The sequence below is a fragment of the Paraburkholderia fungorum genome (assembly GCF_003610895.1).
GTDB classification, from domain to species: domain Bacteria; phylum Pseudomonadota; class Gammaproteobacteria; order Burkholderiales; family Burkholderiaceae; genus Paraburkholderia; species Paraburkholderia fungorum_B.
The window spans coordinates 56,146-146,331 of sequence record NZ_MCAS01000014.1 but is presented as its reverse complement, the minus strand read 5'-3'; the positions used below and the strand labels follow the sequence as shown (position 1 = coordinate 146,331).

74 protein-coding genes (1 of these 74 only partly in view) are annotated in these 90,186 nt (G+C 62.1%); 22 read left to right on the top strand and 52 right to left on the bottom strand.

Going from position 1 to position 90,186, the window contains the following annotated elements:
• The 5 genes from BCY88_RS16270 to BCY88_RS16250 all read right to left on the bottom strand — a co-directional run.
• Window positions 1-1,127 (bottom strand): UxaA family hydrolase (locus BCY88_RS16270; protein WP_120345284.1); only part of this gene is annotated, 1,127 nt, incomplete at its 3' end.
• Window positions 1,128-1,169: 42 nt separating this feature from the next.
• Window positions 1,170-1,514 carry a UxaA family hydrolase gene (locus BCY88_RS16265; RefSeq protein WP_183081381.1) on the bottom strand — a complete coding sequence of 115 codons (345 nt, stop codon included), beginning with the start codon at window positions 1,512-1,514 and terminating at the stop codon, window positions 1,170-1,172.
• Between the two features lie 25 nt (window positions 1,515-1,539).
• Window positions 1,540-2,592, bottom strand: a complete 1,053-nt coding sequence (locus tag BCY88_RS16260) for an ABC transporter permease (protein ID WP_120345276.1) — start codon at window positions 2,590-2,592, stop codon at window positions 1,540-1,542.
• A complete protein-coding gene (locus tag BCY88_RS16255) occupies window positions 2,582-4,102 on the bottom strand; it encodes a sugar ABC transporter ATP-binding protein (protein WP_120345275.1) in 1,521 nt (506 codons plus the stop codon). Before BCY88_RS16255 ends, BCY88_RS16260 begins: the two co-directional genes overlap by 11 nt.
• Entirely contained in the window at window positions 4,099-5,148 is a 1,050-nt protein-coding gene (locus BCY88_RS16250) for a sugar ABC transporter substrate-binding protein (protein ID WP_120345274.1), read from the bottom strand. Before BCY88_RS16250 ends, BCY88_RS16255 begins: the two co-directional genes overlap by 4 nt.
• Before the next feature lie 320 nt (window positions 5,149-5,468).
• Here BCY88_RS16250 and BCY88_RS16245 point away from each other — a divergent pair, with 320 nt between their 5' ends.
• Together BCY88_RS16245 and BCY88_RS16240 are read left to right on the top strand one after the other, a co-directional pair.
• Window positions 5,469-6,257 carry an IclR family transcriptional regulator gene (locus BCY88_RS16245; protein ID WP_120345273.1) on the top strand — a complete coding sequence of 263 codons (789 nt, stop codon included), beginning with the start codon at window positions 5,469-5,471 and terminating at the stop codon, window positions 6,255-6,257.
• Between the two features lie 77 nt (window positions 6,258-6,334).
• A complete protein-coding gene (locus tag BCY88_RS16240; RefSeq protein WP_120345272.1) occupies window positions 6,335-6,880 on the top strand; it encodes a hypothetical protein in 546 nt (181 codons plus the stop codon).
• Between the two features lie 2 nt (window positions 6,881-6,882).
• Here the strand turns inward: BCY88_RS16240 and BCY88_RS16235 are convergent, their stop codons facing one another.
• Window positions 6,883-9,270: a bifunctional acetate--CoA ligase family protein/GNAT family N-acetyltransferase gene (locus BCY88_RS16235; RefSeq protein WP_120345271.1), complete on the bottom strand. Its 2,388-nt coding sequence runs from the start codon at window positions 9,268-9,270 to the stop codon at window positions 6,883-6,885.
• Between the two features lie 356 nt (window positions 9,271-9,626).
• Here BCY88_RS16235 and BCY88_RS16230 point away from each other — a divergent pair, with 356 nt between their 5' ends.
• The gene (locus BCY88_RS16230) at window positions 9,627-10,496 is read left to right on the top strand and encodes a LysR family transcriptional regulator (RefSeq protein ID WP_120345270.1); all 870 of its coding nucleotides are present in this window, start codon (window positions 9,627-9,629) and stop codon (window positions 10,494-10,496) included.
• Between the two features lie 424 nt (window positions 10,497-10,920).
• A complete protein-coding gene (locus BCY88_RS16225) occupies window positions 10,921-11,988 on the top strand; it encodes a fimbrial protein (RefSeq protein ID WP_120345269.1) in 1,068 nt (355 codons plus the stop codon).
• 190 nt (window positions 11,989-12,178) lie between these two features.
• Here the strand turns inward: BCY88_RS16225 and BCY88_RS16220 are convergent, their stop codons facing one another.
• The 13 genes from BCY88_RS16220 to BCY88_RS16160 all read right to left on the bottom strand — a co-directional run bounded on the left by BCY88_RS16220 (window position 12,179) and on the right by BCY88_RS16160 (window position 28,362).
• Window positions 12,179-13,780 carry a peptide chain release factor 3 gene (locus tag BCY88_RS16220; protein WP_120345268.1) on the bottom strand — a complete coding sequence of 534 codons (1,602 nt, stop codon included), beginning with the start codon at window positions 13,778-13,780 and terminating at the stop codon, window positions 12,179-12,181.
• A gap of 399 nt (window positions 13,781-14,179) precedes the next feature.
• The gene (locus BCY88_RS16215) at window positions 14,180-16,912 is read right to left on the bottom strand and encodes a fimbria/pilus outer membrane usher protein (protein ID WP_120345267.1); all 2,733 of its coding nucleotides are present in this window, start codon (window positions 16,910-16,912) and stop codon (window positions 14,180-14,182) included.
• Between the two features lie 132 nt (window positions 16,913-17,044).
• Window positions 17,045-17,770: a fimbria/pilus periplasmic chaperone gene (locus tag BCY88_RS16210; RefSeq protein ID WP_473087148.1), complete on the bottom strand. Its 726-nt coding sequence runs from the start codon at window positions 17,768-17,770 to the stop codon at window positions 17,045-17,047.
• A 94-nt stretch (window positions 17,771-17,864) separates the two neighbouring features.
• Complete coding sequence (locus BCY88_RS16205; protein ID WP_120345266.1) at window positions 17,865-18,431, bottom strand: fimbrial protein; 567 nt, start codon at window positions 18,429-18,431, stop codon at window positions 17,865-17,867.
• A 386-nt stretch (window positions 18,432-18,817) separates the two neighbouring features.
• A complete protein-coding gene (locus tag BCY88_RS16200; RefSeq protein WP_120345265.1) occupies window positions 18,818-20,203 on the bottom strand; it encodes an MFS transporter in 1,386 nt (461 codons plus the stop codon).
• A 136-nt stretch (window positions 20,204-20,339) separates the two neighbouring features.
• A complete protein-coding gene (locus BCY88_RS16195) occupies window positions 20,340-21,779 on the bottom strand; it encodes an NAD-dependent succinate-semialdehyde dehydrogenase (protein WP_120345264.1) in 1,440 nt (479 codons plus the stop codon).
• Entirely contained in the window at window positions 21,776-22,813 is a 1,038-nt protein-coding gene (locus BCY88_RS16190) for an aldo/keto reductase (protein WP_120345263.1), read from the bottom strand. The genes BCY88_RS16195 and BCY88_RS16190 overlap by 4 nt, the downstream gene beginning before the upstream one ends.
• A gap of 82 nt (window positions 22,814-22,895) precedes the next feature.
• A complete protein-coding gene (gene fae, locus BCY88_RS16185) occupies window positions 22,896-23,420 on the bottom strand; it encodes a formaldehyde-activating enzyme (protein WP_120345262.1) in 525 nt (174 codons plus the stop codon).
• A gap of 627 nt (window positions 23,421-24,047) precedes the next feature.
• Entirely contained in the window at window positions 24,048-24,338 is a 291-nt protein-coding gene (locus BCY88_RS16180) for an H-NS histone family protein (protein ID WP_120345261.1), read from the bottom strand.
• A gap of 203 nt (window positions 24,339-24,541) precedes the next feature.
• Window positions 24,542-25,741, bottom strand: a complete 1,200-nt coding sequence (locus BCY88_RS16175; protein ID WP_120345260.1) for a serine hydrolase domain-containing protein — start codon at window positions 25,739-25,741, stop codon at window positions 24,542-24,544.
• Between the two features lie 92 nt (window positions 25,742-25,833).
• A complete protein-coding gene (locus tag BCY88_RS16170) occupies window positions 25,834-26,037 on the bottom strand; it encodes a hypothetical protein (protein WP_120345259.1) in 204 nt (67 codons plus the stop codon).
• A gap of 509 nt (window positions 26,038-26,546) precedes the next feature.
• Entirely contained in the window at window positions 26,547-26,807 is a 261-nt protein-coding gene (locus BCY88_RS40375; protein WP_120345258.1) for a hypothetical protein, read from the bottom strand.
• A gap of 88 nt (window positions 26,808-26,895) precedes the next feature.
• Entirely contained in the window at window positions 26,896-28,362 is a 1,467-nt protein-coding gene (locus BCY88_RS16160; protein ID WP_120345257.1) for a sigma-54 interaction domain-containing protein, read from the bottom strand.
• A 311-nt stretch (window positions 28,363-28,673) separates the two neighbouring features.
• On the opposite strand from BCY88_RS16160, the gene BCY88_RS16155 reads away from it, so the two are divergent.
• Window positions 28,674-30,074, top strand: a complete 1,401-nt coding sequence (locus tag BCY88_RS16155) for a GntP family permease (RefSeq protein WP_120345256.1) — start codon at window positions 28,674-28,676, stop codon at window positions 30,072-30,074.
• 229 nt (window positions 30,075-30,303) lie between these two features.
• Window positions 30,304-31,272 (top strand): alpha/beta hydrolase family protein, encoded by a 969-nt coding sequence (locus BCY88_RS16150; protein ID WP_120345255.1) that lies wholly within the window; start codon window positions 30,304-30,306, stop codon window positions 31,270-31,272.
• Between the two features lie 42 nt (window positions 31,273-31,314).
• Here BCY88_RS16150 and BCY88_RS16145 read toward each other — a convergent pair whose 3' ends face one another.
• Window positions 31,315-34,956 (bottom strand): ATP-binding protein, encoded by a 3,642-nt coding sequence (locus BCY88_RS16145; RefSeq protein WP_120345254.1) that lies wholly within the window; start codon window positions 34,954-34,956, stop codon window positions 31,315-31,317.
• A gap of 299 nt (window positions 34,957-35,255) precedes the next feature.
• Between BCY88_RS16145 and BCY88_RS16140 the strand changes: the two genes are divergently transcribed.
• The 6 genes from BCY88_RS16140 to BCY88_RS16115 all read left to right on the top strand — a co-directional run bounded on the left by BCY88_RS16140 (window position 35,256) and on the right by BCY88_RS16115 (window position 42,703).
• Window positions 35,256-36,941 carry a methyl-accepting chemotaxis protein gene (locus BCY88_RS16140; protein ID WP_120345253.1) on the top strand — a complete coding sequence of 562 codons (1,686 nt, stop codon included), beginning with the start codon at window positions 35,256-35,258 and terminating at the stop codon, window positions 36,939-36,941.
• Between the two features lie 467 nt (window positions 36,942-37,408).
• On the top strand, window positions 37,409-37,660 hold the full coding sequence (locus BCY88_RS16135; RefSeq protein ID WP_007178686.1) for a hypothetical protein: 252 nt from the start codon (window positions 37,409-37,411) through the stop codon (window positions 37,658-37,660).
• A 342-nt stretch (window positions 37,661-38,002) separates the two neighbouring features.
• The gene (locus tag BCY88_RS16130) at window positions 38,003-38,998 is read left to right on the top strand and encodes a DedA family protein/thiosulfate sulfurtransferase GlpE (RefSeq protein WP_120345252.1); all 996 of its coding nucleotides are present in this window, start codon (window positions 38,003-38,005) and stop codon (window positions 38,996-38,998) included.
• A gap of 83 nt (window positions 38,999-39,081) precedes the next feature.
• Window positions 39,082-40,794: an FAD-dependent oxidoreductase gene (locus BCY88_RS16125; RefSeq protein ID WP_120345251.1), complete on the top strand. Its 1,713-nt coding sequence runs from the start codon at window positions 39,082-39,084 to the stop codon at window positions 40,792-40,794.
• Window positions 40,795-40,978: 184 nt separating this feature from the next.
• Window positions 40,979-41,266 (top strand): hypothetical protein, encoded by a 288-nt coding sequence (locus tag BCY88_RS16120; protein ID WP_120345250.1) that lies wholly within the window; start codon window positions 40,979-40,981, stop codon window positions 41,264-41,266.
• Window positions 41,267-41,479: 213 nt separating this feature from the next.
• Entirely contained in the window at window positions 41,480-42,703 is a 1,224-nt protein-coding gene (locus BCY88_RS16115) for a winged helix-turn-helix domain-containing protein (RefSeq protein WP_120345281.1), read from the top strand.
• A gap of 33 nt (window positions 42,704-42,736) precedes the next feature.
• On the opposite strand, the gene BCY88_RS16110 is transcribed toward BCY88_RS16115, so the two are convergent.
• From BCY88_RS16110 to BCY88_RS16100, 3 genes are all read right to left on the bottom strand, one after another.
• Window positions 42,737-43,336 carry a LysE family translocator gene (locus tag BCY88_RS16110; protein ID WP_120345249.1) on the bottom strand — a complete coding sequence of 200 codons (600 nt, stop codon included), beginning with the start codon at window positions 43,334-43,336 and terminating at the stop codon, window positions 42,737-42,739.
• A gap of 95 nt (window positions 43,337-43,431) precedes the next feature.
• The gene (locus BCY88_RS16105) at window positions 43,432-43,689 is read right to left on the bottom strand and encodes a hypothetical protein (RefSeq protein ID WP_120345248.1); all 258 of its coding nucleotides are present in this window, start codon (window positions 43,687-43,689) and stop codon (window positions 43,432-43,434) included.
• 111 nt (window positions 43,690-43,800) lie between these two features.
• Window positions 43,801-44,511 (bottom strand): helix-turn-helix transcriptional regulator, encoded by a 711-nt coding sequence (locus BCY88_RS16100; protein ID WP_120345247.1) that lies wholly within the window; start codon window positions 44,509-44,511, stop codon window positions 43,801-43,803.
• A 65-nt stretch (window positions 44,512-44,576) separates the two neighbouring features.
• Here BCY88_RS16100 and BCY88_RS16095 point away from each other — a divergent pair, with 65 nt between their 5' ends.
• Window positions 44,577-46,010 (top strand): MFS transporter, encoded by a 1,434-nt coding sequence (locus BCY88_RS16095; protein ID WP_120345246.1) that lies wholly within the window; start codon window positions 44,577-44,579, stop codon window positions 46,008-46,010.
• Window positions 46,007-47,020, top strand: a complete 1,014-nt coding sequence (locus BCY88_RS16090; protein ID WP_120345245.1) for a LysR family transcriptional regulator — start codon at window positions 46,007-46,009, stop codon at window positions 47,018-47,020. Before BCY88_RS16095 ends, BCY88_RS16090 begins: the two co-directional genes overlap by 4 nt.
• 27 nt (window positions 47,021-47,047) lie before the next feature.
• Here the strand turns inward: BCY88_RS16090 and BCY88_RS16085 are convergent, their stop codons facing one another.
• Window positions 47,048-47,917 carry a LysR family transcriptional regulator gene (locus BCY88_RS16085; protein WP_183081382.1) on the bottom strand — a complete coding sequence of 290 codons (870 nt, stop codon included), beginning with the start codon at window positions 47,915-47,917 and terminating at the stop codon, window positions 47,048-47,050.
• 129 nt (window positions 47,918-48,046) lie between these two features.
• On the opposite strand from BCY88_RS16085, the gene BCY88_RS16080 reads away from it, so the two are divergent.
• On the top strand, window positions 48,047-49,477 hold the full coding sequence (locus BCY88_RS16080) for an MFS transporter (RefSeq protein WP_120345243.1): 1,431 nt from the start codon (window positions 48,047-48,049) through the stop codon (window positions 49,475-49,477).
• 76 nt (window positions 49,478-49,553) lie between these two features.
• Here the strand turns inward: BCY88_RS16080 and scpB are convergent, their stop codons facing one another.
• From scpB to BCY88_RS16065, 3 genes are all read right to left on the bottom strand, one after another.
• Window positions 49,554-50,354, bottom strand: coding sequence for a methylmalonyl-CoA decarboxylase (gene scpB, locus BCY88_RS16075; protein WP_120345242.1), 801 nt, complete (start codon window positions 50,352-50,354; stop codon window positions 49,554-49,556).
• 40 nt (window positions 50,355-50,394) lie between these two features.
• Window positions 50,395-51,654: a CaiB/BaiF CoA transferase family protein gene (locus BCY88_RS16070; protein ID WP_120345241.1), complete on the bottom strand. Its 1,260-nt coding sequence runs from the start codon at window positions 51,652-51,654 to the stop codon at window positions 50,395-50,397.
• A gap of 115 nt (window positions 51,655-51,769) precedes the next feature.
• Window positions 51,770-53,098, bottom strand: coding sequence for an MFS transporter (locus BCY88_RS16065; RefSeq protein ID WP_120345240.1), 1,329 nt, complete (start codon window positions 53,096-53,098; stop codon window positions 51,770-51,772).
• A 311-nt stretch (window positions 53,099-53,409) separates the two neighbouring features.
• On the opposite strand from BCY88_RS16065, the gene BCY88_RS16060 reads away from it, so the two are divergent.
• Window positions 53,410-54,327, top strand: coding sequence for a LysR substrate-binding domain-containing protein (locus BCY88_RS16060; RefSeq protein ID WP_120345239.1), 918 nt, complete (start codon window positions 53,410-53,412; stop codon window positions 54,325-54,327).
• A gap of 36 nt (window positions 54,328-54,363) precedes the next feature.
• Here BCY88_RS16060 and BCY88_RS16055 read toward each other — a convergent pair whose 3' ends face one another.
• Complete coding sequence (locus BCY88_RS16055; protein ID WP_120345238.1) at window positions 54,364-55,263, bottom strand: DMT family transporter; 900 nt, start codon at window positions 55,261-55,263, stop codon at window positions 54,364-54,366.
• Window positions 55,264-55,424: 161 nt separating this feature from the next.
• Between BCY88_RS16055 and BCY88_RS16050 the strand changes: the two genes are divergently transcribed.
• Window positions 55,425-56,345 (top strand): helix-turn-helix domain-containing protein, encoded by a 921-nt coding sequence (locus tag BCY88_RS16050; protein ID WP_120345237.1) that lies wholly within the window; start codon window positions 55,425-55,427, stop codon window positions 56,343-56,345.
• A 13-nt stretch (window positions 56,346-56,358) separates the two neighbouring features.
• Here the strand turns inward: BCY88_RS16050 and BCY88_RS16045 are convergent, their stop codons facing one another.
• From BCY88_RS16045 to BCY88_RS16030, 4 genes are all read right to left on the bottom strand, one after another.
• A complete protein-coding gene (locus tag BCY88_RS16045) occupies window positions 56,359-59,379 on the bottom strand; it encodes an FAD-binding and (Fe-S)-binding domain-containing protein (RefSeq protein ID WP_120345236.1) in 3,021 nt (1,006 codons plus the stop codon).
• 24 nt (window positions 59,380-59,403) lie between these two features.
• On the bottom strand, window positions 59,404-60,153 hold the full coding sequence (locus tag BCY88_RS16040) for a 2-keto-4-pentenoate hydratase (RefSeq protein ID WP_120345235.1): 750 nt from the start codon (window positions 60,151-60,153) through the stop codon (window positions 59,404-59,406).
• Window positions 60,154-60,190: 37 nt separating this feature from the next.
• Window positions 60,191-61,477 carry an MFS transporter gene (locus BCY88_RS16035; protein ID WP_120345234.1) on the bottom strand — a complete coding sequence of 429 codons (1,287 nt, stop codon included), beginning with the start codon at window positions 61,475-61,477 and terminating at the stop codon, window positions 60,191-60,193.
• A gap of 198 nt (window positions 61,478-61,675) precedes the next feature.
• Window positions 61,676-62,896, bottom strand: coding sequence for a pyridoxal-phosphate-dependent aminotransferase family protein (locus BCY88_RS16030; protein ID WP_120345233.1), 1,221 nt, complete (start codon window positions 62,894-62,896; stop codon window positions 61,676-61,678).
• A gap of 161 nt (window positions 62,897-63,057) precedes the next feature.
• On the opposite strand from BCY88_RS16030, the gene BCY88_RS16025 reads away from it, so the two are divergent.
• Complete coding sequence (locus tag BCY88_RS16025) at window positions 63,058-63,783, top strand: GntR family transcriptional regulator (protein ID WP_030102283.1); 726 nt, start codon at window positions 63,058-63,060, stop codon at window positions 63,781-63,783.
• Window positions 63,784-64,243: 460 nt separating this feature from the next.
• Here BCY88_RS16025 and BCY88_RS16020 read toward each other — a convergent pair whose 3' ends face one another.
• The 3 genes from BCY88_RS16020 to BCY88_RS40370 form a co-directional block, all read right to left on the bottom strand.
• Window positions 64,244-64,654 (bottom strand): hypothetical protein, encoded by a 411-nt coding sequence (locus BCY88_RS16020; RefSeq protein ID WP_259461422.1) that lies wholly within the window; start codon window positions 64,652-64,654, stop codon window positions 64,244-64,246.
• The gene (locus BCY88_RS16015) at window positions 64,638-65,216 is read right to left on the bottom strand and encodes a lysozyme (RefSeq protein ID WP_120345232.1); all 579 of its coding nucleotides are present in this window, start codon (window positions 65,214-65,216) and stop codon (window positions 64,638-64,640) included. The genes BCY88_RS16020 and BCY88_RS16015 overlap by 17 nt, the downstream gene beginning before the upstream one ends.
• Window positions 65,217-65,826: 610 nt before the next feature.
• Complete coding sequence (locus BCY88_RS40370) at window positions 65,827-66,357, bottom strand: PAAR domain-containing protein (RefSeq protein ID WP_259461421.1); 531 nt, start codon at window positions 66,355-66,357, stop codon at window positions 65,827-65,829.
• A 545-nt stretch (window positions 66,358-66,902) separates the two neighbouring features.
• Here BCY88_RS40370 and BCY88_RS16005 point away from each other — a divergent pair.
• Window positions 66,903-68,489, top strand: a complete 1,587-nt coding sequence (locus BCY88_RS16005; protein ID WP_120345231.1) for a Na+/H+ antiporter — start codon at window positions 66,903-66,905, stop codon at window positions 68,487-68,489.
• Between the two features lie 54 nt (window positions 68,490-68,543).
• On the opposite strand, the gene BCY88_RS16000 is transcribed toward BCY88_RS16005, so the two are convergent.
• Both BCY88_RS16000 and BCY88_RS15995 read right to left on the bottom strand, forming a co-directional pair.
• Complete coding sequence (locus tag BCY88_RS16000) at window positions 68,544-68,837, bottom strand: hypothetical protein (RefSeq protein ID WP_120345230.1); 294 nt, start codon at window positions 68,835-68,837, stop codon at window positions 68,544-68,546.
• Between the two features lie 262 nt (window positions 68,838-69,099).
• Window positions 69,100-69,738 (bottom strand): HD domain-containing protein, encoded by a 639-nt coding sequence (locus tag BCY88_RS15995; RefSeq protein ID WP_120345229.1) that lies wholly within the window; start codon window positions 69,736-69,738, stop codon window positions 69,100-69,102.
• 239 nt (window positions 69,739-69,977) lie between these two features.
• On the opposite strand from BCY88_RS15995, the gene BCY88_RS15990 reads away from it, so the two are divergent.
• Window positions 69,978-70,940, top strand: a complete 963-nt coding sequence (locus BCY88_RS15990; RefSeq protein WP_120345228.1) for a GlxA family transcriptional regulator — start codon at window positions 69,978-69,980, stop codon at window positions 70,938-70,940.
• A 190-nt stretch (window positions 70,941-71,130) separates the two neighbouring features.
• The gene (locus BCY88_RS15985; RefSeq protein WP_120345227.1) at window positions 71,131-71,889 is read left to right on the top strand and encodes an SDR family oxidoreductase; all 759 of its coding nucleotides are present in this window, start codon (window positions 71,131-71,133) and stop codon (window positions 71,887-71,889) included.
• 69 nt (window positions 71,890-71,958) lie between these two features.
• Here BCY88_RS15985 and BCY88_RS15980 read toward each other — a convergent pair whose 3' ends face one another.
• The 6 genes from BCY88_RS15980 to BCY88_RS15955 all read right to left on the bottom strand — a co-directional run bounded on the left by BCY88_RS15980 (window position 71,959) and on the right by BCY88_RS15955 (window position 79,389).
• Window positions 71,959-72,705 (bottom strand): winged helix-turn-helix domain-containing protein, encoded by a 747-nt coding sequence (locus BCY88_RS15980; protein WP_120345226.1) that lies wholly within the window; start codon window positions 72,703-72,705, stop codon window positions 71,959-71,961.
• Between the two features lie 524 nt (window positions 72,706-73,229).
• A complete protein-coding gene (locus BCY88_RS15975; protein ID WP_120345225.1) occupies window positions 73,230-74,543 on the bottom strand; it encodes an MFS transporter in 1,314 nt (437 codons plus the stop codon).
• A 13-nt stretch (window positions 74,544-74,556) separates the two neighbouring features.
• Window positions 74,557-75,495 (bottom strand): NAD(P)-dependent oxidoreductase, encoded by a 939-nt coding sequence (locus BCY88_RS15970; protein ID WP_120345224.1) that lies wholly within the window; start codon window positions 75,493-75,495, stop codon window positions 74,557-74,559.
• The gene (gene ilvD / locus BCY88_RS15965; RefSeq protein ID WP_120345223.1) at window positions 75,492-77,219 is read right to left on the bottom strand and encodes a dihydroxy-acid dehydratase; all 1,728 of its coding nucleotides are present in this window, start codon (window positions 77,217-77,219) and stop codon (window positions 75,492-75,494) included. Before ilvD ends, BCY88_RS15970 begins: the two co-directional genes overlap by 4 nt.
• 51 nt (window positions 77,220-77,270) lie before the next feature.
• Entirely contained in the window at window positions 77,271-78,050 is a 780-nt protein-coding gene (locus BCY88_RS15960) for an SDR family NAD(P)-dependent oxidoreductase (protein ID WP_120345222.1), read from the bottom strand.
• Between the two features lie 10 nt (window positions 78,051-78,060).
• On the bottom strand, window positions 78,061-79,389 hold the full coding sequence (locus BCY88_RS15955) for an MFS transporter (protein WP_120345221.1): 1,329 nt from the start codon (window positions 79,387-79,389) through the stop codon (window positions 78,061-78,063).
• A gap of 237 nt (window positions 79,390-79,626) precedes the next feature.
• On the opposite strand from BCY88_RS15955, the gene BCY88_RS15950 reads away from it, so the two are divergent.
• Entirely contained in the window at window positions 79,627-80,592 is a 966-nt protein-coding gene (locus tag BCY88_RS15950; RefSeq protein ID WP_183081380.1) for a LysR family transcriptional regulator, read from the top strand.
• Window positions 80,593-80,714: 122 nt separating this feature from the next.
• Here the strand turns inward: BCY88_RS15950 and BCY88_RS15945 are convergent, their stop codons facing one another.
• The 9 genes from BCY88_RS15945 to BCY88_RS15905 form a co-directional block, all read right to left on the bottom strand.
• Window positions 80,715-81,881, bottom strand: coding sequence for a porin (locus BCY88_RS15945; RefSeq protein ID WP_120345219.1), 1,167 nt, complete (start codon window positions 81,879-81,881; stop codon window positions 80,715-80,717).
• A 159-nt stretch (window positions 81,882-82,040) separates the two neighbouring features.
• Complete coding sequence (locus tag BCY88_RS15940) at window positions 82,041-82,907, bottom strand: class II glutamine amidotransferase (RefSeq protein WP_120345218.1); 867 nt, start codon at window positions 82,905-82,907, stop codon at window positions 82,041-82,043.
• 117 nt (window positions 82,908-83,024) lie between these two features.
• The gene (locus BCY88_RS15935; RefSeq protein WP_028196001.1) at window positions 83,025-83,390 is read right to left on the bottom strand and encodes a response regulator; all 366 of its coding nucleotides are present in this window, start codon (window positions 83,388-83,390) and stop codon (window positions 83,025-83,027) included.
• 20 nt (window positions 83,391-83,410) lie between these two features.
• On the bottom strand, window positions 83,411-84,382 hold the full coding sequence (locus tag BCY88_RS15930) for a chemotaxis protein CheX (RefSeq protein ID WP_120345217.1): 972 nt from the start codon (window positions 84,380-84,382) through the stop codon (window positions 83,411-83,413).
• A gap of 44 nt (window positions 84,383-84,426) precedes the next feature.
• Complete coding sequence (locus BCY88_RS15925) at window positions 84,427-84,966, bottom strand: hypothetical protein (RefSeq protein ID WP_120345216.1); 540 nt, start codon at window positions 84,964-84,966, stop codon at window positions 84,427-84,429.
• Entirely contained in the window at window positions 84,963-85,697 is a 735-nt protein-coding gene (locus tag BCY88_RS15920) for a methyl-accepting chemotaxis protein (protein ID WP_120345215.1), read from the bottom strand. The genes BCY88_RS15925 and BCY88_RS15920 overlap by 4 nt, the downstream gene beginning before the upstream one ends.
• A gap of 65 nt (window positions 85,698-85,762) precedes the next feature.
• Entirely contained in the window at window positions 85,763-88,153 is a 2,391-nt protein-coding gene (locus BCY88_RS15915) for an ATP-binding protein (RefSeq protein WP_120345214.1), read from the bottom strand.
• A gap of 225 nt (window positions 88,154-88,378) precedes the next feature.
• Window positions 88,379-89,080, bottom strand: coding sequence for a DNA alkylation repair protein (locus BCY88_RS15910; RefSeq protein WP_120345213.1), 702 nt, complete (start codon window positions 89,078-89,080; stop codon window positions 88,379-88,381).
• 691 nt (window positions 89,081-89,771) lie between these two features.
• Window positions 89,772-90,186 carry the 3' portion of a hypothetical protein gene (locus BCY88_RS15905; RefSeq protein WP_120345212.1) on the bottom strand. 104 nt of this gene lie beyond the right edge of the window, so only the last 415 of its 519 coding nucleotides appear in the window; its start codon lies beyond the right edge, outside the window — the gene reads right to left on this strand; its stop codon occupies window positions 89,772-89,774.

The following is a 90,186-nucleotide window of genomic DNA, read 5'->3' as shown; positions in this document are numbered from 1 at the left end:
AGTGTGCCGCGGCCTTCGAGAATGCGGCCTGCATCGACGTCCATATCGCCGGCGAGATTGCGGTACGTCGCGGGATTCGCGCAGACCTTGATGACCGGCGAGATCGCCGAGCCAACCACCGACCCACGTCCGGTTGTGAACAGAATCACATGCGCGCCGCAGGCGATCAGTTCGCCGATTTCCGCGTTGTCGCTAATGTTCGGAAAGCCGAAACGCGGCTCGCCGTCGGGTACGACGTCGAGAAGATAAAGGCCGCCGGTCGGCGGAACGTCCCCGGGTTTGATGATGCCGACAATCGGCGACGCGCCGCTTTTCGCATACGCGCCCAAAGATTTTTCCTCCTGCGTGGTGAGGCCACCGTCCGCATTGCCGACCGCAAAACTGCCATGCCCGAGGATCGAGTAGTAGCGCGCCGCCTTCGCCACGCACGCAACGATCTCATCGCCGAGATCCGGCCGTGCCGCGCGCGTTTTCATATGTAACTCACAGCCCACCAGTTCGCCGGTTTCTTCGAAGATACAAGTTGCGCCTGCGTCGATCAGATGATCGAACGCGCGGCCCACGGCCGGATTCGCGGTAATGCCGCTGGTGCCGTCCGAGCCGCCGCAGATCGTGCCGATCACCAGTTCGCTCAGCGCCATCGGCACCTTCTGCTGCGCGGCAAGTTGCTTGCGTGCGCCGCGAATCCAGTCGACGCCGTATTGAATCGTGCTGCGCGTGCCGCCTTTTTCCTGAATCGTCAGCACTTCCACGGGACGGCCGCTCGCGCGCACGACGTCGACGAGGTAGTGCTTGTTCATGCTCTCGCAGCCGAGCGACACAAACAGCACCGCACCTACGTTTGGATGGGTGGTAAGCCGTTCCAGCATCTTCTCGGCGTACCCATTCGGATAGCAGCCGGGAAAGCCGATCAGATGCACCGGCGGTTCGCGCTCGGCGGAGGGGTCGTCGAATGCATCGAACGGCTCGCGAAACTGCGTGACGATCTCGCGCGCGACGTGGTGCGCGCATTCGACAAGATATGCGACCGCTACGACGTTGCGGATGCCTTTGCGGCCGTCGCTGCGCAGATAGCCATGGAGCGCGGGCCGTTGCAAGGCGGCGGATGCTGCGGATGTGTCAGTCATGATCATTCCAGCGCGGCGCGAGGCCACTTCATTATGCTCAAATCAGTGATGGACGAACTCGTGGCCCGCATCGTGCGTATAAGTGGGCAGGTAATCGCTTTCGAGGTTGTGCGTATGCAGATGCGCACCACGCGCCACCGTCCCGGTCACGTGTCCGATCACGGCGCCGTAACGCAACACCTTGTCGTCTTTGGCGAGGTCGTGGCGCGCGACTTTGTGGCCAAGCTCGATCGTTTTGGCAAGCGTCACGCGTTCGCCTTCGATTTCGACTTGTGTGCCCGCATCGAGCCGCGCTCCTGCAATCAGGCAGTTATCCGTGGGACTGAGCAGGATCAGACGCGGGTCGGTTTGCGAAATTTTCGATGTTTCCAACGGACGGCTGGTCAAATGAGTTCTCCGTAGTACACACGCATTAGTTCTGGCCTTCGCCGCTGGCGAGCCGCGCCACCATCAGCGAGCCAAGGATGATCGCGCCGTAGATCGCCTGAATCCAGAACGACGGTACCTGGGCAAGCGTGAGCAGGTTTTGCACGACACCGAGCAGCAGTACGCCGGAGAGCGCGCCGAGCATCGTGCCCTTGCCCCCGTCGAGCGAAATGCCGCCGATCACCGCTGCCGCGAAGACCGTGAAAATCATGCCGTTGCCCTGGTTCGCATTGATCGCGCCGACATAACCGGTGACGATCAAGCCGCCCACCGAGGCCAGCATGCTGCCGAGCACGAATACGCCCCACGTAATGCGCTCGACGCGAATCCCCGCCGCGCGCGCCGCTTCCGGATTGCCGCCGATCGCGTAGAGCGCGCGGCCCAGACGGTGGTAGCGCAGCATGAACGCGGCGATTGCGAAGGCGGCCGCCGCGAGCCATACGGACAACGGCAAGCCGAACACAATGGTGGTGGCGAGCGAGAAGAACGACGGCGGCATGTCGAACAGCGTGCCGCCTTTGGTCGCGCCGACCAGCATGCCGCGCAACACGATCAGCATGGCCAGCGTGACGATGAATGCATTCAGCCGCAGACGCACCACCAGGAAACCATTGACGAAACCGATCACGGCCCCGACCACGAGAATGCTCAGCAAGCCTGCGGCCGCCGGCCACTCCGTTCCGAAGCCCGCCGACGCCACCGGCATCACCAGCATTGCGCCGATGGCGGGCGCGATGCCCACCGTCGATTCGAGCGACAGATCGAACTTGCCGGTCAACACAATCAGCGATTCGGCGAGCACGACGAGAGCCAATGCCGCGGACGCACCCAACACGCTGATCAGATTGGCCTTCGTCAGAAAGCTTGGGCTGACAAACGCGCCGATCACGAGCAACAACGCAAGCGCGGGCAGCAACGCCAGTTCGCGCAGCCGCGCGAATTCGCTGCCAGACCGTTTGCCGCGCGTCGCGGCTACGGCAGTCTGCTGCGCCGGACCTTGTGCGGTGCCGAATGCAGGGCTGGGCACACTATTCTTCATGGAGACTGACTCCTTCAACGGATGCGATCAGGTCGTGGTCCTGCCAACCCGCGGGAAATTCGGCCGCGACACGGCCACGGAACATGACCAGCACGCGGTCACAGGTACGCAGATCGTCGAGTTCGCCTGACACGACCAACACGGCTTTGCCGTCTTCGCGCACGCGATCCACGACCGACAGCAACGCTTCTTTCGATTTCACGTCGACGCCTGCGGTAGGGTCGATGAGTACGAGGACATTGGGATCGGTGGCGAGTGCGCGCGCCATCACCACCTTCTGCTGATTACCGCCCGACAGCCCCGACACGACATGCTCGGGGCCTTGCGCGACGATGCCGAGCGCATCGATCATCTTCTGACCGAAGGCATTTTTCTTCGCCGGTGGCGCAATGCCGAATTTGCCGAGCAGACGTGTGATCGTCATCGAGGCGTTCTCGGCGACCGATTGCGTCAACACCAGCCCTTCGTGATGACGATCCTTCGGCACGCAGCCAACGCCGTGTGCCAGCGCTGCCGGCACGTCGCCCGGCGGCAGCGTTGCGCCGTCGACGCAGATCGAGCCGCGTCTCGCGGCGCGCAGCCCCGCAATCGCTTCGGCCACACTGGTGCGGCCGCTGCTCGTGGCGCCGGTCAACCCAACCACTTCGCCGCGCTTCACCGTGAAGGACACGCCCTCGTAGTCGGCGCCGGTCAGATCCTTGACGTCCAGCGCAATAGCCGTGTTCGCGGGCAACGCAGCGCGCGCCGCCGCATCGGCGACGGCAAGGCCGCCGCGCTCGCCCGTCATCGCCTCGATCAACTGCTCGCGCGGCAACGCGGAAACCGGCGCGCTGACGATATGCCGTGCGTCGCGCAGCACGGTCACCGCCTGGCAGATTTCATAAACCTCCTGCAGGTGATGAGAAATAAACAGGAACGTCACGCCTTCGCGCTGCAACTCGCTGATGCGTTGAAACAGACGCTTGATCTCGTCGCCATCGAGTTGCGCGGTGGGTTCATCGAGGATGATGAAACGCGCCCCGTAAGACAGCGCCCGTGCGATCTCCACGAGTTGCCGCGCTTCCACGCTCAGATCGCCGGCGCGCGCATCTTCGCGCACGTCGATCTTCCAGTGATCGAGTAACGCACGCGCGTCGCGATGCATGGCGCGCCAATCGATCACGCCGCCACGGGATGGCTGCCGGTTGATGAACAGATTCTCCGCGACGCTCAAATCGCGGATGATCGTCGAATGCTGATAAACGCAGGCAACGCGCTCGCGCCACGCATCGCGATCCGCGATCGACGGCGCGGCCGCGCCGCTGAAGCGCACCTCGCCGGTGTCGGGCTTGCGCAGGCCGGTGAGAATCGACACCAGCGTCGATTTTCCGGCACCGTTGCGCCCGACGAGCGCATGCGACTCGCCGGGCATCACGCGGATGCTCACGTCTTTCAGCGCGGCTGTGGAGCCGAAGCGTTTGGTGATCTCAAGCGCTTCGACCACCGGCACCGAGGGCGTCAGCTCGCTCATTTAACGGTATTACCCCACAAGGCTTTGTCGTCGACATTCGACTTCGTGACGAGCGGCGCGGGCAATTGATCTTCGAGAATGCCCGGCGCCAACTGGATGATGTTGCTGCCATGATCCGTCGGGCCCGGCTTGAAGGTCTGCCCGGCCAGCGCGGCCTTGATATAGAAGAGACCGTATTTCGCGTAGGAGTCGGCCGGCTGCGAAATGGTCGCGTCGATATCGCCGCGGCGGATTGCGTCGAACTCCTGAGGAATACCGTCGTTACTGACGATCACAACGTGCTTGGGGTCGCCAGCGGGAAACAGCATCTGCTTGCGGCGCAGCGTTTGCAGCGTCGGCGACAGATAGACGCCACCTGCTTGCATGTAAATCGCCTTCACGTCGGGATTCGCGGTGAGCAGACTGTCGAGCGCGGTAGCCGCCACATCGCCCTTCCAGGCCGCCGGAATTTCCAGCAGCGACAAACCCGGAAAACCCTTCAAACAGGAGCGGAATGCTTCGGACCGGTCGCGCCCGTTCACGGAGGCCAGGTCGCCCATGATCTGCACAACCTTGCCCGACTTCACATGCTCGCCGATGTACTTGCACGCCTTCTCGCCATAAGCGTGGTTGTCGGCGCGCACCACCATCGCCACCTTGCCTTGCGTCGGCGCAACGTCGACGGCGACCACCGGCACGTTCTTCGCCGCCGCTGCGTCGAGCGCGCGACTGATCGCCGCCGAATCCAGCGGGCCGACCACGATGCCCTTGGCGCCGAGGTTCAGCAGATTGTTCATGTCGGTGATCTGCTGCGCGGGATCGCCGTTCGAATTGACCGGCGCGAGGATCTCGATGCCCATGTCCTTCGCGTATTTGGGCAGATAGGTGTTGTACGACTGCCAGAACGGCGACGTGAGAAGCGGCAGACCGAGGCCGACCTTGCCGGTTTCGGCGGCTTGTGCGGCGCTACTGACGGCAAGTCCGGCGACGCAAGCTGCCGCCGCTGCGGCAAAGAGCGAGCTACGGAACCAACGGCGGGCCGCGAACGGCCCCTTTGCGAATGACATGGTTGTCTCCTGTGTCGGTCCGGAGTCAGCGCTTTAGCGCTGATTCCAGACCCATGCAAGGTAATGGCGTTGTTGAACTGGGTGATCCGGCCATGCTGGATGGCGGACACTGCGTCCTGCGCTTTCTTATCGTCTTGTTGGTATTGGCGAGAATTCACCAATGAACGTATTATTTATATACAGACTTTTTTAAGTCAAGCAATGTGCAGTGCACCAACCATCCGTGTTTTCCCTGGATCACCACGATCTCGCACCAGATTCACTACGCACTTATACTCACGCGCCAGATAATGAGAGCACCCTACCGAACCTCGCCCACAATGGACGCAGAAGACAAAGACGACGCCGAACGCTACCGCGCACCCGCGCTGGACAAGGGCCTCGACATCCTCGAACTGCTCGCAGAGCAGAAAGAGGGACTGACTCGCGCCGAAATCACCAAGCTGCTGGGACGCAACGCGAGCGAGATGTACCGGATGCTCGAACGCCTGGTCGCGCGGCAGTACGTAGTGCGCTCGGCGGGAGGCGATCGTTATTCGTTGAGCCTGAAGCTGTATGCGCTCGCGCATCGTCATCCGCCGATGAACCGGCTGATCTCCGAAGCGCTGCCGCTGATGCAGCGCTTTGCCGATGCCGCCGAACAATCGTGTCATCTGGCGGTGTACGACCGCGGCAATCTGCTGGTGATCGCGCAGGTGGATGGGCCGGGCACATGGGGGATGTCGGTGCGGCTTGGATCGCGGGTCGGCCTGATCGATACTGGTTCGGGCCGCGTGATGCTCGCGTTTCAAAGCAGCGAACAGCGCGGCCAGATGCTCGCCGAACACACCAAGGTAAAGGGCGAAGTCACGATCGATCGCGATGCCCTGGAACAGTCCTGCGAGCGGATCCGCGCGGCGGGTTTTTCACAGAAAGACAGTCAGCAGACGTTCGGCGTGACCGACGTCACCTTTCCGATCCAGGGGCCGTCCGGTCAGGCGATCGCGGCACTTACGTGCCCGTATTTACGGCGCATCGACGAATACGTTGCACCGACATTGGAGACGGCGACGGGCTTGCTTCGCGAGACGGTGCAGGCGTTGTCGATGTTTCGGGAAGAGGCGGTCTAGCGCGCATGGTTTAGAATGGCGACCCTTCCAAAAATCACGCCGCATGGGTCCCCTCATGCGCGCTCAACGATCAAGCAATGGCGAAACTTCTGACCGATTCCGAATTCCAGCGTTTTTCCGAACTCCAGCAGAAGCAGTCGAGCTTCACGATCACACCTGAAGAAGCCGACGAGTTACGCGACATCGTCGCTCATGCGCAAAAGCGCCGCGACGACCGCGCCGCGGCGATGCACAGCATCGAAACCTTCATCCAGCAATTCGACATCAGCCCGGACGAGCTGTTTTCAGCCGACCAGATCGGCGACGCCGCACGCACCTTTGGCCTGATTCCGGCCGCGAAAAAAGAGCGCGTGCTGCCGCCGCAGTTCACGTTCAACGGCAAGCCGTATCAATGGACGGCGCGTCCGCTGCCGGACGACATCCGCGTGCCCCTGTTCGACGCCTTCAAGGCGGGTGAATCGGTGAAGCCGTTCATCGCGACGCTGAAGGACGCGAACCGTTGCGCGGCGACGATTGCACGCCTGGAACGCGAGACGGGCGCTATCTACGCCGAAGTGTTGCTGGAAGAGTTGGCCGTGACGCGCACGCAAGTCGACGAAGCGGCGGCGAAGCTGCCGGCCTGAGCTTAAGTTTCATCCAGCGCCATCCTGAAACCGATCACGCCCGGATCTTCCGTCGGCGTGATCGTAAAGCCGCAAGATCTGGCCAGCGCGATCATGGGCGCATTTTCCCGCAACGCCTCGCCGACCAGCCAATGGATCCCGCGCGCTCGCGCGTATTTGATGATCCGGTCCATCAGCAATTGTCCAAGGCGCCGGCCTTTCTGGTCCGAGCGCACCGCTGCGGCAAACTCAGCTGTCTCGTTGTCAGGATCGGCCACCGCGCGCACCACGCCGAGCGTCCGTGTGAAACCGTCTTCGCTTGTCACTGTCGCGATCAGCGCCATCTCGCGGTCGTAGTCGATCTGCGTCATCCGCGCGAGCTGCGAGTGATCGAAACTTCCCACCGCACCAAAGAATCGCAGCCGTAGATCTTCCGGCGTCATCGCTTCGACGAAGTCGTGATGCGCGGCTTCGTCTTCCGGACGGATCGGCCGGACCGTTACACGCAGGCCCTGCCAGTCGAGCGTCTCTTCGAAGCGGCGCGGATAGGGCACGATCGCGAGCCGGCTGCGCGTGGATGCAATGCTCAGAGTCGGCTCGACGACCACGACATGGTCGCTGAACACCCGCAGTGTCAGATTGAGACCGACGATCTCCTTGACGTCGCAGACCGCCTGCGAAAGCGCCGTCAACGCAGCCAGTGCCGGCTCCGGATCGATCAGCCGCGCGTAACGCGAGCGCGTGACGATATCGCGCGCCAGCATCGGATTGAGCGGCGGCAGACCGTAGACACGGAGCGGATCGGATACACCATCTGCCGACGGCGCAGTGAAGCGGAACACGGGGCCGAAGTTGTCGTCGTCGTGAAGCTCGACGGCGATGTCGACGACGGGTTTTTGAGGCGCCGCTGCTTGCGCCGCGCTCACGTTCCGGTCATCCGCCTGCGGTTCGACGCGCAACCCGAAGCGCTCAAGAAACCGCGCCGCCGCTGCTTCGCTCAGTTGGTGCTCACCTGCGGCGATGGCGGCACGTGCTTGCGCCTGAGCAGCGTCGATCGCTTCGGGAATCTGCGCCGGCAGGCCCTCCGGCGTTTGCATCAGCAGTTCGCGGCCCATCCGGTAGTCGACCAGCCGTGCAAAAGCGCGCGCAAGGCGCTGCGGCGTCGTATGAACCGGAATACCTTGCGCGTGCAGCGCGTCGCGGGTGGCCCCATCCACACCGCCGAAGAAACACGCGAGCAGCCCGCGATAGGCGAAGCGCTGATTCGCGATCAACGCCTGCGCGACCTCGCCGACCGGCGCGCCATGTGTCGACGCATGCACCACGAAAGCCGTGCCCGTGCTGCGATGCTCGGCGAGCAGCTTGAGCGCGGTGCCGAAATGCTCCGGACGGGCGTCGTCGCCGAGTCTTAGCGGGTTGCCGGCCACCGCGTGCGGCAGCGCCGTGCCTAGCGCGGCATCCGCCTCGGCGGGCCATGGCGCGAGCGTGTCGCCGGCCGCGGCGAAGGCGTCGCAGGCGAGCGTGGCGAGGCCGCTGTCACTCGTGATCAGTGTCGCCGTCGCTCCTGCCGCCACCCGGCCCACGCCGAGCGTTTCGATTTCGTCGAGCAGATCGTCGAGCGCATCCACGCGCACCATGCCCGCGCGGCGGAACGCGGCGGTGTAGAGCCCATCAGCGGGGTCGGCGCGGCCTGAGCGCAACGCCAGCACCGGCTTGTTGCGCGCCGCCGCACGCGCCGCCGACATGAACTTGCGAGCCGCGCGCACCGTGTCCAGTTCGAGCAGGATCGCGCGCGTGCCGGGATCGCTTGCGAGGTAGTCGAGCACGTCGCCGGCATCCACGTCGGCTTCGCCGCCCAGCGCCACCGCGTGTGAAAAACCCAGTCCACGCGCGTGCGCCCAACCGAGCACGGCATTGGTCAGCGCATTCGACTGCGAGACCCACGCGACGCCACCCGCCTTCACCGTGCACGACGGCGCGCCGAAATGCGCGTGCAGCGCCGGCGTCACCACGCCGAGACTGCCCGGCCCGACAATGCGCAGCAGATGCGGCCGCGCCGCCGAGAGAGCGTGCCGCAGATGCAGACGATCCTCGTCGCTGCGCACCTCACCGACGATGATCGCCGCGCGCGTGCCCAAGCCGCCGAGTTTATGAATGATGCCAGGCCAGGTATCGGGCGGCGTGCAGATCAGCGCGACGGTAGGCGCTTCGGGAAGGTCGCCGGCATCGCCGATCACCGCGTGAGTGCCGAGCACGCTGTATTTCGGATTGACCGGCCACACAGGGCCGTCGAAACCGCCCTCCAGCACGCGCGACCACACCATCGCCCCCGTGCTGCCCGGTCGCTCGGAAGCGCCGATCACGGCGACGGATTTGGGTCGGAACAAGGCGTCGAGATTTCGAACGGTCACGGGCGCTCCGCAGATTAGAAAAGCGCGCCGGCAGCAAGGCGCGCGTCTTCGTCAGGATAGGCGAAGTCAAGGGCTTGCGCGGCGCTTCTGCGTGAGCCACCTCGCACGCGCGAGGTTCCGGTTGATCCGGGCCAGCGCGCGTCAGAATTTTTTTAGCGCGCTCAAGCAAAATATCCAGCCGGAATGCGACAATCGTAGAGCTGCCAAACGGCACATCGGCCTCCAGATCCGCAGGCCGATTGATGGCCTGCAAGGCGCGTCGGAGACAACGCGCGCGGGACAAACATATATTCCGCGGCGCGCGGCGTGACACTAGCCGACCTGCACCGGATGAACGAAGACACAGAAGGTGATTTATGCGGCGCCTGCCATCGCTGATTGCGTTGCGCTTCTTCGAAGAAACCGCCCGTCATATGAGCTTCAATCGCGCCGCCACCGCGCTGTGCGTGACGCAAGGCGCCGTGAGCCGGCAGATCAAGCTGCTCGAGGACTCCCTTGGCGAGAAACTGTTCGAGCGCGATCACAAGGGTATTCGTTTGACACCCGTCGGGTTGCAACTCCTGCCCTGTCTCTCCGACGCCTTCGACACGATCGAGCGCGGCTTCCGCCAGATCACCGCAGCCAAAGGCCGGCGCCGTCTCGTGCTCGCCGTGCCGCCCACATTCGCCACGCAATGGTTCTCGCCGCGGCTCGGTTCGCTGGCGGACGAGATGCCCGACGTCGAACTGTCTGTCCGCACTTCGCCCACGGAAGACTGTCATTGCAACATCCGCTTCGGCCGCGACGCGCTGGCAGGTGCGCATTCCGAATTGCTGATGATCGAGCGCCATGTGCTTGTCGGCGCGCCGCGTCTGCTCGGTGAACCACTCGACAGCTTGCTTGAACATATGCCCGCGCTGCACGTGCTGCATAACGATGCACGATTGGACCTATGGCCGAACTGGCTCGCTAAGGCAGGCATGCCGGCACGCTACGCGGAAAACGGTACCGAGTTCTCAACGCTGGAACAGGCGATCCGCGCGGCGCGCAAGGGCGCGGGACTGGCGGTGGTCGATCGGAACATGATCGTCGAGGAACTGGCGGACGGCAGTCTCGCGCAGTTTTCCGATGTCGAAGTGGCGGGCCCGTTCGGTTATTGGCTCGACGTGGCGCAACGCCACGCGGCGCTTGAGCATGTGCAGGCGTTTGCCAGTTGGATGCGGGAAGAAGTTTTGAAGATGGAGTGAGGTAAGCAATCCGTATCAACGATACGCGCTACACGTGCAACTCCTCGCCCGGATACCGAGGAACGAACCCCTATCAGCGTTTGCGAAAAGTTGTTCCGTCTGCACATCGCTCCTTCTGAAACATAACCCCCAATAGCACTCCCCCGGCCTACATCCAGTTCTCACGCCACGCGCGTAGGAATATTCCGACGCATTTAGGAATGTTCCGATTTTTTATGAGATGCCGTTCGGCGAACATTTGAACTGTGCCAATGCGGTCGATCGTCTTCGGCACTGTTTGATTAGCTATTGCTGAAATCGACGAGTAACGCTCGGGCTACATGCTCTTTTTAGAAGGGCGTTGCGTGAGCGGAACAACTGATCTGGCAATGGACAATTCGCCAAAAGTGCACGACGCATCCACGCTGAAAAAGAAGGGGTAGTGATGAAACACCTAGAAAACTTCGCTCCGAACCGTATGGCTACTGCGTCGTCAGTCCAGGCCCGCGGTCCGATGATGAAGGGTTCCCGGTTCACGAAGTTATGTTGCGCCGCCTTGCTCATGATCGGGTCCGCTTACGCATATGCTGATGAAATCCATATGCCGTACCAAAAGGGCTTTACCGACGATTTCGACAACATATCGTTTTCGGCCGCATTTTCGCCATCGCGAGACATTGCAGTAGGAACGGTCTTGCAAAGCGTCAAAAACGCCCAGAATATGACCTACACCGTCACATGTTCCGTGACAAAGAAGATCACCGTCAACGGCATTCCAGTTCCTGGCATGAAAGACATCTATCAGACAAATGTGCCGGGCATTGGCGTGCATTTCTACGCCACGTCGGGTTGGGGCAACATGGCCAACCCGATTGTGTCAGTACCGTCCACCGAAATACTGAGCCCTGGGACAAGCGGAGATAGCAAACCAACTTTTTATACAAGGGCAGACCTTGTCGTCACCGGCCCGGTAGGCAATGGTACGTTAACCGAACTGCCGACTATGTCTCTCGCGTACACCGGAGATTGCGTCAACGACCCGAAGTATGAAACGCCGCATAATCTGGCGATCACGCCGGGCACGACCATTACCGGCCGCACCTGCAGCGTGACCACGGCCTCTGTCGACGTTCCTTTGCCTACAGCTTTCCCGAGCAACCTTAATACCGGCTCGACTGGAGCAACGCCGTTTAGCCTCGGCGTCACCTGTGCTCAAGGTGTTACCGTCAAAGTGACATTGACAGACGCATCGGACGTTTCCAACCGATCGACGACCTTGAGCCTTGCGCCAGGTTCGACTGCGCAAGGCATCGGGTTACAGATCCTGAATGGATCGACACCGGTCGCCTATGGCCCCGACTCCGCAGTAATAGGCAATATGAATCAGTGGACCGTAGGCACGTCGGCAGGCGGCCAGATGACTATTCCGTTGCGCGCTCAGTACGTGCGAATCGGCACTTTGACGCCGGGAACGGTAAAGGGAGCCGCTACTTTCACGATGTCATATCAGTAGTCCCTTCCGGCGGCGGTGAATTTCTGCCGCCCAACACAAGCACGCCGCACACCCCATCCCGATCAGAACGATAACCACGTGAACCACGTGAACCGCCCAAGCAAAAGGCCCTGTGTTTCCACAGGGCCTTTTGCCTGATTGGGTTACATCGAAATGTCGGCCGGATCGCATCACGACCGAATATGGCGGCTTACATCGCCTTCTTGAACGGCGCGCCCGAATGCTCGCGCAACTCATTAAAGACGATCTTCGGCCACGCCTTCTGCGCGACTTCGATTTCCGACACATGCGAGGCCAGATACGTCGGCGCATCCGACGCATCGAGCGCAATCCGCGCTGCGTATGAATCGGTGAAACGGCGCAATTCGGCTGCATCGTCGCAGGTTACCCAGCGCGACATCCGATAGCGCGCCGGCGCCATCCGCACGTCGACCTTGTATTCCGTCGACAAGCGATGCGACACCACTTCGAACTGCAGCTGGCCGACTGCGCCCAGAATCATCAAACCACCCACTTCCGGACGGAACACCTGAATCGCGCCTTCCTCGCCGAGTTGCTTGAGCGCTTCGCCGAGTTGCTTCGCGCGCATCGGATCGACCACTTCGACCGTCTGGAAAATTTCCGGCGCGAAGAACGGCAAGCCGACGAACTGCAATTGCTCGCCTTCGGTCAGCGTATCGCCAAGGCTCAATGTGCCGTGATTCGGAATACCGATGATGTCGCCCGGATACGCCTCGCTCACCGTCTCACGACGCTGCGACAGGAACGTCACCACGTTATTCGCACGGAAGGTCTTGTTCGTGCGCGTCACCTTTACCGCCATGCCGCGCTCGAAATGCCCCGAACACACGCGAATGAACGCCACACGGTCGCGGTGCGCCAAGTCCATGTTCGCCTGCACCTTGAACACAACGCCGGTGAACTTCGGCTCGTCCGGCATGACCGGACGTTGCACGGTCATCCGCATCGACGGCGGCGGCGCCAGATCGACCAGCGCGTCGAGAATTTCCTTCACGCCGAAGTTGTTGATCGCCGAACCGAACAGCACCGGCGACTGCTGACCCGCCAGGAATTGCTCGCGATCGAAATCGGGCGACGCCCCGGTGATGAGGTCGATCTCTTCTTTCGCCTTCACCCAAGCATGGCCGAAGCGGCGTTCGCCTTCTTCGTCGCCGAGCGCCTGCAGCGTTTCGACTGCGCCGCCCGCCTTATCCTGTCCGGCGCGGAACAGGCGCACCTGATCCCGCTGAATGTCGTAGACGCCCTGGAAGTCCTTGCCCATACCGATCGGCCACGTGAACGGCACGGCGGCAACGCCCAGATGCTGTTCGATCTCGTCGAGCAGTTCGAGCGGCTCGCGCACTTCGCGGTCGAGCTTGTTGATGAAGGTGACGATCGGCGTCTTGCGGCTGCGGCAGACTTCGAGCAGCTTCAGCGTCTGTGCTTCAACGCCGTTCGCGCCGTCGATCACCATCACGGCGGCATCGACCGCGGTCAGCACACGGTAGGTATCTTCGGAGAAGTCTTCGTGGCCCGGGGTGTCGAGCAGATTGATGACAGCATCGCCGTACTCGAACTGCATGACCGAGCTGGCGACGGAAATGCCGCGCTGCTTTTCGATCTCCATCCAGTCGGACGTCGCATAGCGATTGCTCTTGCGCCCCTTCACGGTGCCGGCGATCTGGATCGCGCCCGAGAACAGCAACAGCTTTTCAGTAAGCGTGGTCTTGCCCGCGTCCGGGTGGGAAATGACCGCGAACGTGCGGCGGCGTTTGAGTTCGGAGACTGACATCGGGTCTGGCGGTCACTGATAGGGGTTCGGGCGGTGTTCGGCTGCTTGTGGCTGCCGGTCTGCCACGCGTTGCGCGGCGGCGTCGAGCTGCGGGAGTCGGGCTTGGGGCCTTGTCACAATGGCAACTCGACCGCGTCGGAACCAGGTCACGAACGAACGTTCGACAATACGGGAATCGCCAGCGCAGAACAGCGCAGGGAACGAATGATACACGTCATGGGGACGCGGGGCGGGAAATGGGGTTTTGGGGGGCGGATGCGGCATTGGTGCAGGACGCGCCCAAGTGCCGAAGATGACGCGCCGACGCCTCCCGTGAGCTACTGATATGACATAGTGAAAGTGACCAAACCTTTCACGGTCCCACTGGACAAGATGCCGGAAGTCCGCACGTTTGAGCTGTCAGCGGACCTGAACCGGCTCAGCCCCACCCACGCAGTGCCCCTCAACCGACAAATAAGCCGCCCCCGCCTTACCCGTCGATTTCGGCAACACGTAATCAATCCGGCACTCTTCGGAAGCCGCCGAACCCCACTTCACAAACAACGAGCCTTTGTCTTCCAGACCACGCGCAAAAATCCGGCTGTCCTGCGCAACAACGCCCACGTTGTGTCCATTGCCGTCAACCACGTCCGCACCAAACGGCAGCGCCTTATCACCAAGCTGCGGAGCACGAATCAGCGCCGCACGCCCGCTCACCGTCTTGTACTTGATCATCACCACCGAGCCGAGACGCGGCACGGCCTGCTCTGAAGTCGATTCGAATTCGACGTCGGTCGACGTTCCCTTCGGGTCGATGTCCACGACATTCATGCCGTAAGGCGTCAGGTAAGGCACCACCGCAAAGCCGCGGCTATTGAGCTTGACGCCCGGCGCGCTGCTCACGCTTGCGCCCGCTGCACCCGGTGCTTCGACAATGCCGAACGTATCGCCAACCGTCTGCGAGAAGGTCACGCCGCCCGGATGCGCGACGACCGTGCCGCTGATACCGGCCGACACCTGGCTCGAACCCGAGCCCGCGCTTGCCGACGCGGTCATCTGCGCATACGGCGCGCGCCATGCGCCGCTCACGCCCGTGTTGGCGGAGCTGCCGCCACTCGCGCTGCCATACGTGCCGTACGCGTTGTACGAGTACTGGTTGGCATCGCCGAGCGAGCCGCTCACGTTGGCTTGAAGGTTGGTGCTGCCACCCGAGCTGGACAGGTTCGTCGACATCAACGGCGCATGCTGGCTGTGGCCAAGCGGCAGCGTCGTGCTGAGCATGACCTGGTTGGACATCGATCCGTTAGCGTTTCGAGTACGTCCTGCGGTGATGCTGTACGTGCCGTATTTGAAACTGTTGGTATAGCCGGCCTGATAGAACATATCGCTGCCGTCGTGATTCCAGTACTGCTGCGCCGATGCGCTCAGGAACACGGTCCCGTGATCCTTGAAATTCTGGTTGACCGACAGCTGGAAGCGGTTGCGCTGGCGATAAACCGTGTTCGTATCGCCGCCGTGCATCGCGAGATCGCGCACCGAAGCTGCATCAGTCAGATTCATGAAACCGGCGGTCGAATAGCGGTAGGCCGCAACCGAAATGTTGGTGCCCGTCGGGTCGATGAACTTGCTGTAGCCAATGCGCAAGCTGCTGCCGCGCATCGTGCTCTGGTTCGGGACTTGCGTCTGTGCGGCGGTCACGTCAGCCGAGAACGCGCCGAACTTCGTGTTGAGTGCCGCGCCCACATCCGCCGCCACGTAGCCGTTCGCAGCCACGCCGCCGCCATAGGCCGTCACCATGTTCGTGAGCCCGCGTTGCAAGGTGAACTGCGCGAAGGTCGGCTTCGTTTCGAGCGTATCGTTACGCAATTGCCCGGCCGTTACCGAGAACCGCGTGGTGCCCGGCCGAAGTGATTGCGCAACCGAGGCGAAAGGAACCGTAAAGGTCTTCGTACGGCCGTCTGCTTCGGTCACCGTTACATCGAGGTTGCCGCCGTAGCCGGTTGCGTAAAGGTCGTTGATTTCGAACGGACCAGGCGACACGCTGGTTTCGTAAATCACCTGGTTGTTCTGACGGATCGTCACACGTGCATTCGATTCCGCCGTACCACGCACCACGGGAGCGTAGCCACGCAGCGATTCCGGCAGCATGCGGTCGTCAGTGGCGATCTGCGCGCCGCGGAATTGCACGCTGTCAAATACGTCACCTGTCGTGTAGCCATCGCCCACCGTCACTTGCGACTTCAACGCTGCAACGTCGTGCTGCACATAGGTCGCGATGTTGTCGAAATGCGTGCCCTGGCCGGTCTGTTGCGACACCGACGACTGATGACGGAAATGCCACGCGCCGATGTTCACGCCGGCGTTCAGGCCCAAATAACTTTGCGTCGACTGCGTGCCTGAACCCGCGGTGTGATAGGTATTCGCGTTGTAGCTCACGAAGCCTGCGTTCACACCGTTTTGCCACATGTCCGGCGGCACATAGCCTCGTGCGGCGTTGCGCATATATTTCTGCGGCACGCTCAGCGTAAGCTTCTGTTCTGAGAAATCGAAGTCGACGGCTGCGTCCGGCACCGTTGCGGCAAGGTCGAGACATTCGTCGGCGTTGGCGGCCTCGGCAGACTGCTTGCTGGCGGTCGCATCAGCGTTTGCGCCAGCGGCGGCATGCGTGTCTCTGGCTGCGGCTTCGGCAGCTTCAGCAGCTTCAGTTGCCTCAGTAGACGCAAGCGCCGGCAGCTTTGCACCGGTGGTCGCTGCAACCTTGGCGAAATCGACACCAAGCGTTTCGAGCATCTGATGACTAAAGCACGCGCGCGCGCTTTGTCCGTCGCGAGTCGCCACGAAGCGCACATCCTGGCGCGCCACACGAACATCGTTGACCCAGAGGTCGACGGAGTACACACCCGGCTGCACCATATTGCCGCGCGCAAAACGCGAAACGTCCACGGTTTGCTTCGGGTCCGTACGCAGAAACGTCGTGTCGAACTGGACAGTTGCACCGGCGTCACTCGCTTCTGCTGCATTCACGCTCGCCGACTGAACGCCGCCCAGCACCGCGAATGCCGACATGACCACTGCGGCAACGGGGCTCAGGCCGAACGGACCAGAGAATTCACTGGTGCGAACATGCGACTGATGACGAGGTGAGAGCTTCATGATCTAACTCAATTCCAATGTTCGCGACAGGCGTGAGTCGTCCCCATGCGTTGCCTGTGCAACGCACGCCGTGGTCGAGAAGGATTTGACGATGGGTGGAAGGCGGCCGCCCGCCCGGCAAGCTACCGCGGTCTATTGACCGAGCGTCGCGTCGCCATTGATGGCGCCACCGTAATCGCTGATTGCGGTGTAGTGAACCTTCGCACCTGCCGGTACTGCATTCATCTTTGCGACGGGCAAGACCACCGACGCGCGCGGCGCCACCATGCCGCCCTGTTCATTCTTGAAGGTATGCCCACCGCTTTCGACATCGACTTCGCTAAACGACACGTAGTACGGCGTCGGATTCGACACGCTCACCGCCTGACCCTTGCCATCCGGCGACGCGGCAATCTTCCAACTCAACTGCGCAGGCGCTTCCTCAGGCTTGCCAGGCAGTTTCGCCGGACGCACGAACACCTTGATGCGCGTGCGGTAGGCCATTTGCAGCGAGTTGACGCCGGTCGCACCGCTCGCCTTCGGCGGAATATCCAGCACGTTGAGCCAGTAGACCGATTCGCGATCCTGCGGCAGCGCTTCGCCGCTATACATCACACGCAGGGTTTGCGCTTTCGCCGGATCCATGCGGAAGATGGGCGGCGTAATCACAAACGGCACCTTGACTTCGCCGGGTTTTGCATCCGGGTTGCCATCGTCCATCCATACCTGCACGAGCGACGGGTTGTGGCTGTCGTTATCGAGCTTGACCGTGACTTCGCGCTGCTCGAGCGGATACACCACTCGCGTACCACCGATCGTCACGCTTGCTTGTGCGCTGCCCGCAAGCAGCGCACAAGCAAAACCGATTCCTATCGTCATTTTTCCGAGCAACTTCATCACATCACCTCTAAAAATAATCTTGAAATAAGGCCATAAAAAAGCGTTCGCCTGAGCGAACGCCTCAGCCAAACGCTTACTGATACTGCATCGTGTATTGAACGTTCGTGCTCACGTTGCCGGGCGTAGCCTTGCCCGTTGCGTAGTACTGCGCGAAATACTTCAGGTTCGCGCTGCCCGTGGTGATCGTCGCGCCGTTGCTAGCGATATCGTTGTTCAAACCGGTCACGATGTTGATCGGTTGCATCGATGCATTCAGCAGACGGACTTCAACGTTCGTGGCGGGGGTCGTGCTAGCCTGGTTCGTCAAATAGCCGTTGCTCTGGTCGACGGTCGAGCCGTTTTCGAAGGTGGCGATGGCCTTGGTCGCACCACCTGTGCAGCCGGTCAGTGCCATCGTGATATCGGTCGGGCCCGACGTACCACCCACCGTACCTGCTGCCGAGAGCGCGCCAGCCGAAACCGTTGGCAGCGTGACTGCCACGTCGGCAGCGGTACCCGATGTCTTGCCGTTGATCGAGCAAGTGGTGTTCGACAACGTGCCAGTGATGGTGATCGTGCCGTCCGCCGCCTGGGCGCCGAGCGATGCGAGACCCAACAGACCGCCGGTTGCGATCACAATTGCGGGGAGGATTGATTTCATGTTTGCTGCTCCAGTAAGTTAAGAAAATTATTGAATCAACAGCGAATCGATATTGGGTGAAATTCGCCATTTGCCCCTGGGCGCTCCAATGTTCTTTGCCGGGAAAATGGCGGTCTTGCTTCGAACTATTGGCCTCTCGTTCAGGCGCAAATTCATATTAAGTTTTCGAGATTCGCAAGTACTTAGGAGAATTCCGATTTAGATAGGAATCGCCCTACACGAAACGCGATTTCGTCCGACGGCTGCACGCTCGCGCGAAGCAAGTCGTTAGGACGTTTCCTAAAGATTCAGAAGAAAAGACGGCTCAACCAGGATTCGGCGCCACAAATAGAAAACCCGCCGCATCGTTGCCGATGCGGCGGGTTTTCTTAAAGCGTTCAGGCGGGCTACGCGCCGCTGGCTTCGTTCAGCGTCAGGTGCTTCGTCTCAGGCGCCCAGGCGATCGACACCACCATGCCGATCAGCAGAACAGCTGCGAGCACCATCATGGTCGCGTGGAAACCCAGATGGACGATGCCAAGCGGCAGCAGGAAAGTGCCGACCGCCGAACCGAGGCGGCTGCACGCAATTGCAAGTCCAACGCCGCAGGCGCGCACTTCGGTTGGAAAGCACTCCGGCGGGAACACACCGACCAGATTCGAAAAAGCGGACATCGTCAGCGTGAAAATGGCGAACGCGACGATCATCGCGAGCGTTGCGGATTCCGGCAGCACACTCAATGCGATCAGCGACAGGCACGTCACCGCAAACGAGCCGATCAGAAACACGCGGCGCGATAGCTTGATCGTCAGCCAGATGCCGATCAGCGCGCCCAGCACCAGGAAACCGTTCAGCAGGAAATCCGCGCCCGAACCGTCGTTCAGGTGAATGGCTTTAAGAATGGTCGGCAGAAACGTATAGATCGCGAAGTACGGAATCACCAGGCACACAAAAAAAGCGCAATTAAAGATCGTTCTGCGGATCAGGTCCGGCTTGAACAGGCGCATGAAGCCACCATGCGCGTGCGAGTGACCGTCATCGCCTGCATCGAGTGTTACGTTTGGACCGAAGTGCTTGAGCACGATTGCTTTGGCTTCGGCAATGCGTCCCTTGCCATACAGCCAACGCGGTGACTCCGGCGTGCCCATGCGCAAGATCAGCACGATCAACGCTGGAACGCCCGCCGACGCAAGCAGCCAACGCCACGCATCTGGCGAGGCGTCGGCATAGTACATGCCGAGCACATTCGCCACCACGTAGCCGACGGTCCACACCACGCTGAACGAGCCAAGCAAGGTGCCGCGATGCTTGCGCGGCGAGAATTCAGCAAGGATCGCGTGTCCAACGGCAAAGTCGCCGCCCATGCCGAAGCCGATCAGCACACGCAGCAAACACAACTCGAGCGGCGATCGCACGTAGAACTGCGCAAACGCCGCCGCGGTGATGATGAGGAAGCTCAGTAGAAAGATCCTCTGCCGTCCCAGCCGGTCCGACAGCCAGCCAAACACGAGGCTGCCGACAAAGATGCCCATCAACGCAGAGCTGCCGATCATGCCCATCCAGAACGCGTCGAGCGGCATCTGGCGATTCAGCGACGCAAGCGCATAGCCGATCGTGCCAAGTGCGAACCCTTCGGTAAAGTGGGCACCGAAAGTGAGTCCGGCGATCTTGACGTGGAACGAGTTCAGCGGAACGTCGTCAAGAGAAACGGGGCCGCGCGCGGTTGCTGCCGCCGTGTGCGGCGTAGTGGGGGCGAGGCCGAGAGTGGCCGCCTGGATATCCTGATTGCTCACGCTGTCTCCTTCGTTATGTTAGCCACCTGGCGCGGGAGGTTTTTTTGCCGATGTGCCGGCGCCGCACCGGGCTGCGTCGTTCGCCTCACGCGTGCAAGTGCGTGGTGCTGCGTGAGGCGAAGGCGTAGGTTGACGATCAGCGTCCGAGGCCGCCCATCAACATGTACTTCAGTTCGGTGTATTCATCGAGCCCGTACTTCGAACCTTCGCGACCAAGGCCCGACTGTTTGACACCGCCGAAGGGTGCGACTTCGGTCGACAGAATGCCCTCGTTGATGCCGACCATGCCGCTCTCCAGCGCTTCAGCAACCCGCCATGCGCGCGCGAGGTCGCGCGTGTAGAAGTATGCGGAGAGACCGAACGGCGTGTCGTTGGCGGCGGTGATCGCTTCGTCTTCAGACTTGAAGCGGAAACACGCCGCGACCGGTCCAAAGGTTTCCTCCTTTGCGATCAACATCGAATCAGATGCGTCGACCAACACGGTCGGCTCGTAAAACGTGCCACCGAGCGCGTGCGGTTTTGCGCCGGTCAAAACCTTCGCGCCTTTTTGCAGCGCATCGGCGACGTGCGCTTCCACCTTCTTCAGCGCCGCCTGATTGATCAGTGGACCTTGCTCGACCTCGCCTTGCAACGCATTGCCAACGCGCATCTGGCGCACGGCTTTGGTCAAGGCCAGTGTGAACGCGTCGTAGATACCGTCCTGCACGTAGAAGCGGTTCACGCACACACAGGTCTGTCCGGTGTTGCGAAACTTCGAGGCCATCGCACCTTGCACGGCGGCGTCGATATCCGCGTCGTCGAAGACGATGAACGGCGCGTTGCCGCCAAGCTCCAGCGACAGCTTCTTCAGCGTATCGGCCGACTGCTTTGCAAGCAGTTTTCCCACCCGTGTCGAGCCGGTGAACGAGAGCTTGCGCACCACTTCCGATTCAGTCAGCACGCCGCCGATCGCCACGGCATCGCCGGAGACGATATTGAACACGCCAGCCGGAATGCCCGCTCTGTCAGCGAGCACGGCCAGTGCGAACGCCGACAACGGCGTCTCTTCCGACGGCTTGAGCACCATCGTGCAGCCCGCTGCGAGCGCAGGGCCGGCCTTACGCGTAATCATCGCGAGCGGGAAATTCCACGGCGTGATCGCCGCGACCACGCCCACCGGTTCGCGCGTGACGATGATCTTCGCGTTCGGATTCGGGCTGGGGATCACGTCGCCGTAACTGCGCTTGGCTTCCTCGGCGAACCATTCGAAGAAGCTCGCCGCATAGCCGACTTCGCCGCGCGCCTCGGCAAGCGGCTTGCCTTGTTCGAGCGTCAGCAGTTCGGCGAGCGCGTCGCGGTTCTCGAGCATCAATTCGCCCCAGCGTTTGACGCGTGCGCCGCGCTCCTTTGCGGTCAACCGACGCCACGCCGGAAACGCACGCTCGGCTGCGGCAACGGCCTGCTCCGTTTCCGCAGCGCCGCCTTTGGCGACTTGAGCGACGATCTCGCCGGTCGCGGGATTCAGAACGGGATACGTGCTCGCGCTTTCGTACCACTCGCCACCAATGTAATGCCCTGTGCGGAGAAATTCGTTCATGCCGCCTTCTCCAGATCCTCGACGAACGCGCCTTGCGCAAGCCGTGGCTCGCGTGCGATGCGTTTGCCCGCGGTGTAGTCATTGATCAGATCGCACGGCGTGTAATTGCGTTCGAGCTCGAAGAGCTCGTCCGCACTGAATTTCGTGCCGAGTGCCGCCAACGCGCTGTCGAACTGCGCCGGCGTATCCGCACCGACCAGCATGCTCGCTACGCCGCCGTGATTGAGCACCCAGGCCTGCGCAATCTGCGCCGCCGACACACCACGCCGCGCCGCTACGCGCGCCACCGACGCGGCAATCTCACGCGACGCCGTATCGCCGTACATCTGCGCGGTGAAGAAGTCGGTCTGGTTACGCGTCGAGTTAGGATCGCAAGTCAGCAACCCGCGAGCCAGCGGACTGAACACCGACACGCCGACGCCCTGATCCTGGCAGTACGGAATCATCTCGCGCTCTTCCTCGCGATAGGCAAGGTTGAGTTGCAACTGCATGTTGATCGGCTTGTGCCAGCCGTTGCGCTCGCACACTTGCATGATCTTGGCGAACTGCCACGTGTACATCGTCGATACGCCGATGTAGCGAGCCTTACCCGCGCACACGATGTCGTTGAGCGCACCCATGGTCTCTTCAACAGGCGTATTCACGTCGAAGAAATGCAGCATGTAGATGTCGACGTAGTCCATACCGAGACGTGTGAGCGACGCGTCGATGCCATCCATGATGTGCTTGCGCGAGTGGCCGCCGGCGTTCTGATACGTGCCCATGTCATAACCGACCTTGGTCGTCACGACGATTTCCTCGCGGCGGGCGATGCGCTTCAGAATGCGCCCCACCACTTCTTCACCCACACCTGTCGAGTAGAAATCAGCGAGGTCGATGAAATTGACGCCGGCTTCGAGCGCGTGACGCACGATCGGCTCGCTCTGCGCTTCATCGAAAATCCACGGCTTCCATTGCGGCGTGCCCATGTTCATCGTGCCAAGACACAGACGCGAAACCTTCAGGCCCGAGTGGCCAAGGCGAATGTATTCCATAGTGCTTGTCTCCTTCCTGATCGCATCCAGTTGCGCAAGCGGTCGCGCGGCACTCACGGCGCGCGAACCGCGTCGCGTGTGATTAACGTTGCTTCGGGGTGTAGAACGGATTCGAAACTTCGCGCGCGGCGGCGAACACTTCGTCGCGATGCGGCAAACCCTTCATCGCAGCGAGGATCGCGTTCTTGCACGCGCGGTAGTTGTTCTCGAACACGGCGTCGAGGTTGTCGGTGCCCGGGTTGACCCAGTTCGCCGACACCACCACCCAATCGTTTTCCGCTTCGGGCGGCAACGTGCCGTTCTCCAGCGACTCGGCCACCGCCTTTGCGATGCCGGCCTGCGAAGCGCCCCACGTTGCGTTGCCGTGGAAGTCGCTGCCGATCTGCGCCTTGTTCACATACAGCGTCAACGGCTTGGTCGGCACGCCCGGCCGCGCGATCACGACGAACGGCGCATGCCCGGCGGAAGGCGTCGCCAATGCGGTGGCGAAGGCTTGCCCTGCCGGCCCATTACGCGGACCGACCAGTACGTTGATGTGCGCGAGGTTGACGCCGGGGCCTTCGAATCCTTCGCCGATAAAGAGTTGTTTGTCCGTCGATACGCTCATGGTCTTTCCGTCGAGGTTGAGTGGATGACCGATTGTGCGGTTCGGTCTGCGCGACCATGTATCGATGAGTTTTGATCCGGGGTATGAGGCGAACTCATCTCCGGGTTTGCCCCGGGGCGGCCTGGAAGGCGATCAGATGGTGGATCACATCGCGCACGCGAACGAACTCAAAGGTGAGAGTTTTCGGGACTCGCGATTGCGAACCTCGAATCGCGGCGAAAGGTGAACAGACCCGCGGCCGCTCACGCACCAACGGCGTGAAGTTCAGCAGTCCGGCAAGGTCGGCGGAAAAGGCAGCGAGAGAACCGCGAGGCAGCATCCACGATTCTTCGGATCGCCTGGAAACGCCCGTCAGCAAGGGCTGGCGCGGATTTCAAGGATGACCCTGCAGTCACGAGTTACTGCGCGGTGATCGTGCAGCAAGGTGCGTCATCCGACAAAACCAGGCTCACCGAAATAACCAATCCTTGCCCGGGGTGTCTGGAGAAATTCACGGCGCGCGTTGCACGCTCACGTGAAAGGTGAGGGTTTTCGGGACCCGCGCAGCGGTGCGAGAAAAACCCGGCACAACTTCACTTCGAAAGAAACCGGCGCGTTGCGAACGCAAGCGCCACACAGGAAAGGGCTTCAGCCTTCGATCAGAAAGCGCTCGCGATTCTTGCCTGCGAGCCAGCCCGGCGAGCGGCCACGGCCGCTCCAGGTCTCACCGGTTTTCGGGTTTCGGTACTTGGCTACCGATACCGTTTTGCGCCCCGTTGCACGTTTGCTCGTGAAACCCAGCTCTTCCGCCGTGAGGTCGTATTCGGCGACCTTTTGCTTGATCTCCGCGATCGCCTGTGCAATTTCTTTCTCGCGCGCCACCGCGACTTCCTTGTGGAGCTTCTCGAGCTGGGCAGTCAACTGTTTGTACGAAGGCATGACAGGTACTCCGATCGATTTGACGAATGCAGCGCGGACGCCTCCTGGGAAGTCGTCCTGGGGGACACTATCAGACGAAAAAAGTGCCGGATAGAGCGGCCCGCGCAGGGCGGCCCGCCAACGTAGCCAACTCATGCGACCACCGAGCGCCGCGCGATTAACCACCGTTAAAGCTGCCTGCTCACCTGCCGTGGCCGACGCACTCAATCGTCAATTGCATCGTACACGCGGCGTTCGAAATCGACCGACATCGGGAAGGGTTCGACAGCACGCCGCTGAATCAGCATGATACCGATCAGGTCTTCCACCGGATCAGCGAACCAGCTTGTGCCATACGCACCCGGCCAGCCGAACGACCCGATGGAGCGATAACCGAGCGGCAGTTGCTGCGCCGGATCGTCGACGATGGACAAACCAAGTCCGAAACCCTGGCCCGCCCACATCACTTGACCGAACGCCGGCACGCGGCGCTGGTCGCGGGTCAGAAAATTCGAGCGCATCAAATCGACCGAGCGATGCGACAGCAAACGTGTCGACCCGACGCGCCCACGTCCTAACAACAATTGCGCGAACTGCAGATAATCCTGCGCCGTGGAGACAAGACCTCCGCCGCCGCTCTGGAACCGGCCAGGGTTCGCCCAACGGCTCGCCGACGCATGGTCTTCGACCACACGCCGCTGCGTGTCCGGCGCGACGCCATAAGCCGTCGCCAAACGCGCGAGTTGCGCGTCGGGCACCCAGAACGCCGTGTCGCGCATGCCGAGCGGTTCGAAGATCCGCGTCCGGAAAAAGTCGCCGAGCCGCATGCCGCTGACGCGCTCGATCAGTACACCCAGAATGTCGGTCGCGATGCCGTAGTGCCAGCGCGAACCGGGCTGAAACATCAACGGTAAGCCGGCTATACGTTTTAGCCACGCGTCGGCGTCGCCCCGCGCTTCAATGCCGTTGAAAGCCGCCGCGTAAGCCTCGGCCAATGGACCGGTAGCGGTGAAATGATATGCATAGCCGGCGCGATGCGTGAGCAGATCGAGCACGGTAATCGGCGCTCTGGCCGGGTCGGCTTCGTCGAGCGGGCCGGTGGGGTCGCGCAGCACGGAGGGCGCAGCGAGTTCAGGCAGCCACAACGAGATCGGCGTATCGAGAGCGAGCCGATCCTCTTCGATCAGCATCTGGATCGCCGCGCTCGTAACCGGCTTGGTCATCGAGGCAATGCGAAACAGCGTGTCGCGCGCCATGGGCAACTGCGCCGCTTCGTCACGCAAGCCAAGGGGCTCGAAATAGCCGATTTCCCCACGCCGCCAGACCAGCGAAACGACGCCCGCAACCTCGTCGCGCGCCACATAGCCTTGCATGGCGTTCGTAAGCGCCGTCAGCCGGACGGCCGAGAGTCCTGCAGTGTGCATGCTCCTCCTGATGTCAGGGCGTTACGTTCCCTTATTTCTCAGGAAACGTTACCTGATCAGACGGTACACGTCACCCTCCCTCCTGTGGGAGGTCACGTCTTTTTCCGCTCCTCCAGAGCCGACAGGGCTGCATCGAGCCGCTTGACGCGACTGGCCTGCGCCGGCACCAAAGCGGCCCCGGACACCAAAGCGATGCGGTTGCGCCAATAGGACAGTGGGATACGGTCTTCAGCAGAGATATGCGAGATTACATGCTCAAGATGTTCGATGTCTTTTTCGAGTTGATGGTGATTCATTGTTTTCCCCGGAATTACTCATTGGACTCGTTTAAAAAAGCATAAAGCGTGCCGCAATTACATCATCTCGTCACTCAGCAGGAAAATCTTTCTTAAGCCGTTAATCCCACCGGCGTGAATCCGGCAAAATCTGCATGTATTTTTTAACTTTGAACCGGTGGAATGAGGATACGGCGAAGAATCTTCGCGTTCCGTTAGGTGCCGCACCGACCGGGGCTAATGGAGAACCCGGAGGGTTTTGTTATCGACGCGCGCGATATAACTAATAGTTTGCGCATGGCCCAATAAATATTCAACGCGCATCATAACCGTTTTCAGAAATGCGCATTGGAGCCAGATATTTATAACGGCCATATGCATATTGCGCGACATCAGCTCGCCGCATGGCAGGGTCCGTTCAAACTGGACTTGCGCTGGGAGGGAGACGACCGCCCACGGTCACGGGTGGGCGACAGGATAAAGAAAGGAAATTGTCATGCGCGTTATGCCAGTTGTCGGCTGGCATAACGTCATTTTGCGCGGCAGGCGTATATCAGACTGAGGGTGCCATTCTCGGTGGACTGGCGCACGACATCGAAGGCGCCGCCGCAAGCCGCGTTTGCCTGCTGCGAGCAGGAGTCGGAGCCGGCTGGACATTGAACCAGCGTAGTCGGGCGGCCGTCCGACAGAAACAGCGGGGCGCTGCTGCTGCAACCACTCAGCAAGGCGATTGCGGGAAGCGCCAGCGCAGCACAGGCACGGCGCGCGAAAGAGGGAAGGCTGTGTTTCATCTGGAAACCCCGATCACGTCTTGTTTTTCGATCACGCGATTGTGCCACGCGGCCATTGCAGTGCGTCATTCGATGTCGCCGTACTTTGTCACACCTCGATGCCATATGCCGCGATCTTCTTATAGAGTGTCGCGCGACCCATGCCGATCTGCATGGCCGTCTCGATCACACGACCGCCGTTGGCGCGCAAGGCGTCGCCCAGGTAGCGCTTTTCGAACGCGGCCATGGCGTCGCTCCATGACATCGTCTGGAGCGACGCCGATGCAGTGTCCGAAGCGCGCGCCTCAGAGACCATGGATACCTGCGGACGATGGCCGCCATGTGACGGACCGATAAACGGCGCCAGCGCACGCGCATCGATTCGCTCGCTGTCCGAGAGCATCACCGCCCGCTCCAGCGTATTGCGCAACTCGCGTACATTGCCGGGCCACCCGTACGAACACAGCAGTTGCAATGCGTCGTCCTGCAATTCGAAGTGGCTGGCGCCGCGCGCTTGCGTCGACAGGTCCTCGAGCATCGCGTAGGCAAGCGCCTCGATATCGGATAGACGCTCGCGAAGCGCCGGCGCCTGGATCGTCAGCACGTTCAGCCGATAGAACAGGTCCGCGCGGAAACGCCCCGCCGCGACCAGCGCCGGCAAATCTGCCGAGGTCGCGGCGATGATCCGTACATCCGCGCGCACGATCCGGTTCGAACCAAGCGGCTCGAACTCCTTGTCCTGCAGCACGCGCAACAGCTTGCCCTGCAAAGGCAGCGGCATGTCGCCGATCTCGTCGAGAAACAGTGTGCCGCCGTTCGCAAGCTCGAACTTGCCGACGCGGCCCTTGCGGTCGGCGCCGGTATAGGCGCCCGCCGCGGCGCCGAAGAATTCGACTTCGAGCAAGGTGTCCGGAATCGCCGCGACGTTAACGGTCACGAGCGGCTGATTCGCCCGCGCCGATCCACCGTGAATGGCATGCGCCAGCAGTTCCTTGCCCGTGCCGGTTTCGCCAAGCAACAGCACCGGTGACTCGAGTTGCGCGGCGCGGCGCGCCTGGCGTTTCACCTCGAGACTAGCCGCGCTCGTACCGACAAAGCTGCCGAACGTGTACTTCGCCCGCCGGGCTTGCGCGAGCGATTGGCGCGTCGCGATCAGCTCTTCCTGCACGCGGGAATAGTGAGAGAAAAGCGGCGTGAGCGCCTTCAGTTCGTCGAACAACGCGAAACCCACCGCACCGACCGTTTCGCCCGCGTCGTCTTTCAACGGCAGCCGCGTCACCACAAGCGGCTCGCGATCCGTTTCGAGGATATCGAGCAGAATCGGTTTGCCGGTGTTCACAACCTCGCGCATCAGGCTGTTGGGAATCACCTCCTCGCAATCCCGGCCAATGGCCTGCTCCGGGTCCGAAAAGCCGAAGCGCGCCGCGTAGCGCTTATTGATCCAGACGACGCGCGCCTCGGCGTCGACGATGAACGTGCCTTCGCTGAAATTTTCGAACGTACGGAACAGCGATTCCATCGCCCGGCGGAGTACGTCGCCGTAGGTGGCAGGAAGGCCCGCCCAGTCGTTCATCATGGTGTCGCTGTCTCCGGCTAATGTTCTATTTATGCATGTCTCATTTTGTAGACAGATTATCTCATCAGCGAGATCGCCAACAGGCTTATTGCATAAGGGTTTAACCGCAGTTCAGCCTATATTCAGATGATTTGCATCCCGATTTGGAGACGTTTGGGTACAATCGGCCGCATCACGTTTCGAACTTCGCCTGTGAAATCAACGGGCAGGCCACCGCAGCGCAGGTGGCATGGAATCTGCATTTGCGGGCGCCGGGCCGTCGCACTCATCGGGACGGCGTACACGTAGAACAACCAAGCTTCGGAGACTCAATGTCCTTTGTTATCGTCCTCGCCGCGCTGGCGTTTCTGATGTTTGCCGCGTATCGCGGCTACAGCGTCATTCTGTTCGCGCCGATCGCCGCTCTCGGCGCTGTGCTGCTCACCGATCCGGGCGCTGTCGCACCGGTGTTCTCCGGCATCTTCATGGAGAAGATGGTCGGCTTCGTGAAGCTTTACTTCCCCGTATTTCTGCTGGGCGCGGTGTTCGGCAAGGTCATCGAACTGTCCGGCTTCTCGGAGTCGATCGTGGCCGCCGCCATCCGCTATATTGGCCGCTCGCGCGCCAATGCAGTGATCGTCGCGGTGTGCGCATTGCTCACGTATGGCGGCGTATCGCTGTTCGTGGTGGTGTTCGCCGTCTATCCGTTCGCCGCCGAACTGTACCGTCAGAGCAATATTCCGAAACGGCTGATGCCGGGCGCGATCGCGCTCGGTGCGTTCTCGTTCACGATGGACTCGCTGCCGGGCACGCCGCAGATCCAGAACATCATCCCGACCACTTTCTTCAAGACGACGTCCTGGGCCGCGCCCACGCTTGGCGTGATCGGCTCGCTGTTCATCATCGCGGTCGGACTCACGTATCTGGAATGGCGCCGCCGCGCGGCGATGGCGACCGGCGAAGGCTACGGCACGGATCTCGTCAACGAACCGGAACGCGTCGAATCGAAGCAACTGCCGCATCCGCTGCTCGCGGTCGCGCCGCTGGTGCTGGTCGGCGTGGCGAACTTCCTGCTGACCCGCTGGATTCCTAACTGGTACGGTGCCTCGTACACCGTCGCACCGGACATCCTGCCGGGCATCCATGCGCCGGTTACGACGACGATCAAAAGCGTCGTCGCGATCTGGGCCGTTGAAGGCGCGCTGCTGCTCGGTATCGTGATGGTCGTGGTGACGGCGTTCGGCCGCGTGCGCGAACGCTTTGCGATCGGCACCAAGGCCGCGGTGGCGGGCGCGTTGCTGGCTTCGTTGAATACCGCTTCGGAGTACGGCTTCGGCGGCGTAATCGCGGCGTTGCCGGGCTTCCTGGTTGTCAGCGATGCGTTGAAAAGCATTCCGAATCCGCTGGTCAACGCCGCCGTTTCGGTAAGCTCGCTGGCAGGTATCACGGGTTCGGCATCGGGCGGCATGAGCATTGCGCTCGCGGCCATGTCCGATACGTTCATCAAGGGCGCGGAAGCGGCGCACATCCCGATGGAAGTGTTGCACCGGGTGGTGGCCATGGCGAGCGGCGGCATGGACACACTGCCGCATAACGGCGCGGTGATTACGCTTCTGGCAGTGACGGGATTGACGCACCGCCAGTCGTACCGCGATATCTTTGCGGTGACGGTAATCAAGACGCTGGCGGTTTTCTTTGTGATCGCGGTGTATTACATGACCGGGCTGGTTTAACGCTATTGCGCTGAGAGACGGCTGATTCAAAGCTGGGCGCGCCGGCACATCGGCGCGCCCTTGCACTTTCTGGCGCGACGCTTGCGCATCTCTTACCATTTAATTTCATTTTTATACTCAATTGCAGTGTGCTTGACCCCGGCGCATTCCGATGTTTTGATTTGGGCGCGCGATTATCGACGCGCGAAATAAAACACGTGAAATAACGATCCAGAACCGGGGCATACACATGATCAAGAAGGTCACGGCGCGCGGGCTTTTCGCCCACGTCGCGCTCGCTGCGCTCGCCGCGTTCGTCGGCTGCGCGGCGCCGGCAGGCGCGGATGAACGCGATCCGATTGCCACCGATCTGCACGAGACCGTCGTTCAGGTTCCGATGACCGAACGCGGCTTGTTCGGAGAGCACACACGCGACATCGTCGCCACCACCTATATGCCCGACGGTGCGGGTCCGTTTCCGCTGATCGTCCTGAGCCATGGCAATCCGCCAAACGCCCACGATCGCTTCAAGGTCGGCCGCTACCGTCAGCTCGCGCAGATTCGCCAGTTTGTTCAGCTGGGCTTTGCGGTCATCGTTCCGATTCGGCGCGGCTATGGCGCGACCGGCGGCTCGTATGCGGAAAACACTGGTTCGTGCCAGAACCCCGACTTCGAAAGCGCTGGGCGGGAAGCCGCTCAAGACCTGCTCGCCACCATCGCGTTTGCGGACACGCTGCCGCAAGTCGATCGCAACAAAGTGATACTCGTCGGTCAGTCCGCTGGTGGGTTCGCTTCTCTCGCAGCGGCGAGCTATGCCCCCAAGGGACTCGTTGCGGTGATCAACTTCTCCGGCGGTCGCGGCGGGGATCCGCGCGAGCATCCCGGCCGGCCCTGCTCACCGGAGCAGATGGCCACGACCATGGCGCACTTTGCCTCGACCACGACCGTGCCCGTGCTGTGGCACTACGTCGAAAACGATCAGTATTTCGCGCCGGATGTCGTCAAGACCTGGTTCAGCGCGTTCCAGGCGGCAGGAGGACATGGCGAACTGGTTGTCGAACCACCTTTTGGCCGGGACGGCCACGGCATGTTCGCGGTGGACCGCTCGATTCCGATCTGGCTGCCGCATTTCGAGCAATTCGTCGCGCCGATTGTCCCGCTGAAGCAGAGCGCGCCCGCGCCTTCCACGAACGCGGACAATGCAGCCTCATCGCCGTAAGCGCGACAGCACGACGCAAGCGTGCGGCTGCCGCCGCACGCGTCAATGCATTGACGCTTCATCCAGACCGAATTGATCGCATATCGCCTCGTGCAAGGAGATCGCGCGTTCGTCCATGCCGGTCGTCCAACTCCCGCTGCTCACACATAGCTGCTCCAGCTCGCGGCATTGCTGCGCTAACTGCGACTCCTGCACGACGAGAAATCCGCCGGCGGCGCTATGCGCCCAGCCACCCAATGCCTCCCGGTCTTCCCGCTCGACAATCGCCAACAGCCTCGGCAGATCGTTTTGCAGGTGCTCCTTGAGCATCACCGTATAACGTGCCTTGTCGTCCGCGCTGAGCGTCGCGGCCGGATCGGCGGCTGCGTCGGCCGGATCGGCGGCTGCGTCGGCCGGATCGGCGGCTGCGTCGGCCGTACCCAGAGTCGCCGCAATTACCGGCGCTGTCGCAGACGTGCCTGTCGACGTTGATGTCGCCGCCAGTTGCCTTGCCGACGTCACGGCGAGCAACGCCGCCTCCAACTCATCCAGCGACGCCGGTTTTGCGACATAGCCGGTAAAGCCGCGCTCGCGCCAGCCTTCCTGCTGCTGATTGTCGGTGACCGCGCTAAAGGCCAGCACCGGCAAGTCCGCATGCGCTTTGCGCAACGCCGCCAGCAATGCGTACCCATCCATGACCGGCATGTGGATATCGGTCAGCACCACCTCGAAGTGCCCCAGCTCGAATGCCGCCAACGCTTGCCGCCCGTCGCCGGCGATTGTCGGCAGGCAACCCAGTGCATCGAGCTGCTCCACGATCAACGTCTGGATCAGTGGATTGTCTTCGGCGACCAGAACCGCCAGACCGTGCAGCGCGGGATTCGCAGCAGCGGGCGGGCGCGCCACGGCGGAGTCGCCCGCGAGCGGCTGCGCGCTCTCGTCAACCACGCCTCCCTCGGCCGCCAGTTCGACTGCGGACAGGATCGCCGCCCGGCTGAATTCAGTGGCTTCGAGCACGCCATCGGCACGCGCCGCGGGACGATGCGGCCCGGTTCGTGTAACCCACGCGACGCCGACCGGCTGGACTTCACGCAACCCGGCAACGGCGTCAAGACCGTACTCACCGGTAACCAGCATCGCTTTCGGCTGGTTCACGCGTAACCAGGCCTGCGCGCTGCGCGCCGACATCACCGTGTGCGCCGACCAGCCCGCGCGCCGCAGCCAGCCATCGAGCAGTTGTCCCGACTCACGCTCCTGACACAGCACCAGCACGTTTCCACGGCGCGCCGGCTCGACGGCCGGAACACGCAATTCATCCGGCGGCAACGCAAGCGGTATCGAAACACTGAATGCGCTGCCTACCCCGAGCACGCTCTCGACGGAAATATGCCCGCCCATCAATTCGCACAGCCGCGCGCAGATCGACAAACCCAGGCCGGTGCCGCCATAGCGGCTCGAGGTGCTGGCCTCGCCCTGCTCGAACGGATTGAAAATGCGCGCCACCAGCGCCTGATCCATGCCGATGCCCGAATCGCAGACCCGGCAGGTCAGAATCGGGCGCCCTTGCAGATCGTCCTTCACTTCGGCATTCAACGTGATCTTGCCGCACGACGTGAACTTGAACGCGTTGCTCAACAGGTTATTGACGATCTGCGCGATGCGCGTGCGATCGCCGCGCAGTGGCTGATCGAGCGTCGGCGAAAGGTGCGAGTAAAAGCGGATCGCGCGGTCCGCCGTCATCGGCGCGTAGGACAGCGCAATATTTTCAAAATCGTCGATGGGCAGGAACGATTCAGTCACGAGCCTCATCTCGCCCGCGTCGATCTTTGAAAAATCGAGAATGTCGTTGACGATGCGGCGCAGCGCGCCGGCCGCCACCTCCAGCGTGGCGAGCCGCCGCGTGTGCGCTTCGAGGCCGGGGGTCCGCGCGAACAGCTCGAGATTGCCGAGTAACGCGTTCAACGGTGTGCGGATTTCATGGCTCATCGAGGCGAAGAAATTCGAACGCGCCCGCATCATGCTCTCGGCACTCTGCTGCGCGAGCCGCAGTTGCTGTTCGAGCGCATGCTGCGTGGTCACATCGAGAATCGCGCAGAACAGCACGTCTGCGTTCGCGTAACGCGCAGGGGCGTACGTGAACTGCAGGAACTGTTCGGGCGCTGCGCTGCTTACATCGTTTGCGTCATTTGCGTCCGGCTGCGGCTGCGGCCGTGGCGGCGACTCCGGTTGCGATTGCTGCGCCGGTAGCTGCGATTGCGAATGCGCCTGAAGAGGCTGCGCAGGCGCGACAAACGCCGCGACCTTCGCGAACGCCGCGACCGACGGTTTGTCAGGCGCCTGCGCCGAGAACTCGCCGACGATGTGCGGCGGCAAGCGGTTACTGCCAGGTTCGATATGCAGCAGCGCACCCGCCAGCGCGTTGGCGTTGATGATCGAATAGTCGCTTTGCCGAACGATGCACAAGCCGATCGGTGTCGCGCTGACGAGAATATGGTTGATGGTTTCGCTTTCCAGCGCGCGCGAGGTTTCCGCAAAGCTGTTGCGCAACAGACGCAAGCCCCAGAAGCGCGCTGTCAGCGCAATCGCCACCAACACCAGAAGCGTGAGGCCGACGAGCGCGGCCAGTTGCCAGCCGAGCGCGGCAAGCAGTGAGCGCCAGGGCAGATAGCCGACCAGCGTGCCGAAGTCACGCATGAGCGGCTCGCTCAGAAACACGCCGTCGCTTGTGTAGCGATAGACGCCGGGCGGGGAACCTGCAACAACGCCCTGCAGCACCCTCAAGGCTTTCTCGCCGATAGGCGGTGACGACACGATCAGGCGGCGGTCCGCCGTTAGCAGCAACAGTGTGCCCTCGCCGGTTGGCCTGCCAAGATGCGCCTCAAGCGCGTCAAGCGGGATACTCACAATGACGAGCGTGATCGGCGTGTTGCCGGCGTAAAGCGCCGCTACTTCCGAGATCACCTGAATCCCTTGTAGCGGATCGCGGTACGGTCCGAGCCACACGCGCTCGCCTTTGCCCGGCACGCGCTTGCCGGTTTGTGCCAGCAACTCGCGTTCGGTCGCCTCGCGCAGCGTGCCGATGATCGCTGGTTGCAGCGCCGGTGTTTCGACGGGTTTGGGATCGGCTGTCGCACCCGTCACTGGTTGAGCGAAAGACGGCAGGATCGCGGCATAGTCCTCGTTCAGTCCAAGCAGCATGGCGCGTTGCTGCAGTTCGAAGGCCTGCTGCGTGACCAGCATGGACTGCGCCGCCTCGTACAGCCGCCACAGTTTCGCGCGGAAATCCGGCCCCCACGCCGTGCGCGTCGCCTCACCGACCAGCACGTCGAATTGCGCGTCGATCTGGTTCACCGTGCCCCGCGCCGTGCCTGTCGGCAGGATCGATTTCTCGACGTCATCGGGCACGCGCAGTACCTCACCGGTCTCCTGATAGTAGTTGAGGGTCAGTTCTGCGCGGCGCAGGAACGACTCTTCGCGATGCAGGAGCAGCGAGATGTCGGTGGCATTCCGGGAGGCGAGCGTTCGCCGGTAGTCAAGATGCTTGCCGGCGGCAAGCAGGGCCAGCAACAGCGCAAAGACGACGACGATCAGCATCAGCGAGGCAATGGTCGCCAGGTACACACGCTGTTGGCGCTTCGCGCTATGCGCAAGCGAGGCGAACGCATGGGCCAGTGATTCCTGAGTCCGGTCGAGGATCTTCTGCATCAGCTCGCTTGAGTAGCGGATTCGCGCAGGCAGACCGCTGCGGGTGTCGGGGCGGCGAAATGCGTCTGCAGGCCTTTGTCCGGCGCAGTGTAACGCTTTTGAAGGCACCGGGAAACGCATCCGGCACCCTTTCTGCCCGTGACGCAAAGCGCATGAAGACAACCCTGTGATAACGGCGTGGCGGGTCATAAACCTGAGTGGTTTACTGGGAAACCCTCAAGCATGCGGGGTTAATGCCGTTATTCCTTGCATAGATGTAAGGGCCGCGCGGACGCGCGTCCGCACCTGCAAGGAAAGCCATGCGCAACAACCAGCCTGTCACCGGGCACGAGTACGAATTCCCTTCGTCACAGATGCTTGTTTCCGCGACCGATCTGACCGGCCGCATCCAGTATTGCAACCCGGCCTTCATCGCCGTCTCGGGGTACACGCGCGAAGAGCTGATCGGCCAGCCGCACAATCTGATCCGTCATCCAGACATGCCACGCGAAGCCTTCGCCGACATGTGGGCGACAATCCGCGACGGCCGCCCATGGACCGCGCTCGTCAAGAATCGCCGCAAGAACGGCGACTACTACTGGGTGCATGCGAACGTCACGCCGGTGGTCGAAAAAGGCGCCGTGGTCGGCTATCTGAGCGTACGCGTGAAACCGGACCGCGATGCGGTGCGCGCCGCCGACGCACTGTACGCGCGCATCCGCACCGGCGAGTCGCGGGCGTTCAGGCTGCATCGCGGCGTGGTCGTGCGCACGGGTCTGCCGGGCCGTCTGCAATCGCTGATGCGTCTGCCCGTCGCGACACGCGCGGCGGTCGGCTATGCGATCACGCCGCTGGCTTTGTTGCTGACAGGCTTCGCTGCATGGGGCGGCACACCGCCCACGCCGTTCTGGATCGCGTCCGGCGTCACCGCCGCCTTCAGCCTCCTGTCCTGGCGAATGCTGACACGGCAGCTCGCCGAACCGATTCGCGACATGTCCGGTTTCGCAACCCGCCTCGCCGCGGGCGACCTGACCGCCGACCTGGTGATCGTGCGTCACGACGACCTCGGCGATGTGCTGCAAGCCTTGAATCAGTTGAAGGCGAATCTTGCGGCGATCGTCTACGACGTGCGCGCGCAGATCACCGGCATGCTCGACAACGCGCGCGAAATCTCCAGCGGCAATGTCGACCTCGCGCGCCGCACCGAACTGCAGGCGGCGTCGCTCGAAGAAACGGCGGCCACCATGGAACAATTGACCACCACCGTGCAAGCCAACGCCGACGCCAGCGTGCGTGCGCTCGATCTGGCGAAAGACGCGCAAGCGGCAGCGGCCGTCGGCGGCAAGATCGCGGGGCAGGTCGAACAGACCATGGCCGGCATCACGGCGGCATCGAAACGCATTGCGGACATCACCGGCGTCATCGACGGCATTGCGTTCCAGACCAACATTCTTGCCCTGAATGCCGCCGTCGAAGCGGCCCGCGCGGGCGAAGCGGGCCGCTCGTTCGCGGTCGTCGCGGGCGAAGTGCGGATGCTGGCGCAACGGTGCGCGGCTTCGTCGAAGGAAATCAAGTCGGTGGTCGAGGCGAGTGCAACCGAGGTGGCGCTCGGCACGGAACTGGTTGCTCGCACCACCTCGCAGATGCGCGTGATCGATGAGGCAGTGAGCCGCGTGTCGTCGATCATCGTCGAAGTGGCGAACGCGAGCAGCGAGCAGGCTGAAGGGATTCGCCAGGTCAATCAGGCGGTCTCGCATCTGGACGGCGCCACGCAGCAGAACGCGGCCCTGGTCGAACAGGCGGCGGCCACGGCGCAGCGTCTCGCGGAACAGGCCGATGTGCTGGACGAAGCAGTGCGCCTCTTCACGGTCGCCGACGCAACACCCGCGCCGCGAGCCGCACAGCCGCGGCAACCGCTGCCGTCGGCACCTGCGCGTCATGCGGCGCCGCTTCCGGCGCACAAGCCAGCGCCAGAAGTCGAACAGGAAGAACCCACATTAATCTGATGGATCGGCGTTACTCCCACCTCGACAGTCCGGAATTGACGCAGCACGATGACACCGTCAGCGCTCAGTTGGTTGTAAGGACACGCTGACCCGAGTAACAACGGCGTTTAGCAGCCCGTCCCTCCGGGGGCGGGCTTTTTTTTGCCCGCTGTTTCTGGCGCGATGCGCGTCCCTAACCGAAGCGCGCGTCAGCACCATGACAGCCGGGGAGAAGGGTTGCACCGCGACGGGGCACGAAAAATGAAGCCGTCGTGGCGGGGAGTCGCGTTAAACTGGCTATTACAGTCGGGCGGGCGCCACGGTTCGCATTGCCCAGCGGGCCGCGCCAGCGATTGGCCAGTACAGCGCGGCGCCCGGCAGGCAGATAGGTGGGCGGGCAGATTCCCAGATGTGAGCGCGGCGCGACAGACGGCGCGCGAGCCTGCCCGTACAATGGTTCGATCAACAACGGAACAAGGACAACCTCGATGCGCACTACCGGGTCCTCCGGGTCAATGGCCCTGCTCACCGAATACGACGACGCAACGGCGCGCGAACTCCGCTCGCTGCGCCTCGAATCGACAGAAGACGGCAAAGGCATTCTTCTGATCGAGGTCGATGAGCGCAAGCCAGGCATTCACCGCGAAGTGCGCTACGAAATCACGCCTGCCGAACTGATTGCGGCGATTCGCGCGCATGGCGCGGAGTTGCCGGGCGAACAACACAATCACCGCCAGTAAAGCTGGCGCGCGGCATTACGCTCGTCACACGCAATAAATACCTTACGCGGCCTCTGCTCTACCAAGCCTGGTTTGTGTACTGCGAGACGCCCTACGGGCGTCCGTAGCCCGTTATTCGCCACCCGCTTGTGGCGTATGCTGCAATTAATTTCGCTTTGTTCGATTCGCGCTTCTATTCCCCGCTTTTAATCCGCGTGGCATGTTGCGCCCGGGCTTTCAACCTCCGGATAGCGGACCTGTTTGCCGGGCGTTTGCACGTCTTGAAAATGCGTCCATAATCTTTACATTCTCCCTTGCTTTTCCTACCAGCGCCGCGCTCGAAAGGGCTGCGGATGTAAGCCGATGCTACATGATCTCGTCGAGCAATATGGACCGGCGCTCGTCTTCGCGAACGTGCTGGCCGCCTCGCTCGGGCTGCCGGTGCCCGCGATGCCGTCGCTCGTGCTGTTCGGGGCGATGGCGGCCATGCATCCCGGGTCCGTGGGCACGCAACTGATGCCGGTGCTGGTGTTGTCGATATTCGCCACGCTGATCGGCGACAGCGCCTGGTATCTCGCCGGCCGGCTGTACGGCGGCAATACGCTGAAAACGATCTGCCGTCTTTCGCTGTCGCGCGATACCTGTGTAAAAAAGACCGAACGCTTTTTCGGCCGCTGGGGTGTGCGCGTGCTGGCGGTGGCGAAGTTCGTGCCGGGCCTGTCGATCGTGTCGATTCCGATGGCCGGCGCCATGGGCGCGCGCTACCGCACGTTTCTCACTTACGACGGCATCGGCGCAGCCTTGTGGTCGGGCACCGGGTTGATCATCGGCGCGTTGTTCGCCCGGCAGATCGACATGCTGTTCGCCATGGCCGGACGCCTCGGCCGCACGGCCGCATTGGTGGCCGTCGCTTTGCTGTTGCTGTATGCCGCTTATCGCTGGATCCGCCGGCGTCAGCTGATTTCCAAGCTGGCGACGCAGCGAATCGAAGTCGACGAGCTGGCGAAGCTGGTCGCAGCCGGCAAAACGCCGGTGCTGTTCGACATCCGCTCGCAGGAAAAGCGCGCGCTCGATCCGTTCGTGATTCCGGGCTCGCAATTTGCCGACGAGCGGCAACTCGACGAGATCGTGGCGAGGTACCCGCACGATCAGAAGGTGGTGATTTACTGTTCGTGCCCAAATGAAATATCCGCGGCATGGATGGCCAAGCAGATGAACGAAGCCGGCTTCGCCGACGTGCTGCCGCTGCGCGGCGGCATGGAAGCCTGGCGCGACTCGGGCAGGACGGTAGATGCGCTGCCCGGCATGCCACCGCCCGAAGTGGCGGTCGACGACGACATCGCGCCCAAGGCCGTGTAGCGCAGCAGCGCATTCACATCGGCGCCCGCGCCGCTTCGCCCCCCGTGTCGATCAATCCGGATGAACACAGAAGGAGCGGTTCAATGCTGTCGACTCAAGAAGCAGAAGGGCAACAAGCCGTTGTCGCCGACGCGCCGTTTTCGTCGCTCTCGACGCGCATGCATCAGATGTTCCCCGAACTCACATGCGCGGAAATCGATCGTCTGCGCCGGTTCGGCGAGGTGGGCCACTGGGAAGCCGGTGAGCTGCTGTTCGAAACCGGCCACACCGGCCCGGGCATGTTCGTGATGTTGAATGGACGTGTAAAGGTTTATCAGCGCGATGGTATCGGGCGCGAGGTCGTGATTGCAGAACACGGCACCGGGCATTTTCTCGCCGAAGTCGGGCAACTGTCCGGGCGGCCCGCGCTCGTCAACGGTATGGCGGTGAATGCCGTCGACGCGTTGCTGATCCCGCCGGACAAGCTGCGTGCGCTGATCGTCGCCGAGGCCGAACTGGGCGAGCGCATCATGCGCGCGCTGATCCTGCGGCGCGTGTCGCTGATCGAAAAAGGCGCGGGCGGACCGATCCTGATCGGCAATAGCCGGGACTCGAGGCTCGTGATGTTGCAAGGCTTCCTGTCACGCAACGGCCATCCTCATTCGGTGATCGACGAACGCGACGAAGACGCGCTGCGTCTGATCGAACAGTTCGCCGCACAGCAGGAAGACATGCCGCTGGTGATCTGCCCGGACGGCTCGGTGCTGCGTCATCCGAGCATGCCGGAACTCGCCACCTGCCTCGGCTTGCTGCCCGATCTCGACGATTCGCATGTGTACGACGTCGCGATTGTCGGTGCGGGACCGGCCGGCCTCGCCACCGCCGTGTACGCGGCGTCCGAAGGCCTTTCGGTCATCGTGCTCGACAGCCGTGCACCGGGCGGCCAGGCCGGCGCCAGTTCGCGGATCGAAAACTATCTCGGCTTTCCGACCGGCATTTCCGGCCAGGCACTGGCGGGCCGTGCCTTCGTGCAGGCGCAGAAGTTCGGCGCGCACGTCGCGATTCCGGTGCATGTGAAAGCGCTGCATTGCGGAGAGTCGCCGTACCGGCTCGAGCTCAAATGTGGCGGACATATCACCTCCCGCGCGATTGTGATCGCGAGCGGCGCGGTCTATCGGCGCCCCGCGCTCGAAGGCCTCGACCGCTTCGACGGGCGCGGCGTCTACTACTGGGCATCGCCAGTCGAGGCCAAGCTGTGCAAGCGTCAGGAGATCGTGCTCGTGGGTGGCGGCAATTCAGCCGGCCAGGCGATCGTCTATCTGGCGACACATGCAGCCAAGGTTCACGTGTTGATCCGCCGCAGCGGCTTTGAAGCCACCATGTCGCGCTATCTGATCGACCGGATCCGCTCGCTGCCGAATGTGTTCGTGCATCCGAATTCGGAAATTGGCCGGCTCGAGGCAGACGAAATCGGCCTCTCGTCGGTCGTGTTGAAGAAACCGCTGCCCGACGGCACCGAAAGCTTCGATACGCGGCATCTGTTCCTGTTCACCGGCGCGGATCCGAACACCGACTGGCTGCGCACCTGCGGCGTGGCGCTCGACGAAAAGGGCTTCGTGCTAACGGGCACCAGCGTGGACGGCGCATCCGTTTGCGATCTCGCAACGACAGTCGACGGCGTGTATGCGATCGGCGACGCGCGCGCCGGTTCGACGAAACGCGTCGCCGCGGCGGTCGGAGAAGGCGCGGCGGTGGTCGCGCAGATCCATCAACTGCTGGCGGTATCGGCGGGAGAAGCGGTCGCTTTAGGGGCTTGAGCGGTCTCTCTGGCGTATGGCAGGGCCTGCCGGTGCCGCTCTGAGCGGCCCGCCAGGTAATCTGCTGTTACACACGCCTTCAACTGGTTTCACCTGCCTTTCTTTCTGTTCCGTAAGATTGCCGTCAGCCATTCGACAGTGAATGGCTGACTTTTTTCGCAATCTTGCATGGGAGGAGAGAAGCATGATCCAACGCGCGTTCGTTATCGCCGTCTTCAGCCTTGCCGCCGCCTGCGCATCGACCTCGGCCCTGGCACGGGTGGACGTCGGCGTGTTCGTCAACACACCCGGCCCCATGTACGCTCCGCCGCCCGTGGTTTATGCGCCCTCGCCGATTTATGCGCCGCCGCCGGTGGTTTATGCGCCTGTGCGACCCGTGTACGGCTATGGGTACCGCGGCGATTACTACCGTGGGCATCGTGGCGGTCATGACCATGGTCGCCACCGTGGCTGGGACAAGCACCACAGGTGAGATCGGCAAAATCCGTTCGGCCGTCTTGCCTTGCACGGCGCGATGCGCCGGTCGGGCCACACGCCGATTCGTTTTACGTAATCGCGCTACAGTAGCGGCTGCTGATCCAGGTCGGACCTCGTGTCCGCTCCCATCGCAGTCACGGGTTGACCCAGGCTCGTGACTTAAGCCCTTGACTTAAGCTCGTGACTCAAGACCGTGAACGACGCCCGCGTGAAGACACTCCCTCTATCCGCCGCGCGCACCTTGCATCTGGCCGCACAAGGTTTGCTGACACCGCCGCGCCGCAAAGCCGTCAAGACCGACGTGCTCGACGCCATCCGCCGCATGGCGCAATTGCAGATCGACACGATTCACGTCGTCGCGCGTAGTCCGTATCTCGTGCTCTTTAGCCGGCTTGGCGCGTATCCGCAGCAATGGCTCGATGAGCATCTCGCCGAAGGCAAGCTGTTTGAATACTGGTCACATGAAGCCTGCTTCGTCCCGACCGAAGACTACGGTCTGCTGCGCCATCGCATGCTCGACCCGAGCGAGATGGGCTGGAAATACGCGGCCGAGTGGCACAAGAAACATCGCAAGGACATCGACAAGCTGCTCGCCCATATCCGTGCGACAGGCCCCGTACGATCAGCGGACTTCGCTCGCGAGGCGGGTAAAGGTAACGGCTGGTGGGACTGGAAGCCAGAGAAGCGCCACCTGGAAGTGCTGTTTGCGATCGGGCAACTGATGGTGGCCGAGCGGCGCAATTTTCATCGCGTCTACGATCTGACCGAACGCGTGTTGCCGGACTGGGACGACGCGCGCGACCTGCCGCCGCGGGAAACCGCAACCGCGGAAGCGTTACGCCGAACCTGTCGCGCACTCGGCGTGGTACGCGCCGACTGGGTCGCCGATTACTACCGGCTGCCGCGCCGTCCCTACCGCGACGAACTGAGTGCGCTCGCCGACCAGGGTGAGTTGATCCCGGTGCAAGTGGAAGGCTGGAAGCAGGACACTTTCGTCCATCATGAATTCGCACCGATGATCGACGACGCAGCGACCGGCAAGCTCGCTTCAACCGTCACTACGGTGCTGTCACCGTTCGATCCGGTGGTGTGGGACCGCAAGCGGGCCGCCGCACTCTTTGATTTCGACTACGCGATCGAATGCTATACACCCGCCGCGAAGCGCAAGTACGGTTACTTCGTATTGCCGCTTTTGAGCCGGGGGCGCCTCGTCGGCCGCGTGGATGCGAAGGCGCATCGGACCAGTGGCGTGTTCGAATTGAAATCGCTGCACATTGAACCCGGCGTGCGATTCAGCGCGAGGCTGGCAGGCGATCTGCGCCGCGCTCTGCAGCGCTGTGCGGACTGGCACGGCACACCGCAACTGGACATTGCCTCCGCGCCGCCGCAATGGCTTGAAGCGTTGAACACGGACAGCAGGATAGACGCGTAGCCGCGCAGCATCCGCGCTCTGCAACACGCGGTCTTAATGCAGCGCCGCCCATGCGAGCGACAAGGAAAACACGCCCAGCACAATCGACGCGCCGCGCTGCATCTTCACCGGATTCAACCAGCTGAGTTTGCCGCTGCCAAGCGCCGCGCCGAACGTGATCCACGCAAGCGCGATCGGCACCAGCAGGCAGGCGAACATCAGCATCGCTACGGCATAGGCAGGAACATACGCGAACGCGGCGGCGGGAAAGATCGTGCCCGCGAACAACAGCCCTTTCGGGTTGAGCAGCGTCGCCACGAATAGCGTGCGCATGCCGCTTGCCCGCTGCGTCGAATCGGGCAAGGCCACCGCCGCGCGCCACATATCGACGGCGAGATATGCGATGTACACGCCGGCCGCCACGCGCAGCAGCGACGGTAACCACGGCAACGCGTGCCCGGCTTGCGCGAGAAAGTGTCCCCACACTGAAATCGACACAACATACCCGGCCAGTTCAGCGGCGATCAACGGCACCGAACGCCGCAGGCCCTGGCGCAAACCGGCTGCCGCGAGCAACGTGTTGGTCGGACCCGGCGTAATCAGTACGACGATAATGCCGATCGCCAGCAACGCGATATCAGACGAGGAAAGCATAAAAAAGGCGCAATGTTATAAACAATGCGCCTTTTTATCACAGAGTGAGACACCGCCGAAATGAAGCGGCGCTTGCGATCCGGATCACGCCGGCTTCAGTGCTCCAGCTTCGCGCGCAATTCGCGAGCGGCTTCCAGAAGTCCCTCGTAACCCGAACGTGCGTGCTCCGGCAGGTCGGGGTCGCCGACGAATGCGCCGAGCGTTTCGATGAGGCTGTACAGAATGCCCTTTGCGGCGCCCGAAGCGATACTGCCGGACGATACCTGCTGATTCACGTGACTGAGCGCGGCATCGAGGTGTTCCAGATCGGGCCGGTCGTCTTGAGGCGGCTGAGGCGTTGCGTCTTGCGTCATGATGAAACATCTCTCCGTTTGAAGCATCGGTGAACAAAGCCATCCTTTCACGTTGTTATATACCGATCGTGTGCTGCCGTCCATTCGTGATCGGACCCAGCGCGATCCACGTCAGCGATTCTTCATCGCATGGACGTTACTGCTTTTGACCCGCACGCGATAGGCACAGCGCCGCGCACCCAAAAGCACATGCTCCTCGCGCTCAATCGAACCTTCCTCGCCGACGATCTCCGTGAACAGCTGCAACTCAGTGCGGCAAAACCCCTGGCAAGTTCGCGCCGCCGCGCAGATCGGGCAGTGGTTCTCGAGCAGCAGCCAGTCGCGCCCGTCTTTATGCAACTCGGCCATATAGCCCTCGGCGCTGCGAAGCTCCGCGAGCCGGGCGAGCCGTGCCTTGAGGCTCTTGATCGGCTTGAGCACCGAGAGATAGTTCGCGCGCGTTTCGATGGCGCGCTGGTCGATCAATTTGTCGAGTCCCTGTTCGCCGAATAACTGGCGGATCGAACCGAGCAATTGCACGGTCAATTGCGAATGCGTGTCTGGAAAGCGTGCGTTACCCGCTGCCGTCAAACCCCAGCTTTGACTCGGCCGCCCCGGCCCGGCCTGCGACGCCTGGCGCCCTTCGATCAAGCCGCCCGTCAATAGCTTCTGGATCTGCTGCCGCGCGGCTTCGACCGTGATGCCGAGTTCGCCCGCGATCGACGCGGTCGACAAAAACCCCTGCGTCTTCAGCAGATTCAGGATGCGGTCCACCGGCGCGGCGGTTGTCACGGCCTGCGCGCTCGCCGGCGAATTTTCCAAGCTTTCATTTGCATATCTCATCGGAGCACATTATTATCCAAGCCAATACTTGCATAATAAGCCAGCCTCGCACGGCTGTCCATGATATGAAAAATCTGCAATCGGATGGTCCCGTCTGGAGCGATCTGCTCAGCGGCAGCAACGGCTGGAAGGCATTGGGTCTCGCAGGCGGCGTCGCGCTGCATGCCACCAACGTGTACGTGGCAACGACGATCCTGCCCTCGGTCGTGCATGACATCGGCGGGCTCGAACTGTATGCGTGGAACACCACGCTGTTCGTGGTCGCGTCGATTCTCGGTTCGGTGTTGTCGGTACGACTGCTCGCGGTACTCGGCGCGCGCTCCGCGTACTTCGCCGCGCTTGCGGTGTTCGCGTTAGGCACCGTGGTGTGCGCGTGCGCACCGTCAATGCCATGGATGCTCGCCGGCCGCACGCTGCAGGGTCTCGGCGGCGGCATTCTGCTCGCCCTCAGTTATGCGCTGATTCGCGTGGTGTTCGAAGAGCGCCTGTGGCCACGCGCGATGGGACTGGTATCCGGCATGTGGGGCGTGGCGACCTTGTGCGGGCCGGCGGTCGGCGGCATCTTCGCGCAACTCGGCGACTGGCGGCTGGCGTTCTGGGTGTTGCTGCCGGTCGTGCTGCTGCTGGCTGTGATCGTGCATCGCGAGGTCGACGGCAAACGTGCCCACGGCGACGCGGCCCAGCCGATCCCCTTGCTCAAGGTCGGCCTGCTCGGCGCGTCGGTGCTGGTGATTTCGCTCGCCGCACTGACTGATGACATGCGCTGGAACGCACTCGGCGTAGCCGCCGGCCTCGGTTTCGTCTGGCTGCTCGCCAGACTCGAACGCAGCGGCACGCCGACCCGCCTGTTCCCAAGCGGCTCGTTCTCGATTCGCACGCGGATCGGCAGCATCTATGCCTGCATGAGTCTGCTCGGCATCGGCGTGACCAGTGAGATCTTCGTGCCGTATTTCTTGCAGACGATCCACGGGCGTTCGCCGCTGGCCGCCGGTTATCTGACCGCCTTGATGGCGGCCGGCTGGTCGGTCGGCTCGATGTTCAGCGCCGGCCGCTCCGCCACCTTCGCGCAGGGCTTGAGCCGCGCCGGCCCGGTGGTTGCGGCACTCGGACTCGCCGCCCTCGCGTGGCTGATGCCGATAGCCGGCTTGTTCGACGGCTTGCCTGGCACGCTCGCGTTGTGCGCGGCGCTCGCGAGCGTCGGGCTGGGTGTCGGGATCGGCTGGCCGCATCTGCTCACCCGGGTGTTTACCGCCGCGCAGCCGGGCGAAGAGAACCTCGCGTCACTGTCGATCACCACCATTCAACTGTTCGCGATGGCGTTCGGTTCGGCGCTCGCGGGTCTCGTCGCGAACGGCGCCGGTCTGACGACCCTCGCCCCGCTGCCAGGGGCGCAACACACCGCGCTCTGGCTGTTCGCGACATTCGCGCTGGCGCCTCTGCTCGCTGCCGGACTGACCCGTCAACGTCCGCACCCGCGCCTTACCGGAGAAGCATCGTGATAGATCGAGTCCAGGCCATGCGGATCTTCGTGCGTATCGTCGATGCCAGCAGCTTCACGCGCGCCGCCGAGTCGCTGGAGATTCCGCGGGCCACTGCGACAACCACCGTGCAGGCGCTCGAGTCCCTGCTTGGCGTCCAATTGCTGGTACGCACGACGCGCAAGGTCACCGTGACCACCGAAGGCGCCGCGTACTACGAGCGCTGCGCGCAGATTCTCGCCGCCATCGAAGAAGTCGAATCGGGCCTCTTCAACCGTCCGGAGAATCTGCGCGGCCGCTTGCGCGTAGCGATGCCGGGAATGATCGCCGCGTCGATCGTGGTGCCTGCTCTGGCCTCGTTCCGTGCGCTGCATCCGCATGTCGAACTGGCGCTCGGCGTGAGTCAGCGCGCGCTCGAACCGGCTGGCGAAAGCGTGGATTGCAGCATCGAGCTAGGCGAGTTGCCCGATTCCCGGCTGCTCGTGCGCCGTCTCGGACTGCTCGAACGCGTCACCTGCGCGAGCCCGGCGTATCTCGCGCGCTTCGGCGCGCCGCGGCATCTCGACGAGCTCTCGGGTCACGTCGCGGTGAACTGGCTGTCGACGCAAAGCGGCCGCCGCGTGGATTTCGAGTTCAGCGTGGCCATGCGAGCGAGCAAGGTGAAAGTGGACAGCTTCGTGCAGGTGAACGACGAACACACGTATCTCGCCTGCGGTCTTGAAGGCCTCGGGCTGATTCAGCCAGGACGCACCACTGCCGCGCCGTATCTGGCATCCGGGCAGTTGATCGAGGTGCTGCCGAAGTGCAAGCCGACGCCCGTCGCCATCTCGGTGACGTACGTGAAAAGCCGGCAGATTTCGCCGCGCGTGCGCGCCTTTGTCGACTGGCTCGCCGAGGTGTTCGACAACGCGCCGGGCATGGTCAAGGCCGCGCCGCCGCCGGCCGAACCGCCGTTCTGGCCCGTGCTCGACGCGCAGCAACGGCTATACGGAGTCGATACGGCATCGTGCGAACGCATGGGCGGCCAATGAGCGCTGCGGCGCACTAGCAGGCGCGCCTCAGCGCGCCTGCGCGAATTCCTCCGCCACGGCCGCGATCAGCACCTGTATGCGCGCGGTCTTGTACAGATCGGCGTGCGCGACGACCCAGACATCGAACGGCTCCGCGCGATGCGGCATCACGCGCACCAGTTCCGGTTCGTAGTCGGCGCGAAAACACGGCAGCTCGGCAAAACCGAAACCGGCAAGCGCCGCTTCGAACAGCATCGCGGTAGATTGCGTCTGGAACACCAGACGCCCGCGGCAAGTCGGCTCACCGCACAAAGCCGCCCACTTCGACGGTAAAGCCGGCTGCTGATACATCACCAGATCGTGCCCCTCGAACGCGTCGCCTTCACGCGGCTCGCCGCGGGCGGCAATGTATTCGCGCGATGCGTAAATGCCGACCTCCAGTTGCGCGAGCTTGCGCGCGATCAGATCGGGCGCGTCGGGCCGCAGCGTGCGGATCGCTACATCTGCTTCACGCCGTGTCAGATTGCTGATCTGCGCGGACGTCACGCAGACGATCTCAATGCCCGGATGGGCGCGCCGTACCTTCGCGATGGCCGGCACCACGAAGCGTTTGCCGAGCGAATCGGTGGTGGCGACGCGGATCGTGCCCGCCAGCCGATCGTCGAGTCCGGCAATCCGCCGCTCGATCGACAAGGCCGCCTGCTCCATCGTCTCGGCCGCGCCGAGCAAGGCCTCGCCGGCCGGCGTCAGCACGAACAGGGCGGGGGTGCGCAAAAACAGCGTCGTCGAAAGTGTTTCTTCGAGCGCGGCGATTCGCCTGCCGACGGTTGCCTGATCGACATCGAGTTGTGCCGCCGCCCCGCGCAGCGTCCCCGTGCGCGCCACGGCAAGAAAAAATCGTGCGTTATCCCAGTTGATCATTGACGGCCCCATTCGTGATGCATATTTGCATCATACACATGCGAAATCACTGCTTTATTGCATGCGCGTATGTGACTAGACTTCGTCGATCGATTTGATTGCAGATCTACGCCGAGGAAACGCGCGATGACCGAATGCGCTGCTGAACAACCGCTGCCCGCCAGGCTTGCCGACGCAGAACGCGCCGCGAAGCGGCAGGGCCTGACGCTCGCGCTGGTGGCAAGCGGGATGTTCATGGCCGTGCTCGACACCACCATCGTCAACGTCGCCCTGCCCGCGATGCACGTGAGTCTGGGCGCCTCGGTGGGCGGTCTGGCATGGATCGTCGATGCTTACACACTGAGTTTTGCTGCGCTGATCCTCGCCGGCGGGGTCGCGTCCGACCGGTTCGGCGCAAAGGCGGTGTATTTGTGGGGCCTCGCGCTGTTCGTCGCCGCCTCCGCGGCTTGCGGACTGGCGCCGAACGTCGGCGCCCTGGTCGCCGCGCGCTTCGTGCAGGGCAGCGGCGCGGCGTTATTCCTGCCAGCGTCGCTCGCCATTGTGCGCAGCACGTTCGACGACCCGGTCGAACGCGGCCGCGCCATCGCCGCGTGGGCGGGAATAGCGTCGATAGCGGCGGCGATCGGGCCGGTGCTAGGTGGCCTGCTCGTGCAAGGGTTCGGCTGGCGCAGCGCGTTTCTGATCAACGTGCCGACCGGTCTCGTTGCGTTCGCGGGTGCATGGATCGTCGTCCGTCATTCGACCCGCAGCGTGGGCCGCCGTTTCGACTGGGGCGGCCAACTGGCAAGCATCGTCGCGCTCGGCGCACTCTGCTATGCCGCGATCGAATTGCCCTCGCGCGGGATCGCTGCCAGCGAGGTGTGGGGCGCGGCGCTGCTCGCCGTACTGGCTGCGTCGACCCTCGTGGTTGTCGAGCGGCGCGCGCATCATCCGATGGTGCCCGTCGAGTGGTTCAGCAACCGCCTGTTCGTGACGATGAATGCGATGGGGACGCTGGTCTACGTCGGCTACTTCGGGTTGTTGTTCGAGTTGAGCCTGTATCTGCACGGCGAGTTTGGGTTCAACGCCCGGCAGATCGGTCTTACGTTGTTGCCGCTGGCCGGCAGTCTGTCGCTTGGCAATGTGCTGGTGGGCAGGTTGCATGGGCGCTTCCGTGCGACGCAGTTCATGACGACGGGACTCGTACTGGCCGCCGTCGCGGTGCCGACGATGGTGATGAGCCTGGAATGGCGCGCGCCGTGGATCATCACGTATGCCGCGATGGTGATGTTCGGCGGCGGCACCGCATTGTCGGTGCCTCCGATGATTTCGACAGTGCTGGAACAGGTGCCCGGCGAACTGGCCGGCGTGGCTTCGGGATTATTGAATGCGTTGCGCCAGGCAGGGGGCCTTGTCGGCGTCGCAATGGCGGGGGCGGCGACGACTTTGGCACCGCATGTGTCGACGGCGTTGTGGTGCGTTGCCGCCATGGGCCTGGTGACGTATGCGAGCGCCGCAACTCTGGCGGCATTCGCGGCCTTCTCGCCGGGATGGAGCGAAGACCGGCGCACGGCTTAACTTCTTTGCCTGACGGACGCGGCCGGATCCGGCCGCGCATGGCTTGAAGCCGCGGCTTGCGCCGCCTTGCCGTCATTTACTTCCCACCAAACACCGCCGGCCGCCTCTCCGAGAACGCTGCCAACCCTTCGCTAAAGTCCGCGCTTTCGCATGCCCGCCGCCGCAGTTCGGCAATCTGCTCCATCGCCTGAACAGGCATGGGCTGAAAATCTTCAAGAATCCGAAGCTGTTCCTTCACTGCCTGGATCGCCAGCGGCGCTTTGCTGGCGATTCCGCGCGCCAATTCAAGTGCCGTTGCTTCCAGTTTGTCGCTGTCGACCAGACGGTTGATCACGCCGAAGCGCTCGGCGCGCACGGCGTCGAGCGGTTGTGCGCTGAAGAACATTTCCTTCAGCACGTGGATCGGCACATTGTTGAAGAATCGCAGCAAGCCGCTCGTCGTGTAAGGCAAACCAATGTTCGCCGGCGTCATCGCAAAACGCGCGCTACCGTCTGCAACAACGAGGTCGCAACTCATCGCCAGATCCACCGCGCCGCCCCACGCAGAGCCCGACACCATCGCGATCACCACACCCGGATACGCGCGCACGCGGCGCAATACCTGCTCCAACGGCTTGCCGTGCGCGATCGGATCGCGGTCGTGCGCCAACTCGCCAAGGTCGTGACCCGCACTCCAAACCTCCTGCCCGACGCCGCTGCCAAGTATCACAACTGGGACGCGCTGCTCGGCAAGCTTGCACAGGTGCGAATCGAGCGCTTGCAACAGCTCCGCGCTGAGCGCGTTCCTTCGCGTAGGATGACTGAACGTCAAACATGCGATCCGTTCATCCACTATCTCAACTGTTACGGTAATCGGCGATGCGTTCGGTGTATTCATGATGTGACCTTTACAGCATGTTTCGGTATTTTCTGGCTGCTCATTGTGCAACGCCAGCCTCGCGTTCCAAAGCCTTCTCAGGCGGCAAATACTCGCCCTGCTGATGCACCGCTTTTGCGGCAAGCAGCGCTTGAATCGAGTCCTCGCCAAAACCTGCCTCGCGCAATACATCGACAGTATGTTCGCCAAGGCCCGGCGGCGCGTGCCGGCTGATGTGTTGCGAAACCTCGCCGGTTACCGTCGAACTCGAGACCGGCGTCACAACCTGGCGCAACGCGCCGAGTGCAGGATGCTCGACCGTTTCCACCAACCGGCAATGCTGCACCTGTGGGTCGGCGAACACTTCGTCCAATGTATTGATCGGCCCTGCCGGCAATCCCACGCCAATAAACAGTTCGGTCCACTCGCGTTTGCTGCGCGTCTTCAGACGGGCTTCCAGCGCAGTCTTCAATTCATCGCGATGTGCAACGCGGGCTTCGTTGGTCGCGAAGCGCGGATCGTCCGGCAACGCAGGCAATTCGAGCAGTTGGCACAAACGCAGCCACATGTCCGACGTGATCGGCGCGATGTTGAGCGGGCCGTCGGCGGTTTCGAATACGCCGTACGGCGCAATCACCGAGTGCGCGTTGCCGGTGCGGCGCGGAATGTCGCCGAGACTCAGGTAGCGCTGACCATGCACGCTCAGCAGCCCCACCAGACTCGCAAGCAACGACGTGCTCACATGCTGGCCGCGCCCGGTTCGCTCACGCTCCAGTAACGCCGACAGGATCGCCATCGCGAGCCACATGCCCGAACTCAGATCGCCGATCGCGGTGCCGGTGCGCGTGGCGTCGCCATCGGCGAAACCGGTCAGGCTCATCAGGCCGGAATAACCCTGCGCGATCTGGTCGAAACCCGGCCAGCTGCTCATCGGCCCATCCGCGCCAAATGCGTTGATGCTGCCCATCACCAGCCGCGGATTGCGCGCGCTGAGCACCTCATAGCCGAGCCCCATGCTGTCGATGGTGCCAGGCTTGAAGTTCTCGATCACCACGTCAGCGTCGTCGATCAGCCGGTGAATCGCGGCCAGTCCTTCCGGGTTGCGAAAGTCGATGCACACGCCGCGCTTATTGCGGTTGCAAGACAGATAGTAGGTGCTCACGCCCCGGTCGAACGGCCCCCAGGTTCGGCTCATATCGCCGCCCGGACCGGGTTCGACCTTGATGACGTCCGCGCCGAGATCGGCCAGCACCATCGAGCAGAACGGCCCGGACAACGCGCGGCTCAGTTCGACGACCTTGATTCCCTGTAACGCTTGCATTCAGTTCTCCAACGAATTGACGACGGCTGCGGATGGCAAGAGCGATGCGCCCGCGCCATGCCCTCAGTGTCTGATGCCCCGTGGGGACAGTGCGAACAGATCGCGCGGCGAGGCGCTATTCCGGCAGCGTCTGATGACGGGTCTCGACAGCGAACGGCAAGATCAGCAAGCCGATCACAAAGGCCACCGCAGTCCACGCAATCGGCAAGCCGAGCGAGCCTTGCCAATGAATCGCGGCAGCCAGCAGAAAGTTGACGCCGGCGCCGAGAAGACGCCCCACCGACGCATTAAAGGCAAACGCGGTAGCGCGTATCCGGGTCGGATATTGCTCCGGCAGCCACAGCGAAAAGATCGCGAAATTGCCGCCGAAGAAACCGAGGAACAGCAGCGACACCATGAACAGATTGAGTCCGTTCGGCAGATAGAAGACCCAGCCGAAGGCGAAGACGATCGACACGGCCATCCCGGCAAAGTACGTTCCGAGCGCGACGCGGCGCCCCAAACGTTCCGCGAGCCACGGCGCGACGAGACACCCGAAGATGGTCCCCACCGACAACACCGCCGCCCCGATCGACGCGAGATGCACGGCGCCCACGCGGTCGATGCCGGCGCGCGTCGCCAGCGTCACGACTGCGCTCGCTTCGTAGACCGACCCGGCCCACAAGCCGATGATCGCGACACCCACCAGGCTGGCACTCGTCAACGTTCGACGCCGGTACGCGGGCGCGAATATCTCCATCAGCGGCCGGCGCCTGGGCAGCGCGTCGGCGTTCGTCTGACCGACGCCATGCGCGGCCTTGCGCCACTGACCCGGCTCCTTCACCTTGAGCACCGTGAAAATCGCGAGCAACGCCGGGGCGAGGCCACACAGGAACATCGCGCGCCAGCCATAGGTCGCGCCGACCGTGTAGTTCAGCAAGGCGGCGAGGAAAAACCCGACGTAGTAGCCGGTCTGCAGATAGCCGGCGCCCATCTTGCGGCGATCTTCCGGCCAGCTCTCGGCGACATAGGTCCCCGCCAGCGCCCATTCGCCACCCACGCCGATACCGGCAATCAGCCGGAACGCGGCCAGTTCCCAGACGTTGTGCGCAAACGCTGCGGCACCGGTGAACACCGAGTAGATCAGAATGCTGGCGGCCAAGGTCTTGACCCGGCCAAAACGGTCGGCCAGCGGCCCCCAGATGAACGACAGGCCCCAGCCGATCAGAAACAGCGCGAACAGAATCGAGCCATACATGCCGAGATTGCCGGGCGTCGCGGCAATACCTGAGTTGGGCAGCAACTCAGTGAGCGCCGGAATCAGCACCAGCGCGTAGATCACGGAATCCACGCCGTCCAGCACCCATCCGGAATAAACCGCCCAGAAACCGCCGATCTGCTCGCGGGTGAGAGGCGTGCGCCGGGCTTTTAGCCCGGGCGTCGATACAGCGATCGCTTTGGACATTCTTGTCTCCTGTGTCGACCAGAGTTAGCGCTTTAGCGCTTACTCTGGTCCCATGCAACGCACGTCGACCTGAGTTCGCGCTTTAGCTGTCGACCTGAGTTCGCGCTTCAGCGCGCTACTCAGGTCCCATGCAAAGCTCGTACTCTGGTCCCGTGCAAAGCGCTTACTCGGGTCCCATGCAGAGCATGCCGACCCAGTTAGCTTCGGTTTTTTTGTGGATTGAGTATAAGAACGCGCTCGATAATATAAAAATATGATATTTCTCTAGCTCAATCGGATTTCGTTATGGGATGAAGGAGCGAGCGAGGACCATGGATCTGCGGCAACTGCGGTATTTCGTCAAAGTGGTGGAGTGCGGCAACGTCACGCGCGCGAGCGAAGCGCTGCATATCGCCCAGCCCGCGATCAGCCAGCAGATGCGTAATCTGGAGCGCGATCTGGAGATGCAGTTGCTCGAGCGCAGCGTGCAGGGTGTGGCGCCCACCGCAGCCGGGCAAACGCTGTACCGGCACGCGATCGAGTTGCTACGGCAAGCCGACAGCACACGCGAGCTGCTGCGGCAGGACGCCGAGCTGCCGCAGGGCAAAGTCTCGGTCGCCATGCCGTCGAGCACGGCGCGCATGGTGGCGATCCCGCTTGCGCGCACGATTCGCGACCGCTATCCCGGCATCGCGCTGGAATTGCTCGAAGCACCGAGCGCGGAACTCGGCAGCCTGATCGGCAGCGGCAGGGTGGAATTGGCGGTGGTGGTGGATGCGGTCGAAACGCGCGGCGTCGCCGCGCAAAGGCTGCTTACGGAGGCGCTCTATCTGATTGCGTGGCCGGAGTTTCAGATGCCGCGCGAGCCGGTGTCTGTCACCGAACTCGGGCGTATGCCCCTGATCCTGCCGAGTGCGCCGAACACGATTCGCAGCCGCGTCGAATGGGCTCTGCGCGAAGCCGGGCTGCCCTGCGAAATTCTGTTCGAAGCCAGTTCAACCGCGCTCTTATTCGCCGCGGTGATGGCAAAGTTAGGCGTGACGATCTTGCCGTGGACGGCTGCGCACGTCGAACTCGATGAGCACAAACTCAAGCTTGCCAAAGTCGATCACCCGCTTTTCTCGCGCGAGCTGTCACTCTGCTGGCACGACACGGCCTTGCTGAGCAATGCCGTGCAGAAGGTCAAGGCGACGATACTCGAACTGTTCGACAGCCTTGGCAAGCGGCCGGAGTGGACGGCGGCCGATTGAGGTGCTACGGCCTCAGAACATCCCTTCAGAACGCCATCAGGACACCCTCACGCGCCGGGCGAAGAGTCGCCGCGTGAGATCGAATGCCACCAGATTCCCCGCCACCACCAGCAGAAGCCCGAACACCGCCAACGCGGACCATCGGTAGCCCTCGAATATCGTCGAGGCCGCGAGCGCCACGATCGGAAACAGCACGGTGCAGTAAGCGGCCCGTTCCGGCCCAATGCGTCCGACCAGCATCAGGTACGCGGTAAAGCCGATCACCGAGCCGAAGATCGCCAGGTAGGCGAGCGCGCCAAGATAACGCGCGTCGGGTTCGATCGCGAACGAAAAACCGGCCAGCGCGCTTCCCACCGTCAAAATGCCGGCGCCGATCAACATGGCCCAGCTATTGGTGGCGAACGGGTGCAAGCCCATCGATTGCATCCGGCTCGACAGCAGATTGCCGGCCGAAAAGCACAAGGTGCCAAGAAACGCGATAGCGAGTCCCAACCATACCGTGTGGTCGCCCAGGTGCCCCGCCATCTGCTGAACGAACAGACAAACAATGCCGACGAGCCCCAGTGCCGCCCCGGCGATCGCCGACGGTTGCAAAGGACGGCCCATGAACAGCCGGCCGTTGATCGAATTCAGCAGCGGCGCGGTGGAGAACACCACCGCCACGAGCCCGCTCGGCACCACCTGTTCGGCGTAGTAGAAGCACAGAAAGTTCAGACAGAAGAGCGCCAGGCCCTGCGCGGCCAGGAAGCGCCATGCGGCGCGCGGCGGCCAGATCGGCCGGCGCATGATGCGCAGCAGCGCGAACAGCACCAGTGCGGCGATCCAGAAACGCCACGCGATCGACACCGGCGGCGGCACCGCACCCAATTGCCATTTGATCGCGATCCACGTAGTACCCCAGATCAGCACGGTGACGGCATAGAGCGAAAGATTCATGACGAAGCCTGCAGCAGCAATAAGCGAGAATTCCACTATGCTGCAACGCCGGCGCCCGCACTTGTCCAGGATTGCGCACTTTTTCGGGGAGACGCACGGCCGGTAAGCGCTCGCCCTATACTGACGCTTACCCTGTCATCAAATGCATCCCCCTCGTTTCCGTGAACGCCAGACCGCCTGCCTCCGTGATCGAATCCACCGAAACGCCGTTCGGCCTTCAGTCGGTCTGTCACACGCTGCAGAACGCCAACGCGAATCTCGAACGCTTCGCGTGGTTGGGCGACCGGCTCGCCATTGCGGTCTGGACCCGCGACACGGAGGAAGCCGAGACCATCTATGAGCGGCCCGGTCATCACACGCTGTCGTGCTATCTGGATGGCGGCTATCGCACCGAGCGTCAGAAAATGCCCGGGCGCTACGGCGCACCGTCGCGGCTCTGCGCGTTGCCCGGCGAGCATGAATCGCGCTGGTGGGTGCGCGGCCACATGCATTTCATGCATCTTTACTTCCTGCCCGAACATTTCACGCAGCGCGCCGTGCAGGAACTCGATCGCGAGCCGCGCGAGCTGACGCTGGCCGACCGCACCTATTTCGAAGACGCCCGCATTGCGAGCCTGTGTCAATCGCTCGCCAATGAAGACTGGCAGGACCCCGACGGCCTGCTGCGGACCAATGAAGCCGCGCATCAGGTATTGAGCCTGCTGCTGCGCGCCCAGGGCGTGCGCCGCACGGACGCGTCGCTCAAGGGCGGCCTGTCGGTCGCGACCCGGCGGCGCTTGCGCGACTACATCGAGAATCATCTCGCGCAAACGCTCACGCTCGGCGAGCTTGCCGGGGTCGCGGCACTGTCGGAATTTCATCTGGCGCGTATGTTCCGCACGTCGTTCGGACTGCCGCCTGCTGCATGGATCGCGCAGCAACGGCTCGAACGCGCCCGCACGCTGCTGCGCACCACGAGATTGCCGCTCGCCCATGTCGCGGAGCAATGCGGCTATGCGAACGCCAGCCATTTCAGCCATCGCTTTCGCGAAAGTGTCGGCGTGGCGCCAGCCGCGTATCGGCAGGCGGTCAGCGCCGCCTAGCGGCCGGGCGCCTTCACTGCAACGCCATCGCCAGCACCCGCGCCACGTGGATCGCGTCGACGCCCGCACCGTCGTGAATCTGATGCCGGCAACTCGTGCCGTCCGCAACCATCACCGTGTTGGCGTCGATCTTGCGCACCGCCGGCAGTAGCGAGAGTTCCGCCATCGCCTGCGATGTCGCGTAATGCTCGGCTTCGTAGCCGAAGCTGCCCGCCATCCCGCAGCACGACGACTCCACCGTCGACACCTTCAACTGAGGAATCCAGTTCAGCACGGTCTGCACGGGCGTGAACGCATCGAAGGCCTTTTGATGGCAGTGGCCGTGAACGAGCGCCTGCTCCTTCGCCAGCGGCTTCAACGCAAGCTTCAGACGACCGGCCTTTTCTTCTCGCACCAGAAACTCTTCGAATAGAAAGGCCTGCTTCGACAGACGCTGTGCTTCTTCGCCGAAACCGTAATGCAGGAACTCGTCGCGCAACGACAGCAAACACGACGGCTCCAACCCGACGATCGGCACGCCACGCTCCACAAACGGTTTGAACAGATCGAGCATGCGCCGCGCTTCCTGCTTCGCTTCGTCGACCAAACCAGCCGCGAGGAAGGTACGGCCGCAACATACCGGCCGCTCCCCCTGGCGCGTATTGAAGTGCACCGTGTAGCCCGCAGCTTCCAGCACCTGCTGCGCGGCGCGTGCGTTTTCAGGCTCCATGTTGTTGTTGAACGTATCGACGAACAACAGCACTTCTTTCAACGCGCCGCCCTGGGATCTTTCCCCCGGCACCGCGTTGGATAGAAACGATTTCTTGAAGCGCGGCAACGTGCGTTCCGGCGCAAAGCCCACCGAACGCTTGAACCACGCCGACAATACCGGCACGTTGTCGGCCAGCGCCATCAACATCGGCATGCGGCTCGCCGTTGCGGCATAGCGCGGCATGAAGGCCACCAGCTTGTCGCGCAGACGCAGCCCATGCCGTTTGACGCGCGCCGCCCGTGCCTCGATCTTGAACTTCGCCATGTCGACGCCCGTCGGGCAGTCGCGCTTGCAGCCCTTGCACGAAACACACAGATCGAGCGTGTCCTTGACGTCGTCGCTGGCAAGTCCCGCTTCACCGAGTTGCCCTGAAATCGCCAGACGCAAGGTGTTCGCGCGCCCTCGCGTCACATGTTGCTCATCCTTCGTCACGCGATAACTCGGGCACATGGTGCCCGCATCGAACTTGCGGCAATGGCCGTTGTTGTTGCACATCTCGACGGCCTTGGCGAGACCGCCCGACAGATCGTTGCCGCTGCCCGGCAGCGTCTCCTGCCCCGTCAGCGGATCGCGTTCGACGTTCCATGCGGACCAGTCGAGCGCGGTGTCGATCGCACGCGCCTCGTAGCCCGGTGCAAAACGGAAATTGCGCGCGTCGTCCATCTTCGGCGGACGCACGATCTTGTCGGGATTGAAACGGTTATCCGGATCGAACAACGCCTTGATTTCGGTGAACGCCTGATTCAGACGCGGCCCGTATTGCCACGCGACCCATTCGCCGCGGCACAAGCCGTCGCCGTGCTCGCCGGAATACGCACCCTTGTATTCGCGCACCAAGGCCGCCGCTTCCTCGGCGATGGCGCGCATCTTCGCGGCGCCGTCACGCCGCATATCGAGAATCGGCCGCACGTGCAGTGTGCCGACACTTGCATGTGCATACCAGGTGCCTTCGGTCCCGTTGCGGTGGAACACTTCAGTCAGGCGGCTCGTGTATTCCGCGAGATGTTCGAGCGGCACCGCGCAATCTTCGATGAAGGAGACAGGCTTGCCGTCGCCCTTCATGCTCATCATGATGTTCAGTCCAGCTTTGCGGACTTCCCACAACGCTTTCTGTTCGTTCGCAGCAGGCATCTCGACGACCGAATCGGGCAGACCCAAATCAGCCATCAATTCAGTGAGTTTCTTGAGCGACGCAAGCTGCTGGTCACGATCCTCGCCCGCGAATTCCACCAGCAGGATCGCTTGCGGCTCGCCGACCAGCGCCTTCTCGATCACCGGCCGGAACGCGGGATTGCTCATTGCCAGATCGATCATGGTGCGATCGACCAGTTCCACGGCCACCGGCTTCAGCTTGACGATGTGCTGCGTGAGATCCATCGACTGCCAGAAGGTCGGGAAATTCACCACGCCCAGCGTTTTATGCGTGGGCAGCGGTGCGAGTTTCAGCGTCAGTTGGCGGCTGAACGCGAGCGTACCTTCTGAGCCGACCAGCAGATGCGCAAGATTGGCGATGCCGTCATCGGTATAGGCGCGCGGGTTCTGGCAATCGAATACATCGATGTTGTAGCCCGCTACGCGCCGCAGCACCTTCGGTATGCGCTCGACGATTTCATCATGCTCCCGCTCGGCAATCCGCTTCACGCCTTCCAGTATCTGCTGCAAGCGCGCGCCTTGCGGCGCGTCGCGCAAGGAGGCGAAACGTGCTTCGCTGCCGTCGGCGAGAATGGCGTCGATCGCCTCGACGTTGTGCACCATGTTGCCGTATTCGATCGAGCGCGAGCCGCACGAGTTGTTACCGGCCATGCCACCGATCGTGCATTGCGCCGCTGTCGAAACGTCGACGGGAAACCACAGGCCATGCGGCTTCAGCCACGCGTTCAGATGGTCCAGCACGACGCCCGGTTCGACGGTTACCGTGCGCGCTTCGGCATCGAACGCGACAATGTTGTTCAGCCATTTGCTGGTGTCGATCACCAGCGCCTCGCCGACGGTCTGGCCGCATTGGCTCGTGCCCGCGCCGCGAGCGAGTAACGGTACTTTCTCGCTGCGTGCAATGTCCAGAGCGATGCGCAGATCGTCCTGATCGCGCGGCACTACCACGCCGATCGGCGTAATCTGATAGATCGACGCATCGGTCGAATAACGGCCGCGGCTCGCCGCATCGAACAACACGTCGCCGCGCAGAGACTTGCGCAAATGCTGCGCAAGCGGCGTGGTCAGGCGCGCGGCGGACGGCACCAGATGAATCGGCTTGACGAGTAAAGCGGAGGTGGGGTTCGTCATTTCGTCGGCCTATAGGAAAACGGGCTAGTACAGCGTCAGGCTGATCGGCGCGAGCCCTTCAATGCGCCCGTTAGCCGTGCCCGCGCTCTGCGGAAAAAACATTCCGGTGTACGAACCGGTGGTGACAATCATCTCCGGCGTGATTGCGATGCCGCGCGACGTGGCGTGATTGACGAGCCAGGTCAGCAGACGCCGAGGATCGCCGGCCGGATTGGCGGGCGTTGTCTCAACCACGTCACGCCCTTCAAAGCTGAACCGCAACGACGGCGCAACAAACGGAAAGTCCTCGCGATACGGCGAAAATTCGCCGACGATCAACGCCCCGTGGTTCTGCAAGTCCGCGAGTTGAGCGAGCTTGTCGACGTTGGGCCAGCCGGCGTAACGGCTCGCCACGATCTCGATGGTCGTGCCGATCGAGCCGATGCCGGCGCGCACCTCGGCTTCGCTATAGGGTGTTGTCGAAGGCTCGAAGCGGCGGCCGAAACGGAATGCGATCTCCAGTTCGAGTCCCAATGGGGTGAAGCCTTCGCGCGGCAGGCGCGCGCCATCGGCATGCAGATCGTTTGCAGGCAACGGTGCGCCTTGAATCGGGCCGCTGTCCGACTTCGCGCCAATCTTCCAGCCGCCGATCGGCGCCTCCAATACGCGCAGGATGTCGTGTTGAACCGCGTAGGCGGCAGCGCCGTCCGCAGGCGTTTGCTCCGACGGCAACGCATCGAGCGTCAGGTGATTGCGGCGCGCGTCGGCGAGACGTTGACTCAGTGATGTTGTCATTTCTTTGAAGACGAAGAGAAGGAACGGTGCATTCCGCTTATGCACCCACGCCCGTGGTGGCGTGCGCTTTGTCGGCCGCGTTGAGATCGAATTTGCTTTCCGGCTGCATGCGGAACGCGAGCACCACGCCGATCGCCATCAACAGCATGCTGCCGACGAACGGCAACTCCCAGCTGCCGAAGTAGTCGATCAGAAATCCGCCGACCACCGGCGAGATGATCGCGGCCAATGCCGAGCCGGTGTTCATCATGCCGCTCGCGGTGCCGGAGTATTCCGGCGCGATATCCATCGGAATCGCCCACATCGGGCCGATCGTCATTTCGGCGAAGAAGAAACCTGACGCGAGACACGCCATCGACAGATACAGATCGTGCGTGAACATCAGCGGAATGAGCGAGAGCAGACAGAACAGCATGCACACCGAGACCATCCAGCTCCGGGCACGCTTCAAGCTGCGGGTACGCGTAAAGATCCAGTCGGTCACGATACCGCCGAGCGTATCGCCTAGCACACCGGCAAAGAACACCACCGAGGCGAAGATCGCCGACTTTTGCAGCTGCAGGTGATAGCTGTGCAGGAAGTATTGCGGAATCCAGCTGAGGAACAGCCACAACGTCCAGCCATAGCAGAAGTACACGATCGTGACCGGCCACATGCGGCGAAACAGTTTTCCCCACGGTACGCCGGCCGCTTTCGGCTTCGGCGCGGGCAAGATTTCGAGTTCCTCGCTCGTGATACGCGGATGATCTTTCGGATGTTCGGTGAACGTGAACGCCCAGACGGCCACCCACAGCAAGCTGAACACGCCGCAGATATAGAACGATTCGCGCCAGCCCCAGGTCGCCATCACCAGCACGATCAAACCGGGTGCCACTGCATTGCCGATACGCGACGCCGCGTGTGTGATGCCCTGCGCAAAGCCGCGCTTTTCCTTTGCGACCCAGCGCGCCATCGCGGAGGTTGCGGCGGGAAACGTCGCGCCTTCGCCGAAACCGAGCAACACACGGGCGGCCAGCAACGAGACCAGACCACCGGCGAAGCCGGTCAACAACGTCGCGACGCCCCAGATGGCGCCGCAGAAAATCAGCGTGCGTTTCGCGCCGAAACGGTCACTGACCCAGCCACCGATGATCTGAAAAATCAGATACGGATAGGCGAAGGCCGAAAACACCAGGCCCACTTCCGTATGCGAGAGTCCGAACTCCTTGCCGAAACCTGCAGCCGCGGTGCTGACGTTGACGCGGTCCAGGTAAGTGATGAAGTACATGATGCACAGCATCACTAGAACGATACTGGTCGCACTGCTGACACGAAACCGCTTCATCGTCTCTCTCCATTGCAGTCTGTCGACGGCGCGCCTGAATGGCGCGCTGCGTCGTCGCCCGTCGGCGAGATACGCCACGGGAACATCGCATGTTGTTGGTGGGCCGCGTTCTATGCGCGGCTTCGTGAAGGAAGTGCTCCCCGCCTTCCTTTGCTGCGAGATGCGCCGAGGCGCTCAGGTACTCAGCTGTTCGTGTGCTTAAGCGGCCGCTTTCAGCCCCGAGGCCTGGGTCGGCTGGCTCAACCACTCCATAGCGGCAGGCAGGCCGCTTTCCTTGAGCGGCACGCCCGCGAGCCGCAGGCCCATTTCGCAACCGGCCAGCGTTGCCAGCAGCATCAGGTCGTTACAGTCGCCAAGGTGGCCGATGCGGAACATGCGGCCTTTCATCTTGCCGAGGCCGGTGCCGAGCGACATGTCGAAGCGTTCGTAGATGACCTTGCGCACTGCGTCGGCATCGATGCCCTCGGGCATCATCACGCCGGTCAGCACCGGGCTGTACACAGCGGGATCGGCGCACTGGATCTCCAGGCCCCATGCACGTACGGCACGACGGGTGGCTTCGGCGAGACGCTCGTGACGGGCGAACACGTTGTCGAGTCCTTCGCCGAGAATCATCTCCAGCGCCTCATTGAGCCCGTACAGCAGGTTCGTGTTCGGCGTGTACGGCCAGTAGCCGGTTTTGTTCATCTCGACGATGTCGGTCCAGTCCCAGAAGCTGCGCGGCAGTTTTGCCTGCTTGCTGGCCACGAACGCCTTCGGCGAGATCGCGTTGAAGCTGATGCCCGGCGGCAGCATCAAACCCTTTTGCGAACCCGACACGGTGACGTCGACGCCCCATTCGTCATGGCGATAGTCCGCGCAGGCGAGGCCCGAGATCGTGTCGACCAGCAGCAGTGCCGGGTGTCCGGCCGCGTCGATCGCGCGGCGCACGGCGGCGATATCCGAAGTGACGCCCGTGGAGGTCTCGTTATGGACCACACACACCGCCTTGATCGCATGCTGCGTGTCGGCGCGCAGGCGCTCCTCGATCATTTGCGGCTGAACCCCGCGCCGCCAGCCTTCTATGCCGGGCAGGCCGAGGAACTCCGGCTTCAGCCCAAGGCTTTCCGCCATCTTTTTCCACAGCGTCGCGAAGTGACCGGTTTCGAACATCAACACGTTGTCGCCGGGGCTCAGCGTGTTCGACAGCGCTGCTTCCCACGCGCCGGTGCCAGAGGCGGGATAAATCACCACGGGCTGCTGCGTCTTGAAGATTTTCTTGATGCCGTCGAGCACCTTCAGACCGAGTTCGCCGAACTCAGGGCCACGGTGATCGATGGTCGGGTAGCTCATCGCCCGGAGAATGCGATCGGGCACCGGGCTCGGACCCGGAATCTGCAGGAAGTGACGGCCAGCGGGGTGAAAGTCTAGCTTGAGCATTGGGCTCCTCCGATTGAATTTTGCATGCAAAAAACTATATCAGACGATCCGCCGTGATCCCAAGATGAAAATTGCTTGCTTGCACCGGTGTTTACCCGTGCTCTTACCTAATCTTTGAGCTTCCGATAAAATCGCACTAATACGATGTTGAGGGCTTTTGTATGCAAAATTCGGATTTCGATGCGGGTGTGGCCGCTTCCCCGCTGATGCCGAAGGTCGAGCGTCAGCGCTTGCACGACACGGTGGTGGAGCACATTCGCCGCTTTATCGTCGAAGGGGTGCTGGAGCCGGGCAAGAAACTGAACGAACGCGAGCTATGCGAGACGCTGGGAATTTCGCGCACGCCGCTGCGGGAGGCACTGAAGGTATTGGCTGCGGAAGGGCTGATCGAGATTTCGCCGAACCGGGGCGCGTCGGTGTCGAAGATGTCGGAAGCGGAGTTGCGCGAGACCTTTGAATTGATGAGCGGTCTTGAGGCTTTTTCTGGTGAGCTGGCGGCGGAGCGGATGACGGCCGCCGAGCTTGCCGAGATCAAGGCGCTGCATTACGCGATGCTCGCTTGTCGTACGCAGAACGATCTGGCCGGGTACTACAGCCGCAACCAGGCGATTCACGACAAGATCAACGAAGCGGCGAGGAATTCAGCACTGCGGCAGACTTATGTTGCGGTGAACCGGCGCTTGCAGGCGTTACGGTTCCGGTCGAACTTTCAGATCCCTAAGTGGGACAGCGCGATTCACGATCACGATGAAATGTTGAAGGCGCTTGAGGCGAGAGATGGGAAGAAGTTGAGCGCGATTTTGCGGCAGCATTTGCTCGATAAGCGGGATGCGGTTTTGCAGGTGCAATCGCGGGAAGAGGTGGCGGCTTCGGTGTTGAAGGCTTGAGGGGCCGTTTGCCAATACTTGTCCCCATAAAATGTTGGCAAGCCTGTGGACAACCTTCGCACATCCCGGCCAAGTCGTTGACGCAGCAGAAGTATCCGGTCGCGGGTGATGAGTAAGCATCACTCATCAAGCCGCTACCGGCCGCGCAGAAAAACCAGAATAGCGAACCTGTCGCAGTAGGTGCGACACCCCGTCTGCTAGTTGTCCACATAATTTGTTCGCAAGGCTGTGGACAACATGCGCACAACCGTGCCAAGGCATTGATGCAAATACCTTCTGCTGGATCGATGCATCCGTCAGCCTGCCTGGCAATTGGTTGAAGCCACCTATTATCTGACGTGAACCATCTGGCGCCCGGCTGGGTTTGGATTCTCGTAGAACACGAACGACTCCTTGGCGGATGCGTGGCGCTCACCCCGTGAGGTCACCGCATTAATCCCGCCGAAGCTGGCATGTTTTGCTACCAGTTCGCCATTGTCAGCAGGTTCATAAGAAACTTGTTTTGAACAGTGCGTAGTTCGAATACACACCGTTCGTATAGCGCGGTGTACATGGAGCCGTCTGGGTTGGTCTCCCATCCCGCGCCCGCGTCTCGCTGCAACTCACAGAATTTCTCCGCGTTATCTTGCGCTGCCATATAGGCATCAAGTACTTTTGCGTGTTCGTTGCCGACCGGCACTTTTGCACGTATCTTTTTGTATAGCAGCTTGTTCTCTTCAACTATATTCACTCGCAGGCCCGCGAAGCATTCCGCGTCGGAGAAACCGCCGCCTAAATGCTTCAAGCATTCTGGGTCTGTTTTCGCCGATGCACCGTGAGATGAAATAGCGATAACAACAGCAACGAAGAGTCTTCTAGTGAGATGCATCATAGACCCCCGATGCGAAAAGGCGTGCTTCGGAATAACGACGCGGAGGAAGCCCCGGATTGCTGCCGACGCGATAAGTCAGAATAAAATTGAACATTTCACTGTAGTGTCCCGAGTTGACCTTTCTAATTATCTCGTCGGCTCCAATATTTGGTCCGCAGTTGTAAACGATGCTTACCAGCGCGTCATACTCGAATTGAAAGAGTGGCACGTGTACGTCGTCATTCAAGCGACGCTCCATACGCTGTAAATCATGCTTCTTAAATGCTCTCGCACGCTCCAGTGAAATTGTTTGGCCGACCTGGATATGATCGGATGGCACTATGCGGTGCCCACAGCCAACCGTCGGAATTCCAACGTTGTCGAGGTACGCTTTCAAAATGAAGCCGTCCGTAACATGGTGTCCCTGAAAATTCACGCCATTCAGTATGCCGGACTCCCACGTCGCCAGAAACGAAAGCCCGTCACCAGAGACTGCCCACGGTTGACCGAGCCTCTGCGTGTAGACCGTTACGTTAGAGTTAGGGTCTGTGTTTGTCACTACTACAGCTAATGCTTCTGACATAGTGCCCCAGTGCGCGCGTTTATCAATACCGTCTTAGATGGCATTGTGATGTCCTAAATAGAAGAAGAGCATTACGGCCGCTTCAGTTACATGGCGATTCGTGCTGCCCCGTGCATCAGTCGCTCCGTGCCGCAACTCGCCGGAAGGAAGCCGAACGGTGTAATACGTGTTGTGCAAAGACAAGCAGCGAGAATCCCTCAATACGAACTGTTCGTCATATGCAACGGAGGAAGCGGCGGCCTCAACTTCGGGAACACTACAATCGGGGCCTCGGCACATGCCTTGTCGATTAGCCTCACGCGCTTGCCGTCCACCGAAACGATGCGTGGATGCGGGCTGCACTTGCATAGCACTTGATCGCCGCCGAGTGCCATGGGTTGCCCTGATTGACCGCTGAAAGGGCGTTTCACCGTACCCGGGAATACGCCCGGAACGATAACCCCCTCGCTTTTGCACCTGTTACAACATGCCGGGTGACCGATGTATGCCACTCTCCTGAACCGGTCGTTGTTGTCTGTGACTGTGATGTTGTTGCTTCCAGTAATCACTCGGCTGTCACCGCCGCTATCGAGCGGATCGCCTTCCACGGCAGCACAATAGATTGGCATGGCTATACCTCCGTCCGGTGACCGAGGAACACGGCAACGTCCTGCGCGCCGCTGGTCTGGTGACGTGCTGTTCGCCCTTGTGAGTCCGTCGTGCCGTGCCTCAGTTTTCCGTCCGGCATCCTGACACTGTAATAGGTGTCAGTAAGCGCGTTTCCATTGGCATCGAGCAGCACGATCTGCTCATCGAAAAGGGCATTCGGTGGCTGGGATTCCACAGCGTGGCCTGTATCGGATGATGGGCTTCTAGAACCCTCAGCCGCTGAATTCAGGTGGCAACCGGAATCGAACGCCATAACCCGATTCTTGCCACAAGGGCAGAGCACCCTGTCACCATGCACGACCACAACACGCCCCCCCTCTGATACACCTTCACCCGTTCCGAATATCCGATGAGTTCCTTTGCAGTTGCCGCACGTCGCGCTATCACCGGAAAGAGCGATATTTTTCCCGTCGTCGAACATGGTCGACGAGAGAGCGATAACGAAACCACGGGTGGTTGTCGGATCGCCATGACGAACTATGGATCGTCTCATGAGTCGCAACTCCTTCGGATATGAATTAGTGAGTGGTAACGTCCGCGCGCATCGGCACGAAGCTGGTCGCTTGCTCTTTGCGGTGGGGGCGATCGTCAATCACAACCATAGAACCCGCCCCGCCCGTGGCCGTCGTCACACGTCCACCGCGCTCGGTGAGCGGACCAATCGCGGCGAAGTGATGTTTAGTTCCAGCACGTGTGTTATGTGTCATGTGTCCGTCCCCTTCACGTTGAAAAAATCCTTTTCAAGGAGACTTATGCATCGGATCGCGAACCGATATAAGACAAGTACGAAAAGTAGTCGGCGGGTCCAGCGCATAGACGAAAAAAATGGCCCGTAAGCGAAAGCACATCGACATAAGCGCCGCGTGGCCAAAAACTTGTCCACATAAATTGTTTGCAACACTGTGGACAACTTGCGCACAGGCAAGCCAAGTATTTGATAGCGCACGCGTATCTCCCATCGGCTCAGCCGCAGGCAGAAGCCCCGCCGTGTGATAAAAAGTAACTCCGCCACGCTTTGCCACTCGCCGAGGCTCCCGCATGTCCTCCGTCATGGCTTTCAAACTCGTCCTGCTGTCGCTCGCCGCGATGATCGGCCTCCAGCTGCTTGCCAGGCGGCTGCAACTCCCGCCGGCCGCGGCGCTTCTGGTCGGCGGCGCCGCGATGGCCTTCGTGCCGGGACTGCCACCCATCAATCTCGATCCCGAACTGGTCCTGATCGTGTTCCTGCCGCCACTCCTCATGGACGGCGCCTACTTCTCCGTGTGGGACGAGTTCAAGCGCAATGTCGGCGGCATCCTGCTGCTTGCGATCGGCGCCGTCGCCTTTACCACCCTCGCGGTCGGTCTTGTCGTCCATTGGGTCGTGCCGGCCTTACCGTGGAGCGCGTGCTTCGCACTGGGCGCGATCGTCTCGCCGCCTGACGCCATCGCCGCGAAAGCCGTACTGGAACGCGTCGCGCTGCCGCGCCGGTTGATGGTGCTCCTCGAAGGCGAGAGCCTGCTCAACGACGCCGCCGGCATCGTCCTGTTCCGCTTCGCCGTCGCGGCCGCGCTGACCGGTACGTTCAGCGCGCAACATGCCGTCGGGCGCTTTGCCGTGCTCGGGCTGGGCGGCATCGCAGTGGGCATCGCAATCGGCTTCTTGGTCGTCAAGCTGCTGCGCTACCTTGACGACGCCTACCTCATCATTACCGCATCCGCACTCTCCCCGTGGATCAGCTACATCGCCGGCGACCTGCTGGACGTCTCCGGCGTCATCGCGACCGTCAGTTGCGGAATGGTGCTTGGCTGGCACCAGCACGAAATCTTTTCTGCCTCGGTGCGTACGCGCGGCACAGCCTTCTGGCAAGTCCTGATCTTCCTGATGGAAGCGCTAGTGTTCATTCTGATCGGGCTGTCGCTGCGCGGCGTAATCGTGCGGCTGGGCGGTGTCGGCGACACGCTGACCGCGCTTGCACCGGCGGTCGGCGCAGTGATCGCGGCCGTCGTGCTGTCGCGCTTCATGTGGGTGTTCGCCGTCGAATGGTTGAAGGGACTGGTCTGCAAGCTGATGCAGCGCACAAACATTGCGCTCGACTGGCGCTCGTCAACGGTGACGAGTTGGGCCGGCATGCGTGGCGTGGTGACGCTGGCAATCGCGCTCTCGTTGCCCGAGGCGATGCCGGGGCGTGATCTGATTCTGGTCGCGTCATTCGCGGTGATCCTCGTGACCGTGCTCGGACAAGGAACCACGATCGGCACGTTGATTCGCTGGGTCAATCTGGATAGCGTGAAGGAGCGCAACGAGCAGCATCTGACCGAACCTCAGGCGTGGGCGAGGCTCGAAGCGGCACAGCTTGCCGCGATCCAACCGCTCGTGCACGACGCCGAGGGACAGGTGATTCATCCGCGCCTGCTGGAACAATATAGCTATCGGGCCCAGATGACCGAAACCTACCAGCACGTGACGGAATATCCCGCCGATGTTCGAAACGCGCATTACGACGTCGTGCTTGCCGCTGTTGCAGCCGGTCGCAGCGAGTTGTTGCGAATGCACCGGTCAGGCTTGATTCATGACGAACTGCTAACCGAGCTGGAGCGGGATCTCGACCTGCAGGAAATCGCCGCGTTGCATGGAAAGGGATGACCGGTTCGCGTCTGACGCCAGTCGAGACGCGAACCGGTCGAACCACGATGAGATTCAATGGCCCTTGAAAATATCCAGCAGTTGATTTTGCATCTGCATCATTTCGTGCGCATGCTTCATCTCCATCTGCGCCATCGTGTCCTGATACTCCATGTCCATCTGCATCATTTTCTGCTGGATGCCGATGGCCTGAGCGCGCTGTTCAGGCGTCAGCTTGTCCATCATCATGCTGTATTCGGCCGGCATCAGATAGGTGCCGGCACGTCCTATTCCCTGGGCTTGCACAGAACCCGCTGCAAGCGCGAGCGGCAGCAGTCCGCACATCAGTACGGCTCGGATCGATTTCATTTCATCTCCAGTCTTACGTGAGCAGCCCGGTCCAAACAAGGGCTGCATAAACGACATTCAGGTGCTCAAACTGGCTTGCCGCGGTCGATCCGTTGCACATGCCGGGTCTGAGAATGCAACACCCGGGGCTGGCCGCCATGCACGATCGTCCGGGTGTTTCAGTGGCTTAGTCGTTAGCGCTTACTGGAAATGACACGCTAAATTAATTCGGTGCCGATAATATTTCTTCTGCACGGCTGTCACTTTCGCCCTCGTGCGCCGACTAATCCTTCCACGCCGACCCCAAAATCATCGTGCAAAAATTCTCACGGTGATAATGCGGGTCTTTCAGCGCAAGCACGTCTGCCTTCACGTTGCCGAAAGTCGTCTCCGGTTTGTGAATCGTCCCGTGCGCGAACGCATCGATGATGCCTTCCTTGAAATGGGCGCCGCGCGGGTGGGCGTGAATCACCTCGTGACGCTGTTGCTCGGTGAACTCATCGTAAGCGAGACCCAGCACGTCCATTTCCACACCGGCCGTAACCAGCGCCACCACCGGTTTCATATATTGCGGAATCCCAGGCGTGGTGTGTAGCGCAATCGAATTCCACACCTGCTCGATATCGTCTTCGCCAATACCGTGACGCTGCAGAAAATCGCGCGCCGCGTTCGCACCGTCCACCTCGAAGCGATCGTGCTCGCTGCTATACGGCGCGACGAGCCCCATGTCGTGAAACATCGCGCCGATGTACAGCAGCTCGGTGTCGTACTTGAGCTGCTTGCGCGCGCCGGCCAGCGAGCCGAACAGGAACACGCGTCGCGAATGGTGATAAAGCAATTCGGTTTCGGTATCGCGCACGAGCTGGGTAGCTTCGCGCGCCATCATGCTGTCGGGGATCTGGATGCCTGCGATCGTGGTCATATGAAGTGCTCCATGAAAGACTGAATGAACCGGGCGCGCGGTCTTTGTGATTGGAGGGCGCGTTTGGTATGCTGGTCCGCGATGCTTTTTCTGACCGTTCAGGCAGCGCGTCCGATAGCCTTGAGTATTGGTCGGCACGTTGTCTCGGGCAATCTCCACACACCGTTGAACCCTGCCAAACGCACCGCGTTGACTGCCGCAGGTTGCGGATTCCGCTCATCGTCAAAGGAAATCATTCGATGCCCACCGTTGCGATCGCGATCTTTCCTGGCGTGCAGGCGCTCGACGTGGCCGGTCCAGTCGATGTGTTCTCCGAAGCCAATCGGTTCATCGCGCCGCAGGATCGCTATGAGGTCACGTTGCTTAGCGCGCAGCCGGGTCCGCTGCGTGCGTCCAACGGCATGACGCTCGTCGCCGACACCACGTTCGAACAGGCGCAACGCCCGTTTGATCTTGCGCTGGTTGCGGGCGGCCCCGCACTGCCCGACGGCACCGCGCCCGATACACGACTGCTGGAATGGTTGTCGCGAGCCGCCACACAGTGCGAGCGTTATGGCTCGATCTGCACCGGCGCGTTCGCGCTCGGCCATGCCGGACTGCTCGACGCGCGTAACGTCACAACGCACTGGCAGCATGCGGCGCAACTGGCGGCGCAATTTCCAAAGGCGCGCGTCGATTTCGACCGGATCTATCTGCGCGACGGCAACCTGGTCACGTCGGCGGGCGTGACGGCGGGTATCGATCTATCGCTTGCGTTGGTCGCTGAGGATCACGGGCCGCACACGGCGCTTGCCGTTGCCAAGCGGTTGGTGGTGTTCGCACAGCGGCAAGGCGGGCAGTCGCAGTTCAGTCCTTACCTCACGGCTCCAGCCGACGAAACCTCGCCGGTCGCGAGAGTTCAGGCGCACGTCATGGAACGGATTCGCGAAAGCTTTACGGTCAAACAACTGGCGGATGTCGCAGGAATGAGTGCACGAAATTTTGCGCGCGTATTCGTGCAGGAGACCAAGGTGACGCCGCACGAGTTCGTCGAGCGCGCACGCGTGGACGCGGCGCGCAAGTTGCTGGAGAGCAGCGGGGCGGCGCTCAAGGCAATCGCTTACGACTGCGGCTTCGGCACGGCGGACCGGATGCGTATTGTCTTCACGAAGCGGATCGGCGTTACGCCGATGCAATATCGCGAGCGCTTTCGCTCTGCGTGAACGAGACGCGAAAGCGACTTGAAGAGGACATGAAAGGGGTACGGCAGCGGTCTAAACGCAAAATATGACGGCGCCTCAAGCGCAGCCAGGACACTAGCGGAATACGGCTTGAAGGACGGCACCGCTGCAAGCATCGAACATAGCGTGAGAAAATAACCGTCTTCTCAAGCCAACGATCACAAGGAACGACATGTCCACCTCTTCTCCGATCCGCGCGATCGTTACCGGCCACACTCGCGGCCTCGGCGCCGCCCTTGCTGAACAACTGCTGGCGCGCGGCGTCGCGGTACTGGGTTTGTCCCGCTCGCGTCACGCCACGCTTAGAGAGCGTTTCCCGGCGCTGCTCGAAGAAATCGAACTCGAGCTTGCCAATCCCACACATGTCGCGCAATGGGTCGCAACCGATGCGCTGCGCAGCTTCGTCAGCGGCGCGCAAAGCGTCCTGCTGATCAACAACGCGGGCATGGTTCAGCCGATCGGTCCGATCGAGGGCCAGGACGCCGCGGACATCGCCACTGCCGTGAGCCTGAACGTGGCCACGCCGCTCATGCTGGCAAGCGCGCTCGCCGCAGCCAGCGTCGACGCGACCGATCGGCGCATCGTGCATATCTCCAGCGGCGCGGCGCGCAATGCGTATCCCGGCTGGAGCATCTACTGCGCGACCAAAGCCGCGCTCGATCATCACGCTCGCGCCGTTGCACTCGACGCGAATCGTGCGCTGCGTATTTGCAGCCTGGCGCCGGGTGTCATCGATACGAATATGCAGGCGGAAATTCGCGGCAGCGGCACCGAGCAGTTCCCCTTGCGCGAAAAGTTCGAAGACCTCAAGCGTAACGGACAACTTTCAACGCCTGAGCAATGCGCGACCCAGCTGCTCGACTACGCCTTCAGCGATGCATTCGGACAAACACCGGTAGCCGATATTCGCGAGGTTGCGAAGCAAGGCTGACACGCGCGCAGCACTCCCGTAAAACCTCACCTTTCGGCTAATACGCCGATACACCGGTAGTCACGCTACTCACACGCCGGGCGCAACCAGTGCGCCGCGCTCGGCCGCCCCAATCTCGCCGTGCGGCACGAACACATAGCCGCGCCCCCACACCGTCTGCACATAGCGTGGCTCGGAAGGATCGATCTCGATCAGCCGCCGCAACCGCCAGATCGATACGTCGAGGCTGCGCCCCTGATGCAGCACGCTATTGCCGCGGAGTTTCTCGTTGAGTTGCACGCGCGTGAGCACAGTCATCGCGTGATTGACGAAGATTTTCAGCAACGCGAACTCGGAGCTGCGCAGCGCAAAATGCTCGTTATCGCGCCGCAATTCGCGCGCGGAGAAGTTCAGCTCGCAACGTCCGAAGCGGTAGGGCGGCCGCGTTTCCGGCGCGCCTGGCGCGAGCGCGCCGCGCCGGCGCAGCAACACGCGAATGCGGGCGAGCAGTTCGGCAGGGTCGGCGGGTTTGCTCATGAAATCGTCGGCGCCGAGCTCAAGACCGATTACGCGATCAATCGCCTTGCTGCTCGCCGACAGCAAGATCACCGGCATATCGTTGCCGCTCATGCGCAAATCGCGCAACACGGCAAGGCCGTCGCCGTGCGGCGCAGAGATGTCGAGCACCAGCAACGCCGGCCGCTCCATCTCGACCACGTGCTTTAGCCCCGCACAATGCGGACGAGCGGACACGCCGCAGCCCTGCCCGCGTAAAGATTCGCCCACCACGGCCGTTAAGCCGGCGTCGGCGCCAACAAAAAGAATGTGCTGACTCATCCAACTGATTCCAGGAGACGATCGGTTGTCAGAGACAGGCGATGGCTTGCAGGAATAGCAAATCCGCTGACCGCTTGTCGTCCGCGTTGCCATCTTCCCTGTAGGCGCGTCATCTCAAAACGCGGAACAGCCCCCAAGGTTGGCAATTTCTTCCCAACTCTTTCAACGCGGAACGTGATATGGGATCGCTCGCAAAGCCACCGCGCCATCCGCGCACCGGCTCCCGAAAAGTCTCACCTTTGACACAGAGCGGGTGGGGTTCGACGCGAAGCGCACTTCTGACCACTCCCGAAAACACTCACCTTTCAGGCATGGTGGCACGCCGCAAAGGCATGCTGGGCGGGGCGCCGAGACACCCGAACAGGCTACTCCCGCAAACCCTCACCTTTGGAGAGGGTCGGGTATTCTGCATACCCAGGTAAGAGGCGCGATCCTGGCCGGCGATGAGCGAGGGGCTTTCGGGCCGTGCCCGAATCGGCACAGGGACGATGATGCCGTTCAACGGCACCATCCGTTGAACGGCATCAGCTAGTCGAGCGCGAATCGATTTTCCCGCTCACTGCTTTCAAACCAAAGCTCGCGACCAGCGAAAGCGCCGCGCACGCCGCCATGAAATACGCCGGCGCGGCGACATCCCCCGTCGACGAAATCAGCCACGTGGCAATCAACGGCGCAGTGCCGCTGAACACGGTAAAGCTGACATTGAAGGTCAGCGCGACGCCGCTGAAACGCACCCGCGTCGGAAACATGTCGGCGATGATGCAGGCGAACGTGCCGTTGGCAAGACACGCGGCCACACCGGCGAGCGCGAGCAGCAGGACGACATCGGTCGTATGGCGGCTTGCCGCGAGGTAGAACGGATAGCTCAGCACCATCAGGAGCAGCGAGCCGAAGCGCAGCACAAAGCGTCTCGGCAGTTTGTCGCCGAGCCAGCCAGACAGCAGAATACCCGTCGACACCACGGCAAGGCCGACGTTCTGTCCGATCGCCACGCGGCGCGGGTCGTAGTGCAACACGCGATCGAGATAAGCCGGCATGTGCGCGAACAGCAGGCCGTTGAATGCGGCGACCACCGCTGTCGTGCCGATGCCGAGCAACACGGGCCGCCAGTGCTCGCGCAACAGTTCCGCCAACGGATGCTTCGCGGCAAGATGCTTCATCTCTGCAAACGCAGGCGTTTCTTCGAGCTTGCGGCGCAGCCAGAAACTCAGCAAACCGATCGCGCCACCGAACAGAAACGCGATGCGCCAGCCGTACGCGGCGACATCGTCGCCGCTCAGAAAGCTATGCACCGAGAGATTGACGGCCGCCGCCAGCAGCACGCCGGAGTTCACGCAAAAGAACACGATGCCGCACACGAGTCCCGCACGCCGCGGCACCGTTTCGACCACGTAGGTAATCGAACCCGGCAACTCGCCGCCGAGACAGAAGCCTTGCACGAGACGCAGCAGAATCATCAACAGCGTGGCGCCGATGCCCCACGTCGCATAGGTCGGCACGATACCCATCCCGATCGTGCACATCGACACCACGATCACCGACACGATGAATACGCGCCGGCGTCCGTACCTGTCGCCGAAATAGCTGAGCACCACACCGCCGATCGGCCGCGAAAGATAGCCGACCGCAAACACGGCGAACGACAGCATCAAGCCGACAATCGGATCGTGCGTCGGAAAGAACGCGCGGCCGATGAACTGCGCGAAGATGCCGTAGACCACGAAATCGTAAAACTCGAGCGCGCCGCCAAGGCTCGCGAGAATGATCATGCGCCACTGCGAGCGCGTGAGCCGCGCCGGGGTTTCTTGCACAAGACTGGCGGATTCAAGACTTGACATGGTGGTCTCCTGCTTAATCCTCGTTGTTGATTTCCGGCTCATGCGGCATGTGCTGATCGCGCAGGACCCGGACGATCTGCGAGATGTCTTCGTCGCCGAGTCCTCGATCAACAGCCTCCCGCAACAGCTCGCGCACGACACCGACGGCACGCAGCGGCGCGCTGGCGCCGCGCGCCAACTCCGCCACCGCGTCGAGATCCTTCAGCATCGTCCGGATCGTGCCCGATGGACTCGACGGCGGTGTCAGCATCCGCGGCATCAGGGTTTGCAACAGCACTGAATCGGCCCAGCCGCCTCGCAGGGCGGCCGGCATCGCAGCGACGTCGATGCCTGCGCGCTGCGCCAGAACAGAGGCTTCCGCAATGCCCGCGATGGTCGTCACGACAATCGCCTGGTTCGCGAGTTTGGTCGCCTGTCCCGCGCCGGTGGTGCCCATCCGTGTGACACGCGAGGCATAGGCGCGCAGCAGCGGCTCGACGGCGGCGATATCGCTCGTGCTGCCGCCGCACATGATCGCGAGCGTGCCAGTCACAGCGCCTGCCGTGCCGCCGGACACCGGCGCATCGATCCACACGCCGCCGGTCAGTTCTTGCCAACGCCGCGCGAGGCGCCGCGTCCCGGTGGGCGCGATGGTCGAATGGTCGATCAGAAAGCGCGGCGGGGTCGATGCGTGCGCGAGTCCTTGTGCGCCGAAGACGACGTCTTCAACCGCGTGGGCATCGCCGAGACACAGCATCACGACATCGCTTGCCTCGGCCAGCTGCCGGGGCGAGTCGCTGACGACACAGCCTTCCGCGGCCAGCGCCGCCAGCTTCGCCGGCGATCGGTTCCACACCCGCAACGCGTGCCCGGCCGCGAGCAGGCGCCAGGCCATCGGCTCGCCCATCTTGCCGATGCCGCAAAACCCGATGCGCGGCGTATCGGGCGTATGCGGCGCGACGGCGGCGCTCATGCCTCCTCCTCGCCGATCGACGCCTCATACGGCCACTCCACCGCGCCCGAGTGCGTCACCGCGCCGAGATTCGCCGGCCGTACCAGCGCTTCATATTTCTCCAGTACGCCGCCCAAGCGCCCCCGCGTGAACGGCACAAGCTCCTTGCTACGCCGCGCCAGTTCCTCGTCGCTCAATTCGACCTCGAGCGTGCCTTTGTGCGCGTCGATGTGAATCCGGTCGCCGTCTCGGAGCAGACGAATCGGACCGCCCGCCGCCGCTTCCGGTCCGACGTAGCCGATACACATGCCGCGCGTCGCGCCGGAGAAACGTCCGTCGGTGAGCAACGCGACTTTCTCGCCCATGCCCTGGCCGTAGATCGCCGCCGTCACACTCAGCATCTCGCGCATGCCGGGGCCGCCCTTCGGCCCTTCGTTACGGATCACCAGCACGTCCCCTTCCCGGTATGTGCGCTTCGACACCACCGACATACACGCCTCTTCAGTTTCGAACACGCGCGCGGTGCCGCTGAACACCAGCGACTTCAGGCCGGCAGTTTTCAGACACGCGCCATCGGGCGCGAGATTGCCGCGCAACACCACTAGCCCGGCGTTCTCGCTCAGCGGCTCGTTATGCGCACGGACGACGCGACCGTCAGGACCCGCGAACGCCTTCAGCGCGGTTTCAAGCGTTTCGCCGGTTTGCGTCAACGTATCGCCATGCAGAAAACCACCTGCGAGCAACGCATTCAGCACCGCCGGCACGCCGCCGACGTGATACAGATCCAGCGCGAGATATTTGCCGCCCGGCTGCAAGTCGCCGATCAACGGCGTGCGGGCGAGCACCTCAGACACATCGTCCAACGTAAAGCGGATGCCCGCCTCGTGCGCGATCGCCGGGATGTGCAGCGCCGCGTTGGTCGAGCCGCCAGTGGCGGCCACCGCGGCACAGGCATTTTCCAGGCTCTTGCGCGTGACCAGATCGCGTGGCAGCGGACCGCCGTTTTTCAGCGTGTTCATCACTGTTTCGCCGGCGCGGCGCGCAATGGCGATGCGCTCGCTGTAGACCGCGGGCACCATCGCTGAACCGAGCGGCGCGAGACCGAGCGTTTCGGCGACCATCGCCATCGTGTTCGCGGTGAACTGGCCGGGACAGGATCCCGCACCCGGCGTGCAACGCTTCTCGATGCCGCGCAAGGTTTCGAGCGACATGTCGCCGCGTTGCGCCGCGCCGACTGCTTCGATCGCCGTGAGGATGGTGGCTTGCGAGCCGTCCGGGGCGATGCCCGGCAACATCGCGCCGCCGAACAGAAACACACCCGGCACGTTCACCCGCACCATGCCCATCAGAATGCCGGGCAGCGTTTTGTCGCAACCGGCCACGCCGACGAACGCGTCATAGCAATGCGCGCGCACGAACACTTCGACGCTATCCGCGATGATCTCGCGCGACACGAGACTGAAGCGCATGCCCGAATGATTCATCGAAGTGCCGTCCGACACCGAGATCGCCGAGCCGCGAATCGGCACGCCGCCGCCCGCCGCGACGCCGAGGCGCACGTTGTCGGAGACCGCCGCGAGCGACATCGAGCACGGCGTGTTTTCACCGAACGTATCGACAATTGCAACGAAGGGCTTTTCGATCGCGGCGTCGTCCATGCCGGTCGCTCGCAGGAACGCGCGATGCGGCGTGCGCGTGATGCCCTCGGTGACGGTGCGCGAGCGGTGCTTGTGGAGATTGCTCATGATTTTTCCTGTCCGTGTTCGTATCCGTGTTCGCGTTCGGGTGCCGCACGTTCAGCCGTTCAGCAACATGCCGTTCTCGGCGGCGATCACCTGGCCAGTCATCGAAGGCGCGTGTGCGCAGATGAACCAGGCAAGGTCGGCGATCTCGCCGGGCTGCGATACGCGCTTGAGCGGCGCCACATTCGTCATGCTGTCGATGACCTTCGCGTACGCCTCTTCACCCAGCACGCGACGCGGCAAACCGTCGTCCACCATGCCGGGCGCCAACGCATTCACGCGGATACGCGGTGCGAGATTGCGGGCAAGCGAGAGCGTCAGCGTATTGACCGCGCCCTTCGAGGCGGCATAGGCAATGGAAGAACCCGTGCCGTTCAGTGCGGCCAGCGACGAGATATTGATCACCGCCGTGCTATGCGCCGCGGTCGACGAATCGCGCAGCACGGGCACCGCGGCGCGCGTCATCTGAAACATGCCGATCAGGTTCACGCGATATACGCGCTCGAACTCCATGTCGTCGACGGCGGCCAGATCGCCGTGCGAAATGAAGCGCGTCGTGCCGGCGCAGTTGATCAGCGCATCGATGCGCTGCCACTTCGAAGCCACCGCATCGACCGCTTTCACACAAGCCGCGTCGGAACCCACGTCGACGTCGAACACCATCGTCTCGGCGCCGAGCCGCTTGCACTGCGCTTCGACAGCCAACGCCGCTTCGCGCGTGCTGTCGTCGAAGTTTCCGATTGCCACCGCCCAGCCGGCACCCGCAAAGCGCAACGCAGTAGCCGCGCCAATGCCGGTAGCCGCGCCGGTAACCATACAAACCTGCTGCGTCATCCAACCCTCCTCATGCTGTTTTACGCGTGACCGGCATCGCCAGCACGATCACGGCGGCCAGCACCAGCGCGCAGGCGAGCACGATCATGCCGGGCAGCAAGGTGCCGGTCGTGTCCTTCAGAAAGCCGATCACATACGGGCTCACGAAGCCCGCCAGATTGCCGGTGCAGTTGATCACCGCAATGGCCGCCGCCGCGCCCACGCCGCCCATCAACGCGGTCGGAATACCCCAGAACACCGGTGCAATCGAATTGATGCCGATCGCGGCAACCACCAGCGCCGCCATCGAGAGCCACACGTGCTGGCCGAGCAGCACCGAGGCGAGCATGCCGGCGGCACCCAGCACCGCGCACACGGCCACGTGCTTGCGGCGCTCGTCGTGCTTGTCGGCGTGACGCGCGATCAGGATCATCGCGACCGCGCTGATCAGCGACGGCACCGCCGACAGCAGCCCGATATTCGCCACGCTCACCACGCCGCTCGCGCGGATCATGGTTGGCAGCCAGAAGACGAGTCCGTAGTTGCCCATCGCGATGCAGAAATACAGCAGGCCGAGCAGCCACACTTTCGGATTGGCAAACGCACCGCGTACCGTCTGATGCGCGCGGGTCAGCGCATCGGCTTCGAGGTCGCGCGCCAGCAACGCTTTTTCTTCCTTGTTCAGCCAGCTCACCGACTCGATGCGATCGTGCAGCACAAAGAACGCTGCGATGCCTACCAGCAACGAAGCGAGCCCCTCAATCAGGAACAGCCACTTCCAGCCGGCGAGCCCATGCACGCCGGCCAGTTGCTGCATGATCCAGCCCGACACCGGACCGCCGATCGCACCCGACACCGGAATTGCCGCCATGAACAGCGCGATGATCTGCGAGCGCCGGTTCGACGGAAACCACGTCGACAGATACAGCACGATGCCGGGAAAGAAACCCGCTTCGGCAACGCCGAGCAGAAAGCGCAAGATATAAAACGAGGTCGCGCCGCTCGCGAACATCGTCAGACACGAGACGATCGACCACGTGACCATGATCCGCGCAATCCAGATGCGTGCGCCGACGCGATGCAAGATGAGGTTGCTGGGCACCTCGAAGATGAAGTAGCCGAGAAAGAAGATGCCGGCGCCCGCGCCGTACACGGTCTCGCTCAACGAGAGATCGGTGAGCATCTGCAACTTGGCGAAGCTCACGTTCACGCGATCGATATACGCGACGATGAACGCGAGAAACAGAAACGGCACGATGCGCCAGGCGAGCTTGCGATACAGCGCCATGCGTTCCGCGGATTCCGCGGGCTGATCAGGCACAGCGGGCTGCCCGGCGCCGCCATACAGTGGGGTGCTCATGCTTGTCTCCTTCCGCGCGCTTGAATGCGCGCTGTGGTCGCGGCGATGCGGCGCGTGGAGCGGCTCCGGTTATACCCTGAGTCATACGATCGGTGAGTAGCTGCTATGCTCGCCCCACCCGCTTCCCGCTCTACCGTCCTGCCGATGCAGAAGATTAGCCGGGTTGAGCGCCGCACCGCAAATCACTGTTTCGGCGCAGGTCATTACCATTCAGTTATGTTTACCGAGTCCACACGAATGGCAACCACCGAAAACGACGCAATCGACCGCTTCTTCCGCAGCGGCTTGAAGCTGCCGCACCTGCGTATCCTCGTGAGCCTCGCGGAGCTTGGGCAGGTGACGCGGGTCGCGGCCGCCTTCCACGTCACGCAGCCGGCCATTTCGAAGCAGATCGGTGAAATCGAGGAAGCGCTCGGCGTGCCGGTTGCCCGGCGGGTCGGCAATGCCGTCGAGTTGACCAGCATCGGTAAGGTGATGGCCGCACGTGGCCGGGAAATCCTGCGGCACATCGAGCTGGCGCGCCGCGACGTCAGCGCGCTGACCACCGGCACGGCGGGTCACGTGCGCTTCGGCGCGGTCGTGACGATTCCGCAGCCGCTGATCGCGCATGCCGTGGAACTCTTCATGCGGCGCGCGCCGTCAGCCACGCTGTCGTTCGTGGAAGCGACGCTCGACAAGCTGATCAAGATGCTCGACGAGGGCGAGCTCGATCTCGCCCTGGGCCGCAACCGCATCGCCGACAACCAGGACTTGCTGCGCCAGCAGACCTTGCACCGTGAGCCGTTCGTGTTTGTCGTGGGTGCGAGTCATCCACTCGGCAAGGTAGACCTGCCGGTGAACTGGAACGATCTGCGCACGGCGCGCTGGATCACGCCGCTGCGCGGCTCACCCGCGTTCGCGACGCTGGCCGAAACACTCGCCGGCCAGGGCATTCCGTTCGATCGCGGCGCGGTCGAATCGAGTTCGTTGACATTGAATCTGTCGCTGCTGATTGGCGGTGGCTTCGTGTCGATCCTGCCGCTGTCGATCGCGCGGCATCACGTAAGCCGTGGACGCATGCGCGTATTGCCGCTCGCGCCGCTCGAACCGTTGGGTGAAGTCGTGCTGGTATGGCGCGCCGATACCTCCGCGCCGGCGGCGGATCTGTTCAGCGAATGCCTGCGGGAGTCGTCGTCGGAATTGCTGGATGGTGAGGCGGAATGATACGTGTGGGCTCACGTATCGCCGACTGACTGTCGGCTCCCGAAAGTTCTCACCTTTGAGCGTTTTGAAGGCAACAGGAAGGCCGGCCGCCATCACGGCAGCCAGCGCATTCATCCAGGCAATCAGAATTTGTGGCGAATACCCACCACCGCCAACTCCTGACTGTTGGTGCCTGAATTCACACCGTAATCGCCAATCGATGCCTGGGCGCTCACTACCTTGCCGCTCGCGTTCAGTGTGTTGCCGCTCGCCTTCTGATAGCCCGCCAACGCATACAGTTCGGTGCGCTTGGACAACGCATAGTCCGCACCGAGGTTGACCTGGTTGTAGTGCGCCGAACTCGGGCCCGTCAACGACGTGTAGTTATAGCCCACGCCCGTGCGCAAGGCCGGGGTAATCTGATAGTTGAAGAACGCCGAGCCGTTGTTGAACTTGGCGGTACTGCCGAACGCGGAGAACGCGTCGTTTGCATACTGCGTGTTCGAGTAGGCCGCGCCGAACGTTGCCGCGCCGATCACATACTGTCCGCCCACACGCACGATCTGAATCGACTTCGCGCTCGCGAAGCCGGCGTTGATAACCGTGTTGAACAGCGAGTCGGAACTGCTGGTCCACGTGCGCACATTCGCCGTCGTGGAGTTGCCGCCGTTCGCGTAGAAATAGCCCGCGCCAAGCGACAACGGGCCATTCGCATAGGCCGCGCCGAAGCTGTAGGTCTGGCCGCTGCCGGTCGCGCCCGCCACGCCACCCACGCCATACAGCGCCTCGACCTGAAAGCCGGCGAACAGCGGGCTCACATACTTGACCGAGTTGCTCACACGCAAACTGTTGTCGTAGTTGTCCAGGTCGCCGGGCGTGCCGAATACACCGCCGAAGTAATTGTCTTCCGTGAGGCCTTGAACCAGATCCACGACCGGATCGTACTGGCGTCCGAGCGTGACCGTGCCCCACGTACCGCTCGACAGGCCAACCACCGCCTTGCGGCCAAACTCACGGCCGCCTTGGCCGAGCGCGCCCGTGCCGATGTTGAAGCCGTTTTCAAGCTGGAATATCGCAGCGAGTCCGCCGCCGAGGTCTTCGGTGCCCTTGAGGCCCCAGCGGCTGCCGGACAGGTTGCCGCTGCTGAATTTCACGAGCGAGGATTGATTCTGGCCGTTCGCGCCTTGTGCGTTGTGCACATAGGCAATGCCGGCATCGACGATGCCATACAGCGTGACACTGCTTTGTGCCTGAGCACTGGCAGCAAGCAGGAGACCGGCAGGCAATGCGAGGAGAGAAAGACGTTTCATTTTTCGAGTTCCCGTATCAATGTTGTATTTGTTTAAATCTGGCGCAACGATACGAGATGCCTTTGCGTCGGCAAACTAACTAATTCTTCGATGGATATGAAAGTGCCGGTAGCGTGGCCGCTTCTAAGGCCGCTTCTAAGGCCGCGCGTCGGCGCGATGTCACGCCGGGACAGCGGACAATTCGGAAGGTGCGTACCTGGCGGTCGCAAGGACTGCGGCGGGAACGGGGACATGCGCGCGCCGCAACAATGCGCCGCGGCGGAACATCAGCAGGTCGCCGGGTTGGCAGGCGGTCCACACTTCGTCGGTGAGCGGCGTGGTGGCGATCACTGCCGTGCGATCGGCCGGCGTGCCACGCTCGGCGAAGTCCACCGAGAGGTCGCCGTCGACGAGACGCGCGCTCGAAAACGGCCAGTGACGTATCACGTACGACAGACGCGTCGAGCAATACGCGAATTGTGCCGTGCCGTTCGAAAGCACGAAGTTGAAAATGCCATACGGGTTCAGCGTGCGGGTCGCCTGCTCGATGACGCCGAACACGGCATCGAGGTCGTCCGCGTCAGCATTCGCATCGGCATCCGCTTGAACGGCGAAATGCGCGTAGAGGCGATTCATGATGAAGCAGAACGCCGCTTCGCTATCGGTCGTGCCGACCGGCGTATACGGCCCATGCGCTGCTTCATCGAGCGGTTGAAGGTCACCGTTGTGCGCGAACACCCATTGCTGACCGCGCAATTCACGCATGAACGGGTGGCAGTTCTCCACCCGAGCGCCGCCTTGCGTCGCCTTGCGAATATGCGCGACGACATTGCGCGATTTGATCGGATAGCTCTTCAGAAACTCGGCCACCGGCGACTGGTACGCCGGCTTTTCATCGACGAACACGCGGCAGGCGCGATCCTCGTAGAACGCCACGCCCCAGCCGTCGACATGATGGTCGGTGAGGCCGCCGCGAGCAGCAAAACCCGTCAGCGAGAAACTGACGTCAGTGGGTTCCGCGCAGCTGAGGGCGAGCAATTGGCACATGCTCGCAGACTAGCGTGTTTCAACCGCCGCCGTTATAGCGAATCATGCTTTGCAAATCACCGGCGCCCGGGCTCCCGAAAAACCTCACCTTTGGCGGGTTCCCGGCGCATACAGCGCCTAGCTAGCCAGCTTGCGGAACGTTTCCAGCACGGCGTCGCCCTTGAACGGCTTGACGATCCAGCCTTTCACGCCGGCCGCCTTGCCGCGCTCCTTCATGGCCGGGCTGCTTTCGGTCGTCAGCATGATGACGTTGACGGTCGTGTTCGCGAGTTCACCGCGAATCTTCTCGACCATCGTCAGGCCGTCCATGTTCGGCATGTTGACGTCGCTGATCACCAGCTTGATGCCGGGGCTCGCCTTCAGTTTGGCGAGGCCGTCCTTGCCGTCCACCGCCGTGTCGACGTCCAGACCGTTCTTCTTCAGAAAGCCGGCCACTTCGTCGCGCACCGTGCTCGAATCATCCACCACCAGAATTTTCGACATGTTTTTTCCTATGACAACATTCAGAACAGATCCAGTTCACCCGCTTCGACCATGGCGCCGACGTCGTCCGTGACTTCCCTGAAGTCCTCCGGCGACCAGCTCAGGCTGAACACGAAACGTTGGTGCAGCTTGACCGCACGGCCCGAGCGCGGGTCCGTCAGCGAATACATGAAACACAGCTGCGGATTGCCGGTGCCGAACGAGATGTACTTGTGCTTGTGATTCACCAGCAACGGCACCTGCACCTGGCTGCTCAGCCACGCGTGCGCGTCACCGACATAGCGGTTCTTGAACGAACCCCAGATCAGATTCGTCACTTCGCCGAGCAAGCCATTCAGATCGCGGAAGTTTGCTTCGCCGTCTTCCGCACTTTCGCTGGTCCGAAAGCGATCGAGCAATTCGAGAATCGGTGTCTCTTCCGCCTGCATCATCATGTAGCCGCGGCACCATGCGCTTTCCAGCGGAATCAGGCTGAACACCTCGCCGAAGATGATCCGGTCGCGCACGATATAGGGCGTGTCGCAGGTGATGCTCAGGTCCTTGAACACGTCGCCGAGAATCGCCTGCGTCATGTCGGCGATGCCGCGCACCAGCGCGTTCGGATAATCCAGGCTGAAAATGTATTCGTCGATCACCTTGCGCAAAGGCGCCATGTCGTGCGCGACGTAAGCCGCGCAGACCACGCGGCGCAAGCTCTCCGGCAAACCCTCGAGGCTCGGATCGTCATCGCGCCGAATGATGATCGGCAACTCGGGGCGCACTGCGTTGATCCTGATCGCAATCTCGGCGCTCGCTTCGACTGAACCGCCGTAGCTTTCGGCAAACAGCACCGCGCCGAGATCGATGTTCGAACGCAGCACCGACTGCAAGCGGTTCTTGCCGACTTTCACGCCGACCAGATTGTGCTCGTCGCAGAAACGCTTCAGCGCCTCTTTATGCATGGGAGAGTCGTCCAGCACCAAGACCTTGCTGACCGGTTTGTTCATGTTCATTTCGTGCTCCTGCCCAATGCGGATATCGACATCATGGTCAACACTCAGAACAGCTCCAGCTCACCGCTGGTTTCCTCGACCGTGCTCGTGTCCGCCACGAAGTCGATTGGCGCATGCGCGCACACGCATACCGTCGCGGCAAGCTGCACGGAACCGTTCAGCGTGATCGAATACGACGACAGAAAACCCGGTTTCAATTCCTGCAGATGCCCCAGACAACGCGCGCTCAAGACATATGGCGTCGACATGCCGAGGTCCGGAAAGTAATGCAGCAATTCCTGATTCATCGCGCCGCAGCACAGATTGCAGATTTCCAGAAACACTTCCTGGAACGGGCGCTCGTCAGCCTCGTTCAGGTAGTAGTGACGGGTGCTGTCGTTCTCGTCGAAATGAAGGATCAGCAGCAATCTGAACATGATCGACGAGATGGTCAGCACAACCACCTCGGTGTCCTTTGTGGCGCCCATGCCGGCCTCGGCGAGCGGCACGATCTCGCACGTGTCGCCGGAGTCCTGCGGCAGGCGCGCCTGCGCCGCCTTGCGAAAAATCCGCTCGAAGCTGTCCTTGGCGTTGCCCGTAATCACATCGGCACCTGGTGCAACTTCGCACGGAACTGGTTGGCGAGCGATTCGACGCTGGAGAGCGACGCCGCGATCATCTTGCCGCCCGCCTGGATGTCCTGAAACGTGGAGGTGGTGGTCAGATCGTTGCGATGCAGGCTGTCGCGGTAGCTTTTCGACAGTTCCTCTGAACGCGCGGCCAGCGCCCGGACCTCGCTTGCCACCACGGCGAAGCCGCGTCCGGCCGGACCCGCGCGCGCGGCTTCGATCGACGCGTTCAGCGACACGATCACGACATGCCGGACAATCGACGACAGCTCCTGATTCTTCGCGTGCATGTCGTGGTTCTGCGTCATCAGCGAGATCATCTGCTCGTGCCAACGCTCGAATGTCGCGCCCAGGCCCTTCAGACGCGCGGCTTCGCCGGCGATCTGTTGCGCCTGATGCGCCCACTGGTCTTTGTCGTCGGCCGCGGCTTTCAGCGTTGCGCGCAATTCTTCAACGCTGGCCGCTTGCTGCCGCAGTTCTTCGTTCAACTGTGCGGCCAACGCTTCCATCTCTTGCGCGGCCTGCTCGCGTTCGCGGATCGCGTCACCGTGGTTCGCGTGTTCCGCCGTCAACGCCCGCAGCCGCACATCGGCCTCGGCGCAAAGGCGTGCCTTCAGCTTCGTGCTATGCAGTTTGTGCACGACAAATGCCAGCAGCGCGGTCACCGCGCTGCCTGCCACCGCCGCCAATACGTACTGTTGAATCACAACCTATCCTTCCGAAGTCCGTCGCGAAGCGCGCGTCAGGCCGTCAAGCCGCGCTCGCCCAGCGTTCAATCCACCATCGCACCGACTTGCAGTTCGCCGGCGTCGCCGCGCGCCTGCACACCCAGCGTATCGACCGCGACGCTGTCCGGCAGACAGACGATGGTCTGGAACTGACGGAACGATGCGCCCTTGTGATCGTCGGTGAAACGCAGTTCGATGCGGCCGTGCTCACGCTTGAGGAAGTCGCGCACGGCGTCCATACCCACGCCGCGGCCCGACACTTCCGTGACCGTCGCAGCGGTCGAGAAGCCCGGCCGGAAAATGAACTCGGCGATGGCTTCGTCGCTCAGTTGATCACCGCTGCCGATCCAGCCGCGCTGCACCGCAATGCCGCGAATCCGTTCGAGCGCGAGGCCGCGACCGTCGTCGCTGAGCGTGATCTGCAACGCGCCGCTATCCACGCCCACTTCGATATCGATCGTGCCGGCCGGGCTCTTGCCGTGCGCGCTGCGCGCCTCGGCCGTTTCGATACCGTGGTCCATCGAATTGCGCAGCAGATGCATGAACACGTTGCCCAGCGTGCCGCCTGCCTGGCCGCGCAGACGGTAGCCGTTGTCGTCGATACGCACGGTCGGTGCCGGCTTACCCAGTTCCTGTGCGAGCGAAGGCAGCGAGTCCAGCACACCGGACAGCGCGTCGCGCACGCTTTCGCTGCCGAGCGCGCGCAGGGCCTGGCGCATCGCATTGCGCATCGACTGCAATTCATGGAGTTCGCCGGCGTTGGTCTGGTCCAGCATGCTCAGGGTCTGCTGAATCTGATCCTTCTCGACCATCACGTAGCGGCCGGCATTGCCGGCGTTGTTCACGCCGGCTTTGGCCTTGCGGCCGAGACTCTGTTCGTTGATGTGGGCGTAGCTCTCGATCGCCTCGCGCACGCGCGTCAACTCCTCCATCAGGAGGTCCTGGTCCCATGAACGGTCGGCGTCGGGCTGGCGCAACTCGTGATAACTCTGCTCGGTTTCGTGGACGACGTTCGTCAGATGCGCCAGGTTATAAGTGCGTGCATTGCCCTTGATGGTGTGCATGTTGCGGAACAGCTCGGCGATCGCCGCATGGTCCGCCTCCGAATGCTTGCGGATAATGCGCTCGTTCTCGCTGACGAAACCGGCCGAGCTTTCAATGAAGTGATGGAACTTCTCTTCGCTCACCGCGAGAATCTCGCCGATCATGTCGAGACGGCGGCGCTGTTCGCTGGCTTCCGCGGCGAGCTTGCGCAGCTCGGTCACGTCGCGCACGCACAGCATCAAGCGCACGATGACGTCGTTTTCGTCGGTAATCGCGGACCAGCTGAGATCGAGAATCTTCACGCGGCCATCGGCCATGCGTTTCGAAATTTCGCCGACCAGCAGATGCTGATTAAATGCGAAGTTGATGCAGTCCTCGCCGAGGCAGGCATGCGCCGCGGCATCGACTTGCGAAAGCACATCCGAGCCGAGATCGGTATCCGAAAACACCAGATCCATCAGAGCGCGCCCGGCAATGTCCTTCGTTTCGAAGATGTCTTCCAGGTACGCCGAGTACTCCGAGTGGATCACGGCGCCGTCGACCACCGTCAAGATGCCTTGCTGCATGTTCTGCAACATCGCCTGGATGTCGGCGGTCTTCTGCTTGAGCTGCGCCGAGCTCTCCTGGATCTTCTCGATCATGCCGTTGAAAGCGACGATCGAATGGCCGATCTCATCCAGCCGGCCCACCGGCACACGGCGCGTGAAATCCTGGCTCGACGCGATCTCGCTCATCATGGCTTGCATGCGGCTGAGCGGGCGGGTGATCTGACGATAGAGCAGTGTGCCGATGAAGGTCAGCAGAATGATCGCAATACCGGTGACCGCGGCAATGGCTGTCGTCGTGGTGGAAAGCGTGGCGTTCAGCGTGGTGATCGCCTCGTCTTTCTGACGGTTCTTTTCGACGCGCAGCGTCTCGACGATGCCTTCGAGTTCGTCGCGATACTGCGCCACGTTCGCGAACAGATACGCTTGCGCGAGTTCGTTCTTGCCGTCGGCCTTCATTTTCGCCGTCTCGGCGATAGCGGAGAAGTAGTTCTCCAGGCTGTCGTTGGCCTGGGAGACGAGACCTTGCTGGGCGTGGCTCGCGGCCTCTTTGCCCTGCTGCGCGAGGGCCTGTTGCAACGAGGTCTTTTTCTTCTTCAGTTCGTCCTGCGCCTGGGCGACCATGTTGGCGTCCGGTGCGTAGACCAGGGTCATGGTCGCGAGCTGGACATCCTTGACTTGCGAGACGAGGTCAGCCGAAGCGAGTGCGCTGGGAACGACGCCTTCCGTCACCTTGCGCACTTCGGCAGCGCTGCCGCGCGTCTGATAGACCGCGTAGCCGCCGATCGCCGACAAAGCGACGAACATCAAGATAACCAAAAGCGTGATGCGATGACGGATAGTCATGTGAAGCCCCCGAGCGTATGGCCTTCGCGTCAACTCTCGATCGGAGCAGCGCGTTTTTTTGCAAATTTGTGTGAAGATTTCAGCACCGCCGAGTATTGCTCGCGCATGTTACTAAGCGATGACTACACGGTTTTTGAGCACGCCCGGGGGGTTAAATATTTTTCTAAAGTTTCTGGTTTTGGTGCCGTTAATTAACGCCTATTTATATTTCGATTTATATCCCGATTATTTTCGCGTTACGTTCGGCAGATGCTTCGACGCCTCACGCAGCGTAAGCGGCGACATGATATCCAGTGAAGCGGAAAGAAAAGCGCTCACCGCGTGCGGCGCATGCCACGCGTAATCGCGCAACGCCCAGCCGATAGCCTTACGGATGAAGAAGTCGCTTTCGGCGGCCAGCGAACGCGCGTAGCTGAAAAGACGCGCTTCGTCGGTATGCTCGCGCCAGCCGAGTTGGTGAATCATCGCGATGCGCCGAACCCATAGCGATTCATGCTGGAGCGCCGCATCCATAACGGCCTGTATTCCCGGCGTATGGATTCGCGCGGCTTTCAGAACATCGCCGACAACACCCGCCAGCGGATCGATCGAATCCCACCAGGCGCTCCGCTGAGCGAGCTCCAATAAGTGTGCGATGTCTGCTGGCTCAAGCGTCTTCCACTTGCGCGCCAACAGGTCAGTCGCGACGTACTGGAATTCGCGTTCCGGCATCGCCCATAAAACATTCGCGCACGCGAGCAGAGAATCGGCATTCTCCACCGGTAGCCGTTTGAACACCGGCAATACCGCTTGCCGCCGCAGAGGTGTCGGCACACCGATGAACTCGAAGTGGTGACGCATATAGGCACGCATCGCAAGCGCGCGTTCAGCGTCCGCGTGCGGCAGGAGTGCCGCCTTGATTTCTTTGCCAAAGGCGCGGGGCGTCATTGATGAAGGTGCTCCATGTGAATGGAAAGCGATTCGCAGGTAGCGGTAGCTGCGTGCGGCGCAGGTCTCCCGAATCTTCTCACCTTCGAATCGAAAGTGCGCTGACAGGTAGTCACATTGTCACCTTGCGTGCTCCCGAATATTCTCACCTTTGGCTTTTTCGCATGGCTCCCAGATGCGGCTTGGCACTCTGTACAAGGTCGCAAGATTGATTGGGTCGCTAGCAGCGATTTCGCGTGAGGCCTGCGCTTCCCACGCAATCGCAGGCTTACTCTGGATATTCCGTGCAGCGCGGTGAACGGCCATGAGGAGACTCCCTGGAAATCCTCACCTTATTTCAGGTGCGTGCTAAACATGGAGATTGCTCACCTCCTGGAATCGCTCACCTTATGCGAGCGATCTCCTGGAACTCCTCACCTTGACGTGTCTTTTACTGCTTCCACGGTGCAGTTCGACTCCTGGGACAGCTCACCTCTCGCTGCGTCGGCGGCACCTCCTGGAACGTCTCACCTCTCGCCGACGTGAAGTCACGCACCATGGAACGCCTCACCTTTCATCGAAGTAGCGGCGTCTCCTGGAACACCTCACCTTTAGCTAAGGTGACGGCATTTCCTGGCGATCCTCACCATTGATCACGATGAGGCCATCTCCTGGAATTCCTCACCATCCTGGAACCGCTCACCTTTGCGGATCAGAACCTCACCTTCACCTGAAACCCGATCGTGAACGGAAGATTGTCCGAAGGGATCGGCGGAATCACAATGAAGTTCGCCCCAACGCGCTTGTATTCGACCATCACGATCGGCGCAACCACCGGTCCGATCGTGTGATTACGACCCAGGCCCCAGTTGCCGTAGTTGTAGCCCGAGATGATCCCGCCCATCGCCGCGATCCGCACGATGCCCCAGTGCGCGAACTCGGGCGCCCAGACGCCGCCGCCGTAATACGAAGGCCGCCGCAGCGAATTGCGAAAGCCGCCGGCAGTCAGCGCCCATTGATTGTTGAGCCAGCATTCGACACCGAGACCCGGATTGAATTGCTCGAAATGGGTATTGGGGTCGGGATTGATGTGATACGAACCGAGCATGGCGTCGACCCATACGCCG

Excerpts from the sequence above, each read along its gene's own strand:
- BCY88_RS16140 (WP_120345253.1), top strand. The coding sequence starts at position 35,256 with ATGCGCAACAACCAGCCTGTCACCGGGCACGAGTACGAATTCCCTTCG.
- BCY88_RS15960 (WP_120345222.1), bottom strand. The coding sequence starts at position 78,050 with ATGACGCAGCAGGTTTGTATGGTTACCGGCGCGGCTACCGGCATTGGC.
- BCY88_RS16155 (WP_120345256.1), top strand. The coding sequence starts at position 28,674 with ATGTCCTTTGTTATCGTCCTCGCCGCGCTGGCGTTTCTGATGTTTGCC.
- BCY88_RS16160 (WP_120345257.1), bottom strand. The coding sequence starts at position 28,362 with ATGATGAACGACTGGGCGGGCCTTCCTGCCACCTACGGCGACGTACTC.
- BCY88_RS15975 (WP_120345225.1), bottom strand. The coding sequence starts at position 74,543 with ATGTCAAGTCTTGAATCCGCCAGTCTTGTGCAAGAAACCCCGGCGCGG.
- BCY88_RS16135 (WP_007178686.1), top strand. The coding sequence starts at position 37,409 with ATGCGCACTACCGGGTCCTCCGGGTCAATGGCCCTGCTCACCGAATAC.
- BCY88_RS15995 (WP_120345229.1), bottom strand. The coding sequence starts at position 69,738 with ATGACCACGATCGCAGGCATCCAGATCCCCGACAGCATGATGGCGCGC.
- BCY88_RS16195 (WP_120345264.1), bottom strand. The coding sequence starts at position 21,779 with ATGAACGAATTTCTCCGCACAGGGCATTACATTGGTGGCGAGTGGTAC.
- BCY88_RS16150 (WP_120345255.1), top strand. The coding sequence starts at position 30,304 with ATGATCAAGAAGGTCACGGCGCGCGGGCTTTTCGCCCACGTCGCGCTC.
- BCY88_RS16255 (WP_120345275.1), bottom strand. The coding sequence starts at position 4,102 with ATGAGCGAGCTGACGCCCTCGGTGCCGGTGGTCGAAGCGCTTGAGATC.
- BCY88_RS16040 (WP_120345235.1), bottom strand. The coding sequence starts at position 60,153 with ATGACAACATCACTGAGTCAACGTCTCGCCGACGCGCGCCGCAATCAC.
- BCY88_RS16110 (WP_120345249.1), bottom strand. The coding sequence starts at position 43,336 with ATGCTTTCCTCGTCTGATATCGCGTTGCTGGCGATCGGCATTATCGTC.
- BCY88_RS16000 (WP_120345230.1), bottom strand. The coding sequence starts at position 68,837 with ATGAAATCGATCCGAGCCGTACTGATGTGCGGACTGCTGCCGCTCGCG.
- BCY88_RS16260 (WP_120345276.1), bottom strand. The coding sequence starts at position 2,592 with ATGAAGAATAGTGTGCCCAGCCCTGCATTCGGCACCGCACAAGGTCCG.
- BCY88_RS15990 (WP_120345228.1), top strand. The coding sequence starts at position 69,978 with ATGCCCACCGTTGCGATCGCGATCTTTCCTGGCGTGCAGGCGCTCGAC.
- BCY88_RS15955 (WP_120345221.1), bottom strand. The coding sequence starts at position 79,389 with ATGAGCACCCCACTGTATGGCGGCGCCGGGCAGCCCGCTGTGCCTGAT.
- BCY88_RS16035 (WP_120345234.1), bottom strand. The coding sequence starts at position 61,477 with ATGAAGCGGTTTCGTGTCAGCAGTGCGACCAGTATCGTTCTAGTGATG.
- BCY88_RS15915 (WP_120345214.1), bottom strand. The coding sequence starts at position 88,153 with ATGACTATCCGTCATCGCATCACGCTTTTGGTTATCTTGATGTTCGTC.
- BCY88_RS15980 (WP_120345226.1), bottom strand. The coding sequence starts at position 72,705 with ATGAGTCAGCACATTCTTTTTGTTGGCGCCGACGCCGGCTTAACGGCC.
- BCY88_RS16210 (WP_473087148.1), bottom strand. The coding sequence starts at position 17,770 with ATGACGATAGGAATCGGTTTTGCTTGTGCGCTGCTTGCGGGCAGCGCA.
- BCY88_RS16220 (WP_120345268.1), bottom strand. The coding sequence starts at position 13,780 with ATGTCAGTCTCCGAACTCAAACGCCGCCGCACGTTCGCGGTCATTTCC.
- BCY88_RS16130 (WP_120345252.1), top strand. The coding sequence starts at position 38,003 with ATGCTACATGATCTCGTCGAGCAATATGGACCGGCGCTCGTCTTCGCG.
- BCY88_RS15935 (WP_028196001.1), bottom strand. The coding sequence starts at position 83,390 with ATGTCGAAAATTCTGGTGGTGGATGATTCGAGCACGGTGCGCGACGAA.
- BCY88_RS15910 (WP_120345213.1), bottom strand. The coding sequence starts at position 89,080 with ATGACGCCCCGCGCCTTTGGCAAAGAAATCAAGGCGGCACTCCTGCCG.
- BCY88_RS16080 (WP_120345243.1), top strand. The coding sequence starts at position 48,047 with ATGACCGAATGCGCTGCTGAACAACCGCTGCCCGCCAGGCTTGCCGAC.
- BCY88_RS15945 (WP_120345219.1), bottom strand. The coding sequence starts at position 81,881 with ATGAAACGTCTTTCTCTCCTCGCATTGCCTGCCGGTCTCCTGCTTGCT.
- BCY88_RS15985 (WP_120345227.1), top strand. The coding sequence starts at position 71,131 with ATGTCCACCTCTTCTCCGATCCGCGCGATCGTTACCGGCCACACTCGC.
- BCY88_RS16025 (WP_030102283.1), top strand. The coding sequence starts at position 63,058 with ATGCAAAATTCGGATTTCGATGCGGGTGTGGCCGCTTCCCCGCTGATG.
- BCY88_RS16120 (WP_120345250.1), top strand. The coding sequence starts at position 40,979 with ATGATCCAACGCGCGTTCGTTATCGCCGTCTTCAGCCTTGCCGCCGCC.
- BCY88_RS16190 (WP_120345263.1), bottom strand. The coding sequence starts at position 22,813 with ATGGAATACATTCGCCTTGGCCACTCGGGCCTGAAGGTTTCGCGTCTG.
- BCY88_RS16225 (WP_120345269.1), top strand. The coding sequence starts at position 10,921 with ATGAAACACCTAGAAAACTTCGCTCCGAACCGTATGGCTACTGCGTCG.
- BCY88_RS16170 (WP_120345259.1), bottom strand. The coding sequence starts at position 26,037 with ATGAATCACCATCAACTCGAAAAAGACATCGAACATCTTGAGCATGTA.
- BCY88_RS16250 (WP_120345274.1), bottom strand. The coding sequence starts at position 5,148 with ATGTCATTCGCAAAGGGGCCGTTCGCGGCCCGCCGTTGGTTCCGTAGC.
- BCY88_RS15970 (WP_120345224.1), bottom strand. The coding sequence starts at position 75,495 with ATGAGCGCCGCCGTCGCGCCGCATACGCCCGATACGCCGCGCATCGGG.
- BCY88_RS16005 (WP_120345231.1), top strand. The coding sequence starts at position 66,903 with ATGTCCTCCGTCATGGCTTTCAAACTCGTCCTGCTGTCGCTCGCCGCG.
- BCY88_RS16020 (WP_259461422.1), bottom strand. The coding sequence starts at position 64,654 with ATGATGCATCTCACTAGAAGACTCTTCGTTGCTGTTGTTATCGCTATT.
- BCY88_RS16245 (WP_120345273.1), top strand. The coding sequence starts at position 5,469 with ATGGACGCAGAAGACAAAGACGACGCCGAACGCTACCGCGCACCCGCG.
- BCY88_RS40375 (WP_120345258.1), bottom strand. The coding sequence starts at position 26,807 with ATGAAACACAGCCTTCCCTCTTTCGCGCGCCGTGCCTGTGCTGCGCTG.
- BCY88_RS16175 (WP_120345260.1), bottom strand. The coding sequence starts at position 25,741 with ATGCACACTGCAGGACTCTCGGCCGTCCGGCTGACGGCGCTTACGAAC.
- BCY88_RS16230 (WP_120345270.1), top strand. The coding sequence starts at position 9,627 with ATGCGGCGCCTGCCATCGCTGATTGCGTTGCGCTTCTTCGAAGAAACC.
- BCY88_RS15930 (WP_120345217.1), bottom strand. The coding sequence starts at position 84,382 with ATGAACATGAACAAACCGGTCAGCAAGGTCTTGGTGCTGGACGACTCT.
- BCY88_RS16215 (WP_120345267.1), bottom strand. The coding sequence starts at position 16,912 with ATGAAGCTCTCACCTCGTCATCAGTCGCATGTTCGCACCAGTGAATTC.
- BCY88_RS40370 (WP_259461421.1), bottom strand. The coding sequence starts at position 66,357 with ATGAGACGATCCATAGTTCGTCATGGCGATCCGACAACCACCCGTGGT.
- BCY88_RS16095 (WP_120345246.1), top strand. The coding sequence starts at position 44,577 with ATGAAAAATCTGCAATCGGATGGTCCCGTCTGGAGCGATCTGCTCAGC.
- BCY88_RS16030 (WP_120345233.1), bottom strand. The coding sequence starts at position 62,896 with ATGCTCAAGCTAGACTTTCACCCCGCTGGCCGTCACTTCCTGCAGATT.
- BCY88_RS16105 (WP_120345248.1), bottom strand. The coding sequence starts at position 43,689 with ATGACGCAAGACGCAACGCCTCAGCCGCCTCAAGACGACCGGCCCGAT.
- scpB (WP_120345242.1), bottom strand. The coding sequence starts at position 50,354 with ATGAATACACCGAACGCATCGCCGATTACCGTAACAGTTGAGATAGTG.
- BCY88_RS16100 (WP_120345247.1), bottom strand. The coding sequence starts at position 44,511 with ATGAGATATGCAAATGAAAGCTTGGAAAATTCGCCGGCGAGCGCGCAG.
- BCY88_RS16045 (WP_120345236.1), bottom strand. The coding sequence starts at position 59,379 with ATGACGAACCCCACCTCCGCTTTACTCGTCAAGCCGATTCATCTGGTG.
- BCY88_RS16125 (WP_120345251.1), top strand. The coding sequence starts at position 39,082 with ATGCTGTCGACTCAAGAAGCAGAAGGGCAACAAGCCGTTGTCGCCGAC.
- BCY88_RS16070 (WP_120345241.1), bottom strand. The coding sequence starts at position 51,654 with ATGCAAGCGTTACAGGGAATCAAGGTCGTCGAACTGAGCCGCGCGTTG.
- BCY88_RS16065 (WP_120345240.1), bottom strand. The coding sequence starts at position 53,098 with ATGTCCAAAGCGATCGCTGTATCGACGCCCGGGCTAAAAGCCCGGCGC.
- BCY88_RS16205 (WP_120345266.1), bottom strand. The coding sequence starts at position 18,431 with ATGAAATCAATCCTCCCCGCAATTGTGATCGCAACCGGCGGTCTGTTG.
- fae (WP_120345262.1), bottom strand. The coding sequence starts at position 23,420 with ATGAGCGTATCGACGGACAAACAACTCTTTATCGGCGAAGGATTCGAA.
- BCY88_RS16060 (WP_120345239.1), top strand. The coding sequence starts at position 53,410 with ATGGATCTGCGGCAACTGCGGTATTTCGTCAAAGTGGTGGAGTGCGGC.
- BCY88_RS16180 (WP_120345261.1), bottom strand. The coding sequence starts at position 24,338 with ATGCCTTCGTACAAACAGTTGACTGCCCAGCTCGAGAAGCTCCACAAG.
- BCY88_RS16145 (WP_120345254.1), bottom strand. The coding sequence starts at position 34,956 with ATGCAGAAGATCCTCGACCGGACTCAGGAATCACTGGCCCATGCGTTC.
- BCY88_RS16015 (WP_120345232.1), bottom strand. The coding sequence starts at position 65,216 with ATGTCAGAAGCATTAGCTGTAGTAGTGACAAACACAGACCCTAACTCT.
- BCY88_RS16055 (WP_120345238.1), bottom strand. The coding sequence starts at position 55,263 with ATGAATCTTTCGCTCTATGCCGTCACCGTGCTGATCTGGGGTACTACG.
- ilvD (WP_120345223.1), bottom strand. The coding sequence starts at position 77,219 with ATGAGCAATCTCCACAAGCACCGCTCGCGCACCGTCACCGAGGGCATC.
- BCY88_RS15950 (WP_183081380.1), top strand. The coding sequence starts at position 79,627 with ATGGCAACCACCGAAAACGACGCAATCGACCGCTTCTTCCGCAGCGGC.
- BCY88_RS15940 (WP_120345218.1), bottom strand. The coding sequence starts at position 82,907 with ATGTGCCAATTGCTCGCCCTCAGCTGCGCGGAACCCACTGACGTCAGT.
- BCY88_RS16240 (WP_120345272.1), top strand. The coding sequence starts at position 6,335 with ATGGCGAAACTTCTGACCGATTCCGAATTCCAGCGTTTTTCCGAACTC.